This is a genomic window from Streptomyces sp. NPDC044033 (assembly GCF_056434425.1).
Genome location: NZ_JBWKFF010000003.1, coordinates 1 through 90,024 on the forward strand (window position 1 = coordinate 1; position 90,024 = coordinate 90,024).

Annotated in this window: 80 protein-coding genes and 1 riboswitch; of the genes, 37 read left to right on the plus strand and 43 right to left on the minus strand. The window is 72.0% G+C overall.

What is annotated here, in order from left to right; all coding sequences use genetic code 11:
- Positions 1-173 precede the first annotated feature (173 nt).
- The 4 genes from AC07AB_RS07520 to AC07AB_RS07535 all read right to left on the minus strand — a co-directional run bounded on the left by AC07AB_RS07520 (position 174) and on the right by AC07AB_RS07535 (position 4,222).
- Entirely contained in the window at positions 174-1,202 is a 1,029-nt protein-coding gene (locus AC07AB_RS07520; RefSeq protein WP_478561631.1) for a 6-phosphofructokinase, read from the minus strand.
- A gap of 282 nt (positions 1,203-1,484) precedes the next feature.
- Positions 1,485-2,129: a response regulator gene (locus tag AC07AB_RS07525; RefSeq protein WP_478562608.1), complete on the minus strand. Its 645-nt coding sequence runs from the start codon at positions 2,127-2,129 to the stop codon at positions 1,485-1,487.
- 50 nt (positions 2,130-2,179) lie between these two features.
- Positions 2,180-3,436 (minus strand): MacS family sensor histidine kinase, encoded by a 1,257-nt coding sequence (gene macS, locus AC07AB_RS07530; RefSeq protein WP_478561634.1) that lies wholly within the window; start codon positions 3,434-3,436, stop codon positions 2,180-2,182.
- A 24-nt stretch (positions 3,437-3,460) separates the two neighbouring features.
- A complete protein-coding gene (locus tag AC07AB_RS07535; protein ID WP_478561637.1) occupies positions 3,461-4,222 on the minus strand; it encodes a lysophospholipid acyltransferase family protein in 762 nt (253 codons plus the stop codon).
- A gap of 113 nt (positions 4,223-4,335) precedes the next feature.
- Between AC07AB_RS07535 and AC07AB_RS07540 the strand changes: the two genes are divergently transcribed.
- Together AC07AB_RS07540 and AC07AB_RS07545 are read left to right on the plus strand one after the other, a co-directional pair.
- Positions 4,336-5,127, plus strand: a complete 792-nt coding sequence (locus tag AC07AB_RS07540) for an alpha/beta hydrolase (protein WP_478561640.1) — start codon at positions 4,336-4,338, stop codon at positions 5,125-5,127.
- Positions 5,120-5,836 (plus strand): hypothetical protein, encoded by a 717-nt coding sequence (locus AC07AB_RS07545; RefSeq protein ID WP_478561643.1) that lies wholly within the window; start codon positions 5,120-5,122, stop codon positions 5,834-5,836. The genes AC07AB_RS07540 and AC07AB_RS07545 overlap by 8 nt, the downstream gene beginning before the upstream one ends.
- Positions 5,837-5,928: 92 nt before the next feature.
- Here AC07AB_RS07545 and AC07AB_RS07550 read toward each other — a convergent pair whose 3' ends face one another.
- The 6 genes from AC07AB_RS07550 to AC07AB_RS07575 form a co-directional block, all read right to left on the minus strand.
- On the minus strand, positions 5,929-6,684 hold the full coding sequence (locus tag AC07AB_RS07550; protein ID WP_478561646.1) for an endonuclease/exonuclease/phosphatase family protein: 756 nt from the start codon (positions 6,682-6,684) through the stop codon (positions 5,929-5,931).
- A gap of 61 nt (positions 6,685-6,745) precedes the next feature.
- Positions 6,746-7,687, minus strand: a complete 942-nt coding sequence (locus AC07AB_RS07555) for an ROK family glucokinase (RefSeq protein ID WP_478561649.1) — start codon at positions 7,685-7,687, stop codon at positions 6,746-6,748.
- A gap of 98 nt (positions 7,688-7,785) precedes the next feature.
- Positions 7,786-8,211, minus strand: a complete 426-nt coding sequence (locus tag AC07AB_RS07560) for a DUF5304 domain-containing protein (protein ID WP_478561652.1) — start codon at positions 8,209-8,211, stop codon at positions 7,786-7,788.
- Between the two features lie 102 nt (positions 8,212-8,313).
- Entirely contained in the window at positions 8,314-9,591 is a 1,278-nt protein-coding gene (locus AC07AB_RS07565) for an ArsA family ATPase (protein ID WP_478561655.1), read from the minus strand.
- A gap of 123 nt (positions 9,592-9,714) precedes the next feature.
- Positions 9,715-10,182, minus strand: a complete 468-nt coding sequence (locus tag AC07AB_RS07570) for an SRPBCC family protein (RefSeq protein ID WP_478561658.1) — start codon at positions 10,180-10,182, stop codon at positions 9,715-9,717.
- 194 nt (positions 10,183-10,376) lie between these two features.
- On the minus strand, positions 10,377-11,138 hold the full coding sequence (locus AC07AB_RS07575; protein ID WP_478561660.1) for a metallophosphoesterase family protein: 762 nt from the start codon (positions 11,136-11,138) through the stop codon (positions 10,377-10,379).
- Positions 11,139-11,412: 274 nt separating this feature from the next.
- On the opposite strand from AC07AB_RS07575, the gene AC07AB_RS07580 reads away from it, so the two are divergent.
- On the plus strand, positions 11,413-13,209 hold the full coding sequence (locus AC07AB_RS07580; protein ID WP_478561663.1) for an AMP-dependent synthetase/ligase: 1,797 nt from the start codon (positions 11,413-11,415) through the stop codon (positions 13,207-13,209).
- Between the two features lie 741 nt (positions 13,210-13,950).
- On the opposite strand, the gene AC07AB_RS07585 is transcribed toward AC07AB_RS07580, so the two are convergent.
- Complete coding sequence (locus tag AC07AB_RS07585) at positions 13,951-15,093, minus strand: glycosyltransferase family 4 protein (protein WP_478561666.1); 1,143 nt, start codon at positions 15,091-15,093, stop codon at positions 13,951-13,953.
- Positions 15,094-15,209: 116 nt separating this feature from the next.
- On the opposite strand from AC07AB_RS07585, the gene AC07AB_RS07590 reads away from it, so the two are divergent.
- A complete protein-coding gene (locus tag AC07AB_RS07590; protein ID WP_478561669.1) occupies positions 15,210-16,466 on the plus strand; it encodes a glycosyltransferase 87 family protein in 1,257 nt (418 codons plus the stop codon).
- A gap of 9 nt (positions 16,467-16,475) precedes the next feature.
- On the opposite strand, the gene AC07AB_RS07595 is transcribed toward AC07AB_RS07590, so the two are convergent.
- From AC07AB_RS07595 to AC07AB_RS07620, 6 genes are all read right to left on the minus strand, one after another.
- Positions 16,476-17,714: a gluzincin family metallopeptidase gene (locus AC07AB_RS07595; protein WP_478561672.1), complete on the minus strand. Its 1,239-nt coding sequence runs from the start codon at positions 17,712-17,714 to the stop codon at positions 16,476-16,478.
- Positions 17,715-17,800: 86 nt separating this feature from the next.
- Positions 17,801-18,835: a C40 family peptidase gene (locus AC07AB_RS07600; RefSeq protein ID WP_478561675.1), complete on the minus strand. Its 1,035-nt coding sequence runs from the start codon at positions 18,833-18,835 to the stop codon at positions 17,801-17,803.
- A gap of 226 nt (positions 18,836-19,061) precedes the next feature.
- The gene (locus tag AC07AB_RS07605) at positions 19,062-20,114 is read right to left on the minus strand and encodes a C40 family peptidase (protein WP_478561678.1); all 1,053 of its coding nucleotides are present in this window, start codon (positions 20,112-20,114) and stop codon (positions 19,062-19,064) included.
- Positions 20,115-20,656: 542 nt separating this feature from the next.
- Positions 20,657-21,715, minus strand: coding sequence for a C40 family peptidase (locus AC07AB_RS07610; RefSeq protein ID WP_478561681.1), 1,059 nt, complete (start codon positions 21,713-21,715; stop codon positions 20,657-20,659).
- Positions 21,716-22,000: 285 nt separating this feature from the next.
- Positions 22,001-23,362, minus strand: a complete 1,362-nt coding sequence (locus AC07AB_RS07615) for an NYN domain-containing protein (protein WP_478561684.1) — start codon at positions 23,360-23,362, stop codon at positions 22,001-22,003.
- A gap of 17 nt (positions 23,363-23,379) precedes the next feature.
- Entirely contained in the window at positions 23,380-23,619 is a 240-nt protein-coding gene (locus tag AC07AB_RS07620; protein ID WP_478562611.1) for a hypothetical protein, read from the minus strand.
- A 160-nt stretch (positions 23,620-23,779) separates the two neighbouring features.
- Between AC07AB_RS07620 and AC07AB_RS07625 the strand changes: the two genes are divergently transcribed.
- Positions 23,780-24,526, plus strand: a complete 747-nt coding sequence (locus tag AC07AB_RS07625) for a rhomboid family intramembrane serine protease (RefSeq protein ID WP_478561687.1) — start codon at positions 23,780-23,782, stop codon at positions 24,524-24,526.
- A 38-nt stretch (positions 24,527-24,564) separates the two neighbouring features.
- On the plus strand, positions 24,565-24,846 hold the full coding sequence (locus AC07AB_RS07630) for an Lrp/AsnC ligand binding domain-containing protein (RefSeq protein WP_363230699.1): 282 nt from the start codon (positions 24,565-24,567) through the stop codon (positions 24,844-24,846).
- A gap of 39 nt (positions 24,847-24,885) precedes the next feature.
- Here the strand turns inward: AC07AB_RS07630 and AC07AB_RS07635 are convergent, their stop codons facing one another.
- From AC07AB_RS07635 to ctaE, 6 genes are all read right to left on the minus strand, one after another.
- Entirely contained in the window at positions 24,886-26,292 is a 1,407-nt protein-coding gene (locus AC07AB_RS07635) for an aminotransferase class V-fold PLP-dependent enzyme (protein WP_478561690.1), read from the minus strand.
- A 223-nt stretch (positions 26,293-26,515) separates the two neighbouring features.
- A riboswitch (SAM riboswitch) is annotated at positions 26,516-26,633 on the minus strand.
- Positions 26,634-26,745: 112 nt separating this feature from the next.
- Positions 26,746-27,810 carry an anthranilate phosphoribosyltransferase gene (gene trpD / locus AC07AB_RS07640; RefSeq protein ID WP_478561693.1) on the minus strand — a complete coding sequence of 355 codons (1,065 nt, stop codon included), beginning with the start codon at positions 27,808-27,810 and terminating at the stop codon, positions 26,746-26,748.
- A 134-nt stretch (positions 27,811-27,944) separates the two neighbouring features.
- Complete coding sequence (gene qcrB, locus AC07AB_RS07645; RefSeq protein ID WP_478561696.1) at positions 27,945-29,567, minus strand: cytochrome bc1 complex cytochrome b subunit; 1,623 nt, start codon at positions 29,565-29,567, stop codon at positions 27,945-27,947.
- Positions 29,564-30,619, minus strand: coding sequence for a cytochrome bc1 complex Rieske iron-sulfur subunit (qcrA, locus tag AC07AB_RS07650; protein WP_478561699.1), 1,056 nt, complete (start codon positions 30,617-30,619; stop codon positions 29,564-29,566). Before qcrA ends, qcrB begins: the two co-directional genes overlap by 4 nt.
- Complete coding sequence (gene qcrC, locus AC07AB_RS07655) at positions 30,616-31,425, minus strand: cytochrome bc1 complex diheme cytochrome c subunit (protein WP_478561701.1); 810 nt, start codon at positions 31,423-31,425, stop codon at positions 30,616-30,618. The genes qcrA and qcrC overlap by 4 nt, the downstream gene beginning before the upstream one ends.
- 65 nt (positions 31,426-31,490) lie before the next feature.
- The gene (gene ctaE / locus AC07AB_RS07660) at positions 31,491-32,111 is read right to left on the minus strand and encodes an aa3-type cytochrome oxidase subunit III (RefSeq protein WP_030883750.1); all 621 of its coding nucleotides are present in this window, start codon (positions 32,109-32,111) and stop codon (positions 31,491-31,493) included.
- A gap of 271 nt (positions 32,112-32,382) precedes the next feature.
- On the opposite strand from ctaE, the gene AC07AB_RS07665 reads away from it, so the two are divergent.
- Positions 32,383-32,784: a hypothetical protein gene (locus tag AC07AB_RS07665; protein ID WP_478561704.1), complete on the plus strand. Its 402-nt coding sequence runs from the start codon at positions 32,383-32,385 to the stop codon at positions 32,782-32,784.
- A 22-nt stretch (positions 32,785-32,806) separates the two neighbouring features.
- On the opposite strand, the gene AC07AB_RS07670 is transcribed toward AC07AB_RS07665, so the two are convergent.
- From AC07AB_RS07670 to ctaC, 4 genes are all read right to left on the minus strand, one after another.
- The gene (locus tag AC07AB_RS07670) at positions 32,807-34,054 is read right to left on the minus strand and encodes a L,D-transpeptidase (RefSeq protein WP_478561707.1); all 1,248 of its coding nucleotides are present in this window, start codon (positions 34,052-34,054) and stop codon (positions 32,807-32,809) included.
- 115 nt (positions 34,055-34,169) lie between these two features.
- Positions 34,170-34,568, minus strand: a complete 399-nt coding sequence (locus AC07AB_RS07675) for a cytochrome c oxidase subunit 4 (protein ID WP_478561709.1) — start codon at positions 34,566-34,568, stop codon at positions 34,170-34,172.
- Positions 34,565-36,301, minus strand: coding sequence for an aa3-type cytochrome oxidase subunit I (gene ctaD / locus AC07AB_RS07680; protein ID WP_478561712.1), 1,737 nt, complete (start codon positions 36,299-36,301; stop codon positions 34,565-34,567). The genes AC07AB_RS07675 and ctaD overlap by 4 nt, the downstream gene beginning before the upstream one ends.
- Positions 36,298-37,266: an aa3-type cytochrome oxidase subunit II gene (ctaC, locus tag AC07AB_RS07685; RefSeq protein WP_478561715.1), complete on the minus strand. Its 969-nt coding sequence runs from the start codon at positions 37,264-37,266 to the stop codon at positions 36,298-36,300. Before ctaC ends, ctaD begins: the two co-directional genes overlap by 4 nt.
- A gap of 270 nt (positions 37,267-37,536) precedes the next feature.
- Here ctaC and AC07AB_RS07690 point away from each other — a divergent pair, with 270 nt between their 5' ends.
- Positions 37,537-38,949: an aminotransferase class V-fold PLP-dependent enzyme gene (locus AC07AB_RS07690; RefSeq protein ID WP_478561718.1), complete on the plus strand. Its 1,413-nt coding sequence runs from the start codon at positions 37,537-37,539 to the stop codon at positions 38,947-38,949.
- Between the two features lie 68 nt (positions 38,950-39,017).
- Here the strand turns inward: AC07AB_RS07690 and AC07AB_RS07695 are convergent, their stop codons facing one another.
- Positions 39,018-39,992, minus strand: a complete 975-nt coding sequence (locus tag AC07AB_RS07695; RefSeq protein ID WP_478561721.1) for a carbohydrate kinase family protein — start codon at positions 39,990-39,992, stop codon at positions 39,018-39,020.
- 190 nt (positions 39,993-40,182) lie between these two features.
- Here AC07AB_RS07695 and AC07AB_RS07700 point away from each other — a divergent pair, with 190 nt between their 5' ends.
- A complete protein-coding gene (locus AC07AB_RS07700) occupies positions 40,183-40,392 on the plus strand; it encodes a hypothetical protein (RefSeq protein WP_478561724.1) in 210 nt (69 codons plus the stop codon).
- A gap of 100 nt (positions 40,393-40,492) precedes the next feature.
- Entirely contained in the window at positions 40,493-42,250 is a 1,758-nt protein-coding gene (locus AC07AB_RS07705; protein ID WP_478561727.1) for a hypothetical protein, read from the plus strand.
- Positions 42,251-42,351: 101 nt separating this feature from the next.
- Here the strand turns inward: AC07AB_RS07705 and AC07AB_RS07710 are convergent, their stop codons facing one another.
- Entirely contained in the window at positions 42,352-42,705 is a 354-nt protein-coding gene (locus tag AC07AB_RS07710; protein WP_478561730.1) for a HesB/IscA family protein, read from the minus strand.
- Between the two features lie 308 nt (positions 42,706-43,013).
- Here AC07AB_RS07710 and nadA point away from each other — a divergent pair, with 308 nt between their 5' ends.
- The 3 genes from nadA (at position 43,014) to AC07AB_RS07725 (ending at position 46,102) form a co-directional block, all read left to right on the plus strand.
- Entirely contained in the window at positions 43,014-44,192 is a 1,179-nt protein-coding gene (gene nadA, locus AC07AB_RS07715; RefSeq protein WP_478561733.1) for a quinolinate synthase NadA, read from the plus strand.
- 163 nt (positions 44,193-44,355) lie between these two features.
- Positions 44,356-45,264 (plus strand): hypothetical protein, encoded by a 909-nt coding sequence (locus AC07AB_RS07720; protein ID WP_478561736.1) that lies wholly within the window; start codon positions 44,356-44,358, stop codon positions 45,262-45,264.
- A gap of 103 nt (positions 45,265-45,367) precedes the next feature.
- Positions 45,368-46,102 carry a DUF4328 domain-containing protein gene (locus tag AC07AB_RS07725; RefSeq protein WP_478561739.1) on the plus strand — a complete coding sequence of 245 codons (735 nt, stop codon included), beginning with the start codon at positions 45,368-45,370 and terminating at the stop codon, positions 46,100-46,102.
- A gap of 85 nt (positions 46,103-46,187) precedes the next feature.
- On the opposite strand, the gene AC07AB_RS07730 is transcribed toward AC07AB_RS07725, so the two are convergent.
- The 6 genes from AC07AB_RS07730 to AC07AB_RS07755 all read right to left on the minus strand — a co-directional run bounded on the left by AC07AB_RS07730 (position 46,188) and on the right by AC07AB_RS07755 (position 53,414).
- Positions 46,188-46,682, minus strand: a complete 495-nt coding sequence (locus AC07AB_RS07730) for a DUF2867 domain-containing protein (RefSeq protein WP_478561742.1) — start codon at positions 46,680-46,682, stop codon at positions 46,188-46,190.
- A gap of 154 nt (positions 46,683-46,836) precedes the next feature.
- Positions 46,837-50,007, minus strand: a complete 3,171-nt coding sequence (locus AC07AB_RS07735; RefSeq protein WP_478561745.1) for an efflux RND transporter permease subunit — start codon at positions 50,005-50,007, stop codon at positions 46,837-46,839.
- A gap of 155 nt (positions 50,008-50,162) precedes the next feature.
- Positions 50,163-50,846 carry a response regulator gene (locus AC07AB_RS07740; RefSeq protein WP_478561748.1) on the minus strand — a complete coding sequence of 228 codons (684 nt, stop codon included), beginning with the start codon at positions 50,844-50,846 and terminating at the stop codon, positions 50,163-50,165.
- A complete protein-coding gene (locus AC07AB_RS07745; protein WP_478561751.1) occupies positions 50,843-52,162 on the minus strand; it encodes a sensor histidine kinase in 1,320 nt (439 codons plus the stop codon). The genes AC07AB_RS07740 and AC07AB_RS07745 overlap by 4 nt, the downstream gene beginning before the upstream one ends.
- A 123-nt stretch (positions 52,163-52,285) precedes the next feature.
- Positions 52,286-52,564, minus strand: coding sequence for a PspA-associated protein PspAA (gene pspAA, locus AC07AB_RS07750; RefSeq protein WP_478561754.1), 279 nt, complete (start codon positions 52,562-52,564; stop codon positions 52,286-52,288).
- Between the two features lie 52 nt (positions 52,565-52,616).
- Complete coding sequence (locus AC07AB_RS07755; RefSeq protein ID WP_478561757.1) at positions 52,617-53,414, minus strand: PspA/IM30 family protein; 798 nt, start codon at positions 53,412-53,414, stop codon at positions 52,617-52,619.
- 339 nt (positions 53,415-53,753) lie between these two features.
- Between AC07AB_RS07755 and AC07AB_RS07760 the strand changes: the two genes are divergently transcribed.
- Complete coding sequence (locus AC07AB_RS07760; protein WP_478561760.1) at positions 53,754-54,350, plus strand: DUF3043 domain-containing protein; 597 nt, start codon at positions 53,754-53,756, stop codon at positions 54,348-54,350.
- A gap of 59 nt (positions 54,351-54,409) precedes the next feature.
- Positions 54,410-55,144 carry a class I SAM-dependent methyltransferase gene (locus tag AC07AB_RS07765; RefSeq protein ID WP_478562614.1) on the plus strand — a complete coding sequence of 245 codons (735 nt, stop codon included), beginning with the start codon at positions 54,410-54,412 and terminating at the stop codon, positions 55,142-55,144.
- A gap of 74 nt (positions 55,145-55,218) precedes the next feature.
- On the opposite strand, the gene AC07AB_RS07770 is transcribed toward AC07AB_RS07765, so the two are convergent.
- The gene (locus tag AC07AB_RS07770; protein WP_478561763.1) at positions 55,219-55,428 is read right to left on the minus strand and encodes a hypothetical protein; all 210 of its coding nucleotides are present in this window, start codon (positions 55,426-55,428) and stop codon (positions 55,219-55,221) included.
- A gap of 157 nt (positions 55,429-55,585) precedes the next feature.
- Between AC07AB_RS07770 and AC07AB_RS07775 the strand changes: the two genes are divergently transcribed.
- From AC07AB_RS07775 to AC07AB_RS07790, 4 genes are all read left to right on the plus strand, one after another.
- A complete protein-coding gene (locus AC07AB_RS07775) occupies positions 55,586-56,788 on the plus strand; it encodes a bifunctional adenosylcobinamide kinase/adenosylcobinamide-phosphate guanylyltransferase (protein ID WP_478561766.1) in 1,203 nt (400 codons plus the stop codon).
- Between the two features lie 531 nt (positions 56,789-57,319).
- Positions 57,320-58,366, plus strand: a complete 1,047-nt coding sequence (cobT, locus tag AC07AB_RS07780; RefSeq protein WP_478561769.1) for a nicotinate-nucleotide--dimethylbenzimidazole phosphoribosyltransferase — start codon at positions 57,320-57,322, stop codon at positions 58,364-58,366.
- A gap of 62 nt (positions 58,367-58,428) precedes the next feature.
- Positions 58,429-60,195: a phosphatidylglycerol lysyltransferase domain-containing protein gene (locus tag AC07AB_RS07785; RefSeq protein ID WP_478561772.1), complete on the plus strand. Its 1,767-nt coding sequence runs from the start codon at positions 58,429-58,431 to the stop codon at positions 60,193-60,195.
- On the plus strand, positions 60,192-61,055 hold the full coding sequence (locus AC07AB_RS07790; RefSeq protein ID WP_478561775.1) for a hypothetical protein: 864 nt from the start codon (positions 60,192-60,194) through the stop codon (positions 61,053-61,055). The genes AC07AB_RS07785 and AC07AB_RS07790 overlap by 4 nt, the downstream gene beginning before the upstream one ends.
- On the opposite strand, the gene AC07AB_RS07795 is transcribed toward AC07AB_RS07790, so the two are convergent.
- The gene (locus tag AC07AB_RS07795; RefSeq protein ID WP_478561778.1) at positions 61,022-61,759 is read right to left on the minus strand and encodes a hypothetical protein; all 738 of its coding nucleotides are present in this window, start codon (positions 61,757-61,759) and stop codon (positions 61,022-61,024) included. The two genes, AC07AB_RS07790 and AC07AB_RS07795, sit on opposite strands and share 34 nt — an antisense overlap.
- A gap of 68 nt (positions 61,760-61,827) precedes the next feature.
- Here AC07AB_RS07795 and AC07AB_RS07800 point away from each other — a divergent pair, with 68 nt between their 5' ends.
- The 7 genes from AC07AB_RS07800 to AC07AB_RS07830 all read left to right on the plus strand — a co-directional run bounded on the left by AC07AB_RS07800 (position 61,828) and on the right by AC07AB_RS07830 (position 72,851).
- Positions 61,828-62,628 (plus strand): adenosylcobinamide-GDP ribazoletransferase, encoded by an 801-nt coding sequence (locus AC07AB_RS07800; protein ID WP_478561781.1) that lies wholly within the window; start codon positions 61,828-61,830, stop codon positions 62,626-62,628.
- Positions 62,629-62,939: 311 nt separating this feature from the next.
- The gene (locus AC07AB_RS07805) at positions 62,940-64,460 is read left to right on the plus strand and encodes a leucyl aminopeptidase (protein WP_478561784.1); all 1,521 of its coding nucleotides are present in this window, start codon (positions 62,940-62,942) and stop codon (positions 64,458-64,460) included.
- 343 nt (positions 64,461-64,803) lie between these two features.
- Complete coding sequence (gene lpdA / locus AC07AB_RS07810) at positions 64,804-66,192, plus strand: dihydrolipoyl dehydrogenase (RefSeq protein WP_478561787.1); 1,389 nt, start codon at positions 64,804-64,806, stop codon at positions 66,190-66,192.
- A 49-nt stretch (positions 66,193-66,241) separates the two neighbouring features.
- Positions 66,242-67,987: a 2-oxoglutarate dehydrogenase, E2 component, dihydrolipoamide succinyltransferase gene (gene sucB / locus AC07AB_RS07815; RefSeq protein ID WP_478561790.1), complete on the plus strand. Its 1,746-nt coding sequence runs from the start codon at positions 66,242-66,244 to the stop codon at positions 67,985-67,987.
- Between the two features lie 115 nt (positions 67,988-68,102).
- Positions 68,103-68,726, plus strand: a complete 624-nt coding sequence (locus AC07AB_RS07820; RefSeq protein WP_478561793.1) for a GntR family transcriptional regulator — start codon at positions 68,103-68,105, stop codon at positions 68,724-68,726.
- Between the two features lie 157 nt (positions 68,727-68,883).
- Positions 68,884-71,562: a pyruvate dehydrogenase (acetyl-transferring), homodimeric type gene (gene aceE, locus AC07AB_RS07825; protein ID WP_478561796.1), complete on the plus strand. Its 2,679-nt coding sequence runs from the start codon at positions 68,884-68,886 to the stop codon at positions 71,560-71,562.
- 227 nt (positions 71,563-71,789) lie between these two features.
- Positions 71,790-72,851 (plus strand): helix-turn-helix transcriptional regulator, encoded by a 1,062-nt coding sequence (locus tag AC07AB_RS07830; RefSeq protein ID WP_478561799.1) that lies wholly within the window; start codon positions 71,790-71,792, stop codon positions 72,849-72,851.
- A 133-nt stretch (positions 72,852-72,984) separates the two neighbouring features.
- Here the strand turns inward: AC07AB_RS07830 and AC07AB_RS07835 are convergent, their stop codons facing one another.
- Complete coding sequence (locus AC07AB_RS07835) at positions 72,985-73,917, minus strand: SDR family oxidoreductase (protein ID WP_478561802.1); 933 nt, start codon at positions 73,915-73,917, stop codon at positions 72,985-72,987.
- Positions 73,918-74,202: 285 nt separating this feature from the next.
- On the opposite strand from AC07AB_RS07835, the gene AC07AB_RS07840 reads away from it, so the two are divergent.
- A complete protein-coding gene (locus tag AC07AB_RS07840) occupies positions 74,203-74,727 on the plus strand; it encodes a DUF4240 domain-containing protein (RefSeq protein WP_478562617.1) in 525 nt (174 codons plus the stop codon).
- Positions 74,728-74,748: 21 nt separating this feature from the next.
- Here the strand turns inward: AC07AB_RS07840 and AC07AB_RS07845 are convergent, their stop codons facing one another.
- Positions 74,749-75,237, minus strand: a complete 489-nt coding sequence (locus AC07AB_RS07845; RefSeq protein ID WP_478561805.1) for an N-acetyltransferase family protein — start codon at positions 75,235-75,237, stop codon at positions 74,749-74,751.
- Between the two features lie 63 nt (positions 75,238-75,300).
- Here AC07AB_RS07845 and AC07AB_RS07850 point away from each other — a divergent pair, with 63 nt between their 5' ends.
- The gene (locus tag AC07AB_RS07850; protein WP_478561808.1) at positions 75,301-76,209 is read left to right on the plus strand and encodes a TIGR01777 family oxidoreductase; all 909 of its coding nucleotides are present in this window, start codon (positions 75,301-75,303) and stop codon (positions 76,207-76,209) included.
- Between the two features lie 416 nt (positions 76,210-76,625).
- The gene (locus AC07AB_RS07855) at positions 76,626-77,945 is read left to right on the plus strand and encodes an NAD(P)/FAD-dependent oxidoreductase (protein WP_478562620.1); all 1,320 of its coding nucleotides are present in this window, start codon (positions 76,626-76,628) and stop codon (positions 77,943-77,945) included.
- Positions 77,946-77,969: 24 nt separating this feature from the next.
- Here the strand turns inward: AC07AB_RS07855 and AC07AB_RS07860 are convergent, their stop codons facing one another.
- Positions 77,970-79,514, minus strand: coding sequence for a regulator (locus AC07AB_RS07860; protein ID WP_478561811.1), 1,545 nt, complete (start codon positions 79,512-79,514; stop codon positions 77,970-77,972).
- A 252-nt stretch (positions 79,515-79,766) separates the two neighbouring features.
- Between AC07AB_RS07860 and lipB the strand changes: the two genes are divergently transcribed.
- The 4 genes from lipB (at position 79,767) to AC07AB_RS07880 (ending at position 82,785) form a co-directional block, all read left to right on the plus strand.
- Complete coding sequence (gene lipB, locus AC07AB_RS07865) at positions 79,767-80,549, plus strand: lipoyl(octanoyl) transferase LipB (RefSeq protein ID WP_478561814.1); 783 nt, start codon at positions 79,767-79,769, stop codon at positions 80,547-80,549.
- 116 nt (positions 80,550-80,665) lie between these two features.
- Positions 80,666-81,616, plus strand: a complete 951-nt coding sequence (gene lipA / locus AC07AB_RS07870; RefSeq protein WP_478561817.1) for a lipoyl synthase — start codon at positions 80,666-80,668, stop codon at positions 81,614-81,616.
- A gap of 232 nt (positions 81,617-81,848) precedes the next feature.
- Positions 81,849-82,097, plus strand: coding sequence for an SCO2195 family GlnR-regulated protein (locus tag AC07AB_RS07875; RefSeq protein ID WP_478562623.1), 249 nt, complete (start codon positions 81,849-81,851; stop codon positions 82,095-82,097).
- Between the two features lie 10 nt (positions 82,098-82,107).
- Positions 82,108-82,785, plus strand: a complete 678-nt coding sequence (locus AC07AB_RS07880; protein ID WP_478561819.1) for a DUF4191 domain-containing protein — start codon at positions 82,108-82,110, stop codon at positions 82,783-82,785.
- 102 nt (positions 82,786-82,887) lie between these two features.
- Here the strand turns inward: AC07AB_RS07880 and AC07AB_RS07885 are convergent, their stop codons facing one another.
- The gene (locus tag AC07AB_RS07885; protein ID WP_478561822.1) at positions 82,888-83,355 is read right to left on the minus strand and encodes an RDD family protein; all 468 of its coding nucleotides are present in this window, start codon (positions 83,353-83,355) and stop codon (positions 82,888-82,890) included.
- 218 nt (positions 83,356-83,573) lie between these two features.
- Between AC07AB_RS07885 and glnA the strand changes: the two genes are divergently transcribed.
- Complete coding sequence (gene glnA / locus AC07AB_RS07890; protein ID WP_478561825.1) at positions 83,574-84,983, plus strand: type I glutamate--ammonia ligase; 1,410 nt, start codon at positions 83,574-83,576, stop codon at positions 84,981-84,983.
- 159 nt (positions 84,984-85,142) lie between these two features.
- On the opposite strand, the gene AC07AB_RS07895 is transcribed toward glnA, so the two are convergent.
- Positions 85,143-85,670, minus strand: coding sequence for a VOC family protein (locus tag AC07AB_RS07895; RefSeq protein WP_478561828.1), 528 nt, complete (start codon positions 85,668-85,670; stop codon positions 85,143-85,145).
- 128 nt (positions 85,671-85,798) lie between these two features.
- Positions 85,799-87,073, minus strand: coding sequence for an acyltransferase family protein (locus AC07AB_RS07900; RefSeq protein ID WP_478561831.1), 1,275 nt, complete (start codon positions 87,071-87,073; stop codon positions 85,799-85,801).
- Between the two features lie 405 nt (positions 87,074-87,478).
- Between AC07AB_RS07900 and gcvH the strand changes: the two genes are divergently transcribed.
- The 3 genes from gcvH to AC07AB_RS07915 all read left to right on the plus strand — a co-directional run bounded on the left by gcvH (position 87,479) and on the right by AC07AB_RS07915 (position 89,895).
- Positions 87,479-87,880, plus strand: a complete 402-nt coding sequence (gene gcvH, locus AC07AB_RS07905) for a glycine cleavage system protein GcvH (protein ID WP_478561834.1) — start codon at positions 87,479-87,481, stop codon at positions 87,878-87,880.
- A gap of 133 nt (positions 87,881-88,013) precedes the next feature.
- Complete coding sequence (gene sph / locus AC07AB_RS07910) at positions 88,014-88,994, plus strand: sphingomyelin phosphodiesterase (protein WP_478561837.1); 981 nt, start codon at positions 88,014-88,016, stop codon at positions 88,992-88,994.
- Between the two features lie 352 nt (positions 88,995-89,346).
- Complete coding sequence (locus AC07AB_RS07915; RefSeq protein ID WP_478561840.1) at positions 89,347-89,895, plus strand: winged helix-turn-helix domain-containing protein; 549 nt, start codon at positions 89,347-89,349, stop codon at positions 89,893-89,895.
- The last annotated feature ends 129 nt before the right edge of the window (positions 89,896-90,024 follow it).

Below are 90,024 nucleotides of genomic sequence, written 5' to 3' on the forward strand. Positions count from 1 at the left end.
GTGACACCCCCCCCGGGAGTAGGGGCCAACGCGGAGCGGCCTGATCCTCGGGCGGGGCGTTTTCGTGGCGGCGCCCGGTGCGTAAGGCCGTCCCCGCGCCCCCCCCGGGCCGGTGCGAAGGCACCGCCCGGCGGTCCCCGGGGGCAGGTCCGGTCGCGGGCTCGGGCCCGCGCTCAGCCGAAGAAGACGCCGACCTCGGCGTACAGCTCGGGGGCGACCGTCTTGATCTTCGCGGTCGCCTCGGCGAGCGGGACGCGGACGATGTCCGTGCCGCGCAGGGCGACCATCGAGCCGTACGCCCCGTCGCGCACCGCCTCGATGGCGTGCAGCCCGAACCGGGTGGCCAGCCAGCGGTCGAAGGCGCTGGGGGTGCCGCCGCGCTGCACATGGCCGAGCACGGTCGTACGGGCCTCCTTGCCGGTCCGCCGCTCGACCTCCTTCGCCAGCCACTCCCCGACGCCCGACAGCCGGACATGGCCGAAGGAGTCCTGCGACTGGTCCTTGAGGACCATGTCGCCGTCCTTCGGCATGGCGCCCTCGGCGACCACGACGATCGGGGCGTAGCTGGCCTTGAACCGGGAGGTGACCCAGGAGCAGACCTGGTCGACGTCGAAGCGCTGTTCGGGGATGAGGATGACGTTGGCGCCGCCCGCGAGCCCCGAGTGCAGGGCGATCCAGCCCGCGTGCCGGCCCATCACCTCCACCACCAGGACGCGCATGTGCGACTCCGCGGTGGTGTGCAGCCGGTCGATCGCCTCGGTGGCGATGTTGACGGCGGTGTCGAAGCCGAAGGTGTAGTCGGTCGCGGAGAGGTCGTTGTCGATGGTCTTGGGCACGCCGACGCAGTTGACGCCGTACTCGCCCGAGAGCCGGGCGGCGACGCCGAGGGTGTCCTCCCCGCCGATCGCGATGAGGGCGTCGACCTCGTACTTGGCGAGGTTCTCCTTGATCCGGCGGATGCCGTTCTCCACCTTGAGAGGGTTGGTCCGCGACGATCCCAGGATCGTGCCGCCGCGCGGCAGGATGCCGCGGACGGCCGGGATGTCGAGGGGGACCGTGGCGCCTTCGAGCGGTCCGCGCCAGCCGTCCTTGAAGCCGGCGAACTCGTAGTCGTACTCCTGGACGCCCTTGCGGACGACGGCGCGGATGACCGCGTTGAGCCCGGGGCAGTCACCGCCACCGGTCAGCACTCCGACCCGCATGGAATCTTCTCCTTCTCGCACGGGGACCCGACCTCGGTCACGCTAATGGTGATCCAGGCCACATGGGGTGGTGCGATCGGTGAATTCCCCGTCCGCAGGGGCGAGTTGAGCCGAGGCGTTCACTCGTACGAGCGGATTCCGAAGGGGCACGGGGTGCGGGGCGCGGGGCTCACGGCGCGGTCGAGCGGGCTGCGGCGGCCCGTCAGGAGCGCGGGGAACCGCGCGGCCGGTCCCGCGGGCGCCGCGCGCCCGGCGGAGCCCCCGCCGGGCCCGGCGGGGCGGCTACGCGTCGTCGAGGCCGCGCTCTATCGCGTACCGCACCAGCTCCACGCGGTTGTGCAGCTGCAGCTTGCCCAGGGTGTTCTGCACGTGGTTCTGCACCGTGCGGTGCGAGATGACGAGCCGCTCCGCGATCTGCTTGTACGAGAGTCCCTTGGCCACCAGCCGCAGCACCTCCGTCTCCCGGTCGGTCAGCTGCGGGGCCTTCGGCTCGTCGGGCGCGGCCGGCGGCGGGTCGGTGGCCAGCCGCCGGTACTCGCCGAGCACCAGCCCGGCGAGGCCCGGCGTGAACACCGGGTCGCCGACCGCCGTCCGGTGCACCGCTTCCACCAGCTCCTGCGTGCTGGCCGACTTCAGCAGATAGCCGGTCGCCCCGGACTTCACCGCCTCCAGCACATCGGCGTGCTCACCGCTCGCGGAGAGCACCAGCACCCGCAGCGCGGGGTTCTCCCCGATCAGCTCCCGGCAGACCCGCACCCCGGGCATCCCGGGCAGATTGAGGTCCAGGACCAGCACGTCGGGCGCGGCGGCCTGCGCGCGGCGCACCGCCTGCGGCCCGTCCCCGGCCGTGGCGACCATGTCGAACCCGGCCGCGGCCAGGTCGCGGGCGACCGCGTCCCGCCACATCGGGTGGTCGTCGACGACCATGACCTTCAACGGCCGTTCGTCCACCGCCGTACTCACCGTCTCTCCCTCACTCACTGCCGTCCTCCATTCCCCCGCGGAACCCTCAACTCGACTTCTGTGCCCTGCCCCGGGACCGACACCAGCTCGGCGCTGCCGCCCAGCTCCCGCAGCCGCCCGCGGATCGACAGCGCGACGCCCATCCGCCCCTCCCGTTCGGCGTCCGCCAGCCGGCCCTCGGCGATGCCCGGGCCGTCGTCCCGCACGGTCACGAGCACCTCCCCCGGCTCGTCCTCCAGCAGGATCCAGGCCCGCGCCGCCTCGCCCGCGTGCTGGCGGACATTGTCCAACGCGGCACTGACAGCCGCCGCCAGCTCCACCGCCGCACCGGCCCCGAGCAGCACCGGCGCCCCCGGTTCCGCGAAGGAGACCCGCGCCCCGGCGTGCACCGCGAGCAGCACCCGTACGTCGCAGGGCCCGCCGTCACCGTTCGGCGCCGCGACCGGCACCTCCGCCGACCGTACGGCCTGTACCAGCTCGGCGTCCTTGGCCTCCTGCTCGGGCGTGCGGTGGGCGGGCACCAGCCCGCTGGAGACCAGGGAGCGCAGCGCGATCTCCTGCTCCCCCGCCATCCGGCCCAGCTCGGCCGCCTCGCCGCCCATCTCCGCGCCGCGCCGCTGCACCATGGCCAGCACCTGGAGGACGCTGTCGTGGATGTCGCGGGCCAGCCGCTCCCGCTCGCGGGTCGCCGCCTCGATCTGGAGGGCGCGGGCCAGGGTCCGCTCACTGGCCCGGGCCACCTCGACGATGTAGCCGATGGCGATGGAGGCGACCCAGACCAGCAGCACGTTGTGGACGGTGTCGCGGGCCACGCCGCCGCGCTCCACGAGGTTGGCGACGGCCACCAGGGTGGAGGCGACCGCGGCCCAGCGCCAGCCGCCCTTGATCGCGAAGCCGAGGACCGCGCCGGCCACCCAGATGGAGGGCAGGGTGGGCGCTCCGTCGTCTATCCGGGCCCAGGAGTCGACGGCGGAGGTGAGCAGGATGCCGCCCAGCGCGATGGTGAGGTCGGCGATCAGGAACCGCTTGGTGCAGCGCTCCTGGGAGGTCGTCCGGCTCCAGGTCAGGGCCATCCAGCCGGTGAGGCCCACCATGTAGCAGGCCGCGCCCAACGGGTGCGCGAAATCGCGGTAGTTGACGATGAAGAGCGCGAGCGCGTAGCAGAGCGTCAGAATCCGGTAGCCGGTCAGCGCCCGCCACAGCGGCAGCTCGACCGACATCCGTATGACGCGCGGCGGCTTCGTCCGCGGCCCCCGCCTGTCCTGTGCCATTGCCCCACCCCTCGCCGGGAGCGGCTACGCCCCGGGCTTGCGCGCCTTCGCGGTCTCGGCCCCCTTGGCCTTCACGGCCTTCTCTTCCTCCGCGGCCTTCTTCGCCTCGGCGAGTTGCCGTTTGGCGGCCGTCGCGTAGATGTCCACGTATTCCTGGCCGCCGAGTTTCATGATCTCGTACATGACCTCGTCGGTCACCGAGCGCAGAATGAAACGATCGCTCTCCATGCCGTGATAGCGGCTGAAGTCCAGCGGTTCGCCGATCCTGATGCCCGGCCGCATCAATTTGGGCATCACCTTGCCCGGCGGCTGGATCTTCTCGGTATCGATCATCGCGACCGGGATGACGGGCGCCCCGCTGGCCAGCGCCACCCGCGCCAGGCCGCCCGGCTTGCCGCGGTAGAGCCGCCCGTCCGGCGAGCGCGTGCCCTCCGGGTAGATGCCGAACAGCTCGCCGCGCTCCAGCACCTCCAGGCCGCTCTTGATCGCCGCGTCCCCCGCGCCCCGGCCGCCCGAGCGGTCGACCGGGAGCTGCCCCACGCCCTTGAAAAAGGCCGCGGTCAGCTTTCCCTTGACACCCGGAGAGGTGAAGTACTCCGCCTTCGCGATGAAGGTGACCTTTCGGTGGAGCACGGCCGGGAGGAAGAAGGAGTCCGAGAACGACAGGTGATTGCTGGCCAAGATCGCGGGGCCCTCGTCGGGGATGTTCTCCAGCCCCTCCACCCACGGCCGGAAGGCGACCTTCAACGACCCGCCGATGGACAGCTTCATAGCGCCGTAGAACAACCGAGGACCTCCTGTATGCGACGAGGAGACCTTACCTGCCTACCCGCCGTGCGGCGCTCCGCGTACGCTGAGGTGCAGACCCTCCCGCCCCCTTTTACCGATCGGAGACATCGGTGCCGCTCCTCCCCGGAGCCGAGCCGTTCCGCCACGAAGGCGGAGAGGTAGGCGTCCTCGTGTGTCACGGCTTCACCGGCTCCCCGCAGTCCGTACGGCCCTGGGCCGAGTACCTGGCGCGGCGGGGCCTGACGGTGTCCCTGCCGCTGCTGCCCGGCCATGGCACGCGCTGGCAGGACATGCAGGTCACCGGCTGGCAGGACTGGTACGCGGAGGTGGACCGCGAGCTGCGGGCGCTGCGTGAGCGCTGCGAGAAGGTCTTCGTGTGCGGGCTGTCGATGGGCGGCGCGCTGGCGCTGCGGCTGGCCGCCGAGCACGCCGCCGACGTCAGCGGCCTCGTCCTGGTCAACCCCGGCAACAAGGTGCACGGGCTGGCCGCCCGGACGCTGCCCGTGACGCGCCATCTGGTCCGTACAGTCAAGGGCATCGCCAGCGACATCGCCAAGCCGGACTCGCCGGAGATCGGCTACGGCCGGGTGCCGCTGCACGCGGCGCACTCGCTGCGCCGCTTCTTCCAGCTGGTCGACTCCCAACTGCCGCAGGTCACCCAGCCGTTGTTGCTGCTGCACAGCCCCGATGACCATGTGGTGCCGCCGGTCGACTCGGCGCGCATCCTGGGCCGGGTGTCGTCCCGGGACGTCACGGAGCGGCTGCTGGAGCGCAGCTACCACGTGGCGACGCTCGACTACGACGCGCAGTTCATCTTCGAGGAGACGTACGCGTTCATCGGCCGGCTCGCCCAGAGCGCCGCCGAGGGCGCCGGCAAGGAGGGGACGGCCGCCAGTGGCTGAGCGAAACGCGGATCGCGAGGACGGGCGCGATCCGCTGAGCGGTACGGGGAGCGGGAGCGGCGACGGCCTGCCCGCGAAGGGCGCGGACGAGCCGCCCGCCGGGGCGCCCGGCGAGCCGCCGCCCGGCACGCCCGCCGCCGAGGCGCCGAAGCCGGCGCCCGGGCCGTTGGACGAGGAGGCGGCGTGGGCCGAGCTCGTCGCCGCGTACGGGGAGCAGCCCGACCCCGACACGGGCCGGTGGCCCGCCACGGGCGGCGACGAGCCGTACGACGAGCGGAAGGGACCGGTCAAGGAGGCACCGGACCCGGCGCTGCCCGAGCAGGACCAGCCGAACCAGGTGAACCGGCCGGACCGGACCGGCGGCGCCGGTGAGCCCGGCCGGACCGCGGGCGGCTTCATCGTGTACGCCCCCGGCGTGGGCCCCCGCGACCACACTCCGGCCGAGGAGGGCCCGGACGAGGGCCACTTCGTGCCGCCCGAGCCGCCGCCGCTGCCGTCCGTCGACGTCACGGCCCGCTTCGCCTGGCTCACGGTCCTCGGCGGCCCCCTGCTGCTGCTCATCATGGTCCTGCTCCGCCAGGAGCTCACCTGGTGGATCACCACGCTCGGCGTGGGCGGCTTCCTCGGCGGCTTCGCCACCCTGGTCATGCGGATGAAGGACGACAGCGACGACGAGGACGACGACCCGGGCCGCGGCGCGGTCGTCTGAGAGCCCCGACGCGGGAGAGCGCCCGTCCGGAAGTTCCGGGCGGGCGCTCCTGTATTACAGCCGTACGGGTATGACGGCCGTACGGGCCGGGGTCAGGACTCCGCGGGCGGCACCCGCAGCGCGGCCAGCACGGGGAGGTGGTCCGTGGCGGCCCGCAGATCGCTCTCGGCGACGCCCGGCAGCCCCATGGGGACGCCGCAGCCGAGGATCTCCACGCCGTCGGTGGCGAAGACGGCGTCGATGCGCTGGAGGGGGTCGCCCAGCCGGGTGGTGTGCTCGCGGCCCCAGGGCTCGGTGCCCCAGCCGTCGTGCAGCGCGTCCGCCAGCAGGCCGAAGGTGCGGCCGTCGGGACGGTCGTTGAGGTCGCCGGCCGCCACCGCGTGCGGGACGCCGAGGGCGGCCAGCTCGTCGAGGAGCAGCTTGCCCTGTCCGTACCGCTCCTCGTCCCGCATGCTCAGATGGCAGCTGAGGACGCCGAGGCGGGCCCGGCCGAAGCGGAGCACGGCGGTGGCGAAGCCGCGCTGGTGCAGGCCCGGGGTGCGGGGCAGCAGGATGTCGCGGGTGCGCTCCACGTGCGGCCGGAGCGTGGAGAGGATCATCGGGCCGGAGGCGGTGGCTCCGCCGCCGACGTACACCAGGTCGGTGGCGCGCGCGAGCCGGGCGGCGGCCTTGCGCCAGCGGAAGAAGCGGGGGGCTTCCTGGATGCAGACGATGTCGGGGGCGCAGGCCCGGATGACGCGGGCCAGCGCCCCGGTGTCGTCGCGCATGGAGCGGATGTTGTAGCTGAGCACGCGGACCAGCGCCGAACCGTCGGGTTCGGTACGGGAAGCGGGCAGGTCCGCGAGCATCGCATCGCCTCTGTCAGTAGTCGGCCTCATCAGGACGGGCCGGGATGGACCAGCTCTGCGATCAGCCCTGCCGCGCCAGGTCCGCGGCGCCCACCAGCCCCGCCTCGCCGCCGAGTCGCGCGGCGAGCACCTGGGCGTGCGGCCGCCACTGGCCGCCGACCAGCCAGCGGCGGAAGGACTTGCGGATCGGGTCGAGTACCAGGTCGCCCTCGTCCGAGACGCCGCCGCCGACGATGAACGCCGACGGGTCGAAGAGCGAGGCCAGGTCCGCGAGGCCCGAGCCGGCCCAGCGGGCCAGCTCCCGGAAGGAGTCGATGGCCACGGGGTCGCCGCGGCGGGCGGCGGCGCTGATGTGCTTGCCCTCGATGCCGTCGATGGTGCCGTCGCCGAGGGAGAGCAGGATCTCGGCGTTCTCCGGGGTGGCGTTGGCGCGCTGGTGTGCGTAGCGGACGAGGGCGCGGCCGGAGGCGTACTGCTCCCAGCAGCCCTGGCTGCCGCAGCCGCACAGCAGTCCGTCGGGCACGACGCGGATGTGCCCGAACTCGCCCGCGACGCCGAACCGGCCGCGGCGCAGCTTGTTGCCGATGATGACGCCGCCGCCGAGGCCGGTGCCCAGCGTGATGCAGATGACGTCCTCGTGGCCCTTGCCCGCGCCGAACTTGTACTCGCCCCAGGCCGCGGCGTTGGCGTCGTTCTCGACGACGACCGGCAGCGAGATCCGCTGCTCGACCTTGTCCTTGAGCGCCTCGTGGCGCCAGTTGATGTTCGGGGCGAACAGGACCGTGGCCCGCTTGTCGTCCACGTAGCCCGCGGCTCCGATGCCGACGGCCTCGACGTCGTACCCGGCGCTGACCGTGCGCACCGCTTCCGCGATGGCGTCGATGACCCCCTCGGAGGTCTGCGGGGTCGGTACCTTGCACGTCGCGAGGATCGACCCTTCTTCGTCGACCACGCCGGCTGCGATCTTCGTGCCGCCGATGTCGACGCCGATGGTGAGTCCCATGTGTCCCTCAGTTTTTCGGTCGAACCCCGCCAGGGCCAACGTTACCGGAGGGGGACCGGCCTCCGGGCCGGACCGGGAGAGCCGCCCCGGACCTCCGGTCAGTCGAGGTCGATCCGCTCGGTGCCGCCTTCGCCGCCCTCGCCGTCCTCGCCCTTGGTCCAGCGCCGCTCCTGGTTCTCGACGGCGGAGCGGTAGGCGGCGAGCAGCTCCGAACCGGCCGCGGCCAGGTGGTCGAAGACGTCGGGGTTGCGCTCGATCACCGGCTCGACGGCGTTCTTCGCCTGCGTGATCAGCTGCCGTACGGCCCCCTGGGCAACCATCCCGGCGAGCGGCAGTTCGATGCCGGACACCTTGTCCGCCACGGCGTCGACCAACTTGCGCAGTTCCTCGGCGGCGGAGCCGGGGGGCGGCCCGTACTGCCTGCGGCGGCGTGCCTTCTCCTCGGCGAGGTCCTCGGCGCACGCCTTCTCCCAGGCGTCGGGGTCGGCCCTGTCGTCGACGGGGCGCTCGGTGGCATCGCTCATGGCGGACTCCTGCGACGAGGCTGCTGTTCCTCTCGACGTTACCCGAACGGCGCACCACGGTGGCCTTTACCGCCGCGCCCCGCCGCGCGGGCCGCGACCGGCTCAGAAGCTCTTGGGCCACAGGGCGGGGTCGGGGGTGAACCGCACCCGCAGCACGCCGTCCCGCAGCCCCGCGCCGGAGACGGCGCAGCGGCGCAGCGCCGACGGCAGGGGCAGGACGCGGCGGAAGGGGCCGGCGCTGACGATGAGTTCATCGCCGCGCCGTACCAGGTCGAGGCCCTCGCGCCGGGCGCCTGGCAGCGGGAGCAGCCAGACGAGCACGCCGTCCTCGGTGAGCCGGTCCTCGACGGTCCACGGGTCGGCGGCCCGGCCCTCCGGCCCGGCGGCCTCGGGGACGAGCCCGGGGGCTTCGGGTACGAGCCCGGGGGCATCGAGGTCGCCGCCGGCCGTCGCGACGCACCGGCCGGCCAGTTCCGCCGCGTCGTCCGGGCCGTGGATGTCGCGGCCCAGGTGGGGCAGTTCACAGACGGTCGCCGTGTCCTCGGCGTACTCCTCGTGGAGCTCCTTGAGCGCGGTCTGCTGGCGGCCGGAGAGCGCGGCGAGGAAGGGGTCCGCGGAGCCGGTGGGCAGCAGCCGGTTGGCGACGACGGCGTCGACGCGGCAGCCCTGGAGGGCGAGGCCGGCGCGGCCGGCGCGCAGCGATTCGGCGGCGTGCGCCCCGGGTTCGAGGACGAGGCGCACGGTCGTGGCGGCCGACTCGATCACGCCCTGTACGGCGGCGAGTTCGTTCTCCCAGCGCTCCGCGTGCTCGTACAGCTTCTGGGCGGGCATCGGCACGCCGACCAGCTGGGCGAGCATGGGCCGCAGCGCGCGGGCCGCCTGCCTCTCGGCGGGCAGCAGGCGGCGCAGATAGCGGCGCAGCTGCTCGGGCAGCGCGAGCAGCCGGGCCGTCTCCTGTACGGGCGGGGCGTCGACGACGATCAGGTCCCAGCCGCCGTCGGCGTGCGCGGAGCGCAGGGCGGCGAGTATCGCGAGGGCTTCGGCGCCGGGCAGCTCGGTCAGTTCCTCGGCGTCGAAGGGCGCCGCGCCGAGCAGGTCGAAGAGGGAGGAGCCGCGCTCCTGGAGGTCCTGGGCGTGGCCGCGGAAGCGGGCGTCGGCGTCGACGCGGGCGGCCCACAGGCCGGGGGCGGCGGGTATCTCTCCGGCGGGCCCGGACGATTCGGCGGGGAGGTCCGCGGCGAGTACCGCGTCCGGCACGGGGCCGCGGTCGGCGGTGAGCAGCAGCGTCCGGCGGCCCTCGCGGGCGGCGGCGAGCGCCGTGGCGGCGGCGACGGTGGTGCGGCCCGCCCCGCCGGTTCCGGTGACGAGGACCGTACGCACGAGAAGCCTCCGGCGGTGGGGAGCGTGGATCGGGGGGGGCGGCGCCCGCTGCGGGGAGGTGCCGTGATGGGGGGGGAACGGGGCGTTGCGCGAGGGCCGACGCGCCGCCCGGGGTGTCCGGCGCTACTGCGCGGGAGCGTCGGGCGTCCCGCCGCCCTCGACGCGCTTCTTGAGGCCGGCCAGCGCGCGGTCGATGACGACCTTCTCGGCCTTGCGCTTGATCATCCCGAGCATGGGGATCTTGACGTCGACGGTGAGCTGGTAGGTCACCTCGGTGTGCTTGCCGCCGGCGGCCGGGGCCAGGCTGTACGAGCCGTCGAGCTGGCGCAGCATCTGGGACTTGACCAGCGACCAGCTGACCGTGTCCGCGGCGTCGCTCCAGGTGTAGGCGAGGGTGTGGTCGTCCTTGATCGCGCCGGCGTCGAGGACGAGCCGGACCTGCGCGGCGCGCCCCTCGTCGTCCTTGGCCAGCACCTCGGCCTCCTTGACCTCCCCGGTCCACTCCGGGTAGCGGTCGAAGTCGGCGATCACCGCCATGACCTCGTTGGGGGCCGCCTCGATCGTGATGCTTGAGCTGGTGTGTTCCGCCATCTCCGTGGCTCCTCCGTACCGGTCCGCCGCCTGGTGTGCCTGCCGGTGAAGGCTACCGCGCGCGAGTCGAACGGCAGACCGCCCCTCGACTCAGCGTGACGGGCGGCGCCTCGGTGCCGCGCGGCCGGGGGCGACGGCCGGAGCCCGCGCCTCCCGCACCTTCCGCGCCTTCACCGTAGGTAGGGTGCCCCGATTCACCACTGCAAGGCCCAGGGCCTGCCGGTGGACGCGAAGTGACCGACATTGACGCATTCCGTCGCCCCGATCCGCATCCTGCGGACGAGCGGCTGGTGGACGTGGCCGAAGAGGGCGTAGTCCGGGCGCAGCTCGCGGATGGCGTCGAGGAGGGCCGAGCTGCCGCGCTCGAAGCGGCGCGCGACGGTGTCGTAGCAGAGCTCCGGGACCTCGGGCGGGATGTGCGAGCAGAGCACGTCGACCTCGCCCAGGGCGGCGATCTTCGCGGCGTAGGCGTCCTCGTCGACCTCGTACGGGGTACGCATCGGCGAGGGCAGCCCGCCGCCGACGAAGCCGAAGACCCGGCCGCCGATCTCGGCCCGCTCGCCGTCGAGCACGGTGGTGCCGGGGCCCGCGTATTCCGGCCAGAGATGGGGGATGTCGACATTGCCGTACGTGGCGTAGGTGGGCGTGGGGAGGGCGGCGAAGAGCTCCGCGTACTGCTTGCGCACGGCGGTCTCGATGGCGCTCTCGCGGTCTATGCCGCCCCAGAGCCTGCGGCCGAGGTCACGGGCCTCGTCGAAGCGCCGGGCGGTGCGCAGCTCCACGAGCCGGTCGGTGTTCTCGACGCCGAAGAGGTCCGGGAAGATGCCGCGGGAGTGATCGGCGTAGTCGAGGAACAGGATGAGATCACCCAGGCAGACCAGGGCGTCCGCACCGTCGCCCGCCCTGGCGAGATCCGTGCTGTTGCCGTGTACATCACTGACCACATGGACTCGCATACGGATCACCCTAGGCCGAATGTCGTCGCCGCCGGAAGGTCCCCGACCTGCGGTTACTTCCCGGTCACCGGAAGGAGGGACTAGTCTGCCAGGAGCAGTCCCATGGCATGCGGCGCGTCGTGTGACGCAACGAACATCTGGGCGTCACCCCTATCCCACGGCTATACCGGTGGGTAACGTCCGGGCAGTCCGATCCCCTGCCCGACATGGACCGCAGCCGGCGCGACGCCCCCGACGACGTAGCGGCGCCGGCGCCCGACGAGGAGCAGCAGTCTTGCGCGAGTTCAGCCTTCCGGCCCTGTACGAGGTCCCCGCGGACGGAAACCTGACGGATCTGATCCGCCGCAACGCCGCGCAGCGCCCGGATGTGACGGTCATCGGCCGCAAGGTCGACGGCCGCTGGCAGGACGTGAGCGCCGCCGCCTTCCTCGCCGAGGTCCGCTCCGCCGCGAAGGGTCTGATCGCCTCCGGGGTGCGGCCGGGCGACCGGGTGGGCCTGATGTCCCGCACCCGTTACGAGTGGACGCTGCTGGACTTCGCCGTCTGGAGCGCGGGCGCGGTCACCGTCCCCGTGTACGAGACCAGCTCGCCGGAGCAGATCCAGTGGATCCTCGGCGACTCCGGCGCCGTCGCCTGCCTGGTGGAGTCCCCGGCGCACGAGGCCGCCGTGGAGTCCGTACGCGACCGGCTGCCGGACCTCAAGGACATCTGGCAGATCGAGCGGGACGCCATCGGACGGCTGCGCGGCGCCGGGGAGGGGCTGACCGACGCCGCCGTCGACGAGCGCAGCGCCCTCGCGGTCGCCGACTCCCCCGCGACCATCGTCTACACCTCGGGCACCACCGGCCGCCCCAAGGGCTGCGTGCTGACCCACCGCAGCTTCTTCGCGGAGGTCGGCAACGTGGTGGAGCGGCTGAAGCCGCTGTTCACCACGGGCGAGTCGGCGGTCCTGCTGTTCCTGCCGATCGCGCACGTCTTCGGCCGGCTGGTGCAACTGGCCGCGGTGATGGCCCCGATCAAGCTGGGGCACGTCAGCGACATCAAGTACCTCACCGATGAGCTGGCCGCGTTCCGGCCGACGCTGGTACTGGGCGTGCCGCGCGTCTTCGAGAAGGTCTACAACGGGGCGCGGGCCAAGGCGCAGGCCGACGGCAAGGGCAAGATCTTCGACCGGGCCGCCGAGACCGCCATCGCCTACAGCCGGGCCCTCGACACCCCGCAGGGCCCCTCGCTGGGGCTGCGGATCAGGCACAAGATCTTCGACCGGCTGGTCTTCCGCAAACTGCGGGCCGTACTCGGCGGCCGCGCCACGCACGCGATCTCCGGCGGCGCGCCGCTCGGCGAACGGCTGGGCCACTTCTACCGCGGCATCGGCTTCGCGGTGCTGGAGGGGTACGGGCTCACCGAGTCGTGCGCGGCGACCGCCTTCAACCCGTGGGACCGGCAGAAGATCGGCACGGTCGGGCAGCCGCTGCCGGGCTCGGTGGTCCGCATCGCCGACGACGGGGAGGTGCTGCTGCACGGCGAGCACCTGTTCACCGGCTACTGGAACAACGAGACGGCGACCGCCGACTCCCTCTCCGACGGCTGGTTCCACACCGGGGACCTGGGCACCGTCGACGAGGACGGCTATCTGTCGATCACCGGCCGGAAGAAGGAGATCATCGTGACGGCGGGCGGCAAGAACGTCGCCCCCGCCGTGATCGAGGACCGCGTCCGGGCGCACGCGCTGGTCGCCGAGTGCATGGTGGTGGGCGACGCACGCCCGTTCGTGGCCGCGCTGATCACCCTGGACGAGGAGTTCCTGCCGCGCTGGCTGGCCGAACACGGCCGCCCGACACGGCTGACGGCCGCCGACCTGGCCACCGACGCCGAGCTCCTGGCGGAGGTGCAGAAGGCCGTGGACGACGGGAACGCCGCGGTGTCCAAGGCGGAGTCGGTGCGCGAGTTCCGGGTGCTGGCGACGCAGTTCACCGAGGAGTCGGGGCATGTGACGCCGTCGCTGAAGCTGAAGCGGGGGGTGGTGGCGAAGGACTTCGCGGCCGACATCGAGGCCATCTACTCCGCGTAGGGCGTACCTCGCCCTTTCTTTGTCCTCGGGCGCTGGACGGGCTGGTTCGTTCGTCCTCAAGCGCCGGACGGGCTGGGTTGCCGTCCTCAAACGCCGGACCGGCTGACTTGTTGTCCTCAAACGCCGGACGGGCTGGTCCATCCTCACGCGCCGGACCGGCTGACTTGCCGTCCCCAAGCGCCGGACCGGCCGGTTCGTCGTCCTCAAACGCCGGACGGGCTGACTCGCGCCCTCAAGTGCCGGGTGGGCTGATCCGTCCTCAAGCGCCGGACCGGCTGACTTGCCGTCCTCAAGCGCCGGACGGACTGGGTGGTCGTCCTCAAACGCCGGACGGACTGGGTTGCCGTCCTCAAGCGCCGGACCGGCTGGCTCATGCCCTCAAGTGCCGGACGGGCGATCCGTCCTCAAGCGTCGGACCAGTTGGCTTGTCGTCCTCAAGCGCCCGACGGGCTGATTCGCATCTTCAAGCGCCCGACAGGCTGGGCTGTCGCCCCCAAGGACCGGACCGCCCGGTTCGCCGCTCCCAAGCGCCAGACCGGCCGGTTCGCCGTCATCAGACGCCAGACGGGCCGGGTTGTCGTCCCTAAGCACCAGACGGGGCCAGGGTGTCGTCCTCAAGCGCCCGACGGGACGGTTCGGCGTCGTCAGGCGCCGGGCCAGGGCTTGTCGCCCCCCAGCGCTCGACAGGCTGGTTGCGATCCGTTCGGCGACTCCGGTGTCGTCCGGCTGTGGAGGGCAGGGTCAGAGGAGGGACTTGAGGCGGTCTGCCAGGAGGTCCCAGCGCCAGCGTTCCTCTACCCAGGTCCGGCCGCGCTCGCCCATGCGCCGGCGGAGGGCCGGGTCGCGCAGGAGAGTGATGATGCGGTCCGCCGCGCTGGTGGGAGAGCCGCCGCGGACCACGTAGCCCGTCTCGCCGTCGAGTACGGCGTCCGGCGCCCCGCCGGAGTCGCCGGCGACGACCGGCAGGCCGGTCGCGGACGCCTCCAGGTAGACGATGCCGAGCCCCTCGACGTCGAGCCCGCCCCGGCGCGTACGGCAGGGCATCGCGAAGACGTCGCCCGCGCCGTGGTGCGCGGGCAGGGCGGCCCAGGGGACCGGGCCGGTGAAGCGGACCGCGTCGGCGACGCCGGTGTCGGCGGCCAGCCTGCGCAGCTCCTTGGCGTACGGGCCGTCGCCGACGATCAGCAGGACCGCGTCCGGCACGGCGGCCAGGATCCGCGGCATGGCCTGGATCAGGGTGTCCTGGCCCTTGCGCGGCACGAGCCGGGAGACGCAGACGACGACGGGGCGGTCCGTGAGGCCCAGCCGGGCCCGTACCTCGTCGCCGCCGGAGCCGGGGTGGAAGGTCTTCTCGTCCACGCCGGGCGGCAGTTGGACCATGCGGGAGGCGGCCGCGGCGGTCAGCGCGGGGGCGATCCGCGAGCGCGTGTACTCACCCAGATAGGTGATCGTGTCCGTGCCCTCGCCGATGCGCCGCAGCAGTTGCCGGGACGCGGGCAGCTGTGCCCAGCCCGCCTCGTGGCCGTGGGTGGTGGCCACCAGTTTCCGGGCGCCCGCCGCGCGCAGCGCGGGGGCCATCAGGCCGAGCGGGGCCGCGGCCCCGAACCACACGGACGTACAGCCGTGTTCGCGCAGCAGCTCGCTCGCCCGCCGGGTCGCCCCCGGGGTGGGCAGCAGCATGGTGGTGCGGTCCCGCACCACCCGGAACGGCTGCTCGGCGTCGAAGCGCGCGGTGGCCTCGGCGCCCTCCTGGCCGCGCTTCCAGGTGGAGGCGTAGACGACGACCCGCTCGGGGTCGAGGCGGAGCGCCATGTTGTGCAGAAACGCCTGGATACCGCCGGGGCGCGGCGGAAAGTCGTTGGTGACGATCAAGGTCTTGTCCATCGCCTGTGACAGTACCGGGTGCGATCGGGCGGCAGCCGCGCCGCGCCCCGCCACGTCGGCGCCCCGGGCCGCTCCGAGCGGCATCATGCCTTTCTGGCCGAATGCGGAGGAATGGTATGAAGTTGAAGATGTCGGGCGTCGGTGGCACCGCGGCGGCAGGGCCCATCACGGTGTGGCTCCTCACCCGGACCGTGCTGCTGCTGGGCCTGTTCACGGTGTGGACGCTGCCCGGCTCGGACGTCACCTTCGACGTCCAGGTCATCTACCAGGGCTGGTACGACGTCCTGCGCTCCGGCACCTTCCCACTGACCGACGTGACCTGGCAGTACCCGCCGGCCGCCGCGCTGGCCGTGCTCTCCCCCGGCCTGCTGCCGTTCCTCGACTACGCCCCGGCGTTCTTCGCGCTGTCCTGCCTGGCGGACGCGGCCGTCTGCGCGGCCCTCCTGCGCACCGGGCGGCGCGCGGGCCGCAGCGGGGCGGGGGTCTGGCTGTGGGTCGCCGGGCTGCCGCTGCTCGGCCCGATCGTGTACGCGCGCTACGACCTGATGGTGACGGCGGTCGCCGTGGCCGCCCTGCTCGTCGCCGCGCGCCGGCCGCGCACCGCGGGCGCGCTCGCCGGCTTCGGCGCGCTGCTGAAGGTCTGGCCGGTGCTGCTGCTCATCGGCGTTCCGCGCGGCCCCCGCACCCGCGCGACCTGGGGCGCGGCCGTGCTGACCGTAGTGGTCCTCACCCTGCTCGCCGCGTCGGCGATGCCCGGCGCGCTCTCCTTCCTGACCTTCCAGCGCGACCGGGGCACCGAGGTCGAGTCGCTGGGCGCCCTCGTCTTCCACGCGGCGCGCCATCTCGGGTGGGGCGGGCATGTGCGGTACACCTACGGTTCGGTGGAGTTCGTCGGCCCGTACGTGTCGCTGGTCAGCCGGATCGCGCTGGCGCTGACCGTGTTCGCCTTCTGCGGGCTGCTGCTGTGGCGGCTGCGGGCGCGGCGGTTCGCGGTGCGCACGCCGTTCGACGCGGCCTTCGCGGCCGTGCTGCTCTTCACCACCACCAGCCGGGTCATCAGCCCGCAGTACCTGGTGTGGCTGATCGGGCTGGCCGCCGTCTGCCTGACCATCCGGACGACCCGGCAGCGGCTGCCCGCCCTCCTGGTGCTGATCGCGGCCCCGCTGACCCAGCTGGAATTCCCCGTCTGGTTCTCGCACGTCGCGCGCAGCGAATGGCAGGGCGTCGTGCCGCTGGCGCTGCGCGACGGCCTGCTGGTGGCCGCGACGTTGATCGCCTGCGTCCGGGTGTGGCGGGAGACGGTCACCGAGCCGCGCACGGCGGCGACGGCCTGCCGCCCGGAGGAGCGGGTACCCGCGGCGCTGGCTCCCTGACGCGCCCTCTCAGCCCAGTTCGGCCTTCATGTACGTGCGCCAGCGCGCGGTGAACTCCTTGGTGTCCAGGCCCAGTACGTCGTGGAGCGCCGCCTCCACCGCCCCCGCCCGCTGCCGGCCGGCGCCCACCGCGCGGTACAGCTCGACGAGTTTCGCGTCGCCCCACTTGTCGGCGATCAGGCGGCAGGCGAGCCAGCCCTCCTCGTACGCCCGGGCCAGCCGCTGGGCCTCGCCCGCGAAGCCGAAGTCGGAGTCGGCCGGCAGCTTCGCGGGCAGTTCGCCGCGCGACACGGCGCGGGCCAGCTCGGGGGCCGCCTCGCGGGCCGTACGGCCGGTGGCACGGTAGCCGGCCCAGTCCGCGAAGCCCTCGGACAGCCACAGCGGCGTGGCCGACGAGGTGTACGGGCGGGTGGCCACATGGGTCGTCTCGTGGGTGAGCACCACCTGGCGGCCGAGGGTGCCGAGGCTGCCGTACGCCTCGGGGTTGACGATCACCCGGTCGGCGGGCGCCGCGCCCGCGCCGCCGATCTCGCCGGTGGTGACGGCCGCGATGCCGCTGTAGGACGCCGGGGGCTCGCTGAGCAGGCCGGCCATCCGCTCCAGCGAGGCGGGCAGTTCGACCACCACCCGGTGCGCCCACGCGCCCCGCCAGGCGGCGTCCACGGCGGGTACGGCCCGGTCGGCGTCGTCCGCGAGCGCCCGCAGCCTGGCGCGGTCCTGGCCGACGCCCATCACGAGGCTGTGCGCGCCCCGTACGACGGTGACCGGTCCCTGGTCCCAGAGCTGGCTGCCGCCGCCCACCTCCGCGGCCACGTACCACCGGCCGCCGCGCTCGGCCAGCGTCAGCTTCCGCTCGACGGTGACGGGCGCGGTGTCGTACCCGGCGAGCCGGTAGCGGAGGTCGGCCCGTACGGCGAGGCGCCTGCCGCCGCCCGCCGCCGGGGCGAAGCCGCCCGTGCCGCGCACCCGGTACTCCCAGGAGGCCAGCGGCACTTGGGAGAGGTTGCCGAACACCTTCCGCTGCCGCGCCCGCAGGGCCGTGGCGTCCCGGTCGACGGTGGCCAGATAGGTGGTCTCGTCCCGCTCCCGCACCGCCGCGGCCCGCCGGTCCAGCATCTGCTGGACGCCCTTCGCGCTGGTGTCCGGGTCCTCGGCGGAGCCGCATCCGCCGAGCCCCGGCAGGGCGAGCACCGCCACCGCCGCACTGAGCACCGTCCGCCGCCCGACCTGCCGCCTCTGAGCTGCCACGCCCCGATCGTACGGGCGGCGCGGGCCCAGGCCCTGCCGTCGGACGCCCGCCCTCCGGTCGAATGACGGGGGTTCGACGACAGGTCCTACGGCCGGGTCACCGAGGAGATGGGCATCATGCCGACCGGATCGGAGCGGACCGACGCCCCCGGGTAAGGGGCGTGCACCACCTGCCCGTTGCCGACGTACATCCCCACGTGGCTGGCGTCGTCGCGGTACACGACGAGGTCGCCGGGGCGCGCCTGGCCCACCGATACGTGCTGCCCGGCGTTGCGCTGCGCCTGCGAGGTGCGCGGCAGCGACACCCCGGCGCGCCCGTACGCCCACTGCATCAGCCCCGAGCAGTCGAAGGAGCCGGGGCCCGACGCGCCCCACACGTACGGGGACCCCATCGCGCCCCGTACGGCCGCGACGGCGGCAGCGGCCCGCCCGGACGCGGCGGCGCCGCCCGCGATGTCCGGCAGCGAGGTGGGGCGGTCGCCGGAGCGCGAGGCCCGGTCGTACGCCTGGCGCTGGGCGTCGGACAGCGAGTTGAGCAGCTTGCGCGCGGTGGCGAGCTTCCGCTCGACGTCCCGCTTGTGCTCCCGGACCGCCGCGCGGCTGTCCTCCAGGTCGGCCAGGAGCCGGGACGCCTCGACGCGTTCCTGTCCCAGGGCGCGCTGGGCCCCCTGGAGCGAGCGCAGTTGTCCGGCCTGGCGGCCCGAGAGGCGGTCGAGGGTGGCCGCCTTGTCGAGGTAGCCGTCCGGGTCGGAGGAGAGCAGCAGCTGCACGGCGGGGTCGATGCCGCCGGAGCGGTACTGGGCGCCGGCGATGGCGCCGAGCGCCGTGCGCATCCGGTTGACGCGCTCCTGGCCGCGCGCCGCGTGGTCCTGGATGCGCGCCACCTCGTCGCGCAGCCTTCCGCTGCGCTCCCCCGCCGCGTTGAACCGCTCGGTGGCCCGCTCGGCCTGCTCGTAGAGCCGGTCCACACGGGCCTTGACGGTCTTGGTGCTCGCGTGGTGCTCTCCCGGCTCGGCGCCGGCCGGGGTCGCCGTCAGCGCGGCCGCGGCGGTGGCCACGGCCACGGAGACGATGGTGGCCTGGGTGAGCCCGGACTGCCTGGGTCGGCGATGGGACGCCACTGGAAGCCGCACTCCCTTCCGCTGTGTGCGGCCCCTGCCGCCCGGGGACGGGCGTACGACATGCCGGAGAACCGCGCGCCAGACAGTAGCCGCGCGATCACCCCGGGTCCACGGACCGCGCCGAGAGCCAAACGCGACGCCCCACCGGAGACGCAGGTCACCGGCGGGGCGCTCAGTCAGCGGATGTTGCCGCGATTCGCCCGAACGGGCGGCGTGGCGGGGAGTTTCAGCCGACGCGGACGCCGAACTGGAAGGACATGTTGTCCATCGACTCATAGCGCACGTTGGCGCCGGTGTGGGGGGCGTGCAGCACCTGGCCGTTACCCGCGTACAGCCCGATGTGGGTCAGCTCGGAGTTGAACAGCACCAGGTCGCCCGGCTTGAGCTGACTCCGCGTCAGGCGCTGACCGTCGCTGGCCTGGGCCTGGGACGTGCGGTCGAGGTGGACGCTGGCCTGCGCGTACGCCCAGCCGGTCAGCCCGGAGCAGTCGAACGAGTTGGGACCCGTGGCGCCCCACACGTAGGGGGTGCCGATCTTGGTCTTCGCGGCGGCCAGCGCGGCGGCGGCACGCCCCGACTCGGGGACGTCGTGACCGAGGTCGGCATGGCTGCCGGAGCCGGAGCGGTCGGCATGCGAGTCGGAGGAGGAGCCCGCGTTCTCCTGCTTCTCCAGCTCCGCCTTCTCCTTGGCGGTCAGGGTGTTGAGGAGCTTCTGGGCGTCGGACAGCTTGCCCTGGACCTCCTTCTTCTTACTCTCCAGCACCTTGCGGGTGTCCGCGAGGTCGGCGAGCTTCCCGGCCGCCTCCTCGCGCTCCTGCTTCAGCGTCCGCTGCTTGTCGCGGATCTGCTTGAGCGCGTCGGCCTGCTTGGTGGAGAGCTGGTCGAGAGTGGACGCCTTGTCGAGATAAGTGTCCGGGTCCGAGGAGAGCAGCAGCTGCACGGCGGGGTCGATGCCACCGGAGCGGTACTGCGCCGTGGCCATCGCACCGAGGCTGCCGCGGAGCTTGTTCAGCTCCTCCTGGCCCCGCGCGACCTTGTCCTGCTGGGCGCTGACCTGCTTCTCCAGCTTGTCCTGCTTCTCCTTGGCCCCGTTGAACTTCTCAGTGGCCTCTTCCGCCTTCTCATAGAGAGCGTCGACCTTCGCCTTGACTTCCTTCTTCTCCGGCTTGGGGTCGGCGTGTGCGGCCTGGGACGTGAGAGCGACGGCTGCGGCGGCGGTCACGGTGAGTACGGTCACCCGCGTGCGGCTCGCTTGCTTGGGTCGACGGTGGGACGCCACGAAGGCGAGCTCCTTCATCCTCCAGCCGCCTACCGGGCCTGGTGGGGGGATCCTGATCACCCCGGCTCCGTGTGAACTCCACGGACTCGGCGGGACCTTCACCGTCATCCCGGATGGATGATCGACCGCGCGAAGGTTCGAGGCCCGACCCTAGTGACCTTCTTGTGATCCGTTCAAATCCTCATAGGCAAAATCTGCCCCCTGAGTACATCTTTTACCAACAGAACACGCATGGTGATGATTATCTGACACTCAGGCATCGTCAATGAGGCGACCGTTCGGATGAAACCAGACAGGCGCACGCAAGTCGCTTGAGCGGCAAAACCGATGCCACCAGCCAGACCCCGGCCTTCACCACGCCTCCCGCCGCGTTGAACCGCCGATGGCCCGCTCGGCCTGCTCGTGGAGCCGGTCCACCCGGGGTCCACGGAACGCGCCGTGGGGCGAACGCGACACCCCGCCGGGGACGCAGGTCACCGGCGGGGTGCTCAGTCAGCGGCCCCGGCCGCGATTCACCCGAACGGGCGTTGCGGCAGGGAGTTTCAGCCGACGCGGACGCCGAACTGGAAGGACATGTTGCTCATCGGCTCGAAGCGTATGTTGACGCCGGTGTAGGGGGCGTGCAGCACCTGGCCGTTGCCCGCGTACAGCCCGATGTGGCTCAGGTCGCTGTTGAACAGCACCAGGTCGCCCGGCTTGAGCTGACTCTGCGTCAGGTGCGGGCCGTCATTGGCCTGGGCCTGGGACGTGCGGTCGAGGGTGACGCCGGCCTGCGCATACGCCCATTGGACCAGCCCGGAGCAGTCGAAGGAGCTGGGGCCGGCCTGGCCCCACCCGTACGGGAGGCCGATCTTGGTCTTCGCGGCGGCCAGTGCGGCGGCGGCGCGCTGCGAGTCGGGGACGTCGTGGCCGAGGTCGGCATGGCTGCCGGAGCCGGAGCCGGAGCGGTCGGCGTGCGAGTCGGAGGAGGAGCTCGCGTTCTCCTGCTTCTGCAGTTCCGCCTTCTCCTTGGCGGTCAGGGTGTTGAGGAGCTTCTGGGCGTCGGACAGCTTGCCCTGGACTTCCTGCTTCTTCTCTTCCAGCGCCTTGCGGGTGTCCGCGAGGTCGGCGAGCTTGCCGGACGCCTCCGCGCGCTCCTGCTTGAGCGTCCGCTGCTTGTCGCGGATCTGCTTGAGCGCGTCGGCCTGCTTGGTGGAGAGCTGGTCGAGAGTGGACGCCTTGTCGAGATAGGTGTCCGGGTCCGAGGAGAGCAGCAGCTGCACGGCGGGGTCGATGCCGCCGGAGCGGTACTGCGCCGTGGCCATCGCACCGAGGCTGCCGCGGAGCTTGTTCAGCTCCTCCTGGCCGCGCGCGACCTTGTCCTGCTGGGCGCTGACCTGCTTCTCCAGCTTGTCCTGCTTCTCCTTGGCCCCGTTGAACTTCTCAGTGGCCTGCTCCGCCTCATGGTAGAGAGCGTCGACCTTCGTCTTGACTTCCTTCTTGTCCGGCTTCGGGGCCGCGTTCGCGGCCTGGGACGTGAGAGCGACGGCTGCGGCGGCGGTCGCGGTGATCACGGTCACCCGCGTACGGCTGGCTCGCTTGGGTCGACGGTGGGATGCCACGAAGTCGAGCTCCTTCATCCTCCAACCGCCTACCGGACCTGGTGGGAAACACCCCGGCTCCGCGTGAACTGCACGGACTCGGCGGGACCTTCACCGTCATCCCGAATGGATGATCGACCGCGCGAAGGTTCGAGGCCCCGACCCTAGTGATCTTCTTGTGATCCGTTCAAATCCTCATGGGCAAAATCCGCCCCCTGAGCACATCCTTTACCAACAACGCACACACAGTAGTGATGAACTGACGCTCAGGCACCGTAAGTCAGACGACTGTTCGGATCGAAGCGATCAGGTGCGCGCAAGTCGCTTGAGCAGCAAGGCCGATGCCACCGGCCGGGCCCCGGCCTTCGCCACGCCGTCGGCCACCTCGCGGTCGGTGGAGACCACCACGACCGGCCGGCCCGCCGGTTCGGCCCGTACGAGCTGCCGGATCAGCTCGTCCGCGGTCACGCCCGGCTTGCTGAACAGCACCCGCACCCCGCGCGGCGGCGCGAGCAGCACCGGGGCGACCAGTTCGGCGCCGTCGAAGACACAGGTCATCTCCGCGCCCGTCTGCGCCGCCAGCACCGCCAGCCCGCCCAGCAGCCGCAGCCGCTGCTTGTCCAGCGGCATCGTCGGATAGCCGGTCTTGGTGACGTTGTAGCCGTCCACCACCAGATGCGCCTGGGGCAGCGCGAGCAACTGGTCGAGCAGCGCCGGGTCCATCTCGGAGAGCGCGCGCGTCGCGATGTCCTTCGGCGTCATCTTCCCCGGCTCCACGGCCTCCACCGTGTCCGCCGGGTGCACGGACGCGGGCGGCAGCGCCAGCTCGCGCCGCAGCCCCTGCGCGGCGTCCAGCACCGTGTCCAGCAGCAGCCGCAGCCGCATGTCCTCGACGCTGCGCCCCTCGCGGGCCGACCGCCGGCTCGACTCCAGCGCCGACTCGGCCTCGGCGAGCCGCGCCTTGAGCCGCCGCGCCTCACTGTCGGCCGCCGTCTTCTCGGCCGCCGCCGACGCCCGCAGCGCCTCCAGCGCCGCCTCGGCCTTGCGCACCGCCGCCTCGCCGCGCCGTACATCGCTCACCGCGCTGCGCAGCTTGCGCTGATGGCCGTCGGCCTCCTTGCGGGCCGCGTCCAGCTCCTGGCGGACCCGCTCGACCTCCGTACGGGCCGCCCCGCGCGCCTCGGCCAACTCCTCGCGCAGCCGCCGCAGCTCGCGCTGGGCCTCCTCGCCCGCCCGCTCGGCGGTGGCGCGCTGCGCCTCCTCACCGGCCGCCGCCACCAGCTTGGCCCAGCCCACCGGCCGCATCACATAGGCGACCGCGGCCACGTCCACCGGGTCCGCGGCGGCGGGCGGCGCCCCGTTGTCCAGCGCCTCGGCCAGCTCCGGCTGCGCCTCGCGCAGCCGGGCCGCGATCCGCTGCCGGAAGACGGCGTCGCCCTCGATCGCCGCGGCCATCGCGGTGCCCGCGAACTTGGCCCGGCGACTGGGCGTGAAACGGGCGTACTGCCGCAGCTGGGGCGGGAGTTCGGAGACGGTCAGCCCACCGAAGGCGTCCGCGACCAGCGCCACGACCCGGCGCCGCACCGCCTCCGGGAGGGGGCGGTCGAGCGCCTCGAAGGCGCCTTCGGCGTCACCGGCCGCACCCTCGTCGCCTGTGTGCTGGGCCACCGCTCATCGCTCCGTTCTCAGGCGCTCGCGCCCGGCCGGCCGACCAGCTCGATCTGGTCGGCCGCGTTGCACCAGCGGCAGCGCACGGACTCGATGGTCTCACTGACGACCTCGTGTTCCTCGACCGTCGGCTCTCCGGCGAGGTCGAGGTGCACATAGTCGACGGCCTTGGTCGAGCGGGTCACGTCGAAGCGGGTGAGGTTGCCGCACAGCGTGCAGCGCCACCGAGTCTCGGCTGTCGGCTGGGGAACGCCCATCGTGTCGTCCGTCCTCATGTCTTCTCGCGGGTTGTTCTCGCGGACCGCGGTGCGCCGTCGAACTGCGGGAGTGCTTTCCGTAACCCTACGGCCTGGTGCTGCCGCGCCGCCCCGGCGAGGCGCTCCGTACAGGTTCCACCCGGTACGAGATGATCCGGGCATGATCAAGAAGGCGGCGGGCGGCAGGGCCGGCACCCCGGCGGGCCCCGTCGTGACCTACGCCCTCATCGGCCTGAGCTGCCTGGTCTTCCTGATCGGCCCCGCCTCCGGCTTCAACCGGGCGTACGGCACGGACGCCGGCCTGATCGCCGCGCAGACGGCCTACTTCGAACGCTGGGGCATCGTGCCCGCCGATCTGTGGCGCGGTGCGCCGCTGGAGCCGCTCACTCCGCTCACCGCCCTGTTCGTGCACGGAAACTGGCTGCACCTGCTGGGCAACATGCTCTTCCTCTTCGTCTTCGGCGCGATGACGGAGGAGCGTATGGGCCGGTTCCACTTCGCCGTCTTCTACGTCGCCACCGGCTACCTGGCACTGCTCGGCTACGCCACCGCGCACGCCGATTCCACCCAGGCCCTGGTCGGGGCGTCCGGAGCGATCTCCGGGGTGCTCGGCGCGTTCCTCTGCCTCTTTCCCCGGGCGCGGGTGACGAGTCTCTTTCCTTTCCTCTTCTTCCTGCCGCTGCGCTTCCCCGCCTGGGCCGTGCTGATCTTCTGGTTCGTGCTCCAGTGGCTGGCCGCCCGCGCCGCCGATCCCCAGCCGGGCGTCGCCTACCTGGCCCACCTGGTGGGGTTCTCGCTCGGCTTCCTCTACGCGTGGGTCCGCTACCGGCGTCCGGCTAGAGTGAAAGGCGCGGCCCCGCCCAGCGAGGGGGCGCGCCCACCCGGGGACCCCGGCATCAGCGGCTGACGCCACGGGCCCCCGGACCCGCGAGGAGGAGCCAGCCTTTGATCACGTCGATCGTGCTCATCAAGACGAGCGTGGACCAGATCCCCGAGATCGCCGAGAAGATCGCCGCCCTTGAAGGCGTCAGCGAGGTCTATTCGGTCACCGGTGCCCACGACCTGATCGCGATGGTCCGCGTCGCCCGCCACGACGACCTCGCGGACGTCATCCCGGGCCGGATCAGCAAGGTGCCGGGCGTGGCCTCCACCGAGACCCACATCGCCTTCCGCACGTACTCGCAGCACGACCTGGAGGCGGCCTTCGCGATCGGCCTGGACGCGTAGCGCCCGGCGCCGCTTCGCGAAGGCGGCCGGCGGCGGGGCTCAGGCGGACACCGGCACGCAGCGCCCGCCCTCGGTGCGGTAGTCCCACTTGGCGCCGGACGTGACCAGCTCGCGTACGGCCCCCACGAACCGGTCGATGTGCTCGTCGGGGGTGCCCGCGCCGAAGCTGACGCGGATCGCGTTGAGCGAGCGCTCCCCCGGCGCGGCCTCGGGCGCGCCGCACTCGCCCACCTCGTCGCTCTCCGCCCCCAGCAGCGTCCGCACCAGCGGGTGCGCGCAGAAGAGGCCGTCGCGGACGCCGATGCCGTACTCGGCGGAGAGCGCCGCCGCGAAGTGCGAGCTGTTCCAGCCCTCCACCACGAAGGAGATGACACCGACCCGGGGGGCGTCGTCGCCGAAGAGCGAGAGCACCTTCACCTCGGGGACCTCGGCGAGCCCCTCGCGGACCCGCGCCACGAGCCGCTGCTCGCGCTCGACGAGCGTGTCGAATCCGGCCTCGGTCAGCGCCTTGCAGGCGGCGGCGATGGCGTAGACGCCGATCACGTTGGGCGAGCCGGCCTCGTGCCGGGCCTCGGTGTCGTGCCACTCCACGTCCACCCCGCCGTCCGCGCGCCGCTCGACCCTGCGGCTCGCGCCGCCGCCCGCGAGGTACGGCTCGGCCGCCAGCAGCCAGTCCCGGCGCCCGGCCAGCACACCCGAGCCGAACGGCGCGTACAGCTTGTGGCCGGAGAACGCGACCCAGTCCACGCCCGAGCCCGCCACGTCCACCGGGTGGTGCGGCGCCAGCTGCGCGGCGTCGAGCACGATCCGCGCGCCGTGCGCGTGGGCGGCCGCCGCCAGCTCCGGTACGGGCCACAGCTCGCCCGTCACATTGGACGCGCCCGTCACACAGACCAGCGCGGGCCCGTACGGCTCCCGGTCGGCCAGCGCCTTCTCCAGCGTCTCGACGGCCTGCGCCGGGGTGCGCGGCGCGTCGAGGTAGGTGACGGTGACATCGGAACCGGCCGCGCGCCGCTCCCACGGCAGCAGCGCGGCGTGGTGCTCGGTCTCGAAGACGAACACCCGGGTGCCCGGCGGGAGGGCCGCGGCGAGCAGGTTGAGCGAGTCGGTGGTGGAGCGCGTGAAGACCACCTGGTCGTCCGCGCGGCAGCCGAGGAAGTCCGCGACGTCGGCGCGGCTGTTCTCGAAGAGGTCGGTGGAGAGCTGCGAGAGGTAGCCCGCGCCGCGGTGCACGCTGCCGTAGTAGGGGGCGTAGGCGGCGACGTCGTCCCAGACCCGCTGTAGCGCGGGGGCGCTGGCGGCGTAGTCGAGCGCCGCGTAGGTGACCTCGCCGCCGGTGACCAGCGGAACGCTGACGTCCCGGCCGAGCACCGGCAGCGGCGGCACGGCCTCGGGAACGGCCGCGGTGGCGGCGGCGACAGTGGTGGCGGTGGCGTGTGCGGACATGCTGAACTCTCCCGGCGGTGCAGGCGGAATGTCTTCGGGTGCGCACGCGCTGGGGATCGCGTGCGGGATGCCTCGACGCACGGCTGGCGCCGCGTACGGAGGCATGAAGAGATCTGAGAAGACCTGAGGAAACCTCAGGGGATGTCAGAAAAGGGGCCGACGGCCCTATCGCATTCGCGTGCTCACGAGACTGCTCCCTCAAGACCAGGACCCCTGGACGAGGGGCCCGCGCTTGCCGAGGACCTTGCTGTCCACGACCTGGTCTTCACCCGGGGCACCCCGCCACGGACGGAGGGTTGCCGGACAGCGAGCCGGGGCCTGTGTCGCTGTCACTCATGACCTGTGCAGCATCTTGCCACACGATCTTCGATACGCAAGGCGCGGTCCGCACTGTGGACTGCGCCCTGCGTCACACGAAGCGCTCCGGCGGCCCGACGGGCACCGCGCGGAGCGTCAGGCGTTGCTCGCCACGACCCAGCGCTCCAGCGCGCCGCGCGCCGCGCCCGAGTCGATGGCCTCGGCGGCCCGGACGATCCCGGCCGAGATCTGCGCGGTGAGCGGCTCCCGTGTCGGCTCCAGCGCCACCAGCGCCGCCGCCGAGTTGAGCAGCACCGCGTCCCGTACGGGCCCGGTCTCCCCCGCGAGCAGCCGGCGCGCGACATCCGCGTTGTACGAGGCGTCCGCGCCCCGCAGCGCCGAGACCGGCACCAGGCCGATGCCGACGTCCCGCGGGTCGAACGCCTCCTCGCGGACCGCTCCGTCCCGCACGATCCAGACCCGGGAGGTCGCGGTCGTGGTCAGCTCGTCCAGCCCGTCGTCGCCGCGGAAGACCAGCGCGCTGGAGCCGCGCTCGGCGAGCACGCCGGCGAGGATCGGCGCCATCCGGGCGTCGGCGACCCCGGTGGCCTGGGCCTTGACCCGCGCGGGGTTGGTCAGCGGGCCCAGCACGTTGAAGGTCGTCCGGATGCCCAGCTCCCGCCGGGCGGCGGCCACATGACGCAGCGACGGGTGGAACTTCACCGCGAAGCAGAAGGTGATGCCCGCCTCCTCGGCGACCCGCACCACCTGCCGCGGGGGCAGGTCCAGGTTGACGCCGAGCTTCTCCAGCACATCGGAGGCGCCGCTGGCCGAGGACGCGGCGCGGTTGCCGTGCTTGACGACCTTCGCCCCGGTGCCGGCCACCACGATCGAGGACATGGTGGAGATGTTGACGGTCTTGGCCCCGTCGCCGCCGGTGCCGACGATGTCGATGGTGCGGCCGGGCACCTCGATGAGGTTGGCGTGCTCGTACATGGCCCGTACCAGCCCGGAGATCTCGGCGACGGTCTCGCCCTTGGCGCGCAGCGCGACCGCGAAGCCGGCGATCTGGGCGTCGCTCGCCTCGCCGCGCATGATGCGGTCCATGGCCCACGCGGTGTCGTCGGCGCCGAGGTCGCGGTGTTCCAGGAGCGCGTCCAGTACGCCCGGCCAGGTACGGGCCGTCGCGCTGTCGCCGCCTGCCGGGGTCGCAACGTTCATGGTCCACGCTCCTGGTGGTCGTCTGGGTTCGCGGGGCCAGCCTATCCAGGCGTACGGACAGCGAAGAGCCCCGTCCATGCGCTGGACGGGGCTCTCGCTGTGGCGATCAGCGGATGACGCGCTAAGGCGTGGGATCAGTGGTGGCCGTGGCCGCTCGTGATCTCCTCGTACTCCTCGGTGGTGGGCTTGGGGATCTGGGTCCCCTCGCCGTAGAAGCCCTTGGAGAGCTTCGCCCGGAGCTTGGTGGTCCGGCCGACCTTGCGCTCGACGCCGTTCTCGTCGACCTCGGGACCGGCCTCCAGCGGCTTGGGCTGGTCGTGCGCCGTGAGGGTGTGCAGCTGCTCCTGCGAGAGCGGCTCGTGGACCTCGACGAACTCACCGTGCGGCAGCCGCTTGATGATGCCGGACTCGCGCCCGTGCAGCACCTTGTCGCGGTCGCTGCGCTGGAGCCCGAGGCAGATCCGGCGGGTGGCGATGAAGACCAGCACCGGCACCACGAAGAAACCGACGCGGACGAACCAGGTGATCGCGTTGATCGAGAGGTGGAAGTGGGTGGCCCAGAGGTCGTTTCCACCGCCGACGAGCAGCACGAAGTACCAGCTGATCCAGGCGGCGCCGAACGCGGTGCGCGTCGGGGCGTTGCGCGGGCGGTCCAGCAGGTGGTGCTCCCGCTTGTCCCCGGTGACCCAGGACTCGATGAACGGGTACACCGCGATGGCGGCCAGCACCAGCGGGAAGATGATCAGCGGGATGAGCACGCCCAGGACCAGGGTGTGGCCCCAGAGGTTGATCTCCCAGCCAGGCATCACTCGGATCAGGCCCTCGGAGAAGCCCATGTACCAGTCGGGCTGGGCGCCCGTGGACACCTGGTCCGGCCGGTAGGGGCCGATCGCCCAGATCGGGTTGATCGTCGCGATGGCGGCGACGGCCGCGATCACGCCGAAGACCAGGAAGAAGAAGCCTCCGGCCTTGGCCATGTAGACCGGCAGCAGCGGCATGCCGACCACGTTCTTGTTCGTCCGGCCGGGGCCGGGGAACTGCGTGTGCTTGTGGTAGAAGACCAGGATCAGGTGCGCCACCAGCAGGCCGAGCATGATGCCCGGCAGCAGCAGGACGTGGATCGAGAAGAACCGCGGCACGAAGTCCGAGCCGGGGAACTCGCCGCCGAACAGGAACATCGAGATGTACGTGCCCACGATCGGCACGGACAGGATCGCGCCTTCCATGAACCGGACACCGGTGCCGGAGAGCAGGTCGTCCGGCAGGGAGTAGCCGGTGAAGCCGGTGAACATGCCCAGCACGAACAGCAGGAAGCCGAAGAGCCAGTTGATCTCGCGCGGCTTGCGGAACGCGCCCGTGAAGAAGACGCGCATCATGTGCACGAACATCGCCGCGAGGAAGATCAGCGCGCCCCAGTGGTGGATCTGCCGGATCAGCAGACCGCCGCGCACATCGAAGCTGATGTGCATCGTCGACTGGAAGGCGTCGGACATGTGCATGCCCTGCATGGGCACGTACGAGCCGTGGTACGTGACCTCTTGCATGCTCGGGTGGAAGAACAGCGTCAGATACACACCCGTGAGGATGATGATGATGAAGCTGTAGAGGCAGACCTCGCCCAGCATGAAGGACCAGTGGTCCGGGAAGATCTTGCGCATGTTGGCCTTGGCCAGGCCGTAGATGCCGAGCCGGCCATCCGCCCAGTCGGCCACCCGCTCACCGGCGGGCGCCTTGCGCTTGCTGCTTTCAGTACTCATCCGCGCTCCCAGAAGGCAGGACCGACGGGCTCGGCGAAGTCGCCCAACGCCTCTAGGTAGCCCTTGTCATTGACCTTGATCCGCAGCTGCGGCAGGGCGTGGCCGGCCGGGCCGAAGATCACGCGGCCGCCGTCGGAGAGGTCGAACGTCGACTGGTGGCACGGGCAGAGCACGTGGTGCGTCTGCTGCTCGTACAGACTGATGGGGCAGCCGACGTGGGTGCAGATCTTCGAGTAGGCGACGATGCCGTCCGCCGACCAGTCCAGTTCCTTCTTGTCCTTGATGTTCTCCGGCTGGATCCGGACGATCATCAGGGCCGCCTTCGCGATCTCCTTCTGGAAATCGTGGTCGTCCTCCTTCAGCCCTTCCGGCATGGCGAAGGTCAGCGAGCCCACCGAGATGTCCTCGGGCCGCAGCGGCTGATTGGTGTTCTGGTTGATCAGCAGCTTCCCCGAGGACCAGCGGGTGTGCCGGAGCTTGGTGCCCGGCAGCGGGCCGAGGTCGCGCAGCAGCATCACGCCGGAGAGCGGCACCAGGGCCAGCGCGCCGAACATGGTGTTGCGGATCAGCTTGCGGCGGCCGAAGGCCGACTCCTCGGCGCCCGCCTTGAAGTCGGCGAGAACCTTGGCCTTGACCTCGGGCTCCGCCGCGATCGCGTGGCGCTCGTCGGCGACCTCCACGTCGGACATCAGGGTGCGGGCCCAGTGGACCGCGCCCGCGCCGATGCAGAACAGCGCCACGCCGAGGGTGAGCCCCAGCGAGAAGTTCAGGGCGCTGATGTGGCCGATCGGGTAGACATAGATGATCTTGTCGACCGGGAAGGCCACGTACGAGGCGATGAAGCCGACCGTGGCCAGCATGGACAGCAGGAACAGGAACGCGATCACGCGCTCGGAGCGCTTGGCGGCCCGCTCGTCGACGTCCTGGACCCGGTGCTCGTGCGGCGGCAGTCCCGGGTCGGCGAACGGATCGGCGTGGGGGGCCACCGCACCGTCGTGCGTGTCGCCCTGCTCACTCGGCAGGTTCTCTTCTGGAATGTCTTGGCTACTCATGACTTCTTGGCCTTTGCGGTCCGGGCGGCGACCCAGATGGCGACGGCGATCAGCGCGCCGAGCCCGAAGATCCACGCGAACAGACCCTCGCTGACCGGGCCGAGCCCGCCCAGTTCGAGGCCGCCGGGGCTCTCCGACTTGTCGCTGTTGACCGCGCCGAGGTACGCGATGATGTCCTTCTTGTTCTTCTCCGGCATCGTCGTGTCGGGGAAGGAAGGCATGTTCTGCGGGCCGGTCTGCATGGCCTCGTAGATGTGCTTGGGGTCGACGCCCTCAAGCGACGGGGCGTACTTGCCGTTCGAGAGCGCGCCACCCTTGCCGGTGAAATTGTGGCACTGGGCGCAGTTCGTACGGAAGAGCTCCCCGCCCTTGGCGATGTCCGAGCCGTCCGGGTTGTACTGGCCCTTGGTCGGAACCGAGGGGCCCGCGCCGAGCGAGGCGATGTACGCGGCGAGCTGGTCGGTCTCGGCCTGCGAGTAGATCGCCTTCTTGCTGGGCGCCTGCGCGCCCTGCTGCTGCAGCGGCATACGGCCGGTGCTGACCTGGAAGTCCACGGCGGCGGCGCCCACGCCCACCAGGGGCGGGCCGTCGGAGCTGCCCTGACCGCCGGTGCCGTGGCAGCTTGCGCAGCCGACGGAGTAGAGCTTCTTGCCCTCCTCGATGGCAAGAGACTGGGCGGTGTCGTCGGCCTTGGCCTTGTCCGCCGGCGCGAACGCGGCGTACAGCCCCCCAGTTACCGCCAGCGCGAAGAGTAGGACGACGACCGCCGCCAGCGGATGGCGTCGTCGTGCGGAGAGCTTTTTCACGGATTACCCCGGTGTCAGGATCTTCTGCGTCGATGCTTCTGGACTGTGGTCCTGTGCGGGACCGATTACTTGATCAAGTAGATCGTGGCAAAGAGCCCGATCCAGACCACGTCGACGAAGTGCCAGTAATAGGACACGACGATGGCCGCCGTCGCCTGGTGATGAGTGAACCTCTTGGCCGCGTACGTCCTGCCCAGGACCAGCAGGAAGGCGATGAGTCCGCCCGTCACATGCAGGCCGTGGAAGCCGGTCGTCAGGTAGAACACCGAGCCGTACGGGTCGGAGGAGAGCGAGAGCCCGTCCTTCTTCACCAGGTCGGTGTACTCGAAGATCTGGCCGCCAATGAAGATCGCACCCATCACGAAGGTGATGGAGAACCACGTACGCAACTTCTTCACGTCGCCCCGCTCGGCGGCGAACACGCCGAGCTGGCACGTGAGAGAGGAGAGCACCAGGATCGTGGTGTTCGTCGCTGAGAACGGTACGTTCAGCGACGACGCCATTTCCTTCCAGTGGTCGGCTCCGGTCACCGATCGCAGGGTGAAGTACATCGCGAAGAGGGCCGCGAAGAACATCAGCTCGGAACTCAGCCAGATGATGGTTCCGACGCTGGTGAGGTTCGGCCGGTTGACCGAGGGGTGCGCATGCCCGGTATCTACTGCTGTTGCTGTCGCCACGACCGACATTATGTCGGTCCCTTATCTTGCGCTCACTCCGGGGGGTGCCGTTCGGTGTGTCAAGAGCGTATGCCCTGCTCGTACGGCCCATTCCGGACGTCCCCCGAAGGGGGGAAGCACACCCTGCGCCACCTCCTGCGCACCCTGCGCACAACCGCCCTGACGGCCCATCGGCCCGATCTTGATCCTGTCCGAACCCTCCACCGGCGCGGCGCTCGCGGAGTAGCATCCGCGCAACGGTCCGACCCACAACGGTGCTCTCTAGATGCGTGGAGGAACGATGCAGCCCACTGCCACGGTGCTGGTCTACAGCGATAACGCGGGCACCCGCGAGCAGGTGCGGCTGGCCGCCGGGCGCCGCCCCGCCACCGATGTGCCGCCGGTGGAGTTTTTGGAGTGCGCGACACTGCCGGCCGTCCTCAAGACCCTCGCGGAGCACCGCGTCGACGTGTGCGTGCTCGACGGCGAGACGGCCCCCGCGGGCGGCATGGGCGTCTGCCGGCAGATCAAGGACGAGGTGTTCGACTGCCCGCCCGTGCTGCTCCTCATCGGCCGCCCGCAGGACGCCTGGCTCGCCACCTGGAGCCGCGCCGAGTCCGCGGTGACCCACCCGCTGGACCCGGTGGCGTTCGCGGACGCGCTGGCCGCTCTGCTGCGCCCACGGGCGGCCGTACGGGCCTGACGGGCCGCAGCGGCCCGCCGGCTCACATCTGGGGGCGGAGGCGGGCCGCATCGGCAGGGTCGCTCCCTTCGCGCGTCCCGGCCTGCAGCGCGCTGCCCTTGCGCCACGCCTGCCAGTTCAGGTTCCAGTCGCCGAAGCCGTTGTCGAACGGCGTCATGGTCTCGCCGCCGCTGTTCACCACCTTGACGATGTCGCCGACCCGCACCGTGTCGAAGAACCAGCGGGCGGCCTCGGTGGACATGCCCGTACAGCCGTGGCTGACGTTGGCGGCCCCCTGGGACCCCGTGGACCAGGGCGCCGCGTGCACGTACTCGCCGCTCCAGGTGACCCGGGTGGCCCAGTGCACGGGCAGGTCGTAGGAGTCCGAGCTGCCTTCGGAGATGCCGATGCTGGTGCCGCGCATCCGTACGAAGGATTCCTGCCCCAGGACCACCTTGACCCCGTTGCGGGTGGAGAAGCCGGGCTTGCCGGTGGTGACGGGGATCGAGCGGATCTCCTTGCCGTTGCGCAGCACCGTCATGTAGTGCGCCCCGGCGTCCGTGATGGCCTCGACGCGGTCGCCCGTACGGAGCTTCAGGGGCTTCGAGGTGCCTCCGTAGAGGCCGGGTCCGGCCTTGATGCCCGCCAGGCCGCTGCGCACGTTCACCGTGGCGTGCGCGGGCCAGTAGTCGCGCGGGCGGTAGTGCAGGGTCCGGCCGTCCACCCAGTGCCAGGCGCCGTCCACCGAGGGCTGTGAGTCGACCTTCAGGGCCCGCTCGACCACGGCGCGGGCGGCGGGGTCCTTGACGGGCCGGCTGAGCTCGGCGGTGATGGGCTGCCCGACGCCGTACGTGCCGCTGTCCGGCCCGAACTTGACCCTCAGCAGGTTGTCGGCCGGAGCGGTGTCGAAACCGAGCGTACGGCGGCCCTGGGCGCCGTCCTCGTCCTCGGTGCTCACCCGCACGGTGTAGTGCGCCCCGGCGGCCAGCGGGACCGTGGAGCGCCAATGGGAGCCGTCGGCGTCGAGTTCGCCCCGTACGTACCGCCCCGCGGCGTCGGTGGCGGTGACGTCCGTGATCCGGTCCTCGCCCTTGGCGCGGACCTCCAGGGGCTTGTCCGGGTCGGCCTTGCCGCCGCCCTCGACGCCCGCGAAGGCGACCTGGCCGGCCGCGTCGTACGGCTTGTCGGCCAGCGGGTTCGACGATCCGCCGCATGCGGTGGACCCCACCGCGAGGGGGGCGAGCAGCAGTGCGCAGCTCAGCACGGTCCGGCAGCGAGGAGTGTGACTCATGGTCACACGGTAGGGACGATCGCCGCCCGCGGCCCGTGGGGCGAGTGCAAATGGGTCGGCCCCCGCACACCGTGGGGTGTGCGGGGGCCTGTTCCGCGCTGTGCGCCGGAGAGGACTACTGGTTCGCGTTCTCGCCGCGGTAGTACTCGAACACCCAGCCGAAGAGACCAACCATGATGAGCGGCGCCGAGAAGAACATCAGCCACCAGCCGAAGATGACGCCCATGAAGGCGAGCGCTCCGCCGATGCCCAGGGACAGCGGCTGCCAGCTGTGCGGGGAGAAGAAGCCCAGCTCACCGGCGTCGTCGGCGACGTCCGCGTTCTTGTTGTCCTGCGCCCCGGCGTCCACCCGGCGAGCCGTGAAGGCCAGGTAGAAGCCGATCATGACACTCAGGCCGAAGGCCATGAAGAGCGCCGTGGTGCCGGCGGCCTCCTTCGACCACACGCCATAGACGATCGCCATGACGAGGATGAAGGCGGCGAGCCAGATGAACATCCGTCCTTGGATCTTCACTTGCCGGCCTCCTTGCCGCCCGCGAGAGCCTTGTCGTCCTGCGGCCCGTGCGCGTTCTCAAGCTGGTCGAGCGCCGCGATCTCCGGGTGGTGCAAGTCGAACGCCGGGGATTCGGAGCGGATGCGCGGCAGCGTGAGGAAGTTGTGCCGCGGCGGCGGGCAGGAGGTCGCCCACTCCAGCGAGCGGCCGTAGCCCCACGGGTCGTCGACCTCGACCTTCTTGCCGTACTTGGCCGTCTTCCAGACGTTGTAGAAGAACGGCAGCATCGACAGGCCCAGCAGGAACGAGCTGATCGTCGAGATGGTGTTCAGCGTCGTGAAGCCGTCCGCGGCGAGGTAGTCCGCGTAGCGGCGCGGCATGCCCTCGACGCCCAGCCAGTGCTGCACCAGGAACGTGCCGTGGAAGCCCACGAACAGCGTCCAGAAGGTGATCTTTCCGAGCCGCTCGTCCAGCATCTTGCCGGTGAACTTCGGCCACCAGAAATGGAAGCCGGAGAACATCGCGAACACCACGGTGCCGAAGATGACGTAGTGGAAGTGCGCGACCACGAAGTACGAGTCCGAGACGTGGAAGTCCATCGGCGGCGAGGCCAGGATGACGCCGGTCAGACCACCGAAGGTGAAGGTGATCAGGAAGCCGACGGCCCAGAGCATCGGTGTTTCGAAACTCAGTGAGCCCTTCCACATAGTGCCGATCCAGTTGAAGAACTTCACACCGGTCGGTACCGCGATAAGGAAGGTCATGAAGGAGAAGAATGGCAATAGCACGCCGCCGGTGACGTACATGTGGTGCGCCCAGACGGTCACCGAGAGACCGGCGATGGAAATCGTCGCCGCGATCAGCCCGATGTAGCCGAACATCGGCTTTCGGGAGAAGACCGGAATGACCTCGGAAATGATGCCGAAGAATGGCAGCGCGATGATGTAGACCTCTGGATGGCCGAAGAACCAGAAGAGGTGCTGCCAGAGCAGTGCGCCACCGTTCGCGGCCTCGAACACTTGCGCGCCGAATTTGCGGTCCGCCTCCAGCGCGAGCAGCGCCGCGGCCAGGACGGGGAAGGCCAGCAGGACCAGCACACCGGTCAGCAGGACGTTCCAGCAGAAGATCGGCATCCGGAACATCGTCATGCCGGGTGCGCGCATGCAGATGATCGTGGTGATGAAGTTGACCGAGCCGAGGATCGTACCGAAGCCGGAGAGGGCCAGACCCATGATCCACATGTCGGCGCCGACGCCCGGCGAACGGATCGCGTCCGACAGCGGGGAGTAGGCGAACCAGCCGAAGTCGGCCGCGCCGTCCGGGGTGAGGAAGCCACCCACGGCGATGAGCGAGCCGAAGAGGTAGAGCCAGTAGGCGAACATGTTCAGCCGCGGGAACGCCACATCGGGCGCGCCGATCTGGAGCGGCATGATCCAGTTCGCGAATCCGGAGAACAGCGGCGTCGCGAACATCAGCAGCATGATCGTGCCGTGCATCGTGAACGCCTGGTTGAACTGCTCGTTCGACATGATCTGCGTGCCGGGACGGGCGAGTTCGGCGCGCATGAGCAGCGCCATGACGCCGCCAATGCAGAAGAACGCGAACGACGTGACCAGGTACAGCGTGCCGATCGTCTTGTGGTCGGTGGTGGTGAGCCACTTGACCACGGCGGCGCCGGGTTGCTTCTGGCGTACGGGCGGTGCTGCCGGAGCCGTATCGGCGGCGGCACCCTGGGATTCGTTGAGGATGCTCACTTGTTCTTGGTCTCCGCGTTCTTCGCGTGATCCGTCTGCGCGATGCCCGCCGGCTGGTAACCGGACTGACCGTTCTTCGCCAGCTCCTCAAGGTGCGCCTTGTACGCCTCGGGCGAGACTACCTTGACGTTGAAGAGCATGCGGGAGTGGTCCACGCCGCACAGCTCGGCGCACTTGCCGAGGAAGGTGCCCTCCTTGTTCGGGGTCACCGTGAAGCTGTTGGTGTGCGCCGGGAAGACATCCTGCTTCATCAGGAACGGCACCACCCAGAACGAGTGGATGACATCCCGCGAGGTGAGGACGAACTGGACGGTCTCGCCCTTCGGCAGCCACAGGGTCGGGCCCGGGTTGCCGGTGTCGGGGTTCCGCGTGGCCGGCGTACCGATCTCGTAGACACCCCCGGCGTTCTGGGGAGCCTTCGCCAGGTACCTGTCCGGGATGGCGGCGAGTTCCTTGTTGTCGCGGAGCGGCTTCGAAGGCCGGGGACTGCCCTTCACGTCCTCCAGATAGTTGAAGGCCCAGCTCCACTGGAAGCCCACCACGTTCACGACGTGGTCCGGCTTCTTGGGGTTGGTCATCAGCTTGTTCTCGTCACGGGCCGTGAAATAGAAGAGCACCGCGACGATGATGATCGGGACCACGGTGTACAACGCCTCGATGGGCATGTTGTACCGGGTCTGCGGGGGAACCTCGACCTTGGTCCTGGAGCGTCGATGGAAGATGACACTCCACAGGATCAGGCCCCACACCAGTACGCCCGTGGCGAGCGCAGCCGCCCACGAGCCCTGCCACAGAGAGAGGATCCGCGGCGCCTCTTCCGTGACAGGGGTGGGCATTCCGAGGCGGGGGAAGTCCTTGGATGTGCAACCGGTGGCGGTCGCCAGGACCAAGCCCGCGGCCAGCGCCTGCAGCAGCTTCCGCCGCACCGGGCGCCGCGACGAGCGGTCGGAGCCGTTGGGACTCACGTAGCGCCTTCCCGAGAGTCTCGCCCGCGATACCGGCTGCGGCCGTCTGATGGGTCGGTCGCCGGCCCGGCGCGGGCAGGGGTTTGGATGTTTATGCGGACCAAACCCTACTGGACGCTATTTGGGGTCGCGCGGGGAGGGTGCCCAACGCGCCGCGGTACTCCCCGAAGGGGTGGAATCCCCGGCTCCGCGAGCGTTCTGGAGGACCGTCAGCTCGGTGTCGGGACCGTGCACGGCCGCCCGGAGGGGCCGGGCGCTAGCGTTCGGCACGTGCCCTACTTCGATGCCGCGTCTGCCGCCCCCTTGCATCCGGTCGCCCGCGAGGCGCTGCTCGCCGCGCTGGACGAGGGGTGGGCCGACCCGGCCCGGCTCTACCGCGAGGGGAGGCGCGCCCGGCTGCTGTTGGACGCGGCGCGCGCCGCCGCCGCGCAGGAGGTGGGGTGCCGCCCGGATGAGCTGGTCTTCACCTCTTCGGGGACGCGTGCGGTCCACGACGGCGTCGCCGGCGCGCTCGCGGGACGTCGGCGTGTCGGCCGCCATCTGGTCGTCGGCGCGGTCGAACACTCCTCGGTACTCCATTCGGCCGCGGCCCACGAGTCGGTGGGCGGGTCGGCGACCGAGGTCGCGGTGGACCGTACGGGCCGGGCCGACCCGGCGGCGTACGCGGCGGCGTTGCGCGGCGACACCGCGCTGGCCGTGCTCCAGTCCGCCAACCACGAGGTGGGCACGGAGCAGCCGGTGGGCGAGGTGGCAGAGGCGTGCCGGGCGGGCGGGGTGCCGCTGCTCGTGGACGCGGCCCAGTCGCTGGGCTGGGGCGCCGTCCCCGCGGGCTGGTCGCTGCTGACCGCGAGCGCGCACAAGTGGGGCGGCCCCTCGGGGGTCGGGCTGCTGGCCGTACGGAAGGGGGTGCGGTTCGCGCCCCAGGGCCCGGCGGACGAGCGGGAGTCGGGACGCGCGCCGGGGTTCGAGAACCTGCCCGCCATCGTGGCGGCGGCGGCCTCGCTGCGGGCCGTACGGGCGTCCGCGGAGGCCGAGGCCGCGCGGCTGCGGGAGCTGGTGGACCGCATACGGACGCGGGTACCGCGGCTGGTGCCGGACGTGGAGGTGGTCGGCGACCCGGTGCGCAGGCTCCCCCACCTGGTGACGTTCTCGTGCCTCTACGCCGACGGGGAAGCGCTGCTGCACTCCCTGGACCGGGCCGGGTTCTCCGTGTCCTCGGGCTCCTCGTGCACGTCGAGCACGCTGACGCCGAGCCATGTGCTGCGGGCGATGGGGGTGCTCTCCGAGGGGAATGTGCGGGTCTCGCTGCCGGTGGGCACCTCGGCGGAGGACGTGGAGCGCTTCCTCGCGGTGCTCCCGGAGACGGTCGCGTCGGTCCGCGACCACCTGTCCGCGCCGTCCCCCGCGGCCCCCGCGGCCTCCGCCTCCCCTTCCCCCTCCCCGCAGAGCGCCGCCGACGCGGATCTGGTCGTCGACGCGGTGGGCAAGCGCTGCCCGCTCCCGGTGATCGAACTGGCCAAGGTCATCGGGGACGTCCCGGTCGGCGGCACCGTCACGGTGCTGGCGGACGACGAGGCGGCGCGCCTGGACATCCCGGCGTGGTGCGAGATGCGCGACCACGACTACGCCGGGGAGCGCGCGGCGGAGCGCGGCACCGCCTACGTGGTGCGGCGCCGGGGATAGGGCACGGTCCTCGCCGGGCGGGACGGGGGTCCCGCCCGGCGAGGACCGATTACCGAGAAGTCAGGACATCAGGCCAGGTGGGCCCGTACGTCGGCGGCGGCCTCCTCGCCGTACGCCTTGGTGAAGCGCTCCATGAAGTGGCCGCGGCGCAGCTCGTACTCCTGGGTGCCGAGCGTCTCGATGACGAGCGTGGCGAGCATGCAGCCCAGCTGGGCGGAGCGCTCCAGGGGCAGGTTCCAGGCGGTACCCGCGAGGAAGCCCGCGCGGAAGGCGTCGCCGACGCCGGTGGGGTCGACCTTCGCCTCCTCCTGCGCGCAGCCGACCTCGATGACGGGCTCGCCGACGCGCTCGATGCGCACCCCGTTGGCCCCCAGGGTGGTGACCCGGGTGTCGACCTTGGCCAGGATCTCGTCCGCCGTCCAGCCCGTCTTGGACTCGATGAGGGCCTTCTCGTACTCGTTGGTGAAGAGGTACGCGGCGCCCTCGACCAGGACCTTGATGTCCTCGCCGGCCATCCGCGCCAGCTGCTGGGAGGGGTCCGCGGCGAACGGGATGCCGCGCGAACGGCACTCCTGCGTGTGGCGCAGCATCGCCTCGGGGTCGTCCGCGCTGATGAGGACCAGGTCCAGACCGCCGACGCGGTCGGCGACGGGCTGCAGCTCGATCTGCCGGGCCTCGCTCATGGCGCCGGTGTAGAAGGACGCGATCTGATTGTGGTCGGTGTCCGTGGTGCAGACGAACCGCGCGGTGTGCAGCACGTCGGAGATGTGGACGGAGCCGGTGTCGACGCCGTGCCGGTCGAGCCAGGCGCGGTAGTCGGCGAAGTCCTCGCCGGCCGCGCCCACCATGACCGGGTTCAGCCCGAGCAGCCCCATGCCGTAGCAGATATTGGGCGCGACGCCGCCGCGGCGGACGTCGAGGTCGTCGACGAGGAAGGAGAGGGAGACCGTATGCAACTGGTCGGCGACCAGCTGATCGGCGAAGCGGCCGGGAAAGGTCATCAGATGGTCGGTGGCGATGGAGCCGGTGACAGCGATACGCACGACGGGTCTGCTCCTGCGGGGCGAAGGGGTGTGGGGTAAGCGAAAGAGAAGAAGGCGAAGAGAAGAACGCGTAGGGAAACGGGAAAACGGCCAGTCCAAGCTACCGGGTGGGGTTTCACCTTTCCGACCGGTCAAAACTACCCAATAGTAGGTCTTTCTTCGCAGGCCGGGTGGTGCATACGGTGCGGGTATGCCGAACTCTGTGAAGGCCGTCACATCTCCCGCCGGTGAACCCGAGTCGCTCGACGAGTTGCGGGGTGACTGCGCGCGGATGGCCCCGCACTGGGTGACCGCGGCGACGGCCGCTCCCGCACCCGTACCGCTCACGCGCATCCGCGGCATCACGGTGCCGCCGGCCTCCGCCCGACTGCTGGACGGGATGTCGGAGTACGGCGACTGATCGGCGGATGGAACCGTCCGCTCCCCCGCTCCGTCCAATTCCCGTCCCCCTCACGGGGGATGGGGCAGTACACATTGAGCGGAGTTGAAGGAGCGATGTTGTGAGCACCCAGGATCCCCCCGACAGCACGCCGCGGCGGCACCGGTCGCCGCTGGTGGTCGTATCGGTGGCGGCCGCGGTGCTGCTGGCCGGTGGCGGCGGCGCCTATTGGGCCGCGACCGCCGGTGACGGCGGTGGCTCGACCACGCCCGGCAAGAACGGCGCACCACCCCCTTTGGCACTCGACGGCTACGCACGCGGAGCCGCCCAGGACTCGCAGGACCAGCGGGGCTCGCAGGGCATCGCGCCCGGTGAGCCGGACCCGCACGGAAGCGCCCGCTACCGGGCGACCGGGAAGCTGCCGGACGGCCCCGAGTCGGCGCCGGTCTACCTCTCCCGGGACGACATCGGGCAGGAGCAGGTCGCCCGGCTGGCGAAGGCCCTGCACGTGCCCGGCACGCCGCGGCTCGACGGCGACACCTGGAAGGCGGGCGCCGCGCAGGGCCGGTCCGGGCCCTCGCTCCAGGTGAGCCGCAAGGGGCCGGGCAGTTGGTCGTACTCGCGGCACGGCACGCCGGGCGGCGCGCACTGCGAGCACCCGCCGGGCGCCCGGCCGGACATGGCGGGCCAGAACGGCGGCGTCACGGGCTCGGGCGTCTCCGGTACCAATGCTTCCGGTTCCAGTGATTCCGCTTCTGGCGGTTCCGGTTCCGACAGTTCCGCTTCTGGCGGCTCCGGTTCCGGCGGCTCCGGTTCCAGTTCCAGCGGTTCCGGTTCCGGTTCCGGGGCGAGCACCTGCCCGTCGTACCGCGACGGTTCGGGGGCGAAGGGCGGCGGCTCCAAGGCCGTCTCCGAGGCGGACGCGAAGCGCGCGGCGGAGCCCGTGCTGGACTCGGTCGGGCAGCGGGACGCGAAGCTGGACGCGCACCAGCTCTTCGGCGCGGTGCGGGTGGTGACGGCGGACCCGGTCCTGGGCGGCCTGCCCACGTACGGCTGGCAGACCAGCCTCCAGGTCGGCGCGGACGGGCAGCTGACCGGCGGCAGCGGGCAGTTGGCGAAGCCGGAGAAGACCGATTCCTATCCGGTGACCAGCGCGAGCGCCGCGCTCGGCGAGCTCAACAAGGGCGCCGGAAACGGCCACATCGGCACGGGAGGCTGCGCGTCGGCGGCGCCGCTCAACACGAGCTCCAAGAGCGACAAGAGCGAGAGCGACGAGAGCAAGGGCGGCAAGAGCGACGGCGGGGCTTCGACGCTCCCCTGCACCCCGAAGGCGAAGGCCGACCCGGTGGCCGTGCGCGGGGCGACGTTCGCCCTGGCGGCGCGGACCATCGCGGGGCGGCAGGCGCTGGTGCCCTCCTGGCTGTTCGCGACGCAGGTGCCGGGCACTCAGGGCAAGGAGAACACCTTCACGGTGGACCAGCCCGCCATCGACCCGAAGTTCATCAAGGAGCCGACGGCGTCCTCACAGCCGACCACGCCGTCGCAGCCGTCGAGTCCGGCCAAGTCCGGGGCGATGCGCGTCACCTCGTACAGCCTGGGCGCCAAGGACGGCAAGAACGGCAAGGGCGGTAAGGACGGTAAGGACGATAAGACACTGACGCTGCACTTCTGGGGCGGGGTGTGCAGTGACTACTCCGCGACCGCCCGGAACCAGTCGGCGCAGTCGGTCACGGTGGGGGTCACGGGCAAGGAGAAGCACCCGGGGCAGATGTGCGTGATGATGGCGAAGGGTTTCGATCAGACGGTGCACCTGGACAAGCCGCTGGACGACCGGAAGGTCGTGGACGCGGTGACGGGCCAGGCGGTGCCGGAGAAGTGAGAAGCGAGAGGTGACGCCGGCCCGACGGCGTGCGCATGACGAAGGCGGCGGTCCCGGTGGGACCGCCGCCTTCTGTCGTCCGTATCAGCCGGCCGGCCGGCTCAGCTGAAGGAGTCGCCGCAGGCACAGGAGCCCGTGGCGTTCGGGTTGTCGATCGTGAAGCCCTGCTTCTCGATGGTGTCGACGAAGTCGATGGAGGCGCCGCCCAGGTACGGGGCGCTCATCCGGTCGGTGATCACCTTCACGCCGTCGAAGTCCTTCACGACGTCGCCGTCGAGCGAACGCTCGTCGAAGAAGAGCTGATAGCGCAGGCCGGAGCAGCCGCCGGGCTGAACGGCGACGCGCAGCGCGAGGTCGTCGCGGCCTTCCTGTTCCAGCAAAGCCCTGACCTTCGACTCGGCGGCGCCCGACAGGATGATGCCGTCGCTCACGGTGGTCTCGTCCTGAACGCTCATCTGCTTCTCTCCCGGGTTGTTCGGACCGCTTGCCGTCGGATGCAACCTCCGGCGTCCCGGATTCATTCCGGGCCAAGCACTTCTCTCTCCGTTCATGCTCGCACACCACCCCTCTTACGGGCACGGGCCGCCGGGCGCCGATCTCCGGGGCGGCCCGCCCGGCGGCCGCCGGAGCCGCCTCCCGGCGCTCCCGACGGGGATGCGTCACATCGACACGAGGCCCATCGTCAAAGTGACGTGAAGCGGCTATGATAGATAATGTCAAATTGACGACAAGGCTGATTCGCGGAAGAGAAAGGGTGCGTGTCGTGACCACCGCCCAACCCCTGGATGTCCAGCCCACACCGCTGGCGCTACTGCTTCTGGGCCGCGAGGCCGATCCCCGGAGCGAGCGCGGCGTGGAGTGCCCCGGCGATCTGCCGGCGCCCTCCGACCCGGACCTGGTGGAGCGCGCCCGCGCGGCCAAGGCCCGGCTCGGGGACAAGGTCTTCGTCCTCGGCCACCACTACCAGCGCGACGAGGTCATCGAGTTCGCGGACGTCACCGGGGACTCCTTCAAGCTCGCGCGCGACGCGGCCGCCCGGCCCGATGCCGAGTACATCGTCTTCTGCGGCGTGCACTTCATGGCCGAGTCCGCCGACATCCTCACCGGCGACGGCCAGCAGGTCGTCCTGCCCGACCTGGCCGCGGGCTGCTCGATGGCGGACATGGCCACGGCCGAGCAGGTCGCCGAGTGCTGGGACGTCCTCACGGACGCGGGCGTGGCCGGGACCACCGTCCCCGTCTCGTACATGAACTCGTCCGCCGACATCAAGGCGTTCACCGGCAAGCACGGCGGTACGATCTGCACCTCCTCCAACGCGGAGCGCGCGCTGACGTGGGCCTTCGAGCAGGGCGAGAAGATCCTCTTCCTCCCCGACCAGCACCTCGGCCGCAACACCGCCGTGCGCGACCTGGGACTGTCGCTCGACGACTGCGTCCTGTACAACCCGCACAAGCCGGGCGGCGGGCTCACCGCCGAGGAGCTGCGGGCGGCCAAGGTGATCCTGTGGCGCGGGCACTGCTCGGTGCACGGCCGGTTCTCGCTGGAGTCCGTACGCGACGTGCGCGAGCGCATCCCCGGCGTCAACGTCCTGGTGCACCCCGAGTGCCGGCACGAGGTCGTGGCGGCGGCGGATCTCGTCGGCTCGACGGAGTACATCATCAAGGCCCTGGAGGCCGCCCCGGCCGGTTCGAAGTGGGCCATCGGCACGGAGCTCAACCTGGTGCGACGGCTCGCGAACCGCTTCGCGGCACAGGACAAGGAGATCGTCTTCCTCGACAAGACGGTCTGCTTCTGCTCGACGATGAACCGCATCGACCTGCCGCACCTGGTCTGGGCCCTGGAGTCCCTCGCGGACGGCAAGGTCGTCAACCGCATCGAGGTCGACCCGGAGGTCGCGGCCTTCTCGAAGCTGGCCCTGGAACGGATGCTGGCACTGCCGTAACGCCGCCGTACCACCGGCTGCCGCGGTGACGCCGGCGGCACAACGCCGGTACGTACGCCGGGCCGTGGAGCCCCGCGCCTCATGGCGAGAGGTGCGGGGCCCCGCGGGCGCCGGGCGTGCCGCGCGATGGTGTGGCCGCGGCGGCTCTGACAGGGTCACAGCCATGCCTGATCCCACACCTGCGCCAGACCCGGACCCCATACCCGTACCGGACACCACCGCCCTGAAGTGGTCCGAGGCCGAGCACGATGCCGACTCCGAGCGGCGCGACGCGCTGGACCAGCGCGAACTGGAGCGGCTGAGCGCCGTCGCCGCCGAGCTGAGCCGAGCGTCGGGGGCCGATCATCCCGGCGCCCTGGCGGCCCGGCACGACCTCGTCGGGTACGCGCATCAGCACGCCGGCAGCGTCGAGCACCTGCTCGGCCTCGCCGACCCGCTGGCCGCCGACTGCCTCCGGGTCCTGGGGCCCGACGACCAAGTGACCATCGCGGTACTGGCCGTTCAGGCGGTCGAGCGGCTGGACGAGTACGAGGGGGCGGCGGCGCGCGAGACGGTGGCGGCCTTGGCGTCGCTCGTGGAGCGGCAGACCCGGCTGCTGGGGCCCGGGCACCCGGAGACCCTCCGGCTGCGGCGCCGCCACGTCGACTGCGTCTGCCGCGCGTACAAGCTCACCCACCGCACCACCGGGCACGAGTCGCCCGGCGCGGACGGCCCCCGGCGGCTGCTGCGGCTGTGGGGCGAGCTGGTGGCCGACCATGTCGAGGCGCTGGGGGCCGATCACCCGGACACGTTCGCGTGCCGGGACGAAGAGGCCGCGGAGCACTGCGAGTTCGGCGAGCACGACGGCGAGGCCCGCTGCTACGCCGCGCTGGCCGCGGACCGGGCCCGCGCACTCGGCCCGTACCACCCGGACACCTTGGGGAGCCGGGAGTCCCACCTGACCAGTCTCACCGAGACCGGCAGGCCCGAAGAGGCCGCGGAGAGCGCCCGGGCGCGGCCGGGACTCGTGGCCGACTGCGTGCGGGCCCTGGGCCGTGACCACCGGATCACCCAATTCGCCCTGGAGTCATAGCCGGGAGGTAAATAATTGGATACTGCATGAAGTATGACGTACGTTCCTCCCCTGCACCCCGCCCCCGAGGGCGGTCTCTTCATCCCTTGGGGGGATCTCAGCCATGTCGCACTACCCCGTCGGCGCGCCTTCCGGCGCTCCCGTTCCGCGCTTCGCCGGCGGCCCGGCCCTCCGTTCGCCCGCCGGCCTCGCGACGGCCGTCACCGTGCTGCTCGGCCTGGTCGCCGTCTTCGACCTCTTCGCGGTCTACGCGGACTTCAACGTCCACTCGCTGCTGGACGGCGTTCTCTCCGCCACGGAGAGCGAGTTGAAGCGCGGCGACTCCCTGTACGAGCTGTCCGGCCGGCTGCAGGGGATCGGCACGACCGCCACCGCCGTGGTCTTCATCATCTGGTTCTACCGTGTCCGGGGAAACGCCGAGATCTTCACGCAGGACGTGTGCACCCTGGGCCACGGCTGGTCCATCGGCGGCTGGTTCGTCCCCATCGCCAACCTCTGGCTGCCCTTCCGCGTGGCCTCCGAGACCTGGCGGGCGAGCGCCCCGCAGACGCCGGACGGCGCGCTGCGCGAGGTCTCGCGCGCGCCTGTGCGGGCGTGGTGGGTGCTGTGGCTCCTGTCGCTGGCGGCGGGCAGGGTGTCCACCACCTTCTACAACCGGGCCGAGACGGCGGGCGAGCTTCAGCAGGCCGCGGCCACCATGATGTTCGCCGACCTGCTGGACCTCGCGGCGGCCGTGCTCGCGATCCTCTTCGTGCGGAAGCTGTCGCGGATGCAGCAGGAGCGGGCGGAACTCGGTACGTTCACCGCGGTGCTGCCGGGCGGGCCGAAGATCGTCTGACGCGGGGACCGGGGCCCGCCGGCGCGGTTCCGCCGAGCGGACCGATGAGCGGGCCGCCGAGCGTCTGAAGGCGGGTCCGAGCCCGTCAGCGCGGTTCCGCCGGACGCGCCGCCGCTCGCCTGAGCAGGTACGGGACGACCCTGCGGTGGGTCAGCGCGGCGAGCGACCAGATCGAGCGGGCCGCCCGATGCTCGTACCGGACGAAGGTGGTGAGCACCACCCGGGCGCCCTCGGCCCGCAGCACGAGGCGAGCGGTCATGAGCGCCGAGGTCACCTCCAGGACGATCACGTCCGTCGCCATCGTCACGATCCGCCAGCCGAGCACATGCGTGGGGGCGGGGCGCGGCCCGAGCCGCAGGCCCAGCACCGACCGCCAGCCGGTGACCAGGTACCAGCGCACCAGGCCCGGGGCGCCCTCGAAGACGGATCTCGCCCACTGTTCCGGCGACCGCGGGAGCAGCGACGAGCCGCCCGTGGTGACCGCGACGGCCTCCGCCCAGTCGTCCGCCGCGAGCCCGCCGACGCCCCGTGCCGCGTCGGCGACCTCGACCCGGCCCGTGTGTAGTGTCGCTGCTGCCAAAACGACCCCCTGCTCGATCTGCTGAATCTGCTCGGCGTGGGTACGCGACGAGGCTACCCGCGCTGTCGCGCGTACCCCCGCAGCGCGCCGGGACACGGCGAAGGAGCCCCCACGGCCGCAATGGCCGTGGGGGCTCCGTGCGCAGGAGACCGGGTCAGACGCCCGCCGGCTCCGGCGTGCGGTCGTCGTCGCTCCGCGCGGGGGCGCCGTTCCGCTCGCCGCGCTTGGCGGCCTTCTTCTCGGCCCGCCGTTCCTTGCGCAGCTCGACCATCGTGTACAGCGTCGGTACGAGCAGCAGCGTGAGCAGCGTCGAGGTGACCAGGCCGCCGATGACGACCACGGCCAGCGGCTGGGAGATGAAGCCGCCCTGGCCGGTGACGCCCAGCGCCATCGGAAGCAGCGCGAAGATCGTCGCCAGGGCGGTCATCAGGATCGGGCGCAGCCGGTGCCGGCCGCCCTCGACGACCGCCTGGACGACCGGGAGTCCCTGTCTGCGGTACTGGTTGATCAGGTCGATCAGCACGATCGCGTTGGTGACCACGATGCCGATGAGCATCAGCATGCCGATCATCGCCGGGACGCCCATCGGGGTGCCGGTGACGACCAGCAGTCCGATCGCGCCGGTCGCCGCGAACGGGATGGAGACCAGCAGGATCAGCGGCTGGATCAGCGAGCGGAACGTCGCGACCAGCACCATGAAGACGATCGCGATGGCCGCGAGCATGGCCAGGCCCAGCTTGGCGAAGGCGTCGTTCTGGTCCGAGGAGACACCGCCGATGTCGACGGTCGCGCCCTTGGGCAGCGTCTTCTTCAGCTTTTCGATCTTGCTCTGGAGGGCGGCGGTGACCGCGCCGGTGTTGTCGCCGGTCGGCTTGGCGGTGATCGTCGCCGCCCGCGCGCCGTCGATGCGGGTCATCTGGACCGGGCCGGGCACGGTCTTGACGTCCGCGATGTCGCCGAGCCGCACCTTGCCGGCCGGGGAGCCGAGCTGGAGGTTCTTCAGCTGGTCCAGGGTGGTCGCCGGGTGGGCCGACTTCACGACGACGTCGCGCTCGGTGTCGTCGAGCACCGCCTTGCTGCCGGTGGTGGTGCCGCGTACCGCCTGCGCCACGGCCTGGCCCAGGCTCGTCTCGGTGAAGCCCGCCTCGGCGGCCTTGTCATTGCCCTTGACGGAGATGCGGGGCACGCTCTGCGAGAGGTCGCTGCGGACCTCGGTGACGTGGTCGAGGCCCGCGACCGCGGAACGCACGCTCTCCGACGCCGACTTGAGGGTCGCCGCGTCGGGCGCCTTGACCACGACGCTCAGGTCCTGGTCGCCGAAGCCGCCGCCCGCCGAGACGGTGGTGCGGCCGATGCCGTCGAGCTTCTTGAGGCCGGCGCGGATGGTGTCCGTGACGGCGTCCGCCTTGCCGGAGTCCTTCAGCTTGACCTCGTACGAAGCCTGGTTGGCGCCCGTACCGCCGCCGAAGGCCGCCATGATGCCGGACGAGCCGACGGTGACCTGGTAGTCCTTGACACCGGCGACGCCGTCGAGCAGCTTCTCGACCTTCTTCGACGCCGCGTCGGCCGCCTCCAGGCTGGTGCCGGGGGTGAGTTCCTGCTTGACGGAGAGGCTGTCCTGCTCGCCGCCGTCGATGAAGTTGGTCTTCAGCAGCGGGGCCATGCCGAACGTGGCGACCAGCACCAGGACGGCGATCACCAGGCTGGTGACGCGGCGCCTGGTCGCGAAGCCCAGCACCGGCACGTACAGCCGCTGGAGCCGGCCGCGGGTCTCCTTCTCCTCGGCCTCGCGCCGCAGTTCCTCCGGGTCGACGCCTTCGCCGGCCTTCGGAGCACGAAGGAACCAGTACGACAGCACCGGCACGACGGTCAGCGACACCAGCAGCGAGGCCAGCAGCGCCACCGAGACGGTCAGCGAGAACGACCCGAAGAGGGCGCCCACCATGCCGCCGACCAGGCCGATCGGCAGGAAGACCGCGACCGTGGTGAGGGTGGAGGCGGTGACGGCGCCGGAGACCTCGCGGACCGCCGTCAGGATCGCCTGCTGGCGCTCCTCGCCGTAGGACAGATGGCGCTTGATGTTCTCCAGGACCACGATCGAGTCGTCGACGACACGGCCGATGGCGATCGTGAGGGCGCCCAGGGTGAGCATGTTGAGCGACAGGTCCCGGGTCCACAGCACGATCAGCGTGAGCAGCACGGACAGCGGGATGGAGATCGCCGTGACCAGCGTGGAGCGCAGCGAGGCGAGGAAGACCAGGATCACCACGACGGCGAAGAGGAGGCCGAGCAGGCCCTCCGTCGTCAGGCCGTCGATGGACTTGGAGACTGCCGGGCCCTGGTCGCTGACGACCGTCAGCTCGGCGTCGGAGCCGAGGTCCGCGCGGAGCTGCGGCAGCTTGTCCTTGACGGCGTCGGAGATCGCGACGGCGCTGCCGTCGTGGTCCATGGTGATGGTGATGCCGAGGCTGGGCTTGCCGTCGGTGCGCGTGATGGAGGTGGGGGCCGCCGACTGCTGCTTGACGGTGGCGATGTCACCGACGCGGACCGGCTTGGCGCCCTTGGCGTCGCCGCCGGGCGCGGCCGCCGGGTTCACCCGCAGGTCCTCGATCTGCTTGAGCGAGGTGAAGCCGCCGCCCACCTGGACGGTCCGGCTCTTGCCGCCCTCGGAGAACGCGCCGGCCGGCACGGACGCGCCGTTCGCCTCCAGCGCCTGCCCGAGCGCGGCGGCGGACAGCCCGGCCGCGGCGAGCTTCGCGTCGTCGGGGGTGACCGCGACGACGCGCTCCCGCACGCCGTCCACGTTGACCTGGCCGACGCCGTCGATGTTCTTGAGCACCGGTACGACGCCGCGGTCCAGCTTGTCGGCCAGCGCCTGCTGGTCCTGGGCCGAGGAGGCCGCGAGCACGACGGTCGGGATGTCGTCGGTGGAGCCCGCGATGACCTGCGGGTCGACGTCCTTGGGAAGCTGCGAGGAGGACCGGTTCACGGCCTGCTGGACGTTGGCGACGAGCTTGTCGGAGCCGTTGCCGTAGTCGAACTTGGCCATGATGACGGCCGAGCCCTCGCTGGCGGTGGAGGTGACACCGGTGATGCCGTCGACCGCCTTGATGCTGTTCTCCAGCGGCTCGACGACCTGCTTCTCGACCACGTCCGGGGACGCGCCCTGATACGGCGCGATCACCGACACCATGGGCAGGTCGATGGACGGCAGCAACTGCTGCTTCAGCTGCGGGATGGCGATGGCCCCGAACACGACGGCGACTATCGCCATCAGAGCTATCAGTCCCCGCTGTACGAGGCTGATTCTGGACAGCCAGGACATGGGTTAACGCTCTCTCTTCTGTTTGCTGAGCGGATCGGCGGGGGCGCGGCAGCGGCCCACCTCTACGATCGCCCGTGCCCCGGTACGAATTCCTCGCTCGCAGGTCGATTCTCGTCCCGGGCGTGTACCGCAGCCGCAGTACGCGCCCCTAGGGGTCACTCCACCCTTGGGCGTACAAGTCCGGTTTCGTAGGCGATGACCACCAATTGGGCCCGGTCGCGGGCGCCCAGTTTGGCCATCGCCCGGTTCACGTGGGTCTTGACGGTCAGCGGGCTGACCTCAAGCCGCTCGCCGATCTCGTCGTTGGAGTGGCCGCCCGCGACCTGCACCAGCACCTCGCGCTCGCGCCCGGTGAGCGCGGCCAGCCGCTCCGCCTGGTAGCCGCGGGACGCCTCGTCCGCGCCGTCGCTCTGGGCGAGGAACGTGGCGATCAGCCCCTTGGTCGCCACCGGGGACAGCAGCGCCTCGCCCGCCGCCGCGATGCGGATCGCGGCCAGCAGCTCCTCGGGCTCGGCGCCCTTGCCGAGGAAGCCCGAGGCGCCGGCGCGCAGCGACTGCACGACGTACTCGTCGATCTCGAAGGTGGTCAGCATGACCACGCGTACGTGCTCCAGCTCGGGGTCGGAGCAGATCGCGCGGGTGGCGGCGAAGCCGTCCGTGCCGGGCATCCGGATGTCCATCAGGACGATGTCGGCGCCCTTGGCGCGGGCCAGTTCGACGGCCTGCGCGCCGTCGGACGCCTCCCCGACCACTTCCATGTCCGGTTCGGAGTCCACCAGCACCCGGAACGCGCTGCGGAGCAGCGCCTGGTCGTCCGCGAGCAGCACCTTGATCGTCATGCGTCCCCTCCCGTACGCGCTTGCAGCGGCAGTTCGACGCGCACCGCGAAGCCGGGGCCGCCGTCCGGGCCGGGTCCCGCCTCGCAGGTGCCGCCGAGTGCGACCGCACGCTCGCGCATCCCGATCAGACCGTGTCCGCCCGTGCCGGCGCCGGTGTCCGTACCCGTGCCCGTACTGCCCGTACGGTCCGGCGGTGGTCCGTCGCCATTGTCGCGGACGGTCAGGAGCAGGGACGCGCGGCCCCGCAGGATGCCGACCTCGGCGGTGGCCGCCGGGCCCGCGTGCTTGTGGACGTTGGTGAGCGCTTCTTGAAGCACGCGGTAGGCCGTCAGGTCGACGGCCACGGGCAGCGGCCCGACGACGGCCGCGGCCTCGGCGGCGCTCTCGCCCACCCGGGGCCGGCCGGGGGCGGCGGGCTCCGTGGCGGCCGCCGCGACCAGGACGCGCAGCCCCACCCGGGCGAAGCCGTCGACGAGCTGGTCCAGGACGCCGAGGCCGGGGGCCGGTTCGGTGGGGGCCGCCGGGTCGCCGTGCTGGCGCAGCAGGCCGACCGTGGCGCGCAGTTCGTCGAGCGCGGAGCGGCTGGCCTCGCGGACGTGCGCGAGGGCCTGCTTGGCCTGGTCGGGGCGGCTGTCCATGACGTGCGAGGCCACCCCGGCCTGGACGTTGACGAGCGCGATGTGGTGGGCGACGACGTCGTGGAGTTCGCGGGCGATGCGCAGCCGTTCTTCGGCGACGCGGCGGCGGGCCTCCTCGTCGCGGGTCCGCTCGGCCCGTACGGCGCGCTCCTGGATCTCGGCGACGAAGGCGCGGCGGCTGCGCACGGCGTCGCCCGCGGCGGCGGCCAGCGCGGTCCAGGCGAAGACCCCGAAGTTCTCCTGCGCGTACCAGGGGCGGACGCCGAAGGCCATGACGGCGGCGGTGAGGACGCCGACGGCGAGGGCCGCGATCCGCCAGGCGACGGTGCGGCCCATGCCGGAGGCGACGGTGTAGAGCGCGATGACGACGGCCACGGTCACCTGGCCGTGCGGCTTGTCGTCCCGGGTGGCGACGACTTCGATCACGGTCAGGAGGAGAGTCGCGGCGAGGACGGCGCGCGGAGCCCGGCGGCGCAGCACGAGCGCGCCGCAGGCGAGGGTGGTGAACAGCACGAAGACGAGGCCCAGCGGGAAGCGCCGGGCGTGCGGTCCGGCGGCCGTGCCGAGCAGGGCGGTGGCGAGGGCGAGGGCGGCCAGCAGGGTGTCCGCGGCCAGCGGGTGCGCGCTCAGCCACTGTCGGGCCCGGCAGAGGCCCGGGGCCGTGGCGAGGGGGGTCACGCGTCAAACGTAAGGGGTGCCGCGCGGGTGCCCGTACCACTCGCGCCCCCGTCCCTCGGTGAGGGCGGGGGCGCGAGCGGTGCTGGAGTTTTCTTGTGCGGCCGTCGTCCGGCGCGGCCGGGCTCAGCCCGGGATGAGGCCGTCGTCACTGAGCATGTCGCGGACCTCGGTCAAGGTGGCGTCCTGGGCGGGGAGGATCAGCTCGGACGGTTCCAGGCTGTCCTCGGCGAGCGGCTCACCCAGTTTCCGCACCGCGTCGAGCAGTGCGGCCAGGGTGCGCCGGAAGCCTTCCTCGTCGCCGCTCTCGATCTCGGCGAGCAGCGCGTCGTCCAGCACGTTCAACTCGGTGAAGTGGCTGTCGGCCAGCTTCACCTGCCCCTCCCCCATGATCCGTACGATCACGTCGGTCTCCCTTGTTCAGGTGCTCAGAGGATCTCGAAGAGGCTTATCCCGGCTACTGCTTGTCGAAGCGCGGCGTGTCCTGCGGCTGGGCCGACTGGCCCTGCCCGGCGGCGCCGCCCTCGATGGCCTGCTTGCCGGCGCCGCTGCCGCCCGCCAGCTCGGCCTTCATCCGCTGGAGCTCCAGCTCCACGTCGGTGCCGCCGGAGAGGCGGTCCAGCTCCGCGGTGATGTCGTCCTTGGCGGTGCCGGTCGGGTCGTCGAGCGCGCCCGAGGCGAGCAGCTCGTCGATGGCGCCGGCCCTGGCCTGCATCTGCTGGGTCTTGTCCTCGGCCCGCTGGATGGCCATGCCGACGTCGCCCATCTCCTCGGAGATGCCGGAGAACGCCTCCCCGATGCGGGTCTGGGCCTGGGCCGCGGTGTACGTGGCCTTGATGGTCTCCTTCTTGGTGCGGAAGGCGTCGACCTTGGCCTGGAGCCGCTGAGCGGCGAGGGTGAGCTTCTCCTCCTCGCCCTGCAGCGTGGTGTGCTGCGTCTCCAGGTCGGTGACCTGCTGCTGCAATGCGGCGCGACGCGACAGCGCCTCGCGCGCCAGGTCCTCGCGACCCAGCGCGAGGGCCTTGCGGCCCTGGTCCTCCAGCTTGGAGGACTGACCCTGCAACTGATTCAGCTGCAACTCCAGGCGCTTGCGGGAGGTCGCCACGTCGGCGACGCCGCGGCGCACCTTCTGCAGCAGTTCCAGCTGCTTCTGGTAGGAGTAATCGAGGGTCTCGCGCGGATCCTCGGCCCGGTCCAGGGCCTTGTTGGCCTTGGCGCGGAAAATCATCCCCATACGCTTCATGACACCGCTCATGGGCCTCGCGCGCCCCCTTCTGACGGACTACGGACTCCAGCTTTTACAAGACCCCACAGTACGGGCCCTGCATCCATTACCGCACTGTTCAGCCCTCGATGCGCTCCTCCTACAGGACGATCACAAGGTCGCCGCTCTCCGGCCCAAGGAGTAGGCGGGTGTCAGGGGGAGTGCGAAATGACCGGAACGCGAAGGGCGAACGCGGGGAGGGCGGAGGGAATCGTGCCGCTATATCCGCTTTCGACGCGATTCTCGGAGCACGAGGCGCGGCCGCCCGTTGTCGGATCGTTCCCCTCGGGACTGGGGTCCATGCACCCGCACCACGTACCCTTGGGTTTTGTGTTCCGAAGCCACTCGAAGGATGAGCAGGCCGCCGCCGCCAAGGTGACCGCGGACCGGCCCCAGCAGACCCGTGACCCGCAGGCGCCCAAGGGCCGCCCGACCCCCAAGCGCAGCGAGGCCAGCTCGCAGCGCCGCAGCATGGCCAGTACGCCGGCCAACCGCAAGGACGCCATGAAGCGTCAGAAGTCGGCGCGGCGTACGGACCTGGCGAAGCAGCGCGAGGCCCTCGCCAATGGGGACGAGCGGTATCTGCCGGCCCGCGACAAGGGCCCGGTCCGCCGCTTCGCCCGCGACTACGTGGACTCGCGGTTCACCGTGGCGGAGTACTTCCTGCCGCTCGCGGTGGTCATCCTGGTGCTCAGCATGATCAACCGCGGCGCCTTCCAGACGTACGTGCTGCTGCTGTGGATGATCGTGATCCTGCTGATCGTGGTCAACTCGGTGATCACCGCGGTCGGCCTCAAGCGCGGCCTGCGCGCCCGCTTCCCGAACGAGAACGCGCGCGGCGCCGTGCCGTACGCCCTGATGCGTACGCTCCAGATGCGCCGGCTGCGGCTGCCGAAGCCGAAGGTCAAGCGCGGGGAGAAGCCCTGAGCGCGGCCTCGGCCGGATTCTCGGGCGGCGCGGCGGGCTGGCTGAACGGGCTCGGCGGACTGCGGAACACCGTCCGCCAGGAGCTGGTGGCCCGCCAGATCGACGAGCAGGTGGCCGCCCGCTACCCCGTGGGGCAGCGGCTGGGCGTGCTCGACGTCGGCCTCGGCCAGGGCACCCAGGCGCTGCGGCTGGCCCGCGCCGGACACAACGTGACCGGCCTGGAGTCCGACCCGCGGATGGCCGCGACGGTCCGTGAGGCGCTCGCCGCCGAGCCCGAGGGCATCCGCGAGCGGGTCCGGATCGTCGAGGGCGACGGCCGGGACGCGGGCGCGCACTTCCAGCCCGGCGCCTTCGACATCATCCTGTGCCACGGCGTGCTGATGTACGTGGACGAGCCGGGTCCGATGCTCGCCGGGCTGGCCCGGGTGCTCGCGCCCGGCGGGCTGCTCTCCCTGCTCGTGCGGAACGCCGACGCGCTGGCGATGCGCCCCGGTCTGGCCGGGGACTTCGACACGGCCCTCACCGCCTTCGACTCCCCCGCGTACACCAACCGGCTCGGGCTCAAGGTCCGCGCCGACCGGCTGGAGGCGCTGACGGCCACGCTGACGGGGATCGGCGCTCCGCTGCACACCTGGTACGGCGTGCGGGTCTTCAGCGACCAGGCCGCCGACGACGAGGCGCCGCCCGCGGGCGAGGCGCTGGACCGGCTGATCGCGGCCGAGGACAAGGCCGGGCGCACCGACCCGTACCGGTCGGTCGCGGCGCTGCTCCACCTGTGCGGCGTGCGGGGCTGACGAGGCCCCTTCGCGTGTACGGGCGCCCGCCGCCTTCGCGTGTACGGGCGCCCGGCACGCGGGCGGGGCCGGTGTCAGCCCTCGTTGGCGTGCAGGCTCATCGGCCCGTAGATCTGCGTGCCGTCCTCGAACAGCGTCACCTGGTCGGCGCCGCCGTCCAGGATCTCCTTCCACACCTCGCCGATCCAGGATTCCGCGTCCCCCTGCGTGGAGAACTCCTCCGGCTCCACCGCGGGAGCGATCTCCGCCCCGTCGGACTTCTCGAACCGCCACGTCCAGGCCATGTCCGCCTCCTGAGTCCCGAATACCTGCTGCGCACGTACTGTCCTGCTGCGCACGTACTGTGCAGCGCAGCCTAACGGTCGGTGAACAGGGCCCGTAAAGCCCCGCAAAGGGCGAGCCCCGCGCGCCCGGGGGCGCGGGACGCGAGACGATCGGGGGGTGGAACTCACTCTCCTCGGCACCGGGGCCCCCGACGGACTGCCGCGCCCCGGATGCCCGTGCGCGACCTGTGCCACGGCGGTCGGCGACGCGGCACGGGCCGCGACGGCGCTGCTCGTCGACGGCGCGCTGCTGCTGGACATGACCCCCGGCCCGGCCTTCGCGGCGGCCCGCGCCGGGCACTCGATCGCCGGGGTGCGGCAGGTGCTGCTCTCGCACCCGCACGACGGCCCGGCCGTGGAGTTCCCGGCCGGGCTGCCCGCGCCGGGCCGGGTGGCGGACGGCCGGGAGCTGGCGCTGATCAGCGGCCATCGGGTGCGGGCGGCCGCCCTGGACACGCCGGGCACCGGGTACGAGGTGACCGGGCCGGAGGGCGAGCGGCTGCTGTACCTGCCGCCGGGCACGGCCGCGGCCGGGCTGGCGCCGGACGGCGTCCGGGACCCGTACGACATGGTGCTGCTGGACGTGGTGGGGCGGCCCGACGCGCTGGCCCGGCTGCGGGCGGTGGGCGCGGTGTCCGCCACCACGGACGTCATCGCCGTGCATCTCGGCCACGAGGTGCCGCCCGGCGACGAGCTGCGCCGGCGGCTGGCGGCGGCGGGCGCGCGGGCGGTGCCCGACGGCACGACGCTGCTGGTCGGCGAGTACCACGCGGTGCCGGATCTGCCCCGGCGCACGCTGGTGCTGGGCGGGGCGCGGTCCGGCAAGTCGGTCGAGGCGGAACGGCGGCTGGAGGCGTTCCCGGACGTCCTGTACGTCGCCACCGGCGGCACCCGCGACGGCGACCAGGAGTGGGCCGAACGGGTCTCGTCGCACCGGGAGCGGCGGCCGGCCTCCTGGCGCACGGCGGAGACCTGCGACCTGGCGCCGCTCCTCGACGCGGAGGGCCCGCCGCTGCTCGTCGACTGCCTCGCGCTGTGGCTGACGGACGCCATGGACTCCGTCGGCGCCTGGGACGAGGCGACGTGGGCGGACGGCGGCGCGCGGGCGCTGCGCAAGCGGGTGGACGACCTGGTGGCGGCCGTACGGGCGACCCGGCGCACGGTGGTCGCGGTGAGCAACGAGGTGGGCTCGGGGGTGGTGCCGGCGACTCCAGCGGGGCGCCGCTTCCGCGACGAGCTGGGCCGGCTGAACGCGCGCATCGCGGCGGAGTGCGAGCACGTACTCCTGGTGGTGGCCGGCCAGGCGATGGCGCTGCGCTGAGCCGGGGGCCCGCCGGGGCGCGCGTCTCCGGCTCGGGGGCCGCCCCGGGCTGCCAGGGTGGTCCGAGAGGCGCACGGGACCGCCGGTGCGGCGGACGCGGGCGGGCACCGGGCCCGGTCCGGTGCCGCGCGGTTGCCCGGGGAGCAGGAGCGGCACGGGCTCCTTCAGCACGGCGAATGTGGCCGGGCACCCGGTCCGGTCCGGCGGCGCGCGGTTGCCCAGGGAGCCGGAGCGGCACGGGCTCCGACAGCACGGCGGATGCGGGCGGGCGCCCGGTCCGGTCCGGTGCCGCACGCCCGTCGGCGCGGCGGGGCCCGGCCCGGGTCGCTGCCGCGTGGGTGCGAGGCCCGGACGTACCGCTGCCGCGTGGGTGCGGGGCCCGGACGTACCGCGTACGTCCCCGCCGCGAAGGCGCTCGCACCCCGCATCGGGGAGCACTCGGCGAAGCCCTCGGAACGGCCGGGCCGGCGGCGGGCGACCGGCTTGTTCCCCAGGGGACTGGCTCCTTCATCTGCGGGTAGTGTTCTGCGGATGAGCGGCCTGAATCTCGATGACTTCGCGACCCTGATCGAGCGCCCCGACTCCGGCGTACGCCGGGACGCCGAGGAGCACCGCGAGCGGCTCGTACCCGCGCCCGGCGCGCTGGGGCGGCTCGACGAGCTCGGCGAGTGGCTCGCCGCCGCCCAGGGCTCGGTTCCGGTGAAGCCCGTCGAGCGGCCGCGGCTGCTGCTCTTCGCCGGTGACCACGGGGTCGCCGGGCTCGGGGTGTCCTCCGGTCCGGCCGAGGGCGCGCGGGCGCTCGTACGGGCCGTGCTGGACGGCGAGAGCGCCTCGGCGGTGCTGGCGCGCCGGTGCGGCGCTCAGGTCCGGGTCGTCGACATGTCCCTGGACTGCGACCCGGCCGACCTGCCCGAGGACGTGACGCGCCACCGGGTGCGGCGCGGTTCGGGCCGTATCGACATCGAGGACGCGCTCACCGCGGACGAGGCGGAGCGGGCCTTCCGCGCCGGGATGGCCGTCGCCGACGAGGAGGCCGACTCCGGCACCGACCTCGTCGTGCTCGGCGACCTGAGCGTGGGCGGGACCACCGCGGCCGGCACGCTGATCGCCGCGCTGTGCGGCACCGACGCCTCCGTGGTGACCGGCCGCGGCGGCGCCGGCATCGACGACCTGGCGTGGATGCGCAAGTGCGCGGCGATCCGGGACGGGCTGCGCCGGGCCCGGCCGGTCCTCGGCGACCAGCTGGAGCTGCTGGCCACGACCGGCGGCGCGGACCTCGCCGCGATCACCGGTTTCCTGCTGCAGAGCGCCGTGAGACGGCTGCCGGTGATCCTCGACGGCGTCGTCTCGGCCGCGTGCGCACTGGTGGCGCAGCGTGTCGCGTTCCGGGCGCCGGACTGGTGGCTGGCCGGTCAGGCGAGCGGCGAGCCGGCCCAGGCGAAAGCTTTGGACCGAATGGCACTCAACCCTTTGCTCGATCATGGCGTCTGTGTAGGCGAGGGGACAGGGGCGCTGCTCGCTCTGCCATTGGTTCAGGCGGCGGCGGCCCTGGCAGCGGAGCTCCCCGTGCGCGCCTGATGCCCTCGCGTCACCCGCGCCGGAACTCTCGTCGCACATGACGCCCCATATGATCACTTTTCATGGGAGAAGTCCGCTTGACTCCGGATGAGGGCACCCGTCACGGCATCTGGCCGCGGCGAGCTGCCGGCTTCGCGGTTTGGTACCTGCGCGCCGTTACGTTCGTCAACCTCCTCAGCGCGGTGTGGCTGTCCTTCGGGGCCGACATCCGCCGGCACAACGTCGAGGAGTTCTTCACCCCGTACCTGGCGACAGCGGGCTTCGCATCGGCGCTCTTCTCGCTGTTCATGGCCATCACGCTGCGGCGGCGCAAGCGCGCGGCGTGGATACTCAACCTGGTGCTGGCCGGGGCCACGGCCGCGCTCTTCTTGTTCGCCATGTGCTTCCGCGAGTTCAACCGGCACGGCCTGAACTGGTTCTCGACGGTGCTCACGGTGCTGTTCGTGGTCTCGCTCCTGGTGGGCCGCCGCGAGTTCTACGCCAAGGGCGACCGCGCCAACCCGAAGCTGGCGGCGGCCGTCGCCCTCGGCGGGCTGCTCGTCACCTCGCTGATCGCCGCGCTGCTGGTCACCCTCACCAACGACGCGCACGACGGCGGCAGGGCCACCTTCCTGGACCGCTGGCGCTACGGCGTGATGCGGCTGATCTCGCTGGCCAGCGACGAGTCCCGGTACACCGGCATCTCCGCCCCCAGCTGGGTCAACGTCGTCATCAACGTGATGAGCACGGTCCTGCTGCTCGTCGTGTTGTACGCGGCCTTCCGCTCGCGCCGTGCCACCGACCCCATCACCCCCGACGACGAGGCGAAGCTCCGCGCCCTGCTGGACAAGCACGGCGACCGCGACTCCCTCGGCTACTTCGCGCTGCGCCGCGAGAAGAGCGTCATCTGGTCCCCCACCGGCAAGGCCGCCGTCACCTACCGCGTGCTCGGCGGGGTCTCACTGGCCTCCGGCGACCCGATCGGCGACCCCGAGGCCTGGCCCGGCGCCATCGACCCCTGGCTCACCGAGGCCCGCGAGCACGGCTGGATCCCGGCCGTGATGGGCGCGAGCGAGGAGGGCGGCACCATCTACGCGCGGCACGGCATGGACGCCCTCGAACTCGGCGACGAGGCGATCGTGGAGACCGACGAGTTCACCCTCGACGGGCGGGCGATGCGGACCGTGCGCCAGGCGTACAACCGGGTGAAGCGCGCCGGGTACACGGTGCGCATCCGGCGGCACGAGGACATCCCCGAGGAGGAGATGACCGACCTGCTGCGGCACGCCGACGACTGGCGCGACGGCGCCACCGAGCGCGGCTTCTCGATGGCGCTCGGCCGGCTCGGCGACCCCGGCGACGGCCGCTGCGCGATGCTCGAATGCCACGACGGAGACGGTCGGCTGCGCGCCCTGCTCAGCTTTGTGCCCTGGGGGCCCAAGGGCCTCTCGCTCGACCTGATGCGCCGCGACCGGGAGTCCGAGAACGGCCTGATGGAGTTCATGGTCATCGAGATGATGCAGCGCTCCCGGGAGGTCGGGGTGGAGCAGGTCTCGCTGAACTTCGCGATGTTCCGGTCCGTCTTCGAGCGCGGCTCCAAGCTCGGCGCGGGACCCGTGCTGCGGATGTGGCGCTCGCTGCTGACCTTCTTCTCCCGCTGGTGGCAGATCGAGTCGCTGTACCGCGCCAACGCGAAGTACCGGCCCATCTGGGAGCCCCGGTTCATGCTGTTCGAGAAGAGCAGCGACCTGCTGCGCATCGGCATCGCCAGCGGCCGGGCCGAGGGCTTCCTCGAAGCGCCCGGCCTGCCGAAGTGGCTGAACCGCAAGCACCTGGAGAGCAAGCGATGAACCGTGCGGCGCTGCTACGCGCCGCACGTTCCGAGTGGGGCCCCCTCCTGGGGACCGTACGCGGAGTGCTGATCCGCGGGAGACTGCGGGCCATCCCCATGACCGTCGCCGCGGTCTGCCTCACCTCGGTCCTCCAGATCATCCAGAACCAGCCCTGGGGCTTCGAGCCGATCCAGCGGATCGGCTCGGTCCAGGCCCAGCTGCCGTGGTGGCTGGCGCTGCTGCGCACCCCGCTGTCGCTGTTCGTACCCGCCCTCGACCTGCCCATGTGGGGCGCGCTCGCCCAGCTCCTCATCGCGTTCGGCGTCGCGGAGATCTGCCTGGGCAGGAAGCGCACGCTGGCCATCGCCTACCTCGCCACGCTCGCCGGGACGATGTACGCGCGACTCGCCATCCGCATCGGCCCCGACTCCGTCTTCGGCCTGCCGGCGCACGCCGCCAAGGTCATCGACACCGGCCCGTCCGCCGCCGTGGTCGGGATCGCGGTGTACGTGACCTGGCGCTACCGGGCCTGGTTCACCTGCGCCGCGGTGATCGCGGCCATGACCGCGGAGGCGCTCGTCAAGCCGAACCTGGCGGGCAAGGAGCACCTGGCGGCCATCACCGCGATGCTCGCGGTGTGCGTGCTCGACGAGCTGCGCAGGCGGCGCAAGCCGCGGGACCTGTACCGGGTCCAGGGGCCGGTGGCCCGCGGGGGGTCGCCGGGCGGCGGCGACCGCGGGCGGAGTTTAGAGCACCGACCCCGGCCGCCGGAGGCTCCCGACCGGCCCCCGACCGCGCACGGGCAGGGCAGGGAAGAGCGCGTCCCGCTGCCCGACGCCTGCGGTCAGGGATCCGGGGCCCCCGCGACCAGATCCTGAACACGGCGGCGCAGCGCCTGCCAGCGCGCGTCGTGCCGGTACGCCCGTACCCGCGCCTTGCGCCGGGCCCGCGGCCGGCGGCGGTAGCAGCGCCGCGCCCAGGGCGAGCCGGGCCGGGCGAGCCGCACCGCCCCGATGATCGCCACGAACGGCACCACCACCCCGATCACCGCTATCCGCGGCTTCCCCTTCGCCAGGGCGAACAGCGCGATCGCGAAGTTGAGCAGCACATTCGTCGTCACGAGGCCGCGGCTGCGCAGCTCCTGCGGCGTCAGCGCGTCGACCCCGAACGGCGAGAAGCCCGCCAGCATCAGCGTGACCAGCGCGGCCGTCAGCACCACGACCTCGACACTCTTGCGCCCCTGCTCGCTCCAGTACACGTCGTCCAGGTGCAGTACGAGCGCGAACTCGTCCAGCACCAGCCCCGCGCCCGCCCCGAAGAGCACGGCGGTCACCGCGGTCCCGAAGCCGTGCCGGCCGCCGGCCACCGCGCCGAAGCCGCCGACCACCATGAGCACGATGCCGGGCACCACGTGGTGGATGTGCAGACCGCCCGGCCGGATGTTGCGGAAGGGGCCCTTGCCCGCCCGGATCAGACGGGTGATCACCCGGGTCACCAGGAACGTCAGGACGAACGAGCCCAGCGCCAGCAGGAGCGGCAGCTTGCCCGGCTCGACGATGTTGCGACTCATCCACTGACCCATGACCGACGCTCCCGAATCTGCCCGCTAGGGGAAACCTAGCGCCCCTGACGTCGGATAACCTGCGCGCGATGACCGACACCTCCCCCGCCCGCGCCTCCCTCGGCGACGCCCTGCGCTTCGCCTTCGGCACCCTGAGCGTGCTGCCCGTACGCCTCACCCGGTGGGACCGCCCGGCGGCCCGCGGCGGGATGCTGGCCGCGCCGCTCGTGGGGCTGGCGGCCGGGCTCTGCGCGGCGGCGGCCGGCGGGGTCCTGCTGCTCCTGGGCGCCGGCCCGCTGCTCGCCGCGGTCGCCACCGTCGCCGTGCCGGCGGTGCTCACCCGGGGACTGCACCTCGACGGGCTCGCGGACGTGGCCGACGGGCTGGGCAGCGGCAAGCCCGCCGAGGACGCGTTGCGCATCATGAAGCAGTCGGACATCGGCCCCTTCGGGGTCCTGACCCTCGTCTTCGTCCTGTTCGGCCAGGTCGCCGCCGTGTACGAGCTGTACGGGGCGGGCTGGGCGCGCGGCGCCCTCGCCGTGACGGTCGCGGCGGTCGCGGCCCGTACGGCGCTGACCCTCGCCTCCCGCGCGGGTGTGCCCGCGGCACGGCCGGAGGGGCTGGGGGCGGCGGTCGCCGGGGCGGTGCCGGTGCGCTCGGCGGCGCTGACGACGGCCGCCGTCGCGGTCGCCTGCGCGGCGGCGGGCGCCGCCTTCGGCCCGTACACCGCCGCCCGCTGCGCGGCGGCCCTGCTGCTGTCCCTGGCCGGCGCGGAACTGATGCTCCGTCACTGCCGGGGCCGGTTCGGCGGCGTGACGGGCGATGTCTTCGGCACTCTCGCCGAAACGGCGGCGACCACGGCGCTGATCGCGCTCACGCTGGGCTGGTGACCAGCTCCCTCACGAGCCACCACCCGCACCGATCAGCCCGCCCGCGCCCCCACAACCACCACCCGCCCCACCCAGCCCGTCCGGCGCTTGAGGACACCCCCCGCCCACACTCTCGCGGCGCCCCGGCCCGGGGACCGGAGTGGCGAAGTGTCCCCGCCGGGCACGGCCTTGCCAGGGCCTGGAGTTAGGCTCGCGGCAAGCGCCGAGCGGCCCGCGCCCGACCGGCGGAAGACCGCCGCATACGATGCCCGGGGCGCGGCCGGCCCATCCACCGGCCGGCCGAACTCAACGGAAGTAGGGACCCCACCACCGTGACTGCACTGACTCTCAGCACCTCCAGCGCGGCGACGCTGCGCGCTGACGCCCTCGTTGTCGGCGTGGCGAAGGGCCCGAAGGGCCCCGTCGTCGCGCCCGGCGCGGAGGCCGTGGACAAGGCGTTCGACGGAAAGCTGGCCTCCATCCTGGAGACCCTCGGCGCCGGCGGCGGTGAGGGCGAGGTGACGAAGCTGCCCGCACCCTCCGGTGTCAAGGCCCCCGTCGTCCTCGCGGTCGGCCTCGGCGCCGCCCCGGCGAAGGGCGAGGGCTTCGACGGCGAAACGCTCCGCCGGGCCGCGGGCTCCGCCGCGCGTGCCCTCGCGGGGACGAAGAAGGGCGCGTTCGCGCTGCCCATCGACAGCGCCGCCGACGCCGCCGCCATCGCGGAGGGCGCGCTGCTCGGCGCGTACGCCTTCAACGCCTACCGCGAAGGCAACGGCAAGAAGGACGACAAGAGCGCCCCGCTCGCGGAGGTCGCGATCCTCGGCGGCAAGCCGCGCGACAAGACGTACAAGGCCGTCGCGGACCGCGCCATCGCGCTGGCGGAAGAGATCAACCGGGCCCGCGACCTGATCAACACCCCCTCCAACGACCTCACTCCGAAGTCGTTCGCCGCCGCCGCGCAGGCCGCCGGCAAGGAGCACGGGCTCACGGTCGAGGTGCTGGACGAGAAGGCGCTCGCCAAGGGCGGCTACGGCGGTCTGACCGGCGTCGGCCAGGGCTCCGCCAACCCGCCGCGGCTGGTCAGGATCGCCTACACGCACGCCAAGGCGAAGAAGACCGTCGCGCTGGTGGGCAAGGGCATCACGTACGACTCGGGCGGCATCTCGCTGAAGCCGGCCGGTCACAACGAGACGATGAAGTGCGACATGAGCGGCGCCGCCGCCGTGTTCGCCGCGGTCGTCACCGCCGCCCGGCTCGGCCTCCAGGTCAACGTCACCGGCTGGCTGGCGCTCGCCGAGAACATGCCGTCGGGCACCGCGACCCGCCCCGGCGACGTGCTCACCATGTACAGCGGCAAGACGGTCGAGGTGCTCAACACCGACGCCGAGGGCCGGCTGGTGCTCGCCGACGCGATCACCCGCGCCTCGGAGGAGAAGCCGGACGCGATCGTGGACGTGGCGACCCTGACCGGCGCGATGGTGGTGGCGCTCGGCGACCGCACGTTCGGGATCATGGCGAACGACGACGCCTTCCGCACCTCGCTGCACGAGATCGCGGACGAGGTCGGCGAGCAGTCCTGGCCGCTGCCGCTCCCCGCCGAGCTGCTCAAGGGCATGGACTCCCCCATCGCCGACCTCGCGAACGTGGGCGGCCGGATGGGCGGCGGCCTGGCCGCCGGGCTGTTCCTCCAGGAGTTCGTGGGCGAGGGCATCAGCTGGGCGCACCTGGACATCGCGGGCCCGGCGTTCCACGAGAGCGCGCCGTTCGGCTACACCCCCAAGGGCGGCACCGGCGCCTCGGTCCGCACCCTGGTGCGGCTGGCCGAGCGCACCGCCGCGGGCGACCTCGGCTGACAATTCGCGCTGCCGTCCGTACGGCCCCGGGTCACGTGCCCGGGGCCGTACGGACGTCATGCCGCCCTCGCTCGCCGCGGACTGTGCCATTCGTCGTTCCGTTCGTCACGTTCGCCCTCGACGAAATCCGTACGTCCGTGCGGGCGAGCGACCTCGGGGAGGGCCGATCCGCCGCCCCCGACACCGGCCCGGCGTCCCGCCACCCGTCAACAAGTGCGAAGATGTTGTCACGGCAGGACAGGGCCCCCCTTACACCCAGGGCCGATCTAGAAGCGGCCGAACAACAGCCGCCGCCCGGTCACCGAAGACCGGCTCCGGCGTATCCATGCATGGAGGACGTGACGTGGCGAACGACGCCAGCACCGTTTTCGACCTAGTGATCCTCGGAGGCGGTAGCGGCGGTTACGCCGCTGCCCTGCGCGGAGCGCAGCTGGGTCTGGACGTCGCTCTGATCGAGAAGAACAAGCTCGGCGGCACCTGCCTGCACAACGGCTGCATCCCCACGAAGGCTCTGCTGCACGCCGGCGAGATCGCCGACCAGGCCCGCGAGGCCGACAAGTTCGGCATCAAGACGACCTTCGAGGGCGTCGACATCGCGGGTGTGCACAAGTACAAGGACGGCGTGGTCGCGGGCCTGTACAAGGGTCTCCAGGGCCTCGTCGCCGGCCGCAAGGTGACCTACATCGAGGGTGAGGGCAAGCTGTCCTCCCCGACCTCGGTCGACGTCGCCGGCCGGCGGGTGGAGGGCCGGCACATCCTGCTGGCGACCGGCTCCGTGCCGAAGTCGCTGCCCGGTCTGGAGATCGACGGCAACCGCGTCATCTCCTCGGACCACGCGCTGACGCTGGACCGCGTCCCCGAGTCCGCGATCATCCTGGGCGGCGGCGTCATCGGCGTCGAGTTCGCCTCGGCGTGGAAGTCCTTCGGCACCGACGTCACGGTCGTCGAGGGCCTCAAGCACCTCGTCCCGGTCGAGGACGAGAACAGCTCCAAGCTGCTGGAGCGCGCCTTCCGCAAGCGCGGCATCAAGTTCAACCTCGGCACCTTCTTCGAGAAGGCCGAGTACACCGCCGACGGCGTCAAGGTGACCCTCGCCGACGGCAAGACCTTCGAGGCCGAGGTGCTGCTGGTCGCGATCGGCCGCGGGCCGGTCTCCCAGGGCCTGGGCTACGAGGAGCAGGGCGTCGCGATGGACCGCGGCTACGTCCTGGTCGACGAGTACATGCGCACCAACGTGCCCACCATCTCGGCCGTCGGCGACCTCGTCCCGACCCTCCAGCTCGCGCACGTCGGCTTCGCCGAGGGCATGCTGGTGGCGGAGCGGCTGGCCGGCCTCAAGACCGTGCCGGTCGACTACGACGGCGTGCCCCGCGTGACGTACTGCCACCCCGAGGTCGCCTCCGTCGGGATCACCGAGGCCAAGGCCAAGGAGGTCTACGGCGCGGACAAGGTCGTGGCCCTGAAGTACAACCTCGCGGGCAACGGCAAGAGCAGCATCCTCAAGACCTCCGGCGAGATCAAGCTCGTCCAGGTCAAGGACGGCGCCGTCGTCGGCGTCCACATGGTCGGTGACCGTATGGGCGAGCAGGTCGGCGAGGCGCAGCTGATCTACAACTGGGAGGCGCTGCCGGCCGAGGTCGCGCAGCTCGTCCACGCGCACCCGACGCAGAACGAGGCGCTCGGCGAGGCCCACCTGGCCCTGGCCGGCAAGCCGCTGCACTCGCACGACTAAGTCCCGAGCGCACCACCATCCGCACTTTTCGTAAGGAGCAACCGAAACCATGGCGGTTTCCGTAACCCTGCCGGCGCTCGGCGAGAGCGTGACCGAGGGCACTGTCACCCGCTGGCTGAAGGCCGAGGGTGAGCGCGTCGAGGCCGACGAGCCTCTGCTGGAGGTGTCGACCGACAAGGTCGACACCGAGATCCCCGCACCGGCCGCCGGTGTGCTCGCCTCCATCAAGGTGGCCGAGGACGAGACGGTCGAGGTCGGCGCCGAGCTGGCGATCATCGACGACGGCTCCGGCGCCCCGGCGCAGGAGTCCGCTCCGGCCGCCGAGCCCGCCCCGGCGGCTCAGCCGGAGCCCACCCCCGCCCCGGCCCAGGCCGAGGCGCCCGCCGCCCCGGCGCAGGAGGCTCCGGCCCCGGCCGGCGGCTCCGCCGAGGGCACCCCGGTCACGCTCCCCGCGCTGGGCGAGTCCGTGACCGAGGGCACCGTCACCCGCTGGCTGAAGGCCGTCGGCGACGATGTCGCGGTGGACGAGCCGCTGCTGGAGGTGTCGACGGACAAGGTCGACACCGAGATCCCGGCGCCCGTCGCGGGCACCCTGCTGGAGATCGTGGTCGGCGAGGACGAGACCGCCGAGGTCGGCGCGAAGCTCGCCGTCATCGGTGCCGCTGGTGCGGCCCCGGCCGCCCCCGCCGCTCCGGCCGAGCCCGCCCCGGCGGCTCAGCCCGAGCCCACCCCGGCCCCGGCCGAGGCGCCTGCCGCCCCGGCTCCGCAGGCCCCCTCGGCCCCGGCTCCGCAGCAGGTCACCACCCCGGCCCCGGCCACTCCGGCCCCGGCGCCCGCCCCGGCCGCCCAGGCCCCGGCCGCTCCCGCGTCCGGTGACGCGGACGGCGCGTACGTCACTCCGCTGGTGCGCAAGCTGGCCTCGGAGAGCGGCGTGAACCTCGCCGAGGTCAAGGGCACCGGCGTCGGCGGCCGCATCCGCAAGCAGGACGTCATCACCGCGGCCGAGACGGCCAAGCAGCAGGCTCCGGCCGCCGCCGCTCCGAAGGCCGCCGCCGCTCCGGCGCAGCCGTCGGCGCTGCGTGGCCAGACGGTGAAGATGACCCGCATCCGCAAGGCGACCGCCAAGCACATGGTCGAGTCGCTGAAGGTGTCGGCGCAGCTGACGACCGTGATCGAGGTGGACGTCACCAAGATCATGCAGCTGCGCGCCAAGGCGAAGAACAGCTTCCTCGCGCGTGAGGGCGTCAAGCTCTCGCCGATGCCGTTCTTCGTCAAGGCCGCCGCCGAGGCGCTGAAGGTCCACGCGTCGCTGAACGCCAAGGTGAACGACGACGACACGATCACCTACCACGACGTCGAGAACATCGGCATCGCGGTGGACACCGAGAAGGGCCTGTTCGTCCCGGTCATCCACGAGGCGGGCGACCTGAACCTCGCCGGCATCGCGAAGAAGACCGCGGACCTGGCCGGCCGGGTGCGCGACGGCGGCATCAAGCCGGACGAGCTGGCGGGCGGCACCTTCACGGTGACCAACACCGGTTCGCGCGGCGCGCTGTTCGACACCCCGATCCTGAACCAGCCGCAGGTCGGCATGCTCGGGATCGGCGCCACGGTCAAGCGTCCGGTCGTCGTCTCGACGCCGGAGCTGGGCGAGACCATCGCCATCCGCGACATGGTCTACCTGGCCCTGTCGTACGACCACCGGCTGGTGGACGGCGCCGACGCGGCCCGCTTCCTGGGCACGCTCAAGGCCCGTCTCGAAGGCGGCGAGTTCGAGGGCGACCTCGGACTCTGAGGTTGGCAGCACCGTATGGAGGGAAGGCCCCGGCTCAGCGAGCCGGGGCCTTCCCCATTGCTGGAAGTTGCTGGAAGAGAATGGCGGCCGGCCGGCGCGCCCCGAAGGAGCTCTCATGACCCCGCCCGTCGTCCACTCGCTGCGTGAGCAGATCCGCGAGCACATCCTGAAGGGGATCGTCAGTGGCCGCTGGCAGCCAGGCGAGCGGATCGTCGAGCGGCGGATCGCCGTGGAGCTGGAGGTCAGCCAGACGCCCGTACGGGAGGCGCTGCGCGAGCTGGAGTCGCTGCGGCTGATCGAGTCCGCGCCCAACAAGGGCGTTCGCGTGCGCAATCTGACCGCCACCGATCTCAAGGAGAGCTATCCGGTGCGGGCCGGGCTGGAGCGGGTGGCCGCGGGGCTGGCCGCGGAGCGGCTGGCGGCGGACCTCTCCCCCCTGGAGCGCGAGGTCGCGGCGCTCCGCGGGGCCGATCGGACGAACGACGGTGAGGCGCAGGTCAGACATACGGTGGCGTTCCACCGGGAGATCGTGCGGGCGGCCGGCAACGGCGTGCTGCTGCACACGTGGGAGTCGCTGGGCATCGAGGTCTGGACGACGCTGTCGATCCGCTGGCTGAGTCCCGAACCGCGTTCCTACGCCGCCGATCACCAGGAACTGGTGGACGCTTTCCGGCGGCGCGATCCGCTCATCGGAGACGTGCTGACCACGCATGTGCTGTGTTGCGCCCCGCAGGTCTGACACCGGGTGCCAGACCCAGCGACACCCCGTGCCACCTGGGGTTTTTCTTTTGATGAAACGTTGATCGATCATCGATCAAAGGCGTATCGTCGACCGTGGGCGCAAACCCCTGCCTGCCGCCTCCCACCTCTCTTTCGTCCGGAAAGGGGCCCACCCCATGCCCGATCCCGTGCGCCAGCCGTACAGCCAGTTCGACCAGCTCCCGGACGTCGATCCCGAGGAGACGGCCGAGTGGCGCGAGTCGCTCGACGCCGTCACCGCCGCGGCAGGCCCACACCGCGCCGCCTACCTCATGCGGCGCGCCCTGGAGCACGCCGAGGGCGACGGTCTCGGGCTCCCCTCGCTGCTGGAGAGCGAGTACGTCAACACCATCCCCACCGCCGCGGAGCCCGACTTCCCGGGCGACGAGGAGATGGAGAACCGGATCACCGCCTACAACCGGTGGAACGCCGCCGCGATGGTGACCCGCGGCAGCCGCCTCGGCCTCGGCGGCCACATCGCCACCTACGCCTCCGCCGCCTGGCTGTACGAGACCGGCTTCCAGCACTTCTTCCGCGGCAAGGAGGACGCCGCCTCCGGCGGCTCCGGCGACCAGCTCTACCTCCAGGGCCACGCCTCCCCCGGCATCTACGCCCGCGCCTTCCTCGAAGGCCGCCTCACCGAGGGCCAGCTCGACCGGTTCCGCCAGGAGGCCGGCGGCGACGGCCTGCCCTCCTACCCGCACCCGCGCCGGCTGCCCTGGCTGTGGGAGTTCCCGACCGTCTCCATGGGCCTGGGTCCGCTCTCCGCGATCTACCAGGCGCGCTTCAACCGCTATCTGGAGCACCGCGGGATCAAGGACACCTCCCGCTCCCGGGTCTGGGCGTTCCTCGGCGACGGCGAGATGGACGAGCCCGAGGCGACCGCCGCCCTCGCGCTGGCCGGCCGGGAGGGTCTGGACAACCTCACCTTCGTCATCAACTGCAACCTCCAGCGCCTCGACGGCCCCGTCCGCCCCAACTTCAAGATCGTGCAGGAGCTGGAGGCCCAGTTCCGCGCCGCGGGCTGGAATGTCGTCAAGTCCCTGTGGGGCGTCGCCTGGGACGACCTCCTCGCCCGCGACACCGACGGCGTGCTCGTACGCCGGCTGCGCGAGACGCCGGACGCCCAGTTCCAGACGTACGCGACGCGCGACGCCGGTTATCTGCGCGACCACTTCTTCGGCGCCGACCCGGCGCTGCGGGCGATGGCCCAGCAGCTGACCGACGCCAAGCTGCTGGAGCTGTTCCAGACCTCCCGCGCCGGCCACGAGCCGCGCAAGGTGTACGCCGCCTACCGCGCCGCCGTGGAGCACAAGGGCGCGCCGACGGTGATCCTCGCGCAGACCGTGAAGGGCCACACGCTCGGCGCGGGCTTCGAGTCGCGCAACGCCAACCACCAGATGAAGAAGCTCACCGGCGAGCAGTTCCGCGACATGCGCGACCTGCTCGGGCTGCCCATCGCGGACAGCGCGCTGGCCGACGGCCCGGTGCCGTACGCGCACCCCGGCGAGAACTCCCCCGAGATGGCCTACCTCCGCGAGCGCCGCGCCGCCCTCGGCGGCCCGTCCCCGGCCCGCAAGGTCGCGGCGAAGCCGCTGCCCGAGCCGTCCGCGAAGCCCTTCGAAGCGCTCCAGAAGGGTTCGGGCACCCAGGAGATCGCCACCACCATGGCGTTCGTCCGGCTCGTCAAGGACCTGATGCGGGAGAAGGAGACCGGCCGCCGCTGGGTCCCGATCGTCCCCGACGAGGCCCGCACCTTCGGCATGGAGTCGCTCTTCCCGTCCGCCGGGCTCTACTCGCCCAAGGGCCAGACGTACGACCCCGTCGACCGCGACCAGCTCCTGTACTACAAGGAGGCCAAGGACGGTCAGATACTGAACGAGGGCATCACCGAGGCCGGTTCGCTGGCCGACTTCACCGCCGCCGCGACCTCGTACGCGACGCACGGCGAGCCGATGATCCCGTTCTACATCTTCTACTCGATGTTCGGGTGGCAGCGCACGGCCGACCAGTTCTGGGCGCTCGCCGACCAGCTCGGCCGCGGCTTCGTGATCGGCGCCACCGCCGGCCGCACCACCATGACCGGCGAGGGGCTCCAGCACGCCGACGGCCACTCGCACCTGATCGCCTCGACCAACCCGGCGGCGATCTCGTACGACCCCGCGTTCGCGTACGAGGTCTCGGTGATCGTCCGCGAGGGCCTGCGCCGGATGTACGGCCCGGAGGCCGAGGACGTCTTCTACTACCTGACCGTCTACAACGAGACGAAGGTGCAGCCCGCCATGCCCGAGGGCGTGGAAGAGGGCATCCTCAAGGGGCTCTACCGCTACCAGGAGGCCCAGGCCCCGGCCGAGGGCGCACCCCGCCTCCAGCTGCTCGCCTCGGGCACCGCGGTCCACTGGGTGCTGGAGGCGCAGCGGCTGCTCGCCGAGGACTGGGGCGTGGCCGCCGACGTCTGGTCGGCGCCGTCCTGGACCGAGCTGCGGCGGGAGGCCCTGGACTGCGAGGCGGCGGCGCTGCGCGGCGAGGAGCGCGTTCCGTACGTCACCCAGGCCCTGCACGGCGCGCCCGGCCCGGTCGTGGCCGTCAGCGACTGGATGCGTGCGGTACCGGACCAGATCGCGCCGTGGGTCGAGCAGGACTGGACGTCCATCGGCACGGACGGCTTCGGCCTCTCCGACACCCGCGAGGCCGCCCGCCGGCACTTCGGCGTCGACCCGCAGTCGGTCGTGGTGTCGGCCCTGTCCGCGCTCGCCCGCCGCGGCGAGGTCAAGGCGTCCCTCGTGAAGGAGGCGGCTGAGCGCTACGGCCTCTGAGCCTCCTCACACACTCGGCGGTCGCGCCCGCCTGTCCCGGTACTCAACCGAGGGTGCGACCGCTGAACACCGCCTCCGGCGGGTCTCTTCTTTTAAAGAAGCGGCCCGCCGGAGGTCATTGGGGCCCCTGGGGGCGGCCGTGGGCAGGTGATCGGCGGCGCTCCGCCCGATGGCCGCGGGCTGTGGGGCGCGGGCCGTGTGTCAGTGGCGCCCGGCATGATGGCCGTATGCGCGCTGCCCGCCTCATCATGATGGTGCTGCTGCTCCAGTCCCGGCCGACGATGACCGGAGCCGAGCTGGCCCGCCGCCTGGAGGTCTCGGAGCGTACGGTCGCGCGGGACGTCCTCGCGCTGTCCGAGGCCGGCGTCCCCGTCTACGCGGACCGGGGCCGTACGGGCGGCTACCGCCTCGTCGGCGGCTACCGCACCCGGCTCACCGGGCTCGGCCGGACGGAGGCCGAGGCGCTGTTCCTGTCCGGGGTCCCCTCGGCCCTGCGCGAGATGGGGCTGGCCGACGCCGCCTCCGCCGCCCGGCTGAAGGTCTCGGCCGCCCTGCTGCCGGAGCTGCGCGACGCGGCGGCCGGCGCGGCCCAGCGCTTCCATCTGGACGCGCCCGCCTGGTTCCGGGAGGCGAAGGCCCCCGAGCCGCTGCCCGCGATCGCGGAGGCGGTCTGGGACGACCGCCGGCTGACGGCGCGTTACCGGCGCGGGAGCGCCGAGGTGGAGCGGGAGCTGGAGCCGTACGGCCTCGTGCTCAAGGCGGGCGTCTGGTATCTGGCCGCGCGGGTGGCGGGGAGCGGCGACGGGGGTACGGGCGGGAGCGGCACGGTTACGGGCGCGGACCCGCCTCCCGCGGCGGAGGCGCCCCGGAACCGGGAGAACCGGGATTTCCGGGTCTACCGGGTGGACCGCTTCGCGGCGGTCGTGCGCGGTGAGGAGCGGTTCCGCCGTGACGAGACGTTCGAGTTGCCCGCGTTCTGGGAGGAGCGGGCCGTCGAGTTCGCGCGGTCGATCCTGCGGGAGCAGGTGGTGCTGAGCCTCACGCCGGACGGCGCGCGGCGGCTGCCGCAGGTAACGGACCGGCTCGCCGCGCAGGAGGCGCTGGACGCGGCCGGGGGCCCCGACGGGCAGGGGCGGATCACCGTCACCCTGCGCGTCGAGACGGCCGACGTCGCGTACTCCCAGCTGCTCGCGCTGGGGCCGGAGGCCGAGGTGCTGGCCCCGGCGGCACTGCGCGAGCGCTTCGCGCGGGCGGCGCGCGAGATGGCCGACCGCTACGGGCCGCCGTGAGCCGCTGGAGGGCCGCGGTGAGCAGTCGGGAGGGCCGCGGTGAACCGCCGGGAGGGCCGCGGGCCGCCGTGAGCCGTCGGGGGTGGCGCAAGAGGCCCCCGCGCGGCAGCCCCTTCTCGGCGGCGTGCGGCCGTCAGCGGTAGTCGGCGGCGGTGGCGTCCTTCCCTCCGAAGACGACATCGCGGAAGTACGCGAAGGCGTCCGGCCGCGACCCGTCGGTGTCCGTGAAGCCGTACACCTCGGCGATCTCGCCGCTGGAGACGGACGCACCGTTCCAGCGCGCCTTGCCGGGGTCGGCGGCGAGCGCGGCGACGGCCCGTCCGATCAGGGCGGGCGACTCGGCGATGGCGAAGTGCGGCTCCTTCTCCACCGCGTCGCGCCAGGTGGCCTCGGTGACCCCGAAGTGGTCGAGCATCTCCTCCGAGCGCAGGAACCCCGGGGTGATGGAGAGCGCGGTGCCGCCGTACTCCCCCAGCTCCTCGGCGAGCCCGAAGGCCATCCGGTGCGGGGCGGTCTTGGTCAGGTCGAAGGGCAGGTTCCCGCGGTAGGTCTTGTTGAACTCGGCCGTCCCGTCGGTGACTTCGACCACCAGGCCGCCGGGTTCGCGGATCAGCAGCGGCAGCGCGTAGTGGCTGGTGATGAGGTGGGTGTCGATGCCGAGCCGGAGCATCCGCAGCCCGTCCGCGATGTTCACCTCCCAGATCTTCTTGTCGAACTCCAGCAGGTGGTCGCCGCCCCAGACGTCGTTGACCAGGATGTCGAGCCGTCCCGATTCCCGCTCGACGCGCTCGACGAGCGCCTTGACCTGCTCCGGCTCCAGGTGGTCGGTGACCACGGCGATGCCGGTGCCGCCGGCCGCCGTCACCAGTTCGGCCGTCCCCTCGATGGTCTCGGTGGGCCGGCCGACCTCGCTGACGCGGGTGCGGGTCGTGCGCCCTGTCGCGTAGACCGTGGCCCCGGCCCGCCCGAGCTCGACGGCCATCGCCCGCCCCGCGCCGCGGGTCGCCCCCGCGACCAGCGCGACCTTGCCGGCGAGTGCCTTCGCCGATGCGTCCTGTGTGCTCACGTCCGTATGTCCTCTCGCTCAGCCGGTTGGCTACGGGCCGACTCTGGCAGCGATACCGGACACCTTCTGTCGCCTTTTCGCGGCGCGCCGAACTGTCGTCCTCTCGCGTGTACGTCGCACCGGTGGGGCGGCCTCCGGGGCCCGGTACGTCGCACCGATGGGGCCTCCGGGACGCGGGAATCGGCGTGCGCTCCTCACCCGGCCTCACCCGGTCGGTAACGACACAGCCGCATCTGGGCCGCTCCGCGTGCGTGGCCCGGCGCGAGGCCCGATGCTGGTGCCGTGATGGACGAGACGGAGTTCTGGTCGTTGATCGACGGCACCCGCCAGGCGGCCGAGGGCGACCCCGAGGACCAGGCCGATCTGCTGATCGAGCGGCTGACGCAGCTCGACCCGGACTCCGTGCTGTACTTCGCACGGCACTTCGAGGCGCGCTACAACCGCGCGTACCGCTGGGATCTGTGGGGCGCGGCCTGGGTGCTGCTGGACGGGGCGAGCGACGACGCGTTCGACTGCTTCCGCTGCTGGCTGATCGGGCAGGGGCGGGAGGTGTTCGAGGGGGCGCTGCACGAACCGGACGACCTGGCCGACCTGCTGGACGAGTTCGACGAGCGGGTCGACGGGGACGCGGAGGACCTCGGTTACGCCGCCGACGAGGCGTACGAGCAGCTGACCGGGGCCGAGTTGCCGGACCTGGGGCTGCCGGAGCAGCCGCCGGAGCCGCTGGGCAGCTCGTTGGACTTCGAGGACGAGGCCGCTTTGGCGGAACGGTTCCCCAAGCTGTGGGACCGCTTCCGGGCGGATGACTGAGACACCCGCCACGCGAACCGGCTACAGCGCCCGCGCCATCAGCACATCGTCCACGTACTCCCCGTCCATCAGGAACTCCCCGCGCAGCACGCCCTCCACCACGAAGCCCTCCGACTCGTACAGCCGCCGCGCGGGGGTGTTGTGCCCGAGCACCCGCAGCGTGAGGCGGACCGCGGCCTGCCGCCGGGCCTGTGCGACGCACTCCCGCAGCAGGGCGCGCGCGACGCCGCGCCCGCGCGCGGCCTCGTCGACGGCGAGGCCGCGTATCTGCCGTACGTGCGCGGTGGAGGGCAGCGCGGTCGCCGGCCGGAGGCGCAGATAGCCGACGACGCGCTCATCGAGTTCGGCCACGATGATGTGTCCGGGCGAGTTGTCTTCCGTGAAGAAGGGGCCGTACGGCGGCTCCGGCCGCGCCTTCACGGCGTGCGTCGGCGACCAGGTGCGACGGTCCAGCTCGGCGAGCGCCGCGTCGTCGGACAGGACGGCGGGCCGGATGATCGGTTCGGGCATGCCAGGCACTGTGGCACACCCGGGTTCTCCTCGGACAGCCTGTCGACCGGCTCAGGGGGCAGGATGGTCCGTATGCGGATCGCGATCACCGGTTCGACCGGGCTCATCGGTACGGCGCTCGTACGCTCCCTGGAGGCGGACGGCCACCGCGTGGTGCGGCTGGTCCGGCGCGCGCCCCGCGCGGCGGACGAGGTCGAGTGGGACCCGAAGCGGCAGCGGATCGACGCGGACGGGCTCGCCGGGTGCGCGGCCGTCGTGCACCTCGCGGGCGCGGGCGTGGGCGACCACCGCTGGACGGCCGCGTACAAGAGGGAGCTGCGCGACAGCCGGGTGCTGGGCACGGCGGCCGTCGCCGAGGCCGTGGCCGCCCTCGACGAGCCGCCGCGGACGCTGCTGAGCGGCAGCGCGATCGGCTTCTACGGGGACACCGGGGACCGCGCGGTCGACGAGGACCACCCTCCGGGCCACGGCTTCCTCGCGGACCTCTGCCAGGAGTGGGAGGAGGCCGCCGGGGCGGCCGTGGAGGCGGGCGTACGGACCGTGTACGCCCGCACGGGCCTGGTCGTCTCCCGCGCCGGCGGCGCCTGGGGACGGCTCTTCCCCCTCTTCCGGTACGGCCTCGGGGGCCGCCTGGGCGATGGCCGCCAGTACTGGAGCTTCATCTCCCTGCACGACCACGTCGCCGCCCTGCGCCACATCCTGGACACCGAGACCCTGCACGGACCGGTCAATCTCACCGCGCCGACGCCCGTCACCAACCGCGAGGTGACGGAGGTGATGGGCCGGGTGCTGCACCGCCCGACGCTCTTCACCGCGCCCGCGCCCGCGCTGAGGGCCGCGCTGGGCGAGTTCGCGACGGATGTGCTGAGCAGCCAGCGGGTCCTGCCCCGCAAGCTGCTGGAATCGGGTTTCACGTACGCGTTCCCGCGGGTCGAGGAGGCGGTACGGGCGGCGCTGGCGGAACGGGGCTGAGGAGGGCGCGGGCGAGGACCGGCGGGCGGCGGGCCGGCCGCTGACGGCACCGTACAGCCGCGCCTCCCGCATCCGCCGTACACCGCGCCCACGCCTGCCGTACGGGCGTGGCCGCGTCCACCGCACAGTGCGTCCACGCCTGCCGTGCGGCGCGTCCACACCCGTCGTGCGGCGCGTCCGGGCCCGCCGTAGGGGGTGTCCGGGCCCGCCGCGCACCCTCCGGGCAGCCGCCGTGCGACCGGCGTGCGACCGTGCTCTGTCCGTGCGCGACTGCCGTGGAAGGGTTTTGTCCCTACCGTCGAGGCAACTCACGCATCCCCACCTCCGGTTGGGGGCATCAGGCCACCGAGTGAGCGGACCGACCTCGGGGAGGGCACGTGCTCGACCGTGCACGAAATTCCGCGAACCAGACCGACATCGCCGATGTCGCCGGCACCGTCGATGTCGTCATCGTGGGCGCCGGGCTCGCCGGCCTGTCGGCGGCGCACCAGCTCACCAGCGCCGGAGTAACAGTCACCGTCCTGGAGGCCGCCCCTTACCCCGGGGGCCGTATGACCACGGAGACGGTGGACGGCTTCCGCCTGGACCGCACCGGACAACTGCTCAACACCGCCTATCCCGAGCTGCTGCGCACCCCCGGCCTGGGGGCGCTCACGCTGCGGCCGTTCGCGCCCGGCGTGCTGGTCCACCACGCCGGCGTCACCCTGCGGGCGGGGGCGCCCCGCGGGGCGAGGAGCGCCCGGAGCACGCGGGGCGCACTCACGACGGCGCGCGCCCTGGCACGCGCGCCCCGCGCGGGCGGCCTCGACCAGGCGCGGATAGGCGCCGCGCTGTCCCGCTTCGCGACCCTCTCCACCGACCGGCTGCTCACCCTCCCCGACCGGCCCGCCGTCGAGACCCTGGCCGGTCGCGGCCTCCCGCCCCGCACCGTCGAGAGCTTCCTCCGGCCGCTGCTGATCTCCCTGCTCGGCGACCCGGCCCTCACCACGTCCAGCCGCGTCGCGGACCTGGTGCTGCGCGGTTACGCGCGCGGCCGGCTCTGCCTGGCGGCCGGCGGCGCGGCCACGATCCCCGAACTGCTGGCCGCGGCCCTGCCGCCCGGCACGGTCCGTACGGGCGTACAGGCGAAGTCCGTCTGCACCACGTCCGTCTCCACCGCCGGACACGGCGACATCGCCTGCCGCTCCGTCGTGGTCGCCACGGGGGCGCGCGCCGCCGCCGAACTCATCCCGGGCCTGCGGCTCCCCTCGTTCCACCCCGTCACGGTCCTGCACCACACCGCCGACGAACCGCCGCCGCGGGGCCCCGCGCTCATCCTCACCGCCGACGGGAACGGCCCCGTCGCGCACACCGCGGTGGCCGGCGAGGTCGACCCGGCCCGCACGCCGCCCGGCCGCCCCCTGATCACCTCCACGGTCCTGGGAAGCGCCGCGGCCCTGCCCACCGCCGAACTGGACCGCGCGGCCCGCACCCAACTGGCCGCCGTCTACGGCACGTCCACCACCGCCTGGCGCCTCCTGGCCGCGTACCACGAACCCGACGCGATCCCCGCCATGACCGCGCCCCACGACCTCCGCCGCCCGGTCCGCCTCCTCTGCGGCCTGTACGTGTGCGGCGACCACCGCGACACCAGCACCGTGCAGGGCGCCCTCTACTCGGGCCGCCGGGCCGCCCGCGCGGTACTCCACGACCTGGGCATCACCACCAAGGAGCCGTCGAAGCTGCACGCGGCGTGACCGAGGGGCGAGGGCGCGCACCCACTACCCCATCGCCGCCACCCGCTCCCGATACCCCCGCACCGCCGCGACATCCCGATACGGCTCCAGCCTCCGCTCGAAGTCCCGCACGTACTCCACCGCTCGGGCCGACCGCATCTCGGAGGCCTGCTGCGCCGCCTCCGCCCCCAGCACGCACGCCTGCTCCAACTCCCCCAGTCCCAGCCGCGCCGAGGCCAGCACCACCCGGCAGAACAGCCGGCTCCGCGCGAACCCGGCGGCTCTCAGCTGCAACGACCGCTCCGCGTGCAGCGCGGCCGCCCGGTACTGCTGCAAATCCCGGTAGCAGTGGCCGAATTCGTCGGCCAGCTGCGCCTCGTCGAAGAACCGCGCCCAGTACGGCACGTCGTCCCCCGGCCGCGCCGTCTCCAGCGCCCGCTCCGCCCGCGCCAGGGACGCGGTGCACGCCCGTACCTCCGTCAGCACGCCGTGCCCGCGCGCCTCCACGGCGTGCAGCAGCGCCTGCACCACCGGCGGGGCGCCCGACCCCACGCCCTGCTGGGCGACGCGCGCCAGCTGCACGGCCTCCCTGCCGTGTCCGAGATACACGGCCTGCCGGCTCATGGTGACCAGGACATAGCTGCCGTACGCCCGGTCCCCGGCGGCCTGCGCCAGCCGCAGCGCCTGTACGAAGTACCGCTGCGCCAGCCCGTGCGCGGCGATGTCGTACGAGGTCCACCCCGCCAGCCGCGTGAGGTCGGCCGCGGCGGCGAACAGCCGCCGCCCGGTGGCCTCCCCGTACGCGCCGCGCAGCATCGGTTCCACTTCGTGTTCCAGATAGCGCACCAGCGCCTGGCGCGCGTGGCCGCCGCCGTACGCGTGGTCGAGCGTCCTGAAGAGCTCCCCCACCGACCGCAGCGCGGCGACGTCGCCCATCGTGACCCTCGCCCCGGGCCCGCGTTCGGTCCGGCGCTGCCGGGGTACGGGTCCCCGCCCCTGTACGGGCACCCGCGGCGCCTCGCCCGCGGCGTCGGCGGCGAACCCGGCGGGCTTCCCGCCGAGGCCCCCGCCGACCGCGCCACCAGCGCTGATGGCGCCGCTGACACCACCGGCCGCGACACGTGGCGCGGGGTCCCCCCGCGCCACCCGTTCGTCGGGCCGCCCGATGAGCCAGTCCCGGCTGGGCACCACCAGCCCGGCCGGGGTGAAGGCGATCTTCCGCAGTTCGGCGTGGCTGCCCGAGTCCTTGCGCCACAGCCCGCTGACGATGTCGACCGCCTCGTCCGGCGACGCGGCGAACTCCAGCCCCGCGTACACCGGCGCACAGGCGTCGAGCCCCATGTCCTGCGCGGAGAGCCGCCGCCCCAGCCGCCGGGTGAAGACCTCGGCGATCAGCGCGGGGGTGGTGCCGCGCGGCTGCTGCCCGCGCAGCCAGCGCGTCACGGATGTCTTGTCGTACCGCAGGTCGAGCCCGTGTTCGAGCCCGAGCTGATCAACCCGGCGCGCTAGCCCCGCGTTGGAGAAGCCCGCCTCGGCGATGAGCCCGGCGAGCTGACGGTTGGGGGTGCGGTGCGGGGGTCGTTCCGTCATCAGCCTGTCGGTCTCCCTGATCGCCCTCTGGAACGGCGCGAATTTAGCGGCAGTCTTGGCCCTGATCGCCGCCTTCGCCCCGCATTCATCCGATCGTGTGAGCACAGCGGCGCGCGGTCGCGAACCCCCCGCCCGGCCTCCCCGCACCCTCCCCGACCGCCTGCGGACCCGGCCGCCTTCGGCGCTGTCAGCACCCCGCCGTACAGTTGCAGGGCGCGATGGCTGCAAGACAAGGTTCGAAGAGGAGCTGCCGTGAGTGAGCTGCGCTTTGTCCACCTGGGCTTCGGGGCGGACGCCGTCGAATACCAGGAGGCGTGGCAGGAGCAGCGCCGGGTCCACGCCGCCCGCTTCGCGGACGAGATCCCGGACACCTGCCTGCTGCTGGAGCACCCGGCGGTCTACACGGCCGGACGGCGCACGGCCGACAACGAGCGCCCCCTGGACGGCACCCCCGTCATCGACGTGGACCGCGGCGGCAAGATCACCTGGCACGGCCCCGGCCAGCTCGTCGGCTACCCGATCCAGAAGCTGCCGCGCCCGGTGGACGTGGTCGCGCACGTACGCCGCCTGGAATCCGCGCTGATCAGCGCCTGCGCGGAGTTCGGCCTGGAGACCACCCGCATCGAGGGCCGCAGCGGCGTCTGGGTGCTCGGCGACCCGGTCGAGGACCGCCCGGCGCTGGGCGGTCTCTCCCTGGACCTCGACCCGCGCGTGACGGACGAGGAGTTCGACGCCCGGCTGAACGGTCCGGAGTACGCGCCGTCCAACGCCGGCCAGCGCCGCGAGGACCGCAAGCTGGCCGCGATCGGCATCCGGATAGCCAAGGGCGTGACGATGCACGGCTTCTCGCTGAACTGCGATCCGGACAACACCTGGTTCGACCGGATCGTGCCGTGCGGAATCCGGGACGCGGGTGTGACCTCGCTCTCCAATGAGCTGGGCCGCGAGGTGACCGTCCCCGAGGCCGCGCCCGTGATCGAGAAGCACCTGCGGGACGTCCTACAAGGGGCGGAGCTCCTCCCCCGGGCCGTATAGCGGGAATGCGCCCCCAACCTCAGAGGTTGGCTTGGGCGTAAGAGCGTAGGTAGTACGGGCGTACCCTAGGGTTCGCCGACGAATCGAATGCCGTACAGCAAAGGGGAGTACCGGACGTGTCCGCTGTCGCACCCGACGGACGCAAGATGCTGCGCCTGGAGGTCCGGAACAGTCAGACCCCCATCGAGCGCAAGCCGGAGTGGATCAAAACCCGGGCGAAGATGGGCCCCGAGTACACCGAGCTGCAGAAGTTGGTGAAGTCCGAGGGCCTGCACACGGTGTGCCAGGAAGCGGGCTGTCCCAACATCTACGAGTGCTGGGAGGACCGCGAGGCGACCTTCCTCATCGGCGGCGACCAGTGCACCCGGCGCTGCGACTTCTGCCAGATCGACACCGGCAAGCCGCAGGCCCTCGACCTCGACGAGCCGCGCCGGGTGGCCGAGTCGGTGGCCACGATGGAGCTGAAGTACGCCACGATCACCGGCGTCGCCCGCGACGACCTGGAGGACGGCGGCGCCTGGCTCTACGCCGAGACGGTGCGCCAGATCCACACGCTGATGCCGGGCACCGGCGTGGAGCTGCTGATCCCGGACTTCAACGCGGAGCCCGAGCAGCTCGCCGAGGTGTTCTCCTCGCGCCCCGAGGTACTCGCGCACAATGTCGAGACGGTGCCGCGCATCTTCAAGCGCATCCGCCCCGGCTTCCGCTACGAGCGGTCCCTCGACGTGATCCGCCAGTCCCGCGCGGCCGGGCTGGTCACCAAGTCCAACCTGATCCTCGGCATGGGCGAGACCCGTGAGGAGATCAGCGAGGCGCTGCGCGACCTGCACGAGGCGGGCTGCGAGCTCATCACGATCACGCAGTACCTGCGTCCCTCCCCGCGCCACCACCCGGTGGAGCGCTGGGTGAAGCCGCAGGAGTTCGTGGAGCTCAAGGACGAGGCCGACGAGATCGGCTACGCCGGGGTCATGTCCGGCCCCCTGGTCCGCTCCTCGTACCGCGCCGGCCGCCTCTACCAGCAGGCGATCGACAAGCGGACCGCCGCTCCGTCGGCCCAGGCGAGCTGAACGACCGCACCAGGGCGGGGGCGGGGCCTGACCGGCCCCGCTCCCCGGCCCTGCCGCACGGCAGTACTACGCGACCCGTACGACCCGCAAGAGTGCGCGATCGGACGGGTCGCGTCAACGTTTCATAGACGTTTGACCAACAGGTCATCCGTTGGTAACACCGTTCAGTGACGATGTAAGCACGCACCGCTCCCCGTACATCCACATCCAGGCTCCCGAGGGGGACCCCGACATGCAGGCCGCGCCCGTACGCGCCTCTTCCGCTCTGCCCTCCGCACAGCCCCCCACGCTCTCCGCACGCCCGCCGTCCGTGACCGACGCCCTGCGCGCCCTGGAAGGGCTGCTGATGCGCGGCGGGCAGCGCACGGCCCGCCGAAATGCCTGGACCGCGGTGCTTGAGGACCGGCGCCGGGCCAAGGACCGGCACGAGGCACAGCACGTACTGGAGGCCGTGGCTGCTCCGGGCCCGCAGGCCACGTAAACTTCGCTGTATGGCGAGGAAGGAAACATCCGAGAACCCCGGGCGACTGAAGCAGATCGCTCTGACCTACAAGATGACCAAGAAGGCCGACCCCAAGGTCGGTCTTGTCCTCGCGGCTGTGGGAATCGTCACCTTCGGTGTCCTCCTCGCCATCGGCTTCTGGATCGGTCACCCGATCTACTTGGGCATCCTGGGCTTCCTGCTGGCCTTCCTCGCGATGGCGATCGTCTTCGGACGCCGCGCCGAGCGAGCTGCCTTCGGGCAGATGGAAGGCCAGCCGGGCGCGGCTGCCGCGGTGCTGGAGAACGTCCGCGGCTGGACGACGACCCCGGCGGTGGCGATGAACCGCAGTCAGGACGTCGTGCACCGGGCGGTCGGCAAGGCGGGCATCGTGCTGGTGGCCGAGGGCAACCCCAACCGGGTCAAGTCCCTGCTGGCCGCGGAGAAGAAGAAGATGGCGCGCATCGTCGCGGACGTGCCCGTGCACGACGTGGTGGTGGGCGACGGCGAGGGCCAGGTGCCGCTGAAGAAGGTGCGCACGACGCTGATGAAGCTGCCGCGGGTGCTGCCGGGCGCACAGGTGACGGTGGTGAACGACCGCCTGCGGGCGCTCGGCGACCTGATGAGCAACATGCCGATGCCGAAGGGTCCGATGCCGAAGGGCATGCGGATGCCGAAGGGCCGCTGAGGCGGGCAGGCACCACACACGCAGGCCATACAGAACAGAAAGGGCGGTCCGGAGAACCCGGACCGCCCTTTGACGTCTCTTGCCGCCCCCTCCGGGGGAGGATCAGATCCGAACCTGGACAGCGCGGGCGAGCTTGTCGTGCAGCCCCCGGGAGTCGCGGTCCCAGACGGCGGCGGGGATGACGACGACGAGCAGCACGCTGCGGAGCGCGACACGGAGCAGCGACAGCCGGCCGCCGCCCTCGCTGACGACGCGCAGGCCGAGGAGGCGCTTACCGGGCGTGAAGCCGACCGTGCCGACGGTGAGCAGGCTCAGTACGAGGAAGACGAGGAGCGCCCAGTTGCCGGCGCGCTGCGCGCTGCCGTCGGCGAGGAACGCGTAGGCGATGAGCATGCACAGCGCCCAGTCGACGCACAGGGCCCCGACGCGCCGGCCGAGCGGCGCGATGGAGCCGGGCCCGTCCTTCGGCAGCCCGAGCCGCTCGCCCCGGTACCCGAAGTCGACGCCCATGTCCTCGGCGGCCGCGCGCGGCCCGGAGAGCCACGATCCGATTGCTTGCCTGTTATCCACCCGACCACGGTACTGCGACCGCATACGTTCGCCCCGCTCCGGGTCCCGTCCGGCCCGTCCGGACGTCAACGGGGGCGCACTCCGGTTAACCTCGGCGAAACAAATGGGTCATGCTTGGGAAATCCCGCCTGCCTAGGGTCGGGCCCAGCGCGCCACCGCATAGGGACTGCGCCATCGAAGCAACCCCGACCGCACCCGGCCGGGCTAGGAGGAGTTGGATGTTCCAGAACGGCGACGACGCCAAAAAGTTCATCTCGGACGAGGATGTCAAGTTCGTCGATGTCCGCTTCTGCGACCTGCCCGGCGTGATGCAGCACTTCACGATCCCGGCGAAGGCGTTCGACCCGACCGAGGAGCTGGCCTTCGACGGCTCGTCGATCCGCGGGTTCCAGGCCATCCACGAGTCCGACATGGCGCTGCGCGCGGACCTGTCGACGGCACGCGTCGACCCGTTCCGCAAGGACAAGACGCTCAACATCAACTTCTTCATCCACGACCCGATCACGGGCGAGCAGTACAGCCGCGACCCGCGCAACATCGCCAAGAAGGCCGAGGCATACCTCGCCTCCACCGGCATCGCGGACACCGCGTACTTCGGCCCGGAGGCCGAGTTCTACGTCTTCGACAGCGTCCGCTTCGAGACCAGCGCGAACCAGTCCTTCTACCACATCGACTCCGAGGCCGGCGCCTGGAACACCGGTGCGGTGGAGAACAACCGCGGTTACAAGGTCCGGTACAAGGGCGGCTACTTCCCGGCCCCGCCGGTCGACCACTTCGCCGACCTGCGCGCCGAGATCTCCCTTGAGCTGGACGCGGCGGGCCTCCAGGTCGAGCGCCAGCACCACGAGGTGGGCACCGCCGGCCAGGCGGAGATCAACTACAAGTTCAACACGCTGCTCGCCGCGGCCGACGACCTGATGCTCTTCAAGTACATCGTGAAGAACGTCGCCTGGCGCAACGGCAAGACCGCGACCTTCATGCCGAAGCCGATCTTCGGCGACAACGGTTCGGGCATGCACGTCCACCAGTCCCTGTGGTCCGGCGGCGACCCGCTCTTCTACGACGAGCAGGGCTACGCGGGCCTCTCGGACATCGCCCGCTACTACATCGGCGGCATCCTCAAGCACGCCCCGTCGCTGCTGGCCTTCACCAACCCGACGGTGAACTCCTACCACCGCCTGGTCCCCGGCTTCGAGGCCCCGGTCAACATGGTCTACTCCCAGCGCAACCGCTCCGCCGCGATGCGCATCCCGATCACGGGCTCCAACCCCAAGGCCAAGCGCGTCGAATTCCGCGCCCCGGACCCGTCCTCGAACCCGTACCTCGCCTTCTCGGCGCTGCTGCTGGCCGGCCTGGACGGCGTCAAGAACAAGATCGAGCCGGCCGAGCCGATCGACAAGGACCTCTACGAACTCGCCCCCGAGGAACACGCGAGCGTCCCCCAGGTCCCGACCTCCCTCCCGGCCGTACTCGAAGCCCTGGAAGCGGACAACGAGTACCTCCAGGCGGGCGGCGTCTTCACGTCCGACCTGATCGAGACGTGGATCGACTACAAGCGCACCCAGGAAATCGCCCCGATGCAGCTGCGGCCGCACCCGCATGAGTTCGAGATGTACTTCGACATCTAACCCACGGATTCCGCCCGAGGCCGCCACCCCCGCTGGGGGTGGCGGCCTTCGTCGTCGCTGCCGGTGTGGTCATCGGCGCCCCGCCCGCACCGCCGGCATCGGGCACCGGTGCGTTCTCGGCTCCGGCCCGGTCCCGTGGCAAGAGCCAGCGGTCAGCGGTCAGCGCCAGTTGTTGTTGGGGGTGTGGTCGCCGGCGAGCCAGCGGGCGAGGTCGGCGTGGGCGGTGGTGCGGCGTTCGGCGTCGATCTTCTCCACGTCGGGGTGGTCGACGGTGAATTCGAGCTTCAGCCCGTTGGGGTCCGTGATGTAGAGCGAGACGCAGAAGCCGTGGTCGATCACGCGGGCGTCCGAGTCCGGGGCGGCCGCGGTGATGCGCTTCCGCATGGCGTCCTGGGCCCCCTGCTCGACCTTGAAGGCGATGTGGCGGAAGGGCGTGAAGTTGATGTCGGTCTTGAATTCCTTCTGGGCCTCGGGGTCGGCGAACTGGAAGAAGGCCAGGGCGCTGCCGTCGGCCAGGCCGTAAAGAGCGTGGCTGTAGGCGCGCTCGGCGCCGAGCAGTTCGTTGACCTCGGTCCACGTGGCCACCAGGGGCAGGCCGATCACGTCCTCGTAGAAGCGCCGGTTGGCTTCCTGGTCGTCGGTGATCCAGGCGTTGTGGTGGAGGCGGAGGGGGAGGTCCTGGCTCATGTCGAATCAACTCCGTTGTTGAGAGCTCTCGTTGGGTCTGCGCCGGGTGGCCGCTGACCGCTCCCTCCAGGATGCACGCCTAAATGGTTGACTGTTAAATCAATTTAAGCCATTGTTCGCGGCCGGCCTCAGGCCAGCCCCAGAGCGAAGGCCGAGAAGCCGACCGCCAGGGCGCCGGCCAGGAGGCGGGGGCCGCGGGGGAGGCCGGTCCAGGGGGATTCGAGGTGGCGGGTGGTGCGGGCGATGGCGATGAGGAGGATGGCGAACAGGGGGAGCCAGGGCAGCCGGGTCAGCATCCAGGCGGAGAAGTCCGGGGCGGTGGTGAGGCCGTCGACCGTGCCCAGGAAGGCGGCGGGGACGGCGGCGGCGAGCATGGCGGTCTGGTGCCAGCACAGGCTGGTCATCGCCGAGGCGTTGACGGCCGATACCGGGGCCCACAGCGCGGGCCTGCGCATCAGGGCCGCTATGCGGTCCCGGAGCAGGATCGCGGCGCCGCACTGCGCGGCGGCCAGGGCGATGACCAGGAGGGACGGCGGGTGGGAGTTCGTACGGTCCTGGCCGGGGACGCCGACCATGCTGGCCGGGTAGTGGAATACCAGCAGCAGCAGCGCGAACAGCGCCGTACCGCCCAGGCACAGCAGCCAGGCGCCGGGCCGGGCGATGCGCTTCTCGCCCCAGGAGACGCCGAGTTGGTAGCCGAAGAGCCAGCCGGGGAAGAGGCTGATGAGCCCCACCCACTCGGGTATGGACGCGGCGTACGGGCCGTAGCGCAGGAAGTCCACCACGGCCACGGTCAGCACCAGTGGCGCCGCCGCCCAGCCGCCGAGCCGTCGGGTGGCGGCCACGCAGTACGGCGTGAGCGCGGTGACCACGGCGTACACCAGGACGAACCACAGCGGCTGTACGACCAGGGTGGCGGCTGTGCGCAGGGTCGTCTCGGGCACTCCGAGCACGTAGAGCATCGGGGCGAGCAGGGCCCAGACCGCCGTGACGCCCACGGCGGGCCGCAGCAGGCGGGCGAGGCGGCCGCGTATCCAGCGGCTCCGCGACTCGCCGCGTTCGGCGGACCGCCGGTAGGACAGTACGGAGGCGTAGCCGCCGACCAGGAAGAAGATGCCCAGCATCTGAAGCACCCAGGTGATGGGCGCCAGTGGGGCGAAGGCGGACAGCGGGCTGGCGTTGTGCAGCGCGCCGTTCCCGTCGAGGCTGAGTCCGCCGATGAGCCAGTGGCCGGTGGGCACGGCGAGCAGGGCCAGGGCCCGCAGCGCGTCGATGGCCCGGTCGCGCTGCGGCGGTTCCCTGCCCTCGGCGGGGTTGCGAGGTTCCCTGCCCTCGGCCGGGTCGCGGGGCTCGATGTCCTCGACGCGCGGTACGTACGTACGGGGGCGGTCGGCGATGCTCATGCGCACGCGCCCCCGCCCGCGCCGGGCGCTCCGTCAAGGTCCTGCTCTTTCGCGGGATACGGCATGACGGGTCCTTTGCTCGGCCGGCGGCACGGTGATTGGGTCCTTCCATGCTCTTCCGGAATGCCGCGCCGGTCAGTGAGGGCAGGGCCCCAACACGGGTGGGGTGGACCGGTCTTGTCGGGCGGGGGCTGTCGCCGCCGGAGCAGGGGGATAACCCCACCAGCGCCTCCCGCCGCGTGGCCCGGCACGGCTCCTTGACGCGGCCTCGGGCTGCGCGCTCTCTTGGCGGGCACGGCGCGCGGTGGCACCGTCGAGCAGAGCAGCTCTTACGCACGCCCGGTACACCCCGCACGCCCCACACGCGCGGCCCGTCGCAGGCGCCGCCTAGGAGGCACGTACGTCATGGTGAACATCCCCGAGGGACTCTCGTACACCAGGGATCACGAGTGGCTGCGGATCAAGGGCGACCAGGCGACCGTCGGCATCACCGACTTCGCGCAGCGGCTGCTGGGCAGCATCGTCTACGTCGAACTGCCCAAGCCGGGCGAGCGGTTCGAGGCGTCCGAGGCGTTCGGGTCGGTGGAGTCGGTCAAGGCCGTGACCGAGATCTGCATGCCGGTGACCGGCGCCGTCATCGCGGTCAACGAGACCACCAACGACAGTCCGGAGCAGATCAACGACGATCCGTACGGGGAGGGCTGGGTGATCTTCATCCAGGTGCCCTCGCCCGGCGCGTACAGCGGTCTGCTCAGCGCCGAGGAGTACGCGGGCTACCTCGCGGCGGAGGAGGGGGCGGGGGGCTGAGGAGCGGAGGAGGGGGCGGGGGCTGAGGAAGTGGCCGCTCGCGTCGGGGCGCCGTCCACCTAGGGGTTACCTGATGGTAACTGCCGCTGCTTTGATGGACGGCGGCTCACCCCCACCGCCCCAGGGAGACACCGTGCCGCCCAGGAAGCTCACCCGGACCGCGATCCTCGTGCCCGCGCTCGCCGCCGCCGCCCTCACCGCCGCCCCGCAGGCCACCGCGGCCCCGGCCGCCGCCCCGCCCGCGCTGAAGGTGCTCACCTACAACACCTTCCTCATGAGCCAGTCCCTCTACCCCAACTGGGGCCAGGAGCACCGGGCCAAGGCCATCCCCGCCGCCGGTTTCTTCCAGGGCAACGATGTCGTCGTGCTCCAGGAAGCCTTCGACAACTCCGCCTCGGACGCCCTGAAGCGCAACGCCTCGGCCCAGTACCCGTACCAGACGCCCGTCGTCGGCCGGAGCAAGAGCGGCTGGGACGCGACCGGGGGCAGCTACTCCTCCACCACCCCGGAGGACGGCGGCGTCACCGTGCTCAGCAAGTGGCCGATCGTCCGCAAGGAGCAGGTCGTGTACAAGGACGCCTGCGGCTCGGACTGGTGGTCCAACAAGGGCTTCGCCTATGCGGAGTTGAACGTGAACGGCGCCAGGGCGCACATCGTCGGCACGCACACCCAGTCCACCGACTCCGGGTGCAAGGCGGGCGAGGCCGTCGCCGACCGCGCCGCGCAGTTCCGGCAGATCGCCGCCTTCCTCGACGCCAAGCACATCCCTGCCGGCGAGGAGGTACTGGTCGCGGGCGACATGAACGTCGACTCCCACGGGCCGGAGTACCGGTCGATGCTCACGAACGCGGGGCTCGCGCCCGCGGACGCCCGCACCGGCCACCCGTACTCCTTCGACACCAAGGAGAACTCGATCGCGGCCTACCGCTACCCCACCGACCCCCGCGAGGACCTCGACTACGTGCTGCACCGCGAGGGGCACGCCCGGCCGGACGGCTGGCGGAACACGGTCGTCAAGGAGGTCTCCGCGCCCTGGACGGTGAGCAGTTGGGGCAAGGAGTACACGTACACCGACCTCTCCGATCACTATCCGTTGGTCGCCCAGGGTTCGTGACCGCGCGCCGGGGCCGGGGCCGGCCGGCCCCGGCCGCGCCTTCCCCGGTCCCCCGGCCCCGGCGGCAACCCGGTAGCCGAGTCTGCTGCTCAAGCGGCTCGCGTGCTTCAATGGGGGCATGGCCAGCCTTCAGAAGAACACCGCGACAGGTCGCGTCGACCTTGAGCCGTTCTGGCCGTCACGCCAGCATCACGATTACGACCGAGTGTGTTGCCGCGCGATCCCCGCGCAGGCCCGCTCCCCCCGCTGACGCCCGCAGTCGAAGTCAGCCCGCCGGTCACCAGTACCGGCCAATGGCCAGCGCGCACGTAACGCCCCTCGACGGCATCTCGCGCGAAAGAGCTGAGTCCCCATGACGAACCTCCGTACCCTGTCGCCCTCCGCCCCCGGCGTCCCCCCGCACCGCCACCGGCTGCGAGCCGTCGCACCCGACGAGGTGCCGCCGGTCGCCGAGCTGCTGCACTCCGGCGCGACGTGGCTGCCCGCGCCCCCGCACACGCTGCCCACCCTGCCGGGCCAGCCGCCGATGGTCGGCTATCTGGTGCTCGTACCGGCGGAGCAGCAGACCGCGAAGGCCGCCGGGGCGGGGCCGGTGCCGCCCGAGGGCGACGGACTGGTGCGCATCGACCCTGAGCAGCGCACCGTCCACGTCGGCGGGCGCCTCCTCGACCTCACGTATCTGGAGTTCGAGCTGCTCGCCCACCTCGTCGCGCACCCGCAGCGGGTGCACACCCGCGACCAGCTGGTGACCACGGTCTGGGGGTACGGGCACGTGGGCGACGGCCGGACCGTCGATGTCCACGTCGCCCGGCTGCGCCGCAAGATGGGCGCGGAGCACCGGGGGGCGATCGTGACCGTGCGCCGGGTCGGCTACAAGTACGTGCCGCCGCTGACCGTCTGATCGGAACGGCCCGGGGGGGGGGGGGGGGGGGGGGGAGGGGGGGGGGGGGGGGGCGGGTCTCCCCCCCCCCCCCAAAACCCCCCCCCTCCCCCCCACCCCCCCCCCACCCCACACCACCCAGAGAAGACC

Coding starts and splice junctions, on each gene's coding strand:
- AC07AB_RS07845 (WP_478561805.1), bottom strand. CDS start 75,237: ATGCCCGAACCGATCATCCGGCCCGCCGTCCTGTCCGACGACGCGGCG.
- AC07AB_RS07860 (WP_478561811.1), bottom strand. CDS start 79,514: ATGACGGAACGACCCCCGCACCGCACCCCCAACCGTCAGCTCGCCGGG.
- AC07AB_RS07755 (WP_478561757.1), bottom strand. CDS start 53,414: ATGAGCGGTGTCATGAAGCGTATGGGGATGATTTTCCGCGCCAAGGCC.
- AC07AB_RS07555 (WP_478561649.1), bottom strand. CDS start 7,687: ATGGGACTCACCATCGGCGTCGACATCGGCGGCACGAAGATCGCAGCC.
- sucB (WP_478561790.1), top strand. CDS start 66,242: ATGGCGGTTTCCGTAACCCTGCCGGCGCTCGGCGAGAGCGTGACCGAG.
- AC07AB_RS07585 (WP_478561666.1), bottom strand. CDS start 15,093: ATGGACAAGACCTTGATCGTCACCAACGACTTTCCGCCGCGCCCCGGC.
- AC07AB_RS07740 (WP_478561748.1), bottom strand. CDS start 50,846: ATGACGATCAAGGTGCTGCTCGCGGACGACCAGGCGCTGCTCCGCAGC.
- AC07AB_RS07840 (WP_478562617.1), top strand. CDS start 74,203: ATGGACGAGACGGAGTTCTGGTCGTTGATCGACGGCACCCGCCAGGCG.
- AC07AB_RS07830 (WP_478561799.1), top strand. CDS start 71,790: ATGCGCGCTGCCCGCCTCATCATGATGGTGCTGCTGCTCCAGTCCCGG.
- AC07AB_RS07570 (WP_478561658.1), bottom strand. CDS start 10,182: ATGGCGGAACACACCAGCTCAAGCATCACGATCGAGGCGGCCCCCAAC.
- AC07AB_RS07800 (WP_478561781.1), top strand. CDS start 61,828: ATGACCGACACCTCCCCCGCCCGCGCCTCCCTCGGCGACGCCCTGCGC.
- AC07AB_RS07790 (WP_478561775.1), top strand. CDS start 60,192: ATGAACCGTGCGGCGCTGCTACGCGCCGCACGTTCCGAGTGGGGCCCC.
- AC07AB_RS07795 (WP_478561778.1), bottom strand. CDS start 61,759: ATGGGTCAGTGGATGAGTCGCAACATCGTCGAGCCGGGCAAGCTGCCG.
- AC07AB_RS07875 (WP_478562623.1), top strand. CDS start 81,849: ATGCAGGCCGCGCCCGTACGCGCCTCTTCCGCTCTGCCCTCCGCACAG.
- AC07AB_RS07720 (WP_478561736.1), top strand. CDS start 44,356: ATGCCTGATCCCACACCTGCGCCAGACCCGGACCCCATACCCGTACCG.
- AC07AB_RS07590 (WP_478561669.1), top strand. CDS start 15,210: ATGAAGTTGAAGATGTCGGGCGTCGGTGGCACCGCGGCGGCAGGGCCC.
- AC07AB_RS07520 (WP_478561631.1), bottom strand. CDS start 1,202: ATGCGGGTCGGAGTGCTGACCGGTGGCGGTGACTGCCCCGGGCTCAAC.
- AC07AB_RS07525 (WP_478562608.1), bottom strand. CDS start 2,129: ATGGTCGTCGACGACCACCCGATGTGGCGGGACGCGGTCGCCCGCGAC.
- aceE (WP_478561796.1), top strand. CDS start 68,884: ATGCCCGATCCCGTGCGCCAGCCGTACAGCCAGTTCGACCAGCTCCCG.
- AC07AB_RS07700 (WP_478561724.1), top strand. CDS start 40,183: ATGCCGAACTCTGTGAAGGCCGTCACATCTCCCGCCGGTGAACCCGAG.
- AC07AB_RS07850 (WP_478561808.1), top strand. CDS start 75,301: ATGGTCCGTATGCGGATCGCGATCACCGGTTCGACCGGGCTCATCGGT.
- AC07AB_RS07575 (WP_478561660.1), bottom strand. CDS start 11,138: ATGCGAGTCCATGTGGTCAGTGATGTACACGGCAACAGCACGGATCTC.
- AC07AB_RS07770 (WP_478561763.1), bottom strand. CDS start 55,428: ATGGCCTGGACGTGGCGGTTCGAGAAGTCCGACGGGGCGGAGATCGCT.
- AC07AB_RS07665 (WP_478561704.1), top strand. CDS start 32,383: ATGCAGCCCACTGCCACGGTGCTGGTCTACAGCGATAACGCGGGCACC.
- AC07AB_RS07710 (WP_478561730.1), bottom strand. CDS start 42,705: ATGAGCGTTCAGGACGAGACCACCGTGAGCGACGGCATCATCCTGTCG.
- AC07AB_RS07625 (WP_478561687.1), top strand. CDS start 23,780: ATGATCAAGAAGGCGGCGGGCGGCAGGGCCGGCACCCCGGCGGGCCCC.
- AC07AB_RS07635 (WP_478561690.1), bottom strand. CDS start 26,292: ATGTCCGCACACGCCACCGCCACCACTGTCGCCGCCGCCACCGCGGCC.
- macS (WP_478561634.1), bottom strand. CDS start 3,436: ATGGCACAGGACAGGCGGGGGCCGCGGACGAAGCCGCCGCGCGTCATA.
- qcrA (WP_478561699.1), bottom strand. CDS start 30,619: ATGAGTAGCCAAGACATTCCAGAAGAGAACCTGCCGAGTGAGCAGGGC.
- AC07AB_RS07785 (WP_478561772.1), top strand. CDS start 58,429: ATGGGAGAAGTCCGCTTGACTCCGGATGAGGGCACCCGTCACGGCATC.
- gcvH (WP_478561834.1), top strand. CDS start 87,479: ATGGTGAACATCCCCGAGGGACTCTCGTACACCAGGGATCACGAGTGG.
- AC07AB_RS07900 (WP_478561831.1), bottom strand. CDS start 87,073: ATGAGCATCGCCGACCGCCCCCGTACGTACGTACCGCGCGTCGAGGAC.
- AC07AB_RS07670 (WP_478561707.1), bottom strand. CDS start 34,054: ATGAGTCACACTCCTCGCTGCCGGACCGTGCTGAGCTGCGCACTGCTG.
- AC07AB_RS07725 (WP_478561739.1), top strand. CDS start 45,368: ATGTCGCACTACCCCGTCGGCGCGCCTTCCGGCGCTCCCGTTCCGCGC.
- AC07AB_RS07550 (WP_478561646.1), bottom strand. CDS start 6,684: ATGCTCGCGGACCTGCCCGCTTCCCGTACCGAACCCGACGGTTCGGCG.
- AC07AB_RS07895 (WP_478561828.1), bottom strand. CDS start 85,670: ATGAGCCAGGACCTCCCCCTCCGCCTCCACCACAACGCCTGGATCACC.
- ctaE (WP_030883750.1), bottom strand. CDS start 32,111: ATGTCGGTCGTGGCGACAGCAACAGCAGTAGATACCGGGCATGCGCAC.
- AC07AB_RS07880 (WP_478561819.1), top strand. CDS start 82,108: ATGGCGAGGAAGGAAACATCCGAGAACCCCGGGCGACTGAAGCAGATC.
- AC07AB_RS07820 (WP_478561793.1), top strand. CDS start 68,103: ATGACCCCGCCCGTCGTCCACTCGCTGCGTGAGCAGATCCGCGAGCAC.
- AC07AB_RS07620 (WP_478562611.1), bottom strand. CDS start 23,619: ATGGGCGTTCCCCAGCCGACAGCCGAGACTCGGTGGCGCTGCACGCTG.
- glnA (WP_478561825.1), top strand. CDS start 83,574: ATGTTCCAGAACGGCGACGACGCCAAAAAGTTCATCTCGGACGAGGAT.
- AC07AB_RS07735 (WP_478561745.1), bottom strand. CDS start 50,007: ATGTCCTGGCTGTCCAGAATCAGCCTCGTACAGCGGGGACTGATAGCT.
- trpD (WP_478561693.1), bottom strand. CDS start 27,810: ATGAACGTTGCGACCCCGGCAGGCGGCGACAGCGCGACGGCCCGTACC.
- qcrB (WP_478561696.1), bottom strand. CDS start 29,567: ATGAGTACTGAAAGCAGCAAGCGCAAGGCGCCCGCCGGTGAGCGGGTG.
- AC07AB_RS07915 (WP_478561840.1), top strand. CDS start 89,347: ATGACGAACCTCCGTACCCTGTCGCCCTCCGCCCCCGGCGTCCCCCCG.
- cobT (WP_478561769.1), top strand. CDS start 57,320: ATGAGCGGCCTGAATCTCGATGACTTCGCGACCCTGATCGAGCGCCCC.
- AC07AB_RS07560 (WP_478561652.1), bottom strand. CDS start 8,211: ATGAGCGATGCCACCGAGCGCCCCGTCGACGACAGGGCCGACCCCGAC.